Origin of the sequence: Emticicia sp. C21, assembly GCF_003418935.1 — a bacterium.
In the GTDB taxonomy this organism is placed as follows: Bacteria; Bacteroidota; Bacteroidia; order Cytophagales; family Spirosomataceae; genus Emticicia.
In genome coordinates, this window is the sequence record NZ_QVMT01000008.1 from 115,343 (window position 1) to 230,685 (window position 115,343).

Below are 115,343 nucleotides of genomic sequence, written 5' to 3' on the forward strand. Positions count from 1 at the left end.
TGTTTTGAGTAAGGCGACTCATGGGTCGCCTTACTTCACATTCTTTCATAAGTGTAATGAATCATAGCAAAAGTGTAGTTAGTCCTGTGTAGGGGCATTGTAACTTTGTGGCATGTTTAAGAGACTTGTTTCCATATTTTTACTTTTTGCTTTGATCGGTTCAAACCTTTCACGGTACCTTGTTGTGGCAAGTTTCAAACTAAACAGACGGTTTATCGTTGAAAATTTTTGCGAGAACAAAGCAAAACCCCAGTTGCATTGCAATGGCAGGTGTTTCTTGGCAAAAAAGCTGAAACAGGCCGAAGAAAATGAGAAAAAGCAGACCGAAAAATATGAATTGAAAAGCATTGACCCCTGTGTTTTACAGCAGATAATCCCCCTATTTAATTCATTGATTGCGGATAACACAGCAATCAGGCTTCCTATATTTTATGAATTGATATTTTTGAGTGGTTACAGGTCAAGCATTTTCAAACCTCCCCGGTTAGGATAAACATCTTATAAAGTATCAATCTACATCTTCTGATAGTCATCAGAGGGACTTTATTCCTGTGCCCAATCCTGATACTACTTGGTTAAGCAGACGTTGATGATACCTCATGTAGTACTCTAACCCCGACTTTAAAATTCTAATGTCAAGATCATGAAAAATAAATTAATCTATGCCCTGTTATACCTGTGCATAGGAATGTCTGCCTGTGAGAAACAGCCTCGCAAATTGCCGATTTACGGGGAGAGACAGGCCACCTCTACAAACGTAAACGGCCAACTTGTGACAGATACTACCTATCAGACCATTCCTGACTTTAAATTCCTGAATCAGGATAGCAGTTTCGTTACGAATAAGTTCTTTGATGGAAAGGTATATATCGCCGATTTCTTTTTTACCAGTTGTACAAGTATATGCCCGATTATGCACCACAACCTTTTTAAAGTTTACGAAAATTTTAAATCAGAAGGTGATATCTTGTTTCTTTCGCACACAGTCGATTTTAAACGCGATAAGCCATCAGTGCTAAAATCCTATGCCCAAAAATTGGGTGTGGATGATAAGAGGTGGCAGTTTCTGACCGGAACTAAAGAAGAAATTTACCCGCTTGCTGAGAAATCCTATATCTCATCTGCACAGGTTGATCCGGATAACCCGGACGGCTACGCACATTCCGGACGCTTCCTTCTGGTGGACAGGCATCGGAGAATCCGTGGTGCCTATGACGGCACCGATGAGCAGGAAGTTAAACAACTGATCGTTGATGCGCAATTACTTGTAAAGGAGAAATAGTTTCACAGAACCTGCTTAAACAGGTTCAAAATTAAAATTTAACCAATGAAAAAAATAGTCAGAATAATCATGGCCATCATATTTTTAGCCGGATTTAATAATACCCTTCAGGCCCAGACAAATAAGAAGCTTGTATTGAATATACAGAATAAGATTGGTGATAAGCCTTTAAGGCTAAACGATGAATATTATACCAACCGGGCTGGTGAGAAATTCAATATAACTACCTGCAATTACTTTATCAGCAATATAAAATTTACGGGTAGCAATGGTGTAGTCTATGTGGTACCTCAGGACAGCAGTTATTTTTTGATAAAGGAAAATGACCCGGCTACAAAAACGATTAACCTTGCAGTGCCGAAAGGTAGATATACTGCTGTTACTTTTACGATAGGGGTAGATAGCCTAAGAAGTACAACAGATTTAAGTCAGCGTAAAGGTGCACTGGATATTTCAGGCGGTATGACTGATGGCATGTACTGGACATGGAACAGTGGATACCTGTTTTTGAAACTTGAAGGAACCTGTGACCAGGCAAAAGTTGATTTAACAGGCCAACGGAAATTCAGATACCATATCGGAGGCTTTGGAGGTTATAATAAACCTTCAATCAATAATATCAGAATAGTTACGATTGATCTCTCCGGAAAAGCAGCAATAAATTTAAAAAACAAGGCTAAGGCTACATTGGATATCCAGGCAGATCTGTTAAAAGTATTCGATGGGCAAAATACGGTGAGTATCGCCAATGATTCCAGTGTCATGTTTGGCAATGCAAGCAAAACTGTCTCGGATAACTATGCGGGAATGTTTAGCCATGTATCTACCTTAAAAAAGTGATATGGGACGAAAGTATGCAACCGTACTGTTAGTGCTCTGTGTCTTCGCCATGGCATTAACAAGAATCGAGTTTACGGGTTTTTCAACACCCGTAAACTTTCCGGCCCCCGTATATGATGTAGTAAAAAATCCGGTTACGGCAGATGGTTTTAAACTTGGGCGGAAATTATTTTATGAAAGCGCATTGTCACGCGATAACTCCATTTCATGCGGCAATTGCCATATACAGGCCGCAGGATTTACCCAGCACGGGCATGATGTAAGTCATGGGGTTGATGATAGATTAGGCAATCGGAATTCTCCGCCTATTATGAACCTCGCCTGGAGCAAATCATTCATGTGGGATGGAGGCGTATTTCATCTCGAATTGTTTCCGATTTCTCCGATAACCAATCCGGTAGAAATGGACGAAAAGATGGAAAACGTATTAGCTAAACTAAAAGCAGATAAGGCCTATGAAGAGCTGTTTTATAAAGCTTATGGCAGCAAAGAAATAACCGGAAACAAGGTATTCAATGCACTTACCCAATTTATGCTCCTATGCATCAGCAGCGATTCAAAGTATGATAGTGTTATGCGTGAAACGGGTGTTAAATTCAATGAGATTGAACAAAAAGGGTATACACTTTTTAAAAATAAATGTAGTACTTGTCACCAGGAACCTCTCTTCACAGACGGAACTTTCAGAAACAATGGGCTTAATAATACCTATAATCCCGACATCGGTCGACAGGCGATTACACTAGATGCAAACGACCAGTTTAAGTTCAAAGTACCCTCATTAAGAAATAATGCGTTTACCGTTCCGTATATGCACGATGGGAGGTTTACAAGCCTCGACCAGGTATTGGAGCATTATTCAACGGGTATTACAAACAGCCCTACCTTAGACCCCTTATTAAAACAGAATGGAACCCCGGGGCTTTCATTAAATGCTGAGCAAAAGATGGCTCTCAAGGCATTTTTAAATACTTTAAATGACAAGCATTTTATAACAAGAAAAGATTTATCAGAAAATCATGAAAAATAATAAACAGACAATCACTCTACTCTTCACAGCGCTTGTCATCCTATCGTCGCTTATTACCTCTTGCAATTCGAAAGAAAATACAAAGCAGGAATCAAAGGTAAAGTATAAGCATGACGAGCCATATGCACAAAAAGTCAATGACGGCTCTATTGCTAATGACGACTATATAGGCAGCATACAAAGAACAAGCGTGGGAAAGGTTGATTCTTTAAGGGTTAGAATAAATTATGGTTCTCCGGGCGTGCGCAAAAGAACGATATGGGGAAAACTGGTTCCCTACGATTCCCTTTGGGTCACCGGTGCCAATACGGCCACATCCATCGAATTTTCTGAAGCTGTACATATAGAAGGCAGGAAAATCCCTGCCGGTAAATATGCGCTTTTTACCATTCCGGGAAGAAAAGAATGGACTATTATTTTCAATAAAGATTTTCAACAGCACCTTACCGATGATTATGACCAGAAGAAAGACGTGACCCGATTTTTAGTTAAACCTGACTCATTGGTAAAACCTGTGCTTAGATTAACCTATACCATTGAGAAAGTGAATGCTTCGACTGTTGAAATCTCAATGGCCTGGGAAAAACTAAAAATCTCTTTCAGCGCTGAAGTAGAAAAATAACCCATCTGAACAACAAAACAATTTCTGGAGATGAGACCCCTATCCTACTTCCTTTTATTTTTAACCCTAACCTCTTGCGGGAAAAAACTTACCAATTCTCATGGGAGAATGAAACATCCGGCAGCGTATGTAGTAAACGGAGGGAGTAATACCATTTCAGTAATTGATTTAAGAAGATTGAAAGTAAAAAAAACGATACAATTATCAATTAAAGACCGTTTCCCTCATCATATCAGTTTATCGCCGGACAGAAAAAAGCTACTGGTGGCTATGCCTGAGTTTGATTTCAGTCTGGGCCATAATGCATTACATAAAGCGACACACAAAAAGGGAGGTATTATGGCGATGGATGTGCAAACAGAGGAGGTTCTGTTGAATTTACCGCTTCCTAAGCCCAATTTTAATGCCGTATTCTCACATGATTATGCTGAAATATGGTCAGCAACAGCCACCCATTCAGGGAAAATGTATGTTTTTGATGCCAATACGGGTGCACAGAAAGCTGTTTTTTCGTTGGGTGCAGACCCAACTGAAATTGTATTTTCTACAAACGGGAACTACGCATTTGTGGCATTAGAAGAAAGCAGTTTTGTTTTAGCTATTGATGCCCGGTTAAAACAAATAAAGAAGTATATCAAAGTTGACCCATTTCCAACCAATGTCTGGGCCGGAGATGATGGAAATATCTATGTAGAAAACAAAAATCTGAAAACCATTAGCATTATCAATGAACTCACGCTGGAAACCTACGAGTTTATCAACCTTGATTTTAAACCCGGACAAATTGCCTATCATACATCTTTGAACGAACTCTGGGTTTGTCAGGCCGAAGAAAACAAAATAGCTTATTTTGAAAGGAAGAATAACGCCTGGCATTTAAAATCTACTATTATCACCGGAGAAGATGCCTATGCCATTACATTCTCTGCTGACGAAAAAACGGCTTACGTGCTTAATCGAAAAGGAAATACGCTATCGATGATAGATGCAATGAAACATCAGAAACTCAGGGATATTCCGGTTGGTAAATCACCCAATGGAATGGTTTTGATTGAATAGAAAGAGAATTAAAACCAGAACATACATTCAAATCAATACAAATACTGGTTGATGCTAAAGTAAAATAGAGATTGCAACAAAAGGCAGTCCAGATTGTGAAAACTTGCCAGAGTGGAAAACCTGTCACAAAGAAACTGGGTACATAATGTAATACAGTGAGTTAATTTATTCAGAAAAGTTTATCTGGCTCAGGTAAACTTTTTTCATTTTATACCTTGGACTATAATCTTCAACTCCGGCAATACCTCTCTGCTGAACCATTCATTTTTGGCTTGCCAGATGTTGTTTCTTGGAGAGGGGTGCGTTGCCTTTTAACGATTTGCGAAATACGCTTAGAATACAGATTAAAGGCTATATCGATATCCCAACAACACTTGGTGATAAAATCAGGAACAGGAGAATTGAACTACAACTTACTATCCAACAGTTGGCAAGACTACTAAAAGTAACCGAGGAAGCTATAGTGTATTGGGAATATAACAGAGGACAATCAAAGATATACAATTATCCAAAACTCATTGAGGTATTAGGTTTTCTACCATTTGAAATTGATACAAGTACACTAGGTGGCAAAATTATAGTCTATCGGTATATTAAAGGATTGAGTAGAAAGAAGTTTAGTAATTTGCTTGGGGTTGATGAATCGACTCTTAAGACTTGGGAGGACAATAAATATGTTCCTGTGGCATATATTATGCAGATTCTAGGAAATTTATTTAAAGAATGAGACCGGAAATAAAGAATTTCCTAAATTAATACGTATTGTTAAATGCCTTTTGGAGGAGAGTGTTCTACAATTACTAGTTGGAAAACAACGAATAGCTGACTAAGAAATAAGGTTTATGGACCTTATTCTTAGTCAATATAATCCAAATCTTTATAAAAAGTTTCAATGATAAAACAGGTAGCAACTAAAATACCAATATATTATCTATTTAACTAAGCTATCTACCAGAATTTGATTATTATTGTGGGATTATTTATGATTTTGTTGTTGCTAAAACATTATTGATTTTCATGAACAAAATAATTACTATTCTCTCAATTATTCTACTCTTATTCTGGGGGTGTGCTAAGAATAAAGAAGTAAGTCCTGAAAAAGAATTATTATTAAAAAGACTTTTTGTTATGGAGGGGTCTTATCGGCCCCCACATACAATTCTTGAATATAAATATTCGGATTCTCAATTAATAGAACATACTTATAACAACTATTCTGAAGTAATAGCTAATGGTATTAAAACAGTATATTCTTCTATTACTACCAGCAAATACAACTATGTAAATAAGCTTCTCGAAACTATTGTCACTACTTCTGAAACAGGAACAGTAGCTGAAACAATCTACTATGAATATAATGCCAAGAATCAAATCATCAGAAAATCCAATAAACTATCGACCGACCAAAATAAGAAAATACTATATGAATATAGTTATAATTCAGATGGTAAATTAATTGAGCAAAAAGAATATCTGGCTTACCCATACACTATTCCGTTTTATATAACTAAATATGAATATGAAGCCAAAAATGCAGTAAAGCGGTCATATTACGACCCCAATGGCGTTTTATTTGGGGAATCCAGATACTATTATGATAATAAAAAATATAATCATACTGCAGACCCTTCTTCTGATACAGGAAATATTGTAGAAATAAGCGGAACTGACAAATATAAAGCGAAAGACGGAATTCTTGAATTAACGCCCCCTAATCAACGTTATTCGGCAGTGTACCTAATCGAACAGCAGATAAATCTTACCTATAATGAGTGGGGTTATCCCATCAAACGGGAAGTAACCTCTAAAAATAGCAATTCTAAGATAATCTTCGGACTTGAATATTATTAGAAACGCATCTGATTCACTATAATAGATGTATAATTATTATTTTCAACTCCGGCAGGACTTCTCGGGTGAACCATTGGTTTTTGGCTTGCCAGATGTTGTTGCGGGGGGAGGGGTGCGGTGCCTTTTAACGATTTGCGAAATACGCTTAGAATACCAATTAAAGGCTACATTGAAGCACCAACTTCACTTGGTGATAAAATCAGGAATAGAAGAATTGAACTGCAACTTACTTTAGACCAGCTTGCAGCGTTATTGAATGTAACCAAAGAAGCTATAGTGTATTGGGAATATAACCGGGGAAAACCCAAAGTGCATAATTACCCAAAAATTATTGAGGTATTAGGCTTATATCCTTTTAACATTGATACAAGCATGTTAGGTGGTAAGATTATAGCCTATCGGTATTCCAAAGGACTGAGTAGAAAAAAGTTTAGCAAATTGCTTGGGGTTGATGAATCGACTCTTAGGACTTGGGAGGAGAATAAATATATTCCTGTGGTTGACTTTATGCAGACTTTAAAAAACTTATTTAAAGACTCTGATATAACATATTCTTAATAATTAAGTAAAAACAGATTTACATTAAGAGCAGAAATTGATTTCTGCTCTTTTGACTATAATTAGTGCCTAAAGGTAAGTAGAACAAATTATCTATATAATTATAGGTTTTAATAAGCTACCCAAAACTAGTGAAGTCATTGTCTCCTATTAGTAAAATTTGTCAATATAATTTAGGACGAGATACTTTAGTGAACTAATATAAACGACCCTTTTATATCAGGTTTATTATAAGCATCCATCTTAATAATAAAAACATAGGTATCAACAGGGGCTCTTCTTCCATTTATCATTCCATTCCATTGCTCTAAATATCCCTTCGAGTAAAACATATTTTCTCCCCAGCGGTTAAAAATAAAAACTTCACAATCAGGATATTTTTCTATATTCTTAATTTCCCAGGTATCATTTTTTCCATCATTATTTGGGGTAAAGATATTTGGAATATATAGCATATCAGCAGAATTAGTGCAATTTGATTGAGTTCCAACTTTAAAAATCTGAGATTCTATTTCACAAGACTGATTTTTTACTTTTACTGTAAAATTACCTGTTTCATTAGTACTATAAACATTGCTATTTGCACTTGCAATTATGATATTATCCTTATACCATTGATAGGTATAAGAGGCGGTATTGTTCGTTGTTAAGTTAATAACATCTCCGGGGCATAACAAATAGCTATTTTGAGGCGTGCTTATGGTAGGCTTACTAAAAAGAGTTAAATCAATTTTATCAGAAGTACTAATTCCCGGGCATAAAATAGTTCCTATTATTCTGGCTTCATATTGGCCACTTTTATTTACCGTAATACTTTTATCTTCTTTTAAAAATACATTATTTTCATACCAGGCTACTACTTGGTCAGAATTTACAAGTGCTAAAGTATTATTTTCTCCATCACAGGCAGAAGCATTATCAGGTTTAATCTTTACTCCTATATTATTTGTTGTCACTGTTACCATAAGAGGGTCGGAGATAGCTTCTTTCACGCACGATGTTTTTGAACTTTTTACAACAGTATATTTACCCCCATCCGTAAGTGTGAATTGATTTGTATTAGCATTTGGTATATTAATGTTGTCTTTCTTCCATTGAAAAACCCAATCCACGTTATCTACTGTTTCTATGTTTGCCATACTACCTGTACAAATAGTTAAGTTCTTAATTTCAGCATTATTATAATTCAGTACCGGTTTTGGGAGGCTACTGGAAGAGCAATCAACAACTTTTAGAATATAATCTCTACGGGTTGCGCCGATTCTTTTCCCATTTCTATACTCTTCACACAAGATAGCAAAAACAAATAGACCTGTTTTAGTTGCGGTAACATTTATCTCGCCCGTTTGGGAATTAATCGTTAATGGTGGAGTTCCAGGAATCGAATTATTTTTATCATAGCCACTTAACCAGTTAACACCAGGTCGGTTAGCTCTGGGGGTTTCATCATAGTAAGGACTTGTATTAAAAGAAGCAAATCCTTTATAAGGATCTACCAAAGAATAGGTTAGCCTATCACCGTCGGCATCAGTAGCGATAAAATTCGCACTGAAAGGCTCGCCCTTACAGATAAACTCTCCATTTAATTCACTAAAGATAGGAGAAGAATTTTTAACATCCTTAACAGATGGGAATTCCAACATAACTGCAAGTGAGGTATTGAGAGGATCATCAATATTTGTTAATTCTTGTGAGCGGCAACAACGGTCAAACATAATGTAGTAACCATCCGGGTCATTATAAGTATTAGGATCCAGAAATACATCTAAATAAAAGATAGAATGATATATTTTTAGCTTGTTCAAATCAGCACATGCTGGATTTTGAAAAATGAGAAAAGCAGGAGGCTGATTCCGTCTTAGAAAGAAACGTTCCATTTTTGCGTTATCCCTTTTTCTGAAAATAACTACAATCTCCTCTAAATTAGCTCCGGCAATAGGGCTGTTTTTGTCTTCAATATAAATATTTAAAGTAATTCTAAAGTTTTTATTGGTTGTAGTAACAGCTTGCATACTCAAATCTGCTCCGGCAATATGATGCGAAAAAACAAGTATTGGAATGAAAGAAAATAGGATAGCTAGGTATATAGTTAGCTGGCTAGTAGTCCTCAGCATAAATTTGATTTATAATTACAATAATGGTATGATTTTGGATGTTATATTTTCATAAATATATGTCAAAATTAGAATTCTTTTATATTATAAAAAGTGAAAAATAAATAACATACTGATTACTAACTTTTTATCATTTAAGTAAAAATATTATCTATTTTTTACTTGGATGGTATTTGTCTTTTTTTTAGGTTTGGGTGTCTGTGAACGCTACCTAAATCATTTATGAAAATAACTTTACGCTTAGGAGTATTAAGCTACGCTGTGATTTATTTATTATTTCTTCCTTTCGTAGGGTATTCTTTTGATGAAAAGGATCCCAAGAAACCCCGAAAAAATAAAGAATCATATTTCTCTCCAAAAGATGATTTAAAACCACTGCCCAAGCTGGTTTTAAAGTCAGGTAATCCTGTATTTCTTAAAAGTTTTTCTTTAGAAGATGAAAACCCTAAAGAGAATCGTCCTATTAAGTGGGTTGAGTCAGCTAATATGGTTGATTGTATCCGTTATGAAATAGTAACGGACAAAAAAAATGTAAAAACCGGAGATGAGGTTACCATAACAGTACGATTAGCCTTTGCTGATGGATTACCTATAGCCTGGCGGGATGAAGATTGTGAGAGATTATCCATTAAAGTAGTTTTTCCAAAATCTTTTCAGCAAACCGGAGGAAATTATTTTGATTTCATGCCCATCAGGTTTGATGATAATAATAAAAGTTTTGAAATTTCTATTAAAGGTATCTTTTTAAAACCTGAGGTAAACGCAGAATTTATGCTTTTAAAAGGCCCTCCAACTTCTAACTGGGAGACCACCTTTATCAAGAAAAAAGAATTATACATTACTGCTACCGGAAAAGATATAAGCAATACCATTGCAAAGACTGTAAATAAAAATATTACAGGCGATATTTCAATTAAAAACGGTACTCCCCAACGATCAGTAACAGACGAGTGCCCGACACCAACAGCCAGTGGATCAACGGTTTGCGTGGGTGGTACAATTAATCTGAGTGCTTCTGGAGGAACTACTTATAGTTGGGTTGGCCCGAATAGTTTCACCTCTGCTGAAGCCACTGTAGAGATTGAGGATGCTACTGAATTAAGTGCAGGCGTGTACACTGTTACAGTAAGTGATGGGTCGTGCACCGCCACAGCTACAGCCAATGTTGTTGTTAACACTTTGCCAAGCCCTACAGCCTCTGCCACTCAAAGTTCTGTTTGTGCAGGTAATAGCATTAATCTTACTTCTTCAGGTGGTACAAGCTATAACTGGAGCGGGCCTGACTCATTTAGTTCAAGTGTACAGAATCCGACCATCAATAGTGCTACCAGTGCTAGGGCAGGAACTTATACAGTTACGGTGACCAATGCTAATAATTGTTCGGCAACAGCAACTACCGCTATTACAGTTAATACCTTACCAACTGCCAGCATTACAGTAAGCAATTCGACAGTTTGTGAAGGCGGCACCATTGAAATGAGCGGTAGTGGTGGTATAAGCTACAGTTGGGTTGGCCCGAACAGTTTTACTTCAACAGATGAGGAGGTTTCAAGGAGCAATGCAAGTGCTTTAATGGATGGTGTATATACACTAACGGTAGAAAATAGTGCAGGATGCACCGCCACTGCTACAGCAAGTATAAATGTAAAAGTAATTATCCCACCGGTGATAGAAGCGAGTCTGGTAGAAATATGTTTATCAGAAAGCCCAACCTCTGTTACATTAACAGCTACAGGCTGTAGTGGAGGAACAGTATTGTGGAGCACGAGTGAGACCGGGACATCAATACAGGTATCACCTTTGATGACAGGTACATATAGTGCACAATGCCAATTGTCGGGTTGTACCTCTCTTGCTTCTAATGAAATAAATATTACAGTCAAGAATCGCCCACCGGCACCGACCATTAGTGCGAATAAAACGGTATTGATAAATAATGAAACAGCCACTTTAACTGCCACGGGATGCAGTGGAACAATCAGTTGGTCGAACGGAATGAGTGGCAGTAGTATTGGAGTGACAACTAATAGTATAGTAACTATCACAGCTACCTGCGCTTTGAATGGTTGTGTGTCTGCTAATTCTAATAGTGTTACTATTCAGAACTGCAGCAATGTAGTGCCAGTTTTAAATGTTGATGACGCAAATCCTGATGCGTGTGATATGATAGCTTTTACAGTGACGGGATGTCCCGCATCGCTTAATAGTTTTGTTTTGACACAGTTTATAGGTATTAGTGATTTTGCACCCGCTATGACTTATAATTCCTCAACCGGAAATTTCACAGTCAAAGCCACAGAAAATTCATTTTTTAGAGCTTATTGTAACGGTAGTCCATGTTTCTCACAAGTAAGCAATACAGTAAGTATTAGTGTTAATGCACAAGTTATGCAACCTATTGTTATTAATGATGGTCAAGGGGTTTGTAGTGGCTCTACTGCAACATTTATAGCTTCTGGGTGTACTGGTGGTACTTATAAGTGGTATAATAGTTCTAACTCACTTTTAAATCAAGGTGAAAGTTATACTACTCCTGTGCTTATACATAATTCATCATTTGCGGGGCCGTTAAGATCTGAATACTTCGTAACATGCACCGTTAATGGGTGTGAAGGACTTAAAAAACTTTCATATGTAAATATTTATAAACTCCCTCCTACTGCTCCAAGCGTTCTCATTCCAAATTCAGGTAATGAAAAGACTATTTGCCTGGGACAATCTGTAAATTTAAGAGCTACATGTGAGACTGGTTATAAAGTTGAATGGTCTTCTAAGGGTACTGTTTCCAATGATGGTTTTGGTAGTACAAATACTGTTAGTCCGACTCAATCAACACAGTATTTTGCTTATTGTGTTGGGAAGGGAACATCTAATGAAGGTCCGGAAATATCCGGATGTTATTCATTACCCTCTAACACACTAACCGTCAATGTCTCCAATACTGCTCCTACAACTCAAACCATAACCGCAAGTGCTACTTCAATCTGTTCAGGCTCAGGTGTTACTTTAACCTCATCCACTTGTGATGGAACTGTGAACTGGTCATGGACTAATTCAGCAGGTAGTTCGGGTACTGTTAATTCTGTGGGAGATTTAGTCGTAAGTAGCCTTACTTCTACCACAACATACAAATCAAAATGTACTAACGGTTGCGGTACCAGTGCTAGCTGGAGCCCTACTGTTACTATTACTGTACTTCCTACACCAACCATCACAGGAGTTAGTGCAAGCTTAAGTACTTGCTTGGGGGGAAATATTAATCTTACTGCCGCCGGTGGTACGGGTTATAGTTGGTCCGGTCCTGACTCATTTAGTTCAAATTCTCAGAATCCGACTATTAATAATGCCACAAGTGCCATGGCAGGTGTGTATACAGTTACCGTAACTAATGTTGATAATTGCACAGCAACAGCCACAACCAATGTGACTGTAAACTCTACACCAACAGCACCGACAATTAGTTCAAATAAAACTGTATTAGCGACTAATGAAACGGCCACTTTAACTGCTACCGGTTGTAGTGGAACAATTAGTTGGTCTAATGGAATGAGTGGAAGCAGTATAGGTGTCACAACTAATAGTATAGTCACTATTACAGCTACTTGTACTTTAAACGGGTGTATTTCTAATAACTCTAATACGATTACTTTAACTCCTTGTAATCTTACTAAACCCACTATTACATTAGCATATTCCAATTATTATAGTTGTAGGGCTACAATATTTATAGCCCCGCAAGGTTGTACATCTTATTATGAATGGTTTATATTAGATAGCAATCATGAAAAAATGTATGATTTTTTTACTTATGGGTCAAATGCTACCTTACAGGATTATGAGATGACTCAGGATTCTTATTATAAAGTTCGTTGTGCTTCACAATTAGACCGCACATCTGGTTGTAAAGGTGAATGGAGCGAAGAACTTTTTGTGTCAGGACCTACTACTCAAACTCCTGTTCCTAGAGTTACTGCTGATAAGCCTATCATTAATTTTAACTCTGCATGGTATAAAGTTTATCAAGGTAGAATAGAACTTTGTGCATTAGAGCCAGTTACCATAACAGCTTCGGGATGTTCTGGAACTTATCAATGGAAATGGAAAGGTATTACTACAAATGGAGGAACATCTATGACTTTGACACCACCAATTAGCACCTATATAAATGAAAGCCTCCTAGTTTCATGTGTTATAAATGGATGTGTTTCTTCTCCTGCAATTCTTGAAATATATGCTTCAGAAAAACCTAGTCCTCCTGTTTTAACTACTACCAATGATAATATCTGTGCAGGGCAATCAATAACAATTAACGCTACTAATGTTAACAATATCCAATGGAAATATTCTCCATGGACTACTTATTCTAATCCTTATAGGGTCGTATATTATCCATCACAATCTACTACTTACTACGCCTTTAACCGTATTAATTCTGGATGCCGCTCAGATACATCTAACAAGATAATTGCGAATGTAGTTACTTCTATTCCTGCAACCCAAACTATTAGTGCAAATGCAACTTCCATATGTACAGGTTCAGGTGTAACTTTAACCTCATCCACTTGTAATGGAACTGTGAACTGGTCATGGACTAATTCGGCAGGTAGTTCGGGTACTGTCAATTCTGTAGGAGATTTAGTCGTCAGTGGTCTTACTTCTACTACAACATACAAATCAAAATGTACTAACGGTTGCGGGACCAGTGCTAACTGGAGCTCTACGGTTACTATTACAGTACTTCCTAAGCCCACCATCACAGGTGTGAGTGCGAATGTAAATACTTGTTTAGGAGGTAATATCAATCTGACTGCTTCAGGTGGTACAAGTTATAGTTGGAGTGGACCTGATTCATTTAGTTCAAGCACACAAAACCCTACTATTAATAATGCTACCAGTGCAATGGCAGGCGTTTATACGGTTACAGTAACTAATGCTGATAACTGTACAGCCACAGCTACAACTAATGTGATTGTCAATACCTTACCAACAGCAAATGCATCTGCCATAGCAAGTGCTGTTTGTGTAGGCAGTAGTATAAACCTGACTTCCTCCAGCGGTAACACTTATAGCTGGGCTGGCCCTGAATCATTTAGTTCAAGCACCCAGAATCCTACTATTAATAATGCCACAAGTGCAATGGCAGGTGTTTACACTGTAACGGTAACCAATGCCAGCAATTGTTCTGCCACTGCTACAACGAGTATAGCAATAAATACTTTACCTACAGCTAGTGTCACAGTAACTAATTCAACGGTTTGCCGGGGAGGGGAAATTGAGATGAGTGCTAGCGGAGGTAACAGTTATAGTTGGGTAGGCCCGAATAGTTTTAGTTCATCAGACGAAGAAGTATCAATAAGTAATGCAAGTGCCTTAATGACAGGTATATATACAGTAACTGTAGAAAATAGTAATGGATGTACAGCCACTGCCACTGCAAGTATCCTTGTGACTGTGATTACCCCACCTGTAATAGATGCAAGCGCTGCAGAAGTATGTTTAACGGAGAGTCCGACATTTGTTACATTGACTGCTACAGGCTGCAGTGGAGGAACGGTTTTATGGAGTACCAGTGAAACAGGAACATCAATACAAGTATCACCATTAATTACCGGCACGTATAGTGCAACTTGTGCGATAGAGGGTTGTGAATCCTTAGCATCGAATGTTATAGAACTAACAGTGAAGAACCGCCCGCCTGCTCCAACCATTAGTGCAAATAAAACAGCCCTGGCGGCTAATGAGACTGCCACTTTAACAGCTACAGGCTGTAGTAGCACAGTTAGTTGGTCAAATGGCATGAGTGGAAGCAGTATCGGAGTGACAACTAATAGTGCAGTGACTATCACAGCTACTTGTGCTTTGAATGGGTGTGTCTCAGATAACTCTAATAGTATTACTTTAACTTCATGTACACCACCAACAATTACAGGTGTTACAGCAAGCATAAGTATTTGCCTTGGAGCCCCTATTAATCTAACAGCTTCTGGTGGGAATACTTACAGTTGGACAGGGCCAAACGGATATACTTCTATAATACAAAATCCAACTATCAACAATAGTACTTTAGTAATGACAGGCACCTATACTGTCACGGTCACTAACACTGAAGGCTGTTCGGCCTCAGCTACCACAAATGTTATCGTAAATGCATTACCTACTGCTATGGCAAGCTCTACCAATACTAATGTTTGCCAAGGCGGAACCATAGAATTGACAGCTACTGGCGGAGGTACTTATTTGTGGACTGGACCAGGTAGTTTTTCTGGTACAACAAGTAGTGTGAGCATTACTCATGCTACCATACCAATGACAGGTATCTATACAGTGACTGTTACAAATACTTCCAACTGTTCAGCCACTGCAACTACCAGCATCAGTGTAACAAATGTATTGACTGTTACAGCCACGGGTTCAACAGTTTGTGCAAATGCTACGGCAACGGTTTCGGCAACAGGTGGTACAAGTTATGCATGGGTAGGGCCTAACAGTTTTTCAGCTTCTGGGCAAACAGTTAATATTAATAATGCCAGCGTGTCAGCAGCAGGGATTTACACTGTTACGATAAGCAATGCAAATGGTTGTACTGCCACAGCTACAACTATTGTAAATATCAACTCTTCAGCTCCTATTCAAACCATTGGTGCCAGTAAAACAAGTGTCTGTCCGAAATCAAATGAAAGTATAACATTGACGTCTACTGTCTGCGCAGGGACAGTCAATTGGCAATGGACTTCTTCTGCTGGCACTGGTGCAGTTGTTGGGAATCCGATCACTATCAGCAACCTTAGTTCAGATGTTAGTTATAAGGCTAAATGTACCAACAACTGTGGTATTTCAACCGATTGGAGTGACCCGGTAACTATTACTGTAGTGGCTGTTCCGGTAATTAATAGCATTACCTCTAATACACCAATCATTAATGAAGGTGATCCTATTAATTTTACCTTGACTGTAACAAATGCAGAAAGTTATAGTTGGACAGGACCTCGTAGTTTTTCAAGTACTTTACAAAACCCGACCGTTACTGGAACAACAGAAGAAAATACCGGAGTTTACACAGTAACCGTAACTAATAGTACCGGATGTACTGCTACAGCAACAACATTTGTAGAAGTAAACAAGGATTGTAAATGTACTACTTGCGGTACGGATGGAGAAGGGCTTTCGACAATTAATCCTACCACTAATCCTGATTTTACACTTCCTTCAGGAACTACTTCAAGAAATTTCGTTGTCGAAAACACTTATTTAGATGCCGTAGACCATACAAAAGTCGTACAGAACATTGCTTATATGGATGGTTTGGGAAGAGGAAACCAGAATATCAAGAAAGGTGCCGGTGGTCAAGGAGAAGATATAATCACTGTTTCAGAATATGATAATTTTGGTAGAGAAACCAAGAAATACCTTCCCTATGCTAAAGCAGGTACTAATGGGTATTATATAGAAGGAGCAACTAGTGGAATAGCTAATTATTATCAAACTCTTAAAGGCGATAACCATGTATATGCAGAGACAGAATTCGAAGAGTCTGCTTTACAGCGTGTTAAAAAACAAGGGAATGTGGGCGGAACCTGGCAGTTAGATGCTATAACACCACATGTGAAGAGTTTTGATTATAGAGCAAATACCACAACAGATGCAGTCATGAGTTTGAGCTATGATTTTGCTACTAAGAAATTGAAAGTTGTAGCAGCTGCTTATCCTGCCGGAGAACTGACGGTAACTATTAGTACCAATGAGAATGGGCAGATTGCAAGAGAGTTTAAAAATAGAGAAGGACAGGTAATCTGTAAAGACGAGGCCGCAAATGATGCTACAAATACAACGCGTACTTATCATGTGTATGATGATCTGGGTTTATTAAGATTTGTGATAACTCCTAAGGCAGAGACAGAGTTGAAAACCAGAGCGGTTAATTCTTTAATAGATTTAAACCCTAATGGTGGAGATTTCTTCCTGAAAAACTTAATTTACTATTATGATTATGACGCGAAAGGCTTAATGATAGAAAGCGCCGTGCCTGGTATGCTAGTAGTTAAACAAATGGTTTACAATAAAAGAGACCAATTAGTATTAACGGTAGGTGGTAATACCTTTAATCCTGATAATAGAATATATAACAAATACGATGATTTAAATCGTTTGGTAAGTAGTGGTCTATACACAGGAAATGAAAGCGTGGAGACAATTAGAACAAATGCAGAAAGCAATACCACATGGCCAACATCAAACCTAAATGAGTATTTGAAAAACTATTATGATAACCTTACAACATCTAATTATCCTAATGACGATCAGGTAGCTTTTAGTACAAATGGTTATAGTAGTACTTATAGCACCAGTTTACAAGGTAAGTTGGTAGGAACCAAAACAAAGATTTTTAGTTATGCCGGACATATTTTGACAAGTACATCAAATTCGGTCAAAAGAATAGAGTTAATAAGTACTAATTATTATGACAACGAAGGGCGTTTAATTCAAGTTGCTTCAAAAAACCACAAGGACGGCTTCGACTATACGCATAAGAAATTTGATTTTATTGGCAGAGAAATAGCCAGTAAAACTATTACCGAATTTAAACACTGGACAAACTCAACGACTTCGACAACTCAAACAAAAACTATTGAAACCAAATCCACCTATGAGTCAGGTGGTAGGATTAAATCAATATGCCAGAAAAATGATTCTGATGCATGGGAACCTGTTCAAAGGAATACGTATAATGGGGTAGGAGAACTTTCCAGTAAGTTGCAAGGATGTTCTATTCAAAAAGTAGACTATGCGTATAATATTAGAGGTTGGTTAACTGACATCAATGATTTGCCTGGATTCAGTGGGCAAGCTACTTCTTCAAACCCTGATTTGTTTGCCATGCATCTGGATTACAATGGAACAGGACAATATTTAGGAAATATTACAGGGCAGCAATGGCGTACATTGAAAAAACAAAATGCTACACCGAATGTGCAAGAAGCCTATACTTATACTTATGATAACCTTAATCGTTTGTTGACAGGTATTTACACCGGAGGACGCGGTGGGTTAAGTACAGAGATTTATGGAACTACACCATATGATAAAATTGGAAATATTCAAAAGTTAAAGCGAACCAAAATAACAGATGTCAGCACCGAGGTTGACGATTTAACTTATACTTATTATACCGGCTCTGTTACATTACAAAAAATAACTGATGCTGCAGATAAGAACTCTTTTTTCAAAGAGCCTGATAACGATAACAATGATTATACCTATGATTTTAATGGGAATCTAACAGTTGATAAGAACAAATATTATGAATATTCTAATGGTGCCGGTGGAATAAACTATAATGCACTTGGTTTAATGGCCAGATTAAGTTCTAATAATTCAAACCCGGATGCTGGTGCACAAGTGAGTGTTAGAAATTACTATACAGGTAGAGGTGAAAAAATAAGGACAGAAATAGCGTCAATTGCATCAGGAGAGGCCGTTTTAAAAAGTACAGATTATGTTGCTGGTTTAATATGGACAAACAATTCTACAACAGAAAGTACTCCGGAAGTTTTAGATTTTATTCCGACAGCAGAGGGTAGAGTAGTTTTAACAAGTAGCATTTATGCAACTGTAACTCCTCCCGACGGCTTGCCTATACATAGATATGAATATCACCTGAAAGATCATTTAGGTAATTTAAGATCTGCCTACAGATGCGGTGACCCTAAACGTGACAATGAAGGAACTATACTCACAGGCAATGAAGCTGGAATTGAACAATTAACATTAGTGCAGGAAATTCATTACGATCCGTGGGGAGTAACTTTTGGTAATGAAGCTGAAATTCAGAATCCTGCAACACTCTCACAAAGGTGGCAATATATCGGCAAAGAAAAAGTTACAGATGCAGGCCTGAACTGGCTAGACTTTGGTGCACGATTCTACGACCCTATTATTGGTAGATGGCATACGATTGACCCTTTGGCGGAGAAATACAAACTGGTAAGTCCATATGTTTATGTTTTAAATAATCCTATCAAATAGATCCATCAAATAAAATTAAATAGTGCTGTGCATTTGTAATAAATTCATTTACAAATTATGATTTAATGTTCAGATAGAATAATGAAGATTTATAATATCATTTAGTTTATGAAAAAAACACTACTTATAATTTTACTACTTTTTTGTTGTGACGAAATAAAAGCCCAGATGGTATTTGGTTCGTGGGAAAAGATTAACAAAAAAAAACTGACTAACAAAGCAGAAGATAATTCGAATACGCCAAAAGTAGAAGGTTTAAAAGATTTAGGTTCTGATACCTACCCCTCACCACGTAGTGGTGCCATGACCTGGAAAGATAATGATGGTAACTTCTGGATTTTTGGCGGAATCGGAACTGATTCGAAAAAGAAAATAGGTGCTTTCAATGACCTGTGGAAATTTGACACCAAAGCTCGTACTTTTCAATTGATAAAAGGTGAAAGATTTACAGAAAAGCAGGCACCACAAGCGCAAAAAAATGTAGAGAAAGCTACCAACACTCCCTCAGGGCGTCGTGATGCAGCAAACTGGGTTGATAAAGATGGTAATCTCTGGTTGTATGGAGGGCGCAGTATGGATGATTTTACCATTTACGATGATATGTGGATGTTTAATATCAAGAAAGGTAACTGGATACTAGCGAGTGATAATAGAAAACTCAATGCGGTAAGTAAAACGGATAAAAAGGGTGAAGCTAAAAATTCCAATGCTCCTGGAAGCAGGTCAGGGAGTACTACCTGGACTGATATCAATGGTAATCTCTGGCTTTTTGGAGGATTAGTACTTGAGAACTCAAAGAAAACAAGTGGATACTACAATGACCTCTGGAAATACAATACTAAAACTAATATATGGGTATGGGTTGCAGGGGGGAAGAATCCAAACTCTAAACAAATAAAAGAAGTTAAGAAAAACGGCGCCGAATCAGCAGATGACACTCCTTCAGGAAGAAATACTGCTATAGGCTGGGTAGATAAGTCTGGAGAAAAATTATGGTTATATGGTGGCTATGGTATCGATAATAAAGTCCAGACTACAGGAGGGTTATCAGATATGTGGTTCTTTAATATTAAGAAAAATGTTTGGCGATGGCATTCAGGTCCACTAACATTTTATGAAAAAGCAAATCAAGAGATAAGTGGTTTAGAATCTCCAAAAGCAACTCCTGGCTTCAGGTATGGTGCTGTTGGGTGGACAGATAAGAGTGGCGATTTATGGTTATTTGGTGGACAATCAAAGTTCTCAAAAGATACTGTTGTGATTAATAATGACTTATGGAAATTTAACCCTAAAACTGAAAGATGGACGTCCGTATTAGCAAACGGTGGCCCTCCTATTATTCATTCTGCGCAAGGTTTTGTTGATGATAAGGACGCATTCTGGCTTTTTAGTGGCGTGTTTATTAACAACCGTCTTAACTACCAGGTATCAAACGACCTTTGGAAATTTACACTAACCAAACAACTTTAGTACTCAATGAAAAAAATATATTTACTATTTATCCTTTTCATATGGGCTTTCATTGCTGTGGCTCAAAGTGAGGCGTTAAAAATGACCTTAGTGCCACCATCTCCTAATGCAGCGCAACTAGGGAAGTATGGTGAAATACCTATTAACCTAAGCACAGGGGCTCCTAGCTATAATATTCCGATTTATACTATAGCTGAAGGAGATTTAAACTGGTCGATAGATTTAAATTATAATTATACAGGATTTAAACCATCAGAAGGGGCAAGTTGGGTCGGTAGAGGCTGGACTTTAAGTGGAGGCGGAGTTATTACCAGAACAACACAAGGTATAAGAGATGAATCTGTCAATGGTTATTTTTCGAAGGGAACAATGGTGGCTACTTCTCTGAATGAGAGAGAGAACAATTTGCCTGTTACCATTGCTATTCATGAAGATGCCTCAAAAGGAACTATTGATGGAGAGCCTGATATGTTTCATTTTAATTTTGGAGCTTATTCAGGTAAGTTTTTTTATGGAGCTGACGGACTACCACATATAGTATCCAATAGAAAAATAAAAATAGAACGCCTTGACGCCAATACCACTACAGAAGATGGGAGCCATACGCCAGATCATCTGATAGTAAAGTGGACTCTAACAACTGAAGATGGCACTATTTATATCTTTGATGTCAGAGAATACACAGTCTCAAGTTATTTATTAACCACTACCAATGATGCTCCTTCTGCATGGCATCTTTCAGAGATTATTTCACCATCAGGAAGAAAACTAAAATTCTATTATACTACCTTAGGTACCACAAAAAGCATACAAACAAGTTTCGTTGAAAAAGGAGTTTCGCCAAATTGCCCTAATCCTTCTGATATAGAAGGCTGTATTCAAGGCTCTGCTACATTTACTAATGAAGAAGGCGTAAGATATAATTATTCAGAAGAAAGATTTTTAACAAAGATAGAATCATCAAGTGGTTACAATCAGGTTTTATTTAATACTGACATAGTTTCAACGCCTGTTGAAGATAAAACAAGTACAAGTAGACGATTAACTGGCATTGATGTAAAGAATAAATATTCAACAGAATTAATCAGCTCTTATGAATTTAAGTACGATGACGTCGACAAATATGCCCTAATGAGTTATGGTGAGATAAGTAAAATAGGTGAAAAGAAGCCTCCATTTAAATTTAGCTACCTGAGAGAAAGAATAGCTAATGTTATTCCGGGCTATACCAAAGCACTTGATTATTGGGGGTATTATAATGCTGCTTATAACAATAGTTTAATCCCGCAAAAGGGCGCCAACAGGGTTCCTAGTTTTGACGAAGCATCTACCGGAGCCTTGAGTAAAATAACCTATCCTACAGGAGGCACTACTAAATTTGAATATGAGCAAAATGAATATAGTTATACTTCTGGTGGGCTTATAACTGGGCAACAGGTAATTTCTGAATTACACCAATACACCATCAAATCTACACAAGGCATTGGAAATGTAGCATTCACAGTGCCGGATGAAGCACAATATTTTATCGAATACCAATGTGCAAAAGATCCTACTAACTCAAATCCTAACCCAAACTGCAATTGTCCTTCTTCATGGACAAACAATAAAAAGTACGTATATCCAACTACTAAACTTCAGCCCAATGTTACGTATAATGCCAGCGATTTTATTAGTAACAGTGTTATTCCTGAAGTAACTTGTTATGATGACTTAATTATCGTGGCTAAAGTAACAGTATATAAACCTGTTGGTAATAATAAAAAATTCGGACCCGGTATAAGAGTCAAAAAAACGATAAGTGCAGAAAGTGCCGCCTCTACTACTCCAATTGTAAAAGAATACTTTTACAATAGTATAAGTGATCCGACCAAGTCTAGTGGTGGATTAAGTAGAGAGCCCCTTTTTGCCGGATTAGCAACTTTTCCGGTTGGGAGCTCTCCTTCTCTTCAAGACTATAACTTTTATCGTACCGAAAGCATTGTAACGATAGGTAGTCCTTTTGTGATTTATGAAGATGTTGAAGAAAGGACAAATGGAACTAATAAAATCATTTATAACTACTCTTCATATAAAGCCTTATATAATGACATAAATACCTACCCATATAATCAATTATTTGATCCTATCGGGACTACTGAAAATTATGACTTCACCAGAGGTTTGTTACTTTCAAAAAAGATATACAAAGGGACTACAACCACTATTGTATCTCAAACAGACTATAGTTATTTGTTCCAGAAAGATGGTGGGCCAGGGGCTACTCTTGGAGGTTATAAAAGCCCCTCTTTTTTCTATGAGTTTTTAGTAAAAGCACCCGATGCTATATCTGGAGGGAATGTAAATGTAGGCTTTGGTAAATTTTATCTGACTGCTTCCGGCTGGATAAAAAAGACTGGTGAAACAACTATAGTCAAAGACATGGATGGCAATAATCCAATGACTACTACCATTAATTATTCGTATGAGCCATCAAACCCTAAGCATTTTCAGGTAGTTCAAACAAGTACAACAAAGAGTGACGGTGCTTCTACCGAAATCATTAATAAATATCCTTTAGATTACGAATCCGTTTCGCCTAAGCAATCATTTATTACGGATATGATTGCCAATAATATAGTGTCCCCAATTATTGAGCAGCAAAAATGGGTGAATCGTGGAGGAGTAAGAACATTGGTCGGCACAAGTCTTAATTATTTCAAATCTCTTGATGTGAATACCCTACAGGGGTATACTTCAGGCAATACGGAGCTATTCCCAAAAGCAAAAATTATTGTTCCGGATAAACAGTATACATTTTTCAGCAATCAACCCATTGACGAAACTACTGCTAATACTAAACTCTTTACCGGATATACTTTTGATAATTCTATTTATAGAGAAAAACTCAGATTTGAGAATTTTGATGCCCGAAGTAATTTAAGACAACAAATCCATCTTGATTCAGATAATACAGCCTATCTATGGGGATATAAAGGTATGTATCTGATTGCGGAAATTAAAAACTGTACGACAAGTACCCTTGAAGCTGCACTTATCACTATTGGCTCTTCTATATCAGAGATATATGAATTAGAAAATGAAGCTACTATTCAAACAAAAATGCTTGCCTTACGCGGGGCTTTAACCAGTTCTCTTGTGACAAGTTATACCCATTTCCCATTAATTGGTGTAGCCTCTGAAACAGATCCCTCAGGTAACAAAACCAGATATGTATACGACACTTTCAATCGATTAAAAGAGATATATAATACCAATGATAAGCTGGTTAAAAGTTATAAATATGAGTATACAAAGGGTGACGGAGTTGTAGTTGGTAAACCTGCTACTCCCATATTCATAGGCAGTACAAATATATGTAGTGGTTATGGTACAACTTTATTGATAAGCAATTGTGATGGACTGGTAGTTTGGGATGATGAGTCATTTATCGGAAATTCAAGGGAGTTAAATCCTTCTGCTACTACAACCTATACAGCCTATTGCCTGAGTGAAGAAAATGTGCCAAGTGATATAGCGACAGTTACAGTTAATGTAACTACTCCTACTGTTGTTCCTATTGCTTCAAGTAACTCTCCTAAGAATGTAGGTGAAACAATTAATCTTACCGCAACAGCATCAGTTCCCGGAACTTACACCTATAGTTGGAGTGGGCCAAACGGTTTTACTAGTCCGCCAGCCGCTGACGGAAATGCACAAATAACAGAAGCGTCGGTTAATAATGCCGGGATTTATACCGTAACCTTAACAACTAATGGTTGCCCTTCTACTTCTACAATAAAAGTCGTTATTAATGTAAGTTGCGGTTGTACAGACTGTGGCCCGAATGGTGATGCTATAAGTGATATAAACCCAGGTAACGGTTCGTCTTTCTTTACAACCGGATTTAATTATGTAGTATCAAATACTTACCTTACCAGTGGCAGTAATGCAGCAACTGTTCAAAGTATTACCTATTATGATGGTATAGGAAGAACATTACAAAGCATTGCCCGAGGAGTAGAAGTCAATGGCGAAGATAGAATTCAGCCTGTTGAATATGATGCGTTTGGTAGGGTTTCAAAGACCTATATGCCTTATCCTAAAGCGAATAATAACGGAGCCTTTGTGAATGATGCCACCAATAAATCAATGGTAAAATATGGCGAAGTTTATGGAGACACCCATTCATTTGCAGAGGTTCAATATGATAATTCTCCGCTCAATAGAGTTCTGAGAGCAGGTTCGGTAGGAGCAGATTATGGCGTTAGTACGAATAAAGCGATAAAATATACTTATCGTCTTAATACGGCAGCAGATAATGTAAAAAAACTGATCTTTGATTTTGGTACTGACACCAGCCCTCTTACTACCGAAAATTATACCATCAATAACAGTGGCATGTATGAAGCTCAAAGCCTGTCTGTGACACTAACCCATGATGAAAACGATAATGAAAGTTATATTTTTAAGAATGTTGAAGGACAAGTAGTTTTAGCACGTTCAGTTCATAAAGCAAGTTCTGAGACTTCAGACCCGGAGCTAGTACTAAATACGTATTATGTATACGATGATTTTGGGCAACTACGCTGCACTATCCCTCCTAAAGCTGAATACCTGACCAATAGTGAATTTAAGCCTTTTGAACTTAATACGGATAATACATTCAAATATAAGTTAATTATAGCCCTTGATTATGACCAGAAAGGGAGAGTAATAAAGAGTAAATCAGCCGATGTAGAAGTGATGGAAGAAATGGTCTATAATACTTTAGACCAATTAGAGCTACAAAAAACACGTAGTGGTAAATGGTTGAGAGTTACCTATGATGATTTAGGAAGAAACAAAGCAACTTTCCTTTATACAGGAAGCGGTACACCAACTATTGGAGCAACAATTGATATGGATAAGCAAACAGAATCATTTTATGATACTTATGGCTATCCAAACCAAATTGCTTATCGGATAGAGAGTGGTTTCCCAAGTACATATAATACGAACCCTAAAGGCAAACTAACGGGAACCTGGGTAAAATATATTGGCAATGGAGTAGATGCCGATCATAATTACAGACCTGGGTCCGATTATTATAATGAATACGGACAAGTAATTCAGATGTCATCTACTAATCATAAAGGTGGCACCGATTATTTACTTTATAGTCTGGATTTTGTAGGAAGAGTAAAACGGAACTTATTAATTGCTGATGGCGGAACTGAAAAAGCCAGAGTAGAAAAAACCTATAGCTATAACCAAAGCAGTAGCGTAAAAAGTATTTGTCAGCGAACGAGTTCGGGTACAACTACTGCTATTGCTTCTGATACCTATTGGGAGCCTGTGGCCCGCTATGGCTACAATAGCATGGGCGAAATGATAAAGGATACTTTGGGATGTACTTTACAAATAGTAGACTATCAATATACACTACAAGGTTGGCTTAAAAAAATCAATAATGTAGGTAATTTGGAATCTGAAAATGACTTTTTCGGTATGACCCTTGACTATGGTGGATTCCCATATAATGGTACTATCACCCAACAGAAATGGCAGATTGCGCAACGCAAAGGTTTAAATACTGCTCCATTTGCAGTAGAAGCCAAAAATATTTTTACGGATAATTATACCTACGATAACCGATATCAGCTAAAAAGCTCAGAATTACTGAATGCCACTGTTTCTACCTTCCGTCTGCAAAATATGAGTTATGATAACCACGGCAATATTTTAAGCATGAATCGGTGGTTAGAGGGGAGCGGTAATGTAGACCAATTATCATATACTTATGCTGCTAATTCAAATAGATTATTAAAGATTACTGATGGTGTAACTACTGCTAATGCCACTGGACATCAGTTCTTTGATGAAAGCAAAACGCCATCAGGTTATACGGGTGACGATTATGCCTATGATAATTCAGGCAATATGATTCAGGATAAAAATAAAGGAATCAATAGCGGTGAGATTGAGTATAATTATCTTAATTTGCCAAATACCATCAAAACCAATGCATATATCTATACTGCCGATGGCGACATGGTACAAATGCGGGTTGGTGATAAAACAATTGATTATATTGGTGGGGTGGTATTTAAAGATAATGCCATTGAGCAGGTACCAACTGCCAACGGAAGAACGCTTAAACCATTAAGTATACACCAGAATAATAGTGACCCGAATACGGCACCTGATACGCTTAACCATTTCTGGCGATATGAATACCAGATAACAGACCACTTGGGGAATATGCGCGTGGCATGCAGATGCCAGGAAGTAGCAGAGGCTAACCAGACCGACTATAAACAAGGCTACCCACCACGCATGGTGCAAGAAGCAACTTATGATCCATGGGGAGTAAAATTACCTGTATTTGGCAATCCTGATCCATATCTAGGCCAACCGGCAGACAGGTTCTTATACAATGGCAAAGAATATGAGAACGAAATGGGACTCTATAATTTTGGCGCCAGAATGTACGACCCTACCGTTGGTCGTTGGTTTGTACCTGACCCAATAGACCAATTTGATGACTTTTCGCCTTATGGGTTTGTGTTGAATGATCCAATGAATTTAACTGATCCTGATGGGATGCAGGTATCGAATACATTACCAAGTGCAATAAGTACTAGCCAAAGTGGCCGGCTAGTTACAACGGTAGTAAATGATGCTACCAGAGCAACATTTAATAAAATTCCTTTAAATTTGATTCCTAATGCTCAGCAAGCTACATTAATCATTGCTCAGAAAGCTTTCCAAGATCAGCTTAAAAGACAGCAAGACCAATTTAATAATCAAATGATTTCTTTTATAGGACCTAATAGTAAAGGGTTCTATGGAACAGTGCAAGAACTACAAACATATAATAGAAATCAGTATTTTACGAACCTTAAGTATTTACATGAAATTCAATCTGGTGGTATTGCTGGTGCCATGGGACATTATTTTTGGGGCGACAAAGGAGCAGAGATTGGTACGGCAGTCGATGGTCTTGCGGGAGCAGCAGCGGTTGTTAAGACGAGTCCAAGTCTTCGACCAACTACACTTAAGCCACCTCAAAAGGTCATTCCAAATACTACTGCGTTTGCCAAATTATCAAAACCAGCTTTAAGAAAAATGTATGAACATGAAGTAAAAATGCTCTCAGTTTACGCAAACGAAATGCGCTTGGATGGTAAATCACCAGAGGAAATTGCTAGAACTATGCATTCATTAAGAAGGGAGCTAGGTGTAACATATAAATCTCTTACTCCGGAAGCATTAAGAGAAGAAATTTACCAAAGAAATCTCGAAAAATATGGAGATAAGCTAGGACCTACCATTGATTATTTGAGACAAAAAGGAAAATCTTGGGATGACATAATTAATAGTGCAATTAGATCAGGTGGAGGTGATCTTAATTTCAATAAAAAATGAAAATGATACTTTTAAGAAATTTTAATAACGCTTTTCAATATTTCGATTTTGATTCGAAAAAATATATTAAGAAAGAATCTATATCAAATATCAACGGATGGTATATGCTAATTGATAATGTATTTTCTGGTTTACTTGTATTAGATAGTACACTTTATTTCTTATGGGAAAATGAACAGTTTATTGTAAATGATAATTTGAAAGTAGAAATTGATAGGAATTATTCTCAAAATAAAAGTCTATTTAAATTATTAAGTTTCGATAGAATAATTGTTCAATTTGCCTATGAAACTCCAAAAAATCTATTAAATACATCCCCTTTTGAATATATAGACGAAGATGATTTTAATTGGGGCGAATATTTAGCAAGTATTATAAATAATTTGGACAAAAAAAAGCAGTTTTTAGAAAATCTTATGTCATCATGAATTAGACATTTTTGCATTTATACTAATCATCTTTTTAGAAATTGATCAATTAAATTTATATAAATATTAAAGAACAACTTAAGGACATTGTCCAATTACAATGAAAAGAACATTTATTTACATTGCTTTATTCATTTTTATTTTAAACTCTCAAGGCTTTGCACAAAAATTTGGTATTATTGCAGGTGCTCTTGCAAGTAAAACTTACTATAGGCTAAGCTTCATCCAGAGTTTATCAATACCTTTTGAATTGGGTTATGTAGCAGAACTCACTTTTAATGCTTCTGTTATTGGTAAATTACCACTTGAGACAATATTAATGTTAGTTCATAAACCTGAGATAGCATATGATACAGAGAAGCAAGGCATTGCTCGCCGGCTTTTTTTGAGCGGTCTGGCAGGTTTGAGTTTCTTTTTAACTAAAAACCTTTCACTTACTATTGATTATCAGACTAATATTAATAATCCCGGTCGTAGTTCAAATGATAAAGTGCGTGGTCACACCTTTCTTTGACTGCAAAATATAGCTTCGGCAAAAAGTAAAAAATTTACCTGTTCTTAAAAAAAATAAATTTCATATACCATTTTCATGAAAAAACTTATCCAAATTTTGCTGTGCTTGCTAATGTCTTATCAGGTTTTTGCCCAAGAAGTTAACCCAAGTACAGGTACTGGTAGTGTTACTATTTCAATTTATACTTTACAAGAGGGAAGTATTGGTGTGCCTATCAGCATATCTTATGATGCCAGTGGCGTACCCGTTAATACGCAAGCATCTAATGTAGGACTTAACTGGGGTTTAATGGCAGGTGGAAAAATAGTCCGTACTGTGCGAAGATATGCCGATGATGGCATTATGGGATTGGCAGATCGCGATCGTGGTGGAATATATTATTATGATGACCCTGCTCCCAACGAAAAGTTTGAAGTAATAACAGATACAGAAAGAGATATTTTCACATTGATACTTAATGGAAGTACTGTACCTTTTATTATCCGTTATCCAACGGGCGGAACAGGCCCTCAAATAATTTATCTAAAACAGAATACAGATATTACTATCGAATTGGTAGATGTATCTTATTCAAAATTAAACGGTCCTCAAACCAATACTTATACTTTTGATGAACTGGTAAATGCAGTATTAGGTGCAGAAATCAGCGGTAAAAAGAAGTTTATTACTTTTAAAGTTACCACTACCGATGGATTAGTTTATTATTTTGGTGAAAACTCAGCTGAAAGAGAGTATGGCTTTACTTATAATCAATTTAAGAAGAGTAATTTTTTGTATCCCAGTAATCTTTATGGGTCATCATTACTTGTACATAATGATTTCAGCGCTGTTACCGTTAATACCTGGAATTTATCGAGAATTGTAAAACCACGTGCTAATGATGCTAACAATCCGTTTCAGGAAGTAAAATTCTATTATAAGCGTGTACAGCAGATGATGGATACCTATGGCTATACTGAAAATTTTATAGAACATATACCATCTGGAACTTGTACAGAACCAGCCTACTCTAGAATTACAGACAAAAAAGAGCAACCCATTACTTTTTTATCCCAATTAGATAAGATTGTTTCAGCAAATTTTGAAGTAAGATTCAATGACAATGTACCTATTCCTAGTACTCCACAAATTAAAACTATCATACCTGATTATGACGCAACAGCCGATGGTAATTTCGCAGATAAATTTAGATTTGATACCTGGCGAATTCAGACTGATATTCCTTCTCAAGTAAGTATATGCTGTACAATAAATGCAAAATCCGGATCATGTTATCAAGAATGTAATAAACCTAATCCTATTTTAGAAATACCCGCTGCGGAAGCCCTAAAGAACATTGTAATTGTTGATAAATCTTCAACTGACCCTAAGAAATTAGGATACTTTTTTCATCATAGCTACTTTAATATTTATTATCTGCTTCAGATGAATAATGGAAGCAATCGTAGAAATGGTATACCTGATGGGCATCTAAAACTATTAGGAATATATCCAATAAAATTTTTAAGTAATAACGGAGGTGACAATATTACTGAAATTGCTCAAGGATATACATTTAAGTATAATAACATTACTTTACCACGAAAAGAAAGTGTTGCCAGAGATGCCTGGGGTTATTATAATGGAAAAGATGAAAACGAAACTGCTGGTAAAGGATTTTGGGCGGTTGACGAGCGCCACCCATATATTGAAGTAGGACAAACTCAACCAAAGTTTAAAGGAGTAGCATGTCCTATTAGTTTTGTTGAACCTATTTTGCTTTATGCGCAGGCAGCTTCATTACATACTGTTGTCAATCCAACCGGAGGATGGTCTCAATTTGAATTTGAATTGCACGATTGTGATAATTATTTTGCAGAAAGAACATTAGTTAACGGCTTACCCAAAAAGGTGGGTGTTAAAAATGTAGGAGGCTTAAGAGTAAATAATATTAAAACCTATGACCCAGTAACTAATCAGATTTATACAAAAAAATATACTTATACTAAGAAAAATAGTACTGAGTCGTCCGGTTTTCTTTCAATACTTCCCTCTGTTATTTATAACCAATTTGTTGGCGGTCAGCCATCTTCAGAGTACTTTGCTCCTGGTGTTTGGAGTCAATTGGCATCAACATACATTAATGGAAGTTATATTAGCTACCGTTTTGTAAAGGAAGAAATGCTAGATGCAAATGGAAATAATAATGGTTATATAGAGTACGAGTTTTACAACAATGAAAAACAGCCTTACTTAATTAAAAGTTCTACAAGCAGCGATTTGATTGAGGATGATGGGGTAACAATAAGTAAGTGTTATGATAGATATTATAGATTAGATTCTAATAATCCTTTAACGGATGATAATATACCTGTATTTGATTTTCTAAAAGGTTCAATTAAGTCGCAAAGAATATATGATAAAAACGATAAACTTTTGAGCGAAACAGAATATACTTATGAGGTAACGGACTTGACAATTGCTACAGTAGGAACTTTAGGTAGAATCTCAATGGTGCCAACGACTATTGACATAGAAGGTCATACACCAATCAAGTTTCCTTGGAAAAAAGAGGTAAACTACGTGTCATCTGGTCTTAACTATATAGGGATGGGATTTCAGATAGTATCAAATAATGCTGCTGCCATTTATAGTGGCTTGGCTTCTCAGGGTATGGGTCTACAAGCTGCAAGTTTTGCTGCAAAGAGTGCAAGTATGGCTAATATAGCAACAATACTTAACGGAATATCAACATATATTGGTATAGCGCTAACAGTAATAGATATAATAAATGCAGTCGGATACCATGTAGATGATAATAGTGAATACTATTGGCGGAACTATAAAACACCCGTAGGTAAAGTAAACCTAACAAAAACGATAAGTAGATCATATAATACGAATGATAATAATTTTATTGAAACGGTTTCGGAATATAAGTTTGAAAGCCCTAATCATTCGCAAATGACCTCTTCAAAAACTTATGTAGCTAGTGCGGGTGTAGCAAAAACGGGTTTTCCTGTTTACGAAAACAAAATTCTCTATAATAAAGATTTTACACTTCCAACTAGCCCAAGCACAGATGATTTAAAAGGTATTGAAGGATTAAATACCTTAAAAGTGATTACACCAATAGAAAATGTATCTTTTAAAAATAATAAAGTAATTGGAGGAAGCTACATTGAGTTTTATCCATCAAGCTCTAATTATGTTGGAATGCCTTCCAAGTCTTACAGTTTAGAAATTACCAGACCATTAAGTAGTTTTAGTATGTCTGAGGTTACTAGTGGAGCTTTGACTAAAAACGCTAATTATGTAAGTCAGGTAGATTATTTAGAATATAATTCAAGAGGGCTACTAAGTAAAGTAAAAGGTACAAATCAAATAGCCGAGGCCACTACCCAGTTTGGATATAATAACTATATTCCGACCTCTTCAACTTTTGGTACTGCTTCTCTAAACATGACTACAACTAATGAATATATCCCATTGTTTGGTGTAACCAAAACAACTGCACCTGATAATAATTTTGTTACTACATCTTATGATGAATTAGGAAGGGTATCTGCCATAAAAGATTTTAAAGGAGACACACGAAAAAGTTTTGCGTATAATACGGTTCTACCAACGCCTCCTAACAATGATATAACTTTCAAACTGTTACGTTCAGTAAATGATGCAGAGATAATGAGTATAGAAAACAATACTGAAATAATATCAAGTACAATTCCTACCTTGGGTGATCTTCCAAATAATGTTAATATAAAAGCAATTGTTACGGGTGATGTAAAAAGTGTAGTTTTTGAATTAGTTGGTCCGGTAACCAGAACAAGTACTGATGTTGATGGCAGTTTATGGCGGGTATTTGAAATAGACACTAATGGTTTTAATGTTAATGATAGTACTGTGAAAGGGGAGTATACATTACTAGCCAAGTCTTATTCAAAACCTCAAGGAAGAGGAGAATTAATATCAATAAAGAAAGTAAATTTCCGTATTTTATAATTTAGTTTTTAAAAAATCAGTAAAAGGTTTTAACTCCAATGGTATGTTTCTAAAAGGGAAACCTTATGAAAAATAAGTAATTAGATATCAGCGTATTACGTAAAAAGAGAACACCGAAAACTGCCAATTTCTTGGAATTTCGGGGTTCTCTTTTTATATATCTCCTGATAGCTAATTAGTTGGGCTTAATCAGATATCCCTCTTTATTATATGTTAAGGCTAGATACAACAGCGATAGTTTTAGATGATGCTTGAGCAATAAACTTCTTAGCATTTTGTAATCCAAAATTTTCTTGAATATAGGTAATACAATTGGCTAAATCATATATTCATACCTCCCTCCTGTTGATGCTAAATAACAACTTTTCATTTTACTATCAGTTACTATATAAGATAAAGCCAAGGTCTGTATTTTCGTAAGACTTTTATGAGCCAGTTTATTACACTCAACTATGGATTGGATTAACTCATGAAAAAGCATGTTAGAAGACAAGTCACGGACTCAAAGCACTCCATACTTGACATATTAGTATATTCACGTTTGGGTAACTGATATCCTTCACTCCTATAGTATGGGTAAATGCAAGGGCTGCCAGACTAGTCTTATTTTTCTTAAATTTTATGATGTCTTCCTATGTAGAAACACATAGAAGAATAGAGATTCACAATCAAAAGCAGATAAATTTTCTTTATAAATCCAAGACTAAGGTTGGTGGTAAATTTGAGAAGAGTTTTCATAAACTACTTATTATACTCTGGACTGCAATTTTAAACTCTGCAATATCTCTCATTTAAACCATTCATTTTTAGCCAACCATATATTGCTTGTTGGGAGGGGTGCGTTGCCTTTTAACGATTTGCGAAATACACTTAGAAAGCCACTTAAACGCTATAAGAACGCCCCAGTAACACTTGGAGATAAAATTAGAAACAGAAGAATTGAACTGCAACTTACTTTAGATCAGCTTGCCACATTATTGAATGTAACCAAGGAAGCTGTAGTATATTGGGAATATAAACGGGGAAAACCCAAAGTACATAATTATCCAAAACTTATTGAAGTATTAGGTTTTTTACCTTTTGAAATTGACACAAGTACGTTGGGTGGCAAGATTATAGCCTATCGTTATACCAAAGGATTGAGTAGAAAGAAGTTTAGTCACTTGCTTGGGGTAGATGAATCGACTCTTAGGGCTTGGGAGAATAATAAGTATATTCCTGTGGCACATATTATGCAGATTCTAGGAAATTTATTTAAAGAAAGTAAATAAAAATTAACTACATCTACTAGAGGTTTCACTAGCTTATTATGTATTTCTGAAACAACTGTATTCCTAAGCTAACAAAGTAATATCACAGATTAATAATTATCCTAAATTATAAGAGCTTATTGGGTATCTGCCTGATGTGAATAAGTAGAAATATAAGTGATTATATAATTTCGTTTTAGCCATTGCATTAATTGGCATAGTCATTTCTATGCCAATTATTTTAACTTTGTTTGCTAATTAAAAAGTTCACCTTCTCAGCGGGTATAAATAATAAAATTGCCAATTACAGTTCTATGGTCTATGCCGTTATATTCATCTTCCAGTGTTACTCTAAAAGTTCCTCCTATCTGAATTGAATCCATTTGGGTGATTTCTAAAAAGCCACTATCTACTTTGATTGGATTAAAATCTGCACCATCTGTATAGAAGATATTTTTAATGGTTAGGTTAGGGTACCTACCCGTCTGTATCAGTCCAGGCAGGTAGATGGATAATCTTTCGTTTTTGAAACCATAGGCATTTAGGCTTGCCTGTTTTTTGTTAGGCAACCAACTGCCCTCAATGCGTTCCATTAATACAAAGTCTTCATCTTCTATAAATTTCATACTCAGGTAAGCGTAAGGTTTCATTATTTCACCTGTATCACAGGCAAAACAGCATACACACAACCATAAAATCAATAATCGTTTGCTCATCATTATTCTTTCCTGATGTCTGGCTATACTTGTTTATTCGTGAGTAGTCTCTTTTATGTCATCAGTGGCATTGACAATCACTTTATCGCCCGTTTGCAGGTCTCCATATACTTCTACTCTGTCAAGTGTCTGGTTTCCGGTGCTTACATCTATCTTCCTGATCGCTCCATTGTCAGATACTAACACATATTTCCGTTCGGTAGAGGTAACTACAGCTGATTTAGGCACAATTAATGCACTCTTATTGCCCTTTGAATAAATCAATACATCTGCATACATGCCTGACGATAAGATACCTGTTCCGTTAGGCACATCCACCTCTAGCCTTTCGCTTCGGTACTGCATATTAATACTTCTTGATTTTCGGCTGATTTTACCTTTGAGTCTTTTACCCTGCAAAGCACTCACATAGAAAGATAATGTATCATGCTCATGCAGATTCACTGCCAGATGCTCGGGTACATCAACCTGCAAGCGCAGATGTGCTATCTGTTTTAATTCGAGCATGGGTTTATCTTTAGCCATCGAACTTACTAATGCTCCGGGATGGATATTACGTTCGGTAATTACTCCACTAAAAGGTGCAGTTACTTTCAGATAGCTTAGCATAGCTTTCTGCATTTCCCAATTAGCTTTTTCGGCATTTACCAAAGCCGTATCTGCATTCATTTTAGCCTTGATGGTCGATAAGTCCATCGGAGAAATAGCACCCTTGGTTTTTGAGGCTTCCAACAGACGTTGATAGTGTTCTTTATCAATCGAGAAATCGGCATTAGCCTTGGCATATTTTTCTTTGGCTAGTAAGGCCGCCTGTTCTAGTTCGGGGGCTTCCAATTCCATTAATAAACTGCCTTTGGTTACATGCGAGCCAAGGTCGACCAGCACATTTTTTACATAGCCATTTACTTTCGGAAAAAGGCTTACTTCCTGATAGGCATTTAATTGTGCCGGAAGTTTCAAGGTTGTAGGTACGCCTCCACTTTCAACTGTAGCTAACTGGTAAACGGGAGCCGAAGATTTCGGGCCTTCCACTTTTTTTTCTTCCGCTCTGTTTTCGGTACAGGCGCTTAGTATTACGTTGGCCAGTAATACCATCAGACAATATTTCATATGGGTGTTAAATGCTAATGTTTTCATTTTCAGGTAGTAAGGAAACTGATTTAAAAGATGCTTTTTGTTGGATCCAGCCATACACTAAAGGGACAATTAATAATGAGGCAAACGTAGAGAAGATAAGCCCACCGATAACGGCTCTGCCTAGTGGTGCCGATTGTTCTCCTGCTTCGCCAAGTCCGCTGGCCATCGGTATCATTCCGGCAATCATAGCCAGACTGGTCATTAAGATAGGTCTGAAGCGCACACTTGCGGCTGTTACTGCTGCCTTGAAAGGATTTTTATAACTCAATCGCAAAGATTCGGCATTGGTTACTATCAGAATAGCATTAGCTACTGATACCCCTATACTCATGATGATACCCATATAAGACTGGAGATTAAGTGTCGCTCCGGTAGCCATCAATAATAGCAACGAACCCAATAATACGGCAGGAACAGTAGACAAAACCGAGAGTGCTACGCCAAAAGACTGATAATTGGCAGCTAATAGGAGCAACACCACAACAATAGCTACACCTAAACCTGTTTGAAGGGAATCGAGTGTTTCTGTAAGTAAAGAGGCCATTCCTTTTACCTCTACCACCATGCCTTTGGGTGGGGTACCTAGTTTATCGATGGTTTTCTTTACTGCATTGGAAGCCTCACCTAAATCTTTCTTGTGAATATTGGCACTCACGGTCAAGAATCTTCTTGGGCCTGTTCGATCATATTGGCCCGGAAGCGTATCAATCGACATCTGCGCTACATCTGAAAGTACCGGGCGAGATTTGCCTTTTACTAATGAAATAGATTGCAACTGCTCCATTGAGTTCATCAGGTATTCTGGTACCTGCACCTGTACCTGATAGGTATAGGATACTTTCTGGTCGAGCCATTGCACTTTTTCGGTAAAGCGGCTGGATGAGGTAGCATCGGTAATACTTCTGGCTACCTCTTGCAGATTCAGCCCCATCTGCGCCAGCCTGAATCGGTCTATATTGATTTTAATAACCGGAAATTTGAGAGGCTGGGCTATCTGTACATCTCGCAGATAACTAACCTGATGCAGACTATCCACTAATCGACGCGAATATGATTTAATATCTTCGAAATTCTTACCTATTACTCTCACCTCGATAGGTGTAGCAGCGCCTTGTGCCATGATTTTCTCAGTCAGTTCAATAGGCTCAAAAGATATTCTGATTTTCGGATAAGCCTTTTTGATATTAGCCCGAATCTGGTCTTTTAAATCATCCAGATTTCCTTTGAAATCTTCTCCCATATTAGCTTGCATAATGGCCTCATGTGTACCACTATTAAATACATACAAGTTACTTGAACCATAACTACTTGGAATAATACCTATATATACCGAAGAAATCTCAACTTTCCCTTTAATAGTTGAGTCCATGATGGCTAATATACCCTTTACATCTCTTTCGGTTTTTTCCAGTCTTGTTCCTTCGGGTTCTTTGATACGTAGTTGTACTTGTCCGTTATTGGTTTTAGGCAGTAAGTCTTTCCCGATCAAATAGAAGCAAAGGCCGGATGCTGCTAAAGTCAACAACAGATAAAAACTTACAATTGCTTTTCTGCTTCGCATCCATCTTTCAAGCATATTTGCCAGGCTTACTTTTACTCTTTGGAAAAATGAATTATCATTTCCGTGTTGTCTATCTTGTCTGTCATGCTCTTCTACTTCTTCAATCTCTCCTGAATCTAAAGCCAGACCTCCATGAGCATGAAATTTAGAATGATGATATTGAAACATTTCTTCTTTCAATAACCAGTTAGAAATAACAGGCACAAGGGTTTGGGCGGCAATGAAAGAGACAATCATAGAAAAGCCTATTGATAGGGATAAAGGCAAAAACATGGCTTTGGGTACACCTGTCATCACAAACGATGGCGCAAAAACGGCCAGAATACAAAGTAGAATCAGGAGCAAAGGGAAGGAAATCTCTTCACAGGCATCCAGGATTGCCTGCTTTTTGGTTTTACCCATTTCGAGGTGCTGATGAATGTTCTCAATAGTCACAGTAGCCTGGTCAACCAATACCCCAATAGCTAAGGCCAGACCACTAAGGGTCATGATATTAATGGTTTGCCCTGCCATTTTCAGTAATAATACTCCAATAAGGATAGAGATTGGAATCGTAATAACTACTACCAGACTACTCCGCCAATCTTTCAGGAACAGTAACACCATCAGCCCGGTAAGCACGGCCCCCAAAATCCCCTCTGTCATTAAGCTTTTTACGGCATTAATTACAAACACCGACTGGTCAAACTCGTAGCTGATGCTTACATCATCCGGCAATAAGGCTCTCATTTCGGGTAGTTTGGCTCTCAAGCCTTGTACCACTGCCCATGTAGATGCATTAGCAGTTTTTACAATTGGAATATAGATGGAGCGTTTTCCATTGACTAAGGCATAATCGACAGTGACGTCAGCAGCGTCAGATACTGTGGCTACATCATGTATAAAAACGGTAGCTGAACCATTGGTGCTTAGTGGAATATCTTCAAAATGTTGTACTTTTTCTTCGAGTGAGTTCACACTAGTTACATACATTAAATCGTTGACACGCAGGTTGCCTGAGGGTGTCATAGCATTATTTTTAGCAATGGCTTCAACCACCTGGTCGGGTGAAAGATTATATCTGCGGAGTTTTTCAGGGTCAACATTCACTACTACCGATCTTGAATTGGCTCCCATAGCATGGGGTGCTGTAAGCCCCGGAACCGTTCCAAACATCGGACGAATGTAGGTAGAGGCTAAATCGTACATCTCTTTGAGCGATTTGGTCTTACTATCAAATACTAGCTGACCAACAGGCATAGACGAAACGTCGAAACGGATTACCTGCGGTGGTAAAGCACCTGGAGGAAAGAATTTTGAAGCACGATTTACCTGCAAAGCCACCTGCGCCGAAGCCTCGGCCATATCGGTGTCTTCATAAAATGCCAGCTTAATAAAAGTAAGCCCCTGTATATTTTTACTTTCGATAGATTTAAGTCCATTTACATACAGGAATTGTTCCTGCAGACGTGTCGCAAAGAAACCCTCCATTTGTTGAGGAGACATACCCCCGTAAGACTCCATGACGTAGATGGTTGGTAGATTTAACTGAGGGAAAATATCAATCGGTATCTTCGGAATGGCCATGATACCAAACAAAAGCAGTCCGGTGAAGAGCACTACTATGGTGATAGGTCTTTTTAATGCGAGTCTTACCATATTAAGAGGTTTTTATTTTCTGCAGAGCAGATGGGTATTAAATTCTTTTATCTTACTTGTTATCAACCTGATTAAGGAATATTGACAAATTGCCCACTGACGCTGCTTTTAAGAGCAGAGCCCTCCATACGTTATTGATAGCTATCGACTGGTCAACTTCCGCTCTATTGAGTAGCAGAAAAGCCTGTGATACTTCGGGCAGTGTAGCCAGACCAGATTCATATCTGGCAGTAGCTTGCTGGTAAGCGCCACGGGCTGCTATTGTCTGCACAGGTGCTTCGAGTGCCTGTTCCAGCGCTAATCCAATCTGAATATTAGCATTCTCGCTCTGACTATTTAATCGTAGTTCTTCTTCCTGCAATAGAAATTGAAACTGTTCGGCTCGTTGTTGCTCAGCCGAAACCTGATGGCGAATGCGGTAAATAGGTGTTAGATTCCAACTAATACCCACGCCTAAGAGATAATTGCCGACCTGATAGCCGATGCCATCGAAGATTTTAGAACTATATCTGTCATTTGCATTACCCACGCCCGAACCTCTACCCCAGGCAGAAGCATTGAGAATAATGCTGGGATAATATGATTTTCTGATGGCGGCAGCACGAGACCTGATTAAATCAATCTGTGAGCTATAAACTTTAAGAAGCGGATTCTGTGAAATATCAGGGTACTCTTTGAGGAGCGTTGGTAGTTTCTGGTAAAACTGCATCGAATCGGCTGCCATATTGCCAGTAGCAGTACCCATCAATTGTCCCAAACGAATGCGTTGGGTTCGCTCGTTCTGCTGACTTTGGTAGAGTAAAAGTTTAGCTTTTGATACCTCTGCACTGGCAAATGAGCTATCGATACCTGCGCGCAAACCTGATAATACTTTGGCATTGGTTGCATCACGAAAAGTCTGAGCTCTTTGTAGGTTTACCTCCTGTATCCTGACAGTTTTCTGAAAAACCAGGAGTGCCAGATAGGCATCTATGACCTTTACCTGTTGCTGAAAAATCTCGTTCTGGTAGTCAAACTCCTGACGAACGGCCGCTTTCTGAGCAACGTCTATATTGGCTTTTATTTTACCAAAAGTAAAAGCCTGCCAGTTTACCTGCAGATTAGTAAAGCTACCCCACACTGGTTGATAGATGTTCTCAGGACGGATACCACCTGAAACTGAAGGAAAGGGACTTTGCAGGGGAAAAGTAGCTCCGGCCAAACTGTTATTGGTTGCCAACTGATATTGGTGCTGTGCAATAACATCAGGCAGACTTTCGGTCTGAGCCGCTTTCAGGGCAAATTCGGCTATGTTTTTTTCAGCTATTTTAGCTTTAATAGACGGATAGTTTTTGACGGCTAAATCAATAGCTTCTGTCAAACTTACTTTATCAGGCACTACCTGCTGGCTAAAAGCCAAGTGCTGAAACAGCAGACAACTCACAAACAAATACTTTTTCTTCATTCTACAAAGGAAATTAAGGCAAGTGTGAACCACTGCTTATCTACTTAAGCAGGTACGAAAACAAAAGTCTAATCACATTCTTAGAAAGTCCTTAGTAGGAAATTAAAAAATTCTTAAAGTGAGAGATGAGGTAAAAAAACTGTAAAAGTAGAACCCTGCATAGGTTGGCTGTCGATGGTAATATGCCCCCCGTGCAGATCTATAATTTTCTGACATATGGATAAGCCTATTCCGAAGCCTTGCATTTCAAAGGCATTTTCGCCCCGATAAAAGGGTTCGAAGATATTTGGCAAATCCTCTTTCGGGATACCGATACCTTTATCTACTATCTGAACAATGCAATCTTTCTCGTTAAAATCTATCAGCACATCCACAGGTTGTTGGTTACTGTATTTAATGGCATTATCTAGTAAATTCAAAAAGGCATTTTTGAGCAGAGATTCGTTACCTTTAATAAGGGTAAAGTGCTCGTCAGAAGGAATAGTCACAAAGTTAGTTCTGACAATGGTATCCGGTTTACTATGTTTCAATTCTTTTTGTAGAGAAAGTATCAGTTCTTCAATACGAATATTTTCAATTTTAGAAAGGTTAAAATTATCAATTGGCCGAGCCATTTGCAGCAGACTGTTTGACAATGAAATTAGTTTATCGGTGTCTTCAAGAATATTTCTTAGGATTTTTTCATATTCAACTGAACTAAGTTTTTCTTCCAGTCCCAATTGCACTTCTGATTTAATGCCTGCCAAAGGTGTACGCAGTTCATGCGAAGCGTGGGAAACGAAACTACGTTGTTGCTCAAAACCTAATTCTAACCTATTAAGCATCTGGTTGAAATTATGAGCCAGTTCGGCTATTTCGTCTTTATTATTGCCTTCATTTACACGCTTTCTTAAATTCTGGGCAGTTATCTGGTCTATTTGTTGATTGATTGCCATGAAAGGCTGTAAAGCTTGTCCGGCAAAGAACATTCCGCTAATGATTACCACAAGAATAATTAGCAAAAAGCTTATTAGTAAAGTCTGGCGAAGACTTTTCAGGTTATTTTCTCCGTCTACATCAATGCCTGATTCAATAACAATAAAATTGTCAAATTTGCCATCAAATAAAATTCCAAGGTTTTCACGGTTATTAATTTTAAACTCGACCATATTCTGCATCTTTATTTTGTCGAGTAAGGCTTCATTAAAGTCTTTTGGTACTGTTTCAGCATTCGAGAAAACCAGTTGGTTTTTGGTATTAAAAATATATACTTCTTCACCATCCAAACGATTCACAGAGGTCTTATCCATGATTCGGATTAATTCAGGAGAAAACCCTTTTACATCAAATAATAGTCTGGCAGTAGTAATGGCTCTTTTGCTTAACCTGCCTCTAAAAGTTTCCTGACGCTTTTGATCCTCTCGATAATAGATAAAACCGGAAAAAATCAGGAGATTAAAAGCCACTATCAAAGAAAATTGCAAAACAATCTTATATCTGATTTTCATGGGGAAGTCTATTGAGTGATTGAGAGATTGGTTTAATGGCGAATTATGAATTGCGGATTAGCAAATAAATTGATTGCCATAAAGTACACTACAAACACGATGTTTTACAATTAGTTTTTCAATGCTTTTAGCCCTTTGCTTACTCTTCCCGAAGGACATATCCCAGACCTGACTTGGTGTGAATTAGTTTAGGGTCAAAATCTTTGTCAATTTTTTTGCGTAGGTAATTAATATATACTTCAATGATATTAGTGCTTGAATCAAAGTTCAAATCCCAGACATTTTCAGCTATATCCATTTTAGAAAGCACTCGTCCACGATTTCTGATAAGGTATTCTAATAAGGCAAATTCACGGGCAGTCAGGTCAATCATTTTACCTGAGCGCACAGCTACTTTTTTATCCAGATGGATTTCAAGGTCAGCTACCCTTAGAACTTCTTTGATAGCTTTTACAGGTGCTTGTGAGTTACGTCTTAATAAGGCATTAACACGGGCAAATAATTCTCTGAAATCGAACGGTTTTACTATATAATCGTCGGCGCCGTTGTCCAATCCCTCTACTTTATCTTCAATCTCACCCAAAGCTGTCAGCATTAATATGGGTAAAGATGGCTTTTGACCTCTGATAGCAAAACATACATCAAACCCATTCATCAGAGGTAAATTAATATCAAGAATAACTAAATCAAAAGGCTCTGAAAGTGCTTTTCTTAAACCCACATGTCCATCAAAAGCTACATCCGTTAAAAAGCCATTTTTTTGTAAGCCCTTTACCAGATTGTCCGAAATCCGACGGTCATCTTCAATGACAAGTATATTCTTTTTTTCCAATGTATTTTGAGCGTAATTGGTTATTTATCTCTGCAAGGTGAAATTAATAACTTAGAAAGTAATTAGCTTCGTATTAAAATTCGCTTAAAAGGTTTTCAAACAATTTATTTAAAAAAGCTCAAAATAAACAATTCTGATTACATAGACAACTAGAGTTGAAAGGAGGTGTTTTTTTTATAGTCAGTAGCATAAGTGTTCGTATACTTACGAGAGTTTTAGGAGTTGCTTATTATACTTTGGACTACAATTTTTAACTCCGGCAGCACCTCTCTGCCAAACCATTCATTTTTGGCCTGCCAGATGTTGTTTCTCGGTGAGGGGTGCGTTGCCTTTTAACGATTTGCGAAATACGCTTAGAAAACCCATTAAACGCTATAAGAACGCTCCCGAAACTCTTGGAGACAAGATTAGAAACAGAAGAATTGAACTTCAGCTTACTTTAGACCAGCTTGCCACATTATTAAATGTAACAAAGGAAGCTGTAGTCTATTGGGAATATAACCGGGGAAAACCCAAAGTACATAACTATCCAAAAATTATTGAGGTATTAGGCATTTTTGCTTTTGACGTTGATACAAGCACATTAGGAGGCAAAATTATAGCCTATCGCTATACTAAAGGATTGAGTAGAAAGAAGTTTAGTAATTTGCTTGGGGTTGATGAATCTACTCTTAAGAATTGGGAGGATAATAAATATATTCCTTTGGAACATATTATGCAGACTCTGCGAATCTTATTTAAAGAGTCCGCTCTGATAAATTTATAGATAATTAATTGAGAGGCGATTTTTTAATCGCCTCTCAATTAATACGGTTAATCGTCAATAGGAATTGACCATACATAACGCTCTCAAAAACTAATGAATACATACTTTTGGATTAATAACTTTATTATAATATCTATCAACCTATTTTAGAACGGGACAATCTGGATGATGCTACCTCAAGCTTAGAAAAATAAGGCAGATCTGGGCTATAAAATCGTTTGCAAATAGAAAGAGTCTTTAACACATTCTCAGAATTTGAATCTATCCTGCTTTTGCAGAGTATAAGTTCTTAGGGCGTTTTAATCAAAGCAACTCTTTTTAAAAAGTCTTGCCTTTGCCCTTGTGGTATAGAAACTTTTTCCTGTGAGTTTTCAAAATAAATAAATTCAGCATCGAATCTCACTATTTGTTCAAGATTAACAATATAAGACCGCGTAAGTTTATAAAAATCAGAAGTAGTAAAGAACTGCGCTATATACCCGATATTCATCGTAAAAAGTAGAGGTTTTTTTTCGTTTTCGATATAAATATTTACATAATGGCCTTCGGCTTTGATAAACTGGATTTGCTTTTTTTTGATTTTCTGATGTCCTTTCTGATAGGGGAAGAACACACTTTCTGCCTTAGAAGGATTGGTAACAACGGGTTTGTTAATAAGAAAATGGTTGTAAGCGAGTTCTATCTGATAAACCAGTTCATTGTGCCTGAATGGCTTCAGAAGATAGGCGGCAGGTTGCGTAAGCTTAGCTCTGTCAAAGGTGGCATTATCAGCCTGAGACGTCAGATAAATGATTGGAATATCAAAATCCCGGTTTAATTCCTCTGCAATAGCGATACCATCCGTTGTCGAATTTCGCAGTTTAATATCCACAATTGCCAAGTCAGGCACTTTTATTCTGATAGCATTAATAGCCTCATTGTAGGATTTACAAATATCCTGTACATAATGTCCATTTTCTTCAAGCGTTTCTTTAAGATCAGTAGCTGTGATTATCTCGTCTTCTATAATAAGTATATTCATGAATTATGTATTTGAAAATGAAATGGTAAATGCCGAACCATTTAAATAATTGTAGGTAGAAGTGCCATTAATCTGAAATAACAGCATATTTATCAACTTTAGCCCAAAAGATTTGTTGGTCTGGCCTTTAATCGTTTGTTCAAGGTTTTTAGACCCAAAGTCTTTATACGTAATTTCTATCTGTTGATTATTTTGTTTAGACAAAATTTCAATTCTGGGCTCTTTATCAGCAAAAGCATATTTGAATGAGTTGATGATCAATTCATTCATAATCAGTCCTATGGCAATGGCAACGTCTGTTTTTATCCATTTTATTTCCATCAACAGATTTGTTTCAATATGGTCAAATCCAAAAGTCAGGGCAACCGAGTTGGCGATATCCTGTAACAACTCCTCAATATTTATCGACTCCACGTTATCGTTTTCATATAATTGCCGGTGCAATAATACAATCGATTCTAACCTTGTCTGGCTTTCATTAAATACTGTTTTTGATTGCGTATCTTCCAGATATTTTGCCTGAAGATTCAACAAACTCGAAATTACCTGTAGATTATTTTTTACCCGGTGATTTTGTTCCTGAATCAATACAGCGTTTCGCTGGCTTAATAGTTTTTGTTTTTTATAGTTTTTGTAGAGGAAATAACTCAATAGGGTCAGGATGGTGAAAAATAAAGTTACCAGACCAATAATATACCTTTGCTGACTGATTAATTTTTGTTTGTTTTCATTTTCTGATTTCTGAAGTTTTATCTCCAGATCTTTTTTGTCTGTTTCCATCTGAACCTCCCATCTGCTTACATTCCCTTGTCTATCAATGGCTGCAAAACGCTGTTGATACCTGATTCCACTTTCCCTTTTGTCATAAGCATTTTTCCAGTCACCCACGGCTACATAATATTGTGCATAAATATTATCATGATTGGCTATAGCCCCTGTGTCAATAGGATATTTTTTACTTTCAATGATCTTCTGCGACTCTGCCAATACTTCTTTAGCTTTGGGCTTATTCCCGGAAATAAGGTAGGCACTTGCCAGATTAGTCTGATAATGAATCAACGGACCATCTGGTCTCTCTTTTTTCTTTATTTTTAATGCAGATTCAATATATGAAATGGCTCTTTTATCTTTTTTAAAATTATATAAATTCCCCATTATAAGATATACATTTGCCAGGGCCTTTTCATCTTTATCTGCTATTGCCTTCTTTTCTAATATTCTGGAGTAATATAAAGCACTGTCAAAACTTGCCTTAGTAGAAGGATTTTCAGTAAAAACCCGGATCCTGTACATTTCACTTGCCGTACCGTAGGCAGATGCCATTCCGGTTGGTAAATTGTATTTCTTAAAAATACTGATAGCCTCATTCAGAAAAGCTTTACTTTTTTCAAAATTATTTTGTTCCGCTTCCAGGTAAGAAAGGCTCAGATATATCCTGCCAGTTTTCAAATGTTCATGATACCTTTGGTAGATTTTCAACGACAAATAAAATAAACGGTAAGCTTCGGCAAAATTCAGCTTACTTGCTTCACGATTAGCATGTAAACTACTAGCATCAGCTATACTTAAAGAGTCTTCTCTCTTTGTACCCAGCATTCTCGGAGATTCTATATCTCCTACAGCATTATAATAATACGAATAAGTGACACGGGCAGATTTTATCCCTTCGGCAAGCTTATACTTCTTAAAAATAGCCATAGCAGTATCCAGAAAAGCTTTTCCTTTTTCAAAATAGCCTTGTTGCAACTCAAACTCCGATAATCTCAGATATATTCTACCTACTTTGTAATAGTCTTTCAGTTTTTTATTGATGTTTAAAGAAAGATTAAACAGCCGCGTTGCTTCAGGATAATTGTTGTCGTTTCGCTTGGCAAGCAGGTAGTAGCCTTCGGCTATTTTTACCGAGTCATTATTTGCTAACCCTTCTTTCAATACAGATTTTGCATACGCATCCCTGTCGTCCGGTAATGGATTTTGCGAAAAACTGGTCTGAATAATAACTACAATAAAAAGAGAGAACTGGAATACTGTCTTTTTCAATGTTGACCTATGATAGCAGAAAAAATGATCAAAACGAGCAAAACTATTATCAAAAATAGGCTTAATCAGAAGAAAGAAAATAAAAGTCTGAATATTTATTTTTTCAAAAAAATCCCGTGAAGAATAAAACCATTTTCATGAAGAAATTCTGATGTTTCGTGTGTACCGAAAAATCTGTGACTGTATTTTAAAATAGATTTGATTAATGAAATTCGATATTAAACAAAAGTAAATATTAACTCCTATCGGTTTATGAACAAAACACTTTTTTTGGCTGCCATTATTCTGCTGTTGACGGTTCAGGGTTGCCGGCGTAATTCTTCTCAAAATAAACCAGCAAAACCACAGGCGTCAGTTTTTCCATCGGCTCCCGGTACTACAGGAAACGCAGAAGGACTAACCAGAGAGACCAACGAACCGGCTAATGAATTTTATGCACGTATAAGCAATGACGGTAAGTATATCTATTATAATGCGGTGGAAAGTACAACTACTGTTAGTTTTTTGAATAGCGGAGGCCTATTCGACCCTAGAGTTAAAACCAATAAAAAGACTAAAATTGTCAGAAAAGAAATAGGTGTGCCTATTACCAATCCACTCAAGGATAATGCCGCCTATGCCACCGAAATGCCTAATGGCAATATATTGTTTACGTATGTATTACCTGCCAAACCAGTAATAGCTTTTGCTTCGCCTCAGGGGGTGGGTATTAATTATATTTCTCAGGGCGAAATGGGAGACGATGATTCGCAACCTATCATATCTAAAGGAGGAAGCAAAATTGTATTCAGTACATTGGTTGGAGGTATAAGAATGATATGCACCATGGACTCAAAAGGCGGAAACTTCACCGTTATTACCGAGGGACATAAACCGCAGTTTCTACCAAACGATGAGAACGTCATTTTTTATAACCTCATCGTAAACAAAACCGTACAGATTTTCACACTGAACTTAAAAACCGGTCAGAAATCCCAATTAACCACTGGCGAATACAATAACAAAGATGCTGCATTTACACGAGATGGCCGCTACATCGCTTTTGTGAGTAATAGAGAAAACCCCAAATATGCCCGACACCACGTATATGTCATGAAAGCAGATGGCACTAATATCAAGCAAATTACACAAGGCGAAACCGACGAAGCAGACCCGGCTTGGGGTCCTGATGGGATGCTTTACTTCTCTTCCAACGCAGCAAAAAACTATAGTATCTGGAAAGCCAAACCAACGTTATAAATAAGACATAAAGCCGGATTTTAGCCTCTTTAATAATAAACACTATTTATGAGAAAAATAATTTTTACTACCATTTGCCTGATAACCACTTGTTTAGCCTATGCCCAGGAATCTGGTGAGTATAAATCCCAGGCCGGATTTTACACCTTAGAACTGGGGTTGACAGGAGGACTTATGGATATGGGTATAAATCTTTCAGAAAGTACCCTTTTAAGAGGAAGATATTTTCTGAGCAATCAAACGGCTGTGCGTTTGGGAATAAATATTTCTTCAAAAACCGATAAAACTAATTTTTGGGAAAGTCTGGGATCTAAAAATAAAGGGGTATACACTGAAAATGCAAAATCAGTAACCATTAATCTGGGCTATGAAGAACATTTCAGAGGTACTGACCGCCTGTCTCCCTACCTCGGTGGCGATGTATTATTAGGTTTAGGTACAACGACAGAGAAAGGAGACGATACAAATGGTAAAAGATACATAGCCAACTTTACCTACAAGTATACCAAAACCAACCGCATAGATTTAGGACTCAGAGCAGTAGTAGGAGCAGACTATTATTTCGTTAAAAATGTCTATTTAGGGGTTGAGGCCGGTTTAAGTATATTAAAAAGTTTTTCGGGGAAAAGTAAATTAACTCAGACTCAAAACGGACAGACTGAATCTATCGAAAGTAAATCCGAAGGCTCAAGCTTCGAGATCAAGCCTGTCTTAGTTTCCGGAATAAGAATAGGATTTGTTTTTTAGAGATAATATCAGCTTATAAACATATGAAAACACTTAAAGTAATGTCTATTATTGGTATAGTCTGGATGGGGCTCTGTTTTATAGTAATATCTACCGTTCAGAACGATTCTTACTATGACGCTTCAAAAGCTAACATTGATACTTTGGCAGGTTGGGGCTATTTTGGTTTATTATATTTGCTGGCCTTCTCTATCGTGGCATTAATTCATGCAAACAAACAATCTAAGCTAGCAAATTTAAAAGAAAGCAAGATTAAATTACAGCCCTCAAATACATCTGAAAAACTCATCCAATTAGACGAATTGAGGCAAAAAGGAATTTTAAGCGAGGATGAATTTCAGGCAATGAAAATAGATATCTTAAGGAAGTAGAAATAAAAAAATGAAAATCTTAAGAATAAACATCGCCAATAGTTATAGCATTCTTATGCTATTCGTATTTATTTTTAATTCTATAAACTGTACAGCCCAACTCGATAGACGGCTAAATGAACTTTCCCGGGTTGTAAACACAGGAGCCCGGCTTTTCAGAGAAGTTGATGGATTGATTAAAGAAACTAAAAGAACTACAGCTGAATTTAACAAGTCGGTAAAAGTAGTAAAAGGCAATGATAAAGCATTAGTAGCTAACAACCAGCTAACCAAACCAAAGTTCAAAAAGGGTAACTTTACCAATTTTGTATGGGAGCCTGTTGCACAATTTGATGGTCAATTATTCCCTGCCATGATCATAAGTATGGCAAACTATAAAGGTGATGTTAATGAGCCATTCATGAACTCGGTAAAAAGCAGTGCGTTAGGATTCAGATTCAATAGTAGTAATTCTTATATTCCATTAAAATGGGAAATTGAAAGCGTTGACAAGAAATATTTCGATAAAGTAACTGGCGATTTTATGTTTGAAAATGCAAACCAGGAATTATACTTTATGCCCAATATACCCTGGAATTTTTCTACTTTATCAAAACAGACATCCAGTACCCCAATAAACATAATTTATCGGCTTTATGATGACAATGGCAATAAAGTTGAAAAAGCTGTGCCATTATTTATGAGAAGTATCAATGATTGTATTTTTCAATATCAGGATAAGAAATTTGATTTCCTCTTTAGTGCATTTATTCAGGAACAACACCCCGAGATAGATAAGATATTAAAAGAAGCGTTAGCTACTAAGTTTATTAGCTCAATAGCTGCCTATCAGGGGAAAAAAGATGTTGATACTAAAACACTGGTATTAGTAGCTGCCATTTGGAAAGTTTTGCACGATAGGGGCATCCAATATAGTAGCATAACTACTACTTCTACAGTAGATAATAATATTTATAGCCAGAATGTACGAACTTTTGATAATTCTCTAAAAACAAATCAAGCAAATTGTGTAGATGGTACAATAGTTTTTGCTTCCATTTTAAGGGCAACGGGCATTGCAACTACTTTGGTTCTAACAAGCAATCACTGCTTTTTAGGGTTTAAGACATCTCCCGATTCAAACAATCTTATCTACTTAGAAACAACGCTCCTTTCTGATTCTGAATTTATAGCGGTAGCAAAAACAGCAAAAGCAAAAGACGATGCATACCTGAAACAATTTTTTAAAGCCATTGAAGTAGGCAAAGCAAATTATAAATCATCTTACGCTAAAAATGATATAACAGAAATAGACGTAGATTATTACAGACGATTTCTCAGGCCATTACCTTTTTAAGATAGTACACAATCATCGATAACTATCATGGCATAACAAGAAAGGAAAACGAATGTACATTGATTCAAAATTAATGATGAGTTACATAACTTTTATAAGCCGGGATTTTTTATTATTGAAATCGCTCGAAACTGCTGGTGTTTTCAAACCATTTAGTTTATTTTACGAAAGATAAACCCATCATCATTTGTGAAAATTACTGCCTTTATTTTATTGCTGTTTTTAGCTGTGCAAGGTTTCTCCCAAACCCAGAACATTCACGGAATAATTTTTGATAATATAAGCAAAGCTCCTCTCCCATCTGTCAGTATTGAAACTGATGGTATCATGACACAATCCGATTCTTTAGGGAGATTTGTATTAAATAACATAGCAATCGGACGAAAAATAGTAAAAGTTACACATATCGGCTACGAAACCTTTTATACCGAAGCCTTTATTCTGAGTTCTACAAAAGAAGTAAATCTCGAAATACCCTTAAAAAAAAATACAATTCTTCTCAATGAAGTTACCATAACTGCTAAATCAACCTCCACCGACCCCTTCAATAACCTGGCCTATGTTAGTGCGAGGTCTTTTACCGCCGAAGAAACCGAGCGTACACCTGCCGCTGTCAATGACCCGGCCCGTATGGCTTTATCTTTTATGGCCGTACAGGGCGGAAGAAAAGACAGCGATAACCAACTCGTCATAAGAGGAAATTCTCCGATGGGAATACTCTGGCGGATTGAAGGGGTAGATATTCCAAGCCCTAATCATTTTACAAAGCACGGAGCATCTTCAGGTGGCGTAACTGTATTCAGCGCGGCACTCATCAGTCGTTCTGATTTTTTTGTGGGCGGCATGCCCGCCGAATATGGCAATGCGCTTGCCGGAGCTTTTGATATCCGTTTAAGGCAGGGGAATCAATATAAACAGCATTATAAAGCAAAAATAAGTTTTTTAGGAATAGATTTTAGTACTGAAGGTCCTATTAAAAAAGGGTTTTCGAGTTATGTGTTCAATTACCGCTACTCTACGCTTGGTTTACTTAACCAGATGAAATTGTTTTTGGGTGATGAACGAAGCATCTCAATTTTTCAGGATTTATCTTTCAATATTGTTTTTAACTCAAAAGACTATCGCAAACGAACAAATATCTATGCTGTCGGGGGAATGAGTTCAGAAAATAATTTCCCGGTAGAAGACCCGGCTAAAAGGCAATTGGGCGTTTGGGATGATTTTGAAGACCGCTGGAGAATATCAGATGTCGGCATCATCGGTGTAAATCATACCCGGACTATCAATTCACACGCATCTATCAAGTTGGGTATGGCTTTGGTTGAAAGTAATATACATCTCACAAGTGATTCATTAGGCTTAATTAACGAAAAATTCAGATTCGACAACGAAAAATATATCGACAAACGACTGGTGGTTTCAGTGCACTATCAAAACCAGTTAACGCCAAAAACATTTGTAAAAATTGGTTCAATGAATAATTTTCTGAACTTCAGGTTCTTAAAAGAGGTTCAACCAAGGTACTTATACACCAACCCGCAGCAATTTGCCGACAGGCGACAAATCATGACTGACGGCATGGGCAATACCCAATACTCGCAGCTATATGCACAAATGGTGCACAAATTTACTCCGAAACTTACTGTCAATACGGGTTTTCATCTCATGTATTTTGCGCTGAATAAAAACATTTCTTTTGAACCAAGATTTTCGGCAAAATATACACTCAATCAATCAGGCACATTGAGTTTTGCTTATGGTCTACATAGCCAGCTTTTACCCATGAGCAGCTATTTCATTACGCAAAAACAGGAGATTGATGGCAAAACTGTGGATGTATACCCCAATAGAAATGTCGATTTCCCAAAGTCTCATCATTTCGTTTTAGGATATAGATTTATCACAAAAAATGACTGGAAACTGGCAACTGAACTATATATGCAATTGTTAAGACGCGTATTGGTTTTACCGTATCCGAATAGTAACTTCTGGTTTTTAAATATGGCAGATGGCTATCCTGATAATACCCTTGTGGCAAAGGGCAGCGGAAAGAATTATGGTATTGATGTATCTGTTGAAAAGAAGTTTTCAAAAAAGTACTATTTCAGAGCAAATGCTTCGCTTTTCGATGCCTCCTACAAAACTTTAGATGCGATAAATTATATTTCTGATTTTAGTAATGGATATAGTACCAATATGACCTTTGGCAGAGAATTCAACTTTAAGAATAAAAATGTACTACAAATCGGAGTGAGAGCCATGGTAAGTGGCGGATTCCGGTATTCACCAGCAGATGTAGAAGCCTCTGCGAAATACTATACTTATATACCAATTATCCCCCTGACAAATACTTTAAAGGCGCCAACTTATTATAGAATGGATGGCAGAATCTCTTACCGTATCAATAAAAGAAAACTCGCATCCATCATATCGGTTGATGTTCAAAACCTGACAAACCATCAGAACTACTCCAAAGTTGATTTCAATCTGGCAACCAAATCTCTCCTGCTTCAAAGAAAATCAGGCGGATTAGTACCGGTATTATCCTGCCAGATAGATTTTTAATACAAATTTGGGTTTAATAGTTTTGCAGATGTTCACCGTAAGTAATTTAGTAAGTGTTTGAGTTATTTATTAGTCATAAGAATTAAAGTTAATGCCAAAATAGAATGTATGCGCTTGAAAATATTAATAAGCCTGTTGGCGCATTTTCTTATCAGATAAAACAAGTTTATAATTCTGAAGAAACTATTATGGCGGCAGCTATAACACATTATTATATTACTTACGTATAAAATAATAAGTCAAAATAAATCTTAAATATAATGAGTAGAGCTATTCTATAAAGCGTGAATTTAGGTTTAAAAGTAATAATTCTGAGATGATTTTTGGAGTTGAATATTATTAGTGTTATAACTATTCTATTATAATATACCTTGGACCACTATTTTCAACTCCGGCAACACTTCTCTACTAAACCATTCATTTTTAGCCTGCCAGATATTGTTTCTCGGTGAGGGGTGCGGCAAAGGAAAAAACTCAGGCAGATACTCCTGATAATGGCGGACGGTTTCGGTGAGGGTGTTTTTGACTCTTGTGCCTAAGTAGTAGTTCTGAGCATATTGGCCTACCAATAGCATGAGTTCTACGTTTGGCATTTTATCCAATAACTGGCGGTGCCATAGTGGGGCGCATTCGGGACGAGGGGGTAGGTCTCCGCTTTTGCCTGTGCCGGGGTAGCAGAAGCCCATCGGTATTACGGCAAAGAGGTTTGTATTATAGAAGGTTTCTTTATCTACGTTTAGCCATGCGCGGAGGTTGTCTCCGCTTTTGTCATTCCACGGGATGCCGGAGTTGTGCACGATTCTACCTGGTGCCTGGCCTACTATTATGATTTTACTGTTTGTACTTGCTGCTACTACCGGATTGACCCCTCCTACCAGATGTTGTTCGCATGTTTTGCAGTTTTTTATTTGGGAGAGGAGAGTTTGCATAAACTATAAAGATAGGCACTATAAAGGATAATTGATTATATCTATTAATGCTAAAATCAGAAGTATGTAATCTCTCTTTTAGTCATGCCTACTTTATGAAAGTCGTTTTCTGTAAAGTCTTTTTTTGATGCTTCTTTTACAATCCAGTTACCTTGTTTATCGTAAATATAATCATACTTTATTATTTCTTTCAATGATGTATTTTTGTTGGTGTTAACCTCTTCCTTTACATTTTTATACTTATCATATTTTAATTTAGTTTCTACAAGACCAAAACCGCCGGGAGTTATTTCATCACTCATTTCTTCTCCTACCAGGTAATTCCGTACTACTTCACCGTTCGGTTTGTAAGAATAAGCAATTTTTTCAATTACTCTATTTTTAATGGTAATTGTGCTCTCTATCAGCTTATTGTCGTTAGAATAAACATAGTCCACGGTACATCCTTTTTCTTGTGGGCATCCGCATATACATTCATTTTCTTTATGAATAATGAGGCCCGATTTATTATAAATCTCTGTTACCGGTAAAGAGTTATCCTTAATAGTAATAACCTTTTCAGGTTTTCCTCTTAAGTTAGATTTCTGCCAATCGTTTTGTGGTTCTGAAGGAACAGCAATAAAAAAAAGCAGTGATAAAATAAAGTTTAACATGTGTTTTGGTTAAATGGGTATTGTTAAAAATCTTCTTGAATTTAATAAGAACAAAGGAAATTAAATTTTATACCGAAAACAAAAACAATGGAAGAATAAAGTTTAAGGGTGATGCACGATTCTACCCGGGGCCTGGCCTACTATTATGATTTTGCTCTCTTTACTTGCTGCTACTACCGGGTTTACTCCGCTCACCAGGTGCTGTTCGCATGTTTTGCAGTTTTTTATTTGGGTGAGGAGGTTGAGCATTACAAACGCTTACTAATATTTTATATTACTTTCTAATAATAACGGGCTTAATTCTTTAAACTGTATATTAAAATCCAAAGAAATAAACCCGCATTTAATTTATTCTAAATAACTTTATAAATAATACCCTACTGTTTTCTCTAACTCACTTGATTGACTATATATATCGTCAAGTGTTTTAAGTTCAGCCTTTAATTCCTTTTTATCTGCATCAAAGGTAGCTATATACTTTTTATTAGGATTATTTAAGTATAATCTACAGATAGGCTTTCTGTTATTATCGTCTAAAAAGACAGCAAAATATGATTGTGCATCGCGATATGTTATCCTGTTAACTGGGACAGTAGTTCTTAATATCGACCTTACAATATAAAAGGCTTCCAGTTCTTCAGCCGTAGTAACAACTTTATCTTCAGGTTCGGTTGGAATAGAGATTTGCTGCACAGGTTCTTCTACTACAATAGAGGCATTATCAGGAGTAATAGCTGATTTTAGTCTATCGTTTAATGTATCATTAATAACATTGGCAAAAGTACGCTTTACTAATGGTCTAAATCCCTCTAATACCTTTGCAGTTACCATATTAGGGTAAACTTGTTTGGCAAAATATCTTACAAACTCATCGTTAGGTTCTTGTAACTCTTGCAATACTAATTGTCTGATTTCATTAATATATTTAAGCTCGCTTGCAGACTGATAGATATTATTACTATCAAAATAAGCTTTATGAAAATCTCTTAATTTTTCGATTTGTCCATCTTTAATTTCTTCGATATTAAACTCCAAAAATGGCTTTTCATCCATTTTATTAGGTTCTACTAAATCCGTGTAAAACCTGAAAATTAATCCATTAGTTAATATCGCAAATTTGGCTTTAGATACATGGAAGTATCGCAGTAATTGTCCATCATGGATACTTAGGTTTTGCTTCCAATGCTTGCATTCAACTAATATAATTGGGTCGCTATCTCTAAAGATTGCATAATCAATTTTCTCGCCCTTTTTTGTCCCAATATCGCATATAAATTCCGGTACTACTTCTAGAGGGTTAAATACATCATAGCCTAACACTTGAAGAAAAGGCATAATAAATGCATTTTTTGTAGCTTCTTCTGTATGAATGTTGTCTTTCAATTTAGTAACTCTTTCACTGAATTGTTTAATCTGGTCTTTAAAGTCCATAGCATTTGGTTGTTTTAGGTTAAAAAATAAAATAGGTTATATACTCTCTTTTACTTTTGTGAGAGAAATACTCTTACAAAAGCTATTTTATCAGTCGTTTTCATGGAATAGTTACAAGAATACAAAAAATATTAATAAAAAAGGCAGTTATTCTAGCATTTATTTAAAGGCATCAAAATAATAATAGCAAAGTTCCGTACTTTTTAATTACATTATTTCTCATTTATCTATTTCTAGTATTGCCTGCCCTGCGAGATATTATCAAATAAACCAAAATACGACACAATATATACGTTACAAAGATTTACTATTGAAAGTATCACGAACATTACTTATTAAGAAGCATACATCCTTTCGAAAGATTATCCCCAATAACAATTCCCCTTATTTATGGTCCCTTGGAGACGTATTGCAATACGTCTCTACCAGAATTGGCGAAAATACTATTTCATACTCTCCTCCTCAACAGTCTGATTCTACCAAAAACCTCCCCAAACCCTTTGAAAACAGAATCCAAAGCCAGAAATTTACTGGATTACAATCTACACAACAATTAAGAAAATGGAAAAAGAGAAAATGAATGCAGGTGGCAGGGGTATCACCGACTATAAGCCTGAGTATGACGAGCAAGCCTATAATTATTGCCTGTTAGGGGCTACGAATGAGACGTTGGCCGAATTTTTTGGGGTGTCTGATACGACTATTAAAAAATGGATGAAGAAGTATCCGGGTTTTCAGGAGTCTGTCAGGAATGGGAAAGAACTGGCCGATATGCAGGTAGCCAGAAGTCTGTTCAGAAGGGCGGTTGGGTATACTTACGAGCAGGTAGTTTCGGAGTTTGTCAGGGTAGCAGACAATCAAGAGGAGCCTGAAAAGGTTAACCATACAGTGAGAACCTTTCTGCATGCCGACAGTAATGGTTCGCAAAAAAGCAGTTTAGCGACCATTCAAGGAGAACTGGAAAAGGTTACCAATACGGTAGGAACCTATTTGAATGAGAACAACAATAGTGTGCAGAAAAGCAGTTTAACAACCATTCAAGAGGAACTGGAAAAGGTGATAAATATGGTGAAAACCTTTGTGAATGCCGACAGCGACGGTTTGCAGAAAATCAGTACATCGACCACTCAGACGGAACCAGAAAAGGTGACCCATACGGTGGAAACCTTTTTGGATGAGGAAAGGAAAGGTTTGCAGAAAAGCAGTGCAACGACCACCCAAACGGAACCGGAAAAGGTGACCAATACGGTAGGAACCTTTTTGAATGAGGAAAGGGAGGGTTTGCAGAAAATCAGGGTGACAACCAGGGAAGTAATACCAGACGTGAGGGCACAGATATTCTGGTTAAAGAACCGTCAGCCGAAGCTCTGGCGGGATAAACAGGAGATTGACCATACGACGAAAGGTGAAAAGATGTCTTACGTCAAGATATTTGAGCTGCCTGATGATGGGCGCAACGATTACAGCAACCTTAAAAATAACTACTAAAAATGGCAACATTATACAGTCATTTCCTGTTGAGGCGGACGGCCAGTCTACGATTAAAAATCTAGGTTAAAATAATGTATGGAGAAAAGGTAGTTCAGATTTTTAATCGTACGAGTTTAAATGACTCCTGCTTTTTTGGACGCCCAGTCCGAGTTACTTTTTTTCAGGTAAAAAAAGTAACAACCCGGGATTATGAAAGAAAACAATATAAGACATGGCTGTCAATATTGAAAGAATACGGTAGCTGTCATTTAAAAACCTCAAACCATTTCTATGTTTATTTACCACCACCGCACTCAAATACTCAGAAATTTTAATATTTTTACCGAAAAACACTTCTATAAAAACTTCTTTTACATGAAACCTGAATTTACCTTGAAAACAGCTTTACTGAGTATTGGCATTGGGTGCTGCGTGGTGGCAGGCGTCTTTGCTTCCAAGGGTCGCAGCTTTTCGCGACTTTTTCTTTCGCTGCAGGATACTACCAAAGCGGCCAAAGATACGACCAAGTATATACGTTATAAAGATTTACCGCTGAAAGCCTCGCGCACGCTGCGCACCAACACAACCGAGGGCACGTGGTTATCGGTCGATGTGAGCCCGGATAGCAAAACGATTGTGTTTGATATGATGGGCGATTTATTCACCATTCCGTTTGCAGGTGGTAAGGCTACCAATGTAACCAAAGGGATGGCTTTTGATACGCATCCGCGCTATAGTCCGGACGGTAAAAAGCTCCTGTTTATCTCTGACCGCACAGGCTCAGATAATGTCTGGTACATTGACTTTGAGAAAAAAGATACGGTGCAGGTAACGAAAGACCGCGACCAGAATTTTACCTCTGCCGACTGGACACCCGACGGCAAATATATTGTGTACTCAAAAGGCCGTATGAACGTGCAATTGTGGATGGTGCACCACGACGGTGGTGGAGGGGTACAATTGATTGACGCACCTACGAACCTGAAAACGATTGATGCTGCTGTTGGTCATGATGGCCGCTATGTGTATTTCTCGCAACGCAGTGGCGCCTGGAACTACAATGCTATGATGCCACAATACCAGATTGGTATCTACGACCGTGATAATGCCAAACGTACTACCATTACCTCAAGATATGGTTCGGCCTTTACGCCTACGCTTTCGGGCGATGGTAAATGGCTGGTATATGGCTCCCGCTATGAAGATAAAACTGGATTGGTGCTTCGCAATTTAGAAAATGGCGATGAAAAATGGCTGGCCTACCCTATTCAACGGGATGAGCAGGAGTCTATTGCTACGATGGGGGTTTTGCCGGGTATGTCGTTTACGCCTGATAATCAGGCCGTGTTGGCTTCTTATGGTGGTAAGATTTACAAAATCGGCGTGAATGGTGAGAAGCCTGTGGCCATTCCGTTTAATGTAGATATGGAAATAGAAATGGGGCCTCAACTGGAGTTTAAATATCCGGTATCGGATACCAGCCATGCCCTGATTACGCAGATTCGCGATGCGATTGCTTCGCCAGATGGCAAGAAATTAGCCTTTACAGCCTTGAATCGCCTGTATATAGCAGATTATCCGAATGGCACGCCTCGTCTGATTACGACAAACGATTTCACCGAAGCTCAACCGGCATGGTCGACCGATGGTAAAAATCTGGTGTTTACGACCTGGACACCTGAGGGTGGAAATTTATATAAAGTAAATGCAGAGGGTACACCTAATCTGCAAAAACTTACTCAAAGTTCTGCTTTATACGGCCAACCTGTGTGGACGCCTAAAAACGACCGCATTGTGTTTATCCGTACACGTCTGCAAGCCTTTAAATCTTCTATCGGGCCTGTAGCTAATGGTTCGGAAGACGATATTTGCTGGATAGATGCCAATGGTGGTGCTGTTACGGTGATAGACAAAGCCCGTAACCGCACTACCCCGCACTTTGTGAGTAGCCAGGCTGACCGTATTTATTTAAGCGGTAGTGATGGTGACCTGCAATCTATCAAATGGGATGGGACGGATGAGAAAACGCATGTGAAAGTGACGGGTATCACCACTTATGGGATGAGTATTGAAGGCGAAGATTTTGCACATAACTGTATGCTCTCAGAAAAAGCGGCACAGGCTATGGAGGTGAATCGTCCGTCGCCGGCTTCGCAGATTATCATGGCCCCGGATGGCGACCAGGCATTGGCGCAGATTAATAATGAGATTTATACACTGAATGTACCAAAAACTGGTAAAACGGTGAATATCTCGGTAGCAGACGTAGGTTCAGCCCAGTTTCCGGCTAAAAAGCTGACTGAGTTGGGCGGAGAGTTTCCGTCGTGGTCGAGCGATTCGAAGAAAGTGCATTGGTCGCTGGGACGTTATCATATTGTATATGATCTGGAAAGAGCAAAGAATTTTGATGATAGCGTGAAAGTGGCGAAAAAGGCCGAAGAAAAACGTAAGGCAGATTCGTTGAACAAGGCGAAATCGGATACCATCAAGATTAAAACCGATAGCGTGAAAGTGAAAGATGCGAAGAAAGCAGCGGCGAAAAAAGAAGAGCCAAAGTATAAACCGGAGGAAACGGAGATAAAAATCTATTTCAGCAGAGATATGCCAACGGGAGCGGTGCTATTGAAAGGCGCTCGCGTGATTACGATGAAAGGCAATGAAGTGATAGAAAACGGTGATATTCTGATTGAAAACAACCGTATCAAGGAGATTGGTAAAAGCGGAACGCTCAAAGGGACGGGCAAGGCCAAGGTAATAGATGTAAAAGGGAAGACGGTGATACCGGGCTTTGTGGATACGCATGCGCATATGTGGCCGCAGTGGGGTATCCAGAAGAATCAGGTTTGGGTGTATGCCGCTAATTTAGCTTATGGCGTAACGACAACACGTGACCCGCAAACGGCTACGACCGACGTATTTACGTATGGTGATATGGTTGAGGCAGGTAAAATTGCCGGACCAAGAATCTATTCAACAGGGCCGGGCGTAGGTTTCTGGGCCTATAATATTAAAGATTCTACAGGGGCTATTAATGCTTTGAAACAGTATAGCAAGTACTATAACTCGAAGTATATCAAGATGTATCTGACCGGAAATCGTCAGAGTCGCCAGTGGATTATCAAGGCTGCGAGAGACCAGAAATTGATGCCTACGACTGAGGGAGGGTTGAACTATAAGCTGAACATGACGAACCTTATAGATGGGTATCCGGGTCATGAGCACGCCATTCCGGTATACCCGTTGTATAACGATGTGGTGAAAAGTATCGCTTACTCACAAATGGCGGTGACTCCCACCCTATTGGTTTCGTACGGTGGGCCTTTTGCTGAAATCTATTATTTTGAGACTGAGAATCCGTACCATGATAAGAAGATGCAGAATTTTATGCCTTATGATGAACTGGCAGAAAAGACTCGTCGGGTAAGTACTTGGTTCTTGCCGGAAGAGCACGTATTCCAGAAACATGCGAAATCGATGAAATCGATGGTGGAAAGCGGGTCTTTGGCTGGTATCGGTAGTCATGGTGAGTTCCAGGGATTAGGGTATCACTGGGAATTATGGTCGATGCAAAGTGGTGGTATGAAAAATCATGACGCCTTGAAAGTAGCTACTATTCTTGGTGCTAAAGCACTAGGATTAGACCAGGATTTGGGCAGTATCGAAAAAGGTAAACTGGCTGATTTGTTGATTATGGATAAAAATCCGCTGGAGAATATCCGTAACTCGAATACGTTGAAAATGGTTGTGAAGAATGGTCGGGTGTACGATGCGAATACTTTAGATGAGGTTTATCCGGCTCAGAAGAAGTTAATTCGTACGGAGTGGACTTTTGAGAAGCCTGCGAATACTACGGGGTTAACAGACTAGAGCACAGCCCCCCGCCCCTGAAGGGGAGCTTAAGCGCAAAGACTACCGTGCCACGCCTCTACTCGTTCGAGAAAGGGCGTGGCACGGTTATTAATGGAGAGAAATAAAATAACAGAACAAAAAATATTGAAATTTCAGAATATTTTGAAATTTTTGTAAAGTTTAAATATTCGGAAATTTTTACATATTTAAAATATTCAATATTTACAAACAGTTATAAAAATACAGCAGTTATTATAGCTTTTTCATGGCAAATGTTTAATTTTTTAAGTAATAGCTAATCAATCCATATTATAGATTTTTCAACAACTTTCTTAAATCCACAACGCCAAATAAGAATATGATACAGGCAATTGGGTAGTTAAGAAATTTCTTTAGTGGATTGTTATAAAAAGTTTTCATGGCGTTATTGGCTGTTTTTTCTGCTTTTGATGCCACAAAGTTCATTGAAATTCTGTGTGTACCCAACTATAAATGCTTGAATGGCAGGGTTTAGTTCTTGAATGGCGGGTTTGAGGAAGTAAATGGTGATTATAAAAAATACGCAGGCAGATTGGCTGCCTGCGTATTTAAGCTCAACTAAAATTATATTACTTCAGATAATACGTTGTCAATAACTTAGTAGCTTCCGCAGCGTTTTCAGCACAGGCTTCGCAAAATGTACCTCTACCCTCAACCGGGCCTTCGTATAACCAACGAAAGGTCTTTGAGTATTTGCCGTCAAGGCTAGCAATTTTTAAAGTATTATTCTTTTTCGGAATTACATACAAGCGCAGATTATTTGGAAAAAGTACTTTGAATGCTTTTTCACCATTCATCATATCCACTCCTTCATATTGGAGTTTCATGCTCTTAATATCGCCCTCGGGTGTTTTATAAGAATAGTTAATATCACCCACCTGATTGGCATTTACCCAGAAGCCATAGGCTTCAAAGTCTTTGGCATTGAAGTTTTTGTAGGAAAAATTGGCCACGCGTTGTGCGAAAGTAGTGGCAGGTAATAGCAATGTGAGATAAATCAAAAGTCTGTACATGGATTTTATGATTTGTTTGTTGCAAACCAATATTAAAATACTGTGCCAGACCCTTGCTATTATTTACCTTGAAGCTTCTTCAATACTTTTTCTACACGTTTGCGCTTACTTTCTTTATCAAATTCAGAGAGTCTGGCTATAAGTGTTTTGATGAAAACATTTTTGTGGGCTTCATCAATAACCCCCGCTGCATTTTCGGCATACATGGGTAATTGGTTGGTTGGGCTAATTAAAAACTGCTCATGAAGCAGATCAAAAGCATCATTACTGTAATCAGCAACAGAACATAATTTAGTCAGAATACTTACATAATTATCTCTGGTGATGACCGAGCCTTTATCGGCTACTGCTGCCAGTTTAGCCACTGCACCAAATACAGTGGCAGGGCTTGCTGAGGCAATGGTATTGAGGGCTGTCATAGCACCCCATTGCAACCGATTGTTCCTGCTATCTAATAATTCGACAAAGTTGCTGGCATAAGGAGCTATTAATTGTGGTTTTGCTTCGCCAATTTCGTAGAGTACCTTGATGCAATCGCTCTGGATATCTTTGTTTTTGTTCGAAAGATTCTGAATCAATTCAGCTACCGCCTCTTTGTTCTCAGTTTCAACGAGTTCTTTTGCTAATTCCTGATTTGGCACTTCGTCTCTTCTATTCAATGAAGTAGCCAATTTGTCAATAATACTCATGGTATATATAGGTTAATATCTGATAGCAATTTAAAAATAAATCAACAAATGAGGTTATTTTTAAGTATCCATACTAATAATAAATGCTCCTCTCATACCTCCTACTTTATTTAATAATTTTGATTTATTTTTTGCAACATTGTTGCATTTATAAAATTATTCTTACCTTTGTCAGATAACAGTTCAACAATTTAAACGCATTTATCAGATGGCAAATGGTCAGGAATTTGAAGTAATCATCATAGGCGGAAGCTATGCAGGACTTTCAGCGGCTATGAGTTTAGGACGTGCCCTAAGAAAAGTTTTAGTAATCGACAGTGGTTTACCGTGCAATAGACAAACACCTCATTCACATAATTTCCTTACACAAGACGGGAAAAAACCCAAAGAAATAACCAATATCGCCTTAGCTCAAATAGCTCATTATACTACGGTAGAATTTTATCAGGGATTAGCTATAAATGCATCAAAAACAAAAAAAGGCTTCCTGGTTGAGATACAAAACGGAGAAGTCTTCCAAGCCAAAAAATTAGTATTTGCTACCGGTATAAAAGATATAATGCCTGACATAGAGGGCTTTACCGAATGCTGGGGGATTTCGGCAGTACATTGTCCGTATTGTCATGGATACGAAATAAAGGGTCAAAAAACGGGCATTATCGCCAATGGTGATGCCGCTATGCACTATGCGCAGTTAATTCACCAGTGGACAAAAGACCTTATGCTCTTTACTAATGGTAAGTCTACTTTGACCGAAGAACAAAGTAACAAACTTAAAAAGTACAATATAACTGTAGTTGAAACTGATATAGATGCATTAGTTCATACAGATGGATATATTGAAAAGATTGTCTTAAAAGATGGCCCCGCCATTGCGCTCAATGCGGTTTACTATAGACCCGTATTTGTGCAACATTCGGATATTCTTCAAGCATTAGGTTGTGAATTGACCGAACATGGATTGATACGTGTTGACAGCTTTCAGAAAACTACTATTGCAGGAGTCTTTGCCTGTGGCGATAACTCAAACCCTATGCGCTCGGTGGCTATGGCAGTGGCATCAGGCTCTGCTACCGGAGCATTTGTGAATCATGAATTGATTGGAGAAACGTTTTAAAAACTGAGAAAGGGCACCGTAGTAAAAAAGTTTTTCATCGCATACAACCTATATATACGTTTATGCATTAGGTCTTTAAATACCCTCTGAGAATTTCTGAGCTGAGACTTTAAAGACCTTTTTGCATGAAACGATTTCTATAACTTTTATTGCTCACAACTATTTCGATTACTCATAGCGCTTTTCAGAAAAATACTGAACCCGCTACTAATCCATAGATTCAAGCCTACCTTAACACATATCTATTGAATATGGAACCAGAAAAATGTATAGTAAAAAAGTTATACATTACATAGAAAGTATCAAACAAATCATACTGAAAAAGCAATGGAGTGGTTAAAACAATAAAACTAAAAAACGTATGAAAAAGACAATAGTTTTGCTCCTTGCCTTTATGGTATATTCAGGCATTCATGCCCAGAGTCTCAATATTCTTTTAAGCTCACAGATGCCTAAAATAGAAATAATTGATGGGAAAAAAGTAACAACTGTTGAGGTAAGCAGCCCAACAGGTGACTCAGGGTCAGGCGGTCGTACACCTCGTTCAATCTCTTATTTGGGTAGTCCGTTTTTTATAGATACTTTTCAGACCACTACCTTTTCTGTTGATAGTTCAACTGCTCCGATTACTGCCCCCGTTATTTTAAATCTGGCAAATGATGAGCTCCTGGTACAATTAGCAGACAAAATCACACCACTTCGAAAGATAAATTTCTCGCTTGCCGGACACGAATTTGTAAATATTAAAGACCGCTATTATGAACAACTATATGGCGGACAAGTACAGCTTCTAAAAAGATATGAACGGAGTTTAATTCCTGTATTAATCAATAATTCGATTGCCGGTAGTGGTTATGGTCGTAGTAGCCAGAAATATGATGGAGAAATCGGCAATAAAGAAATTTATTATCTGGTCTTCCATGGTAATAAAATGAGAGTAGTTAATATGAATCCTAAATCAATCATTAATGTCTTGAAAAAAGAAAACAAAGGCCATTTTGTAAACGGAGACTTTGAGCGGATGAATGAAAATGATGAATACCTAAAAGCTATGGAGAAGGTATCAAACTTATCTAAAATAGATGAAAAAGCCTTAGTAAAGGCTTTAAGGAATGCTGATAGTCCTGTATTACCTTAAGACTATATACTAGAATATACTTTAGCATGTGTGCATGACAGTAATAATTCATATTTGTTTCCTCTGTTTGCATATACTGCTCTTAATTTTATAAACTCTTTTTTCTCAATTAATATACTAATTGAGGAGAATATTTTCCTGTCACAAAACCTCTTAATAATTTTTCCGAATAAAATTCTTAGAAAATTCACTAAACCGCTTTAACTTCTTTATATTTACAAAAGAGGTATAGCGAATAAGCGGTTTACCCTTTTATTAACCTAATTTTATATAAAAAAGCAATACTAGTAAGATAGTATTGCTTTAGCCATTTAAACAATTGATATAAATCTTTCTTATATAATTACCGTAGTTTTGTTTTAAAAGTTTGTTTATTTCGTAAAGACGCAATTTTTGCGTCTTTACCTTTTAAAAGCCCAACTAAAGTCAAATAATGGGCGGAGCGGGATAATAAAAAGCATCTAAGGCAGCCTCAGGAACCAGATGCCGTTTGGCAAACCAATCTTCAATTTTGATTTTAGCCACATAAATAGGCTTGGTTTGCGCTGAGGTCATTGGCTCATAAGTATCTTTGGGTATGTGAGCAAAAAACTTATCAAAGAATACCTGCATTGCTTCCATCCGTTCAGCTTCATCTACCACTATCCGTATCTTGCCATAGATAATCACGCTCTGATATTCACAGCCAAAATCAACAGCTTTAGTTGACGTATATAACTTACCATATTTGTAAATAGAAACGCATACTTTCCTGCCATCAATTATCTCTTGTCCTGCGTAGCCGTGTTTTGAAAAATGAAAGATAATTTCTTGATTTGCTTCATCATATACAAAAAATGCCACATGCATCATAGGGAAACCCTCTTTCTCAACGGCAATTGAACAAGAAACAGATTCATTCAATAATTCAACCAGAAATTCCTGGTCTGTTTCTTGACGATCCGTTCTTCTTACTTTTTTCGAATAATCGTTCATGGTTTGTTTTATTCAAGTGTTATTCTGTCTTGATTGGTAGTTGGTTGTGAAATTACCAGAAACTCTAATACTTCGGTGGTTTCATTAGCGATATAATGCTTAGTGCCGGGTTTTATCAACAAGCCTTTTTGCTCACCTACTATTATTTTTTCATTTTCAGGATAAAAGGTAGCCTTACCTTTCATAATAAAGAAAAACTGTTGCGCATGGGTATGAAAATGTCGCTTCTCTTTCGTACCACCCGGCATAGACTCCTGCTTGACTGACAACCCAGCACTATCAACCAGCACCCAGCTATCACATTTACCTCCCCAAAAATAGTGCACCGCAGTTTGTTTATCAACTGCTAGAAAATTCTCCTCAGTTTTCATGTTAGGCATATTTCAGAAAATCATTATTACTCTAATTCCATGCGCATTTCTAACAGATTACCTTTGAATCCGGCTTTTTCGTAAGCTTTTTTTGCTATTGTATTGTCATCATATACTTCTAATCGAATCTCCCTGATGTTTCGACTGATAGCCCATTCTTTGAGTGCCTCCAGAATAGCCTTATTCACACCCTGTCCTCTGTGTTGGGGTTTTACATACATAAACCCCAGATAAGCGTAGTGGGTATGTTTCAGGTAGGACTTTGCTTCTTTAATCAAAGCATATCCCGAACCCACAAGTTCGCCATCAATTTCAGCTACCACTACTTCTGCTTCAGGATTTTCAATTAATTGAATTAAATCATAATAGTGTATTTCACCCTCTTTCAAGGTACTATCAAACGGGCGCTCTGCTTCAACAATCCCCTGTTCAAATGTTAGAAGCGTTTCTATATCATCTTTTTGTGCTGCTCTGACTGTAATATTTTTCATTGTGGATTTATGGTTTTGCTATAAAAATCTTCAAATTTGATTGATGCACTGAATGAATAATTAACAAACTTTCTTCATTAGCTAATTGTGCTACCAATTTACCACTTTTATTCTAGAAAGCACTTTGCCCTGCTGCTTTAAAGCCATAGGATTCGCCACAAATTTTTTTAACTATATAATGCCATTATTACCTATCAAGTATAACACTTTCAGACAATTTTCTGAAGTAGTTGTACCAGTTTAATCAGCTCATTATCTGTGAAATTTTTGAGTATATCCTGATGGGCAGGAGGGAATTTCAAATTTAACCTTTCTAACAACTCAATGCCCTCTATAGTAATTATAGTCAGTGAATGACGCATGTCTTTCTCAGCACTGATTCGCTTTACTAAACTTCTGGTCTCCAATCTATCAATCAGGCGAGTTACATCCGATTTATCAATCATTCGCTTACGGATTTCAGAACGTGGATGAGCACCAGGATAAACACCTCTTAAAATTCTGAGGATATTAAATTGAGATAAGGTGATATTTTCGCTTTCACAAAGAGACTCCAATTTTGCCCTGACTCTCTGTGAAACGAGCATTAAATTTATTATGGCTTCCTGATGTAGATTTTGAGATGATTCTTGTGCGGTTTCTTTGGTAATTTCAGTCATAACAGAGTTAAAATAGTCTTAGACTACAATTTAGTCTAAATAAAGATTGGATAATAATTTTATGTTTTAATTATCACAATCAAACTATTATTTCATTTGTCAGACTTCAGTCTGGTCAGGTAGCGTAAGATCTAGCAAAGCTTATATCTTATGCTACTAGTGTCATTTTTGTTTGATTACCATCGTTTATTTCTTATGAAGTTATGTTCACTATTTAATTTTCAGTATAATACTTTAAACAAATTACGTATATACAGACTAGTTAAATAGATTAATTATAAACTAGGTAAATATTAGGTAAAAATTGCGACGAACTATTGCTTTTATCAAACATAATCCTAAATTTTGTCTATGAAATGATTTGAGTTTACCTTAACGATTTTCTCAAATAACTTTTGCTAATCATAAAAGTGAACTGCGTTTTTTAGTTTAACAATCTAAATCGCCAGAAAACAAACATGCCAAAGCCTTGCTGAAAAAAAGGCTTTGGTTTTTTATGTGTCAGATAGAAGAAAAATCACAGAAGTTACAAAAAAGAAAAATCGTAAGATAAAATCTTACGACTTTCTAAAACAACTTTTGCTGTAATCAGTCTATAGGATAGACTGATTACAAATTTTATTTTATTTTTTTGTATTTTCCAAAGAATTTGTCACATTCTTGCAAAAAAAAAATTTCTACTCTCAAAATTGACGTTTTTTGTATTATTTTAAGCATTTTTCATGCCAAAAATAAGAAAATAAAATTTTCTTTATAAGAAACATTATGATTCGTATGTCATTTCTAAAAAAACATTGTTTTATCAGGATTATACGAAAAAATGGCATTTCGTGAAAAAGTACAAATTTTACTACTCAATTTTGTATAAGACAATAGAATTTTTTTAAGATATTCATTTAACAAAAAATCCTATTTTTAATTTTTTTTAAAAATTTTTCTATTTTTTCGAGGATAAATAACGCTTTACGTTCTCTTAGAACTCTCAAATATTTATTACTTATACTCAATCCCGAAAATTTACAAGTTTAGTTCTTTATTTGAGCTTTGAAAATACCTGTATAAAGCCAGAAATACTCATAGTAAAGCATGGGTTAAGCGTAGTACCTTTGGGCGCACAATAATTGACAATTGCTCTCCTTATTTGAGGTGACTCTACTAGTCTCACGTGGCCTTAGCCAATTACCTTTTAGGAACCAGAAATTTATAAGTTCTCCCTTCTTTCACCTCAAACATTACATTCATCAATTTATTTTCCTCGTAATATTTATCTGATTTCAACGAACCGGGATTATACACCAGCCAGGGATTATAATACTTAAGTGTTTTATAATTGGTATTATGTTTCCTGGCCAATTCTATTAGGTTCATATCTTCTTTTACCTCCACTACTTCTGTTGGTTCTAAAGGCTCGGTTTTGCTCACAATAAAACCATAATTAGCCGGATTTTCACAAATCAATTTCAAGGCTAATATCCTGAATACATAATCGTTGGTTTCTAAAGTCAGATGCAAATCGTAGTAAGATTGCACACCTTGCGCTTTCATGGTATTCATTATAGTCGTACGGCCAGAGTTATACGCAGCAGCCGTAAGTGTCCAGTTTTTAAAGGTTTTATTCAGATTATTCAGAAAATTACAGGCTGCCTGAGTTGATAACTCAAGGTCACGACGTTGGTCGACAAACTTACTTACTTCCAATTTATATTCTTTGGCCGTTGAATCTCTGAACTGCCAGAAACCGGCTGCTTTGCCAGAATTGGCATAAGGCCATAATTCACTTTCAATAACAGATAAGTAAAAGAAATCATCAGGAATCTTATTCTTGGTCAAAATACCCATCACTTTCTCCTTATACCTAGCCACACGGTTCAGAATCATCAGGGTCGATGAATGTTTATATACGTTTTTTATTAATTCCTGCTCTAGTTGTTCATAGATAATCGGGTTGTTCAACGGTACTTTCTCTCCCGCAAATTCTAAGGAAGCAGGTATAGGAGGTACACTAATTTTTTGTGCTACGGGTTGTTGAGCCATAGCCATGTTCAACCCAAAAAGGCAAATGAGTATGTATGAAAGATTACCTTTATTCATGCTGATTAATGTTCTTATTCAAAGTTCTGGTATTTGAAATACTATTGGAACTCTATTAATGAAATAAAGTTTAGAACCTTGCTAAAAAATCCGTGATATCTGCTTTCCATTGATGCTCGTACTTATTCAGATAGTTTTCATGCCCTGCCAATGGATACACTTTAAGTTGCTTTTGTCCTGATATGTTGGCAAATATTTCGTCGATTTCTTCCCTGCTTACCTTATCATCTAGTTCGCCATACATTAATAAAGCCGGACAAGTAATTTTTTCAGCGTAATTAATCGGATTATGTCCGAATGCCCAGAAACTATTTTGTAGCCCACCCCAAAAAACGAGTAAACCAGCCATCGGAAAAGTAGGTGCATGCATCAGTCTGAATCTGGCACAAACAGTTTCATACATAGAGCCAAACGGGCACTCTATCATGATACCTGATGGATGGATATTATAATCATTAATGGCTTTCATGATAGCTACAGCTCCCATCGAGGTTCCCCACAAGTAAATTTTATTTTCGCCAAGAGATTTCAGGTAATCAAAACAGGTTTTTACCTCTTCGGCTTCAAAGAAACCTATGGTGGTCTGGTTTCCCTCTGAGCCACCTGAGCCCATAAAATCAACTAACATAGTATTATATCCCAATTCCTCAAAAATGACTGACTTCTCCAAAAGCGATGATTTCTCACCTGCAAACCCATGGAATAAAACTACGGTTCCTTTGGCATTCGCAGTTTTTACAAGCCAGCATTCAATCGTTTTATTGCTTTTTAGCCGGATAGTCTGATAAGGTTTTGTCGGGAATCGCCCATTAGTAGGTCTGGGATTATTGATGCCGAAAGCTAAAGACTTCAGCCTTCCAATAAGCGTAAGCTCTTTAGGGTCTCTTGTCCGGATAAGGTTATTATCACCAAAATGCGTAAACTTATAGGCATGAAAGCAGGCTACTATATTAAGTACTATGAAAACGATTAATAATCCCCAGCCTATTCTTTTGAGTATTGTTTTGCGTGTCATCAGTTTTGCAAAAGGTTTAAGTAATGAATGAAAACAGGACTAATAATAATGTACCAGATAATTTTCTAAAAGAGAAATCGGTCATTTCAGAATCTATTGCTTTCAACTCCCTACAATTTTCTGTGAATTGTTTTTTTAACTCACCTTTAATATAAATTTTAAATGGCTTTTAAACCATCACCTTTGCTTTGTCCCATCAAAACGGCAGTGAAGAGAATTTAAAACCAATCGCATAATATAAGATTTTATGATGAGACATACTTCTACTCTATTCTAATTAAATCATTATATTATTTTATAACTCAAACAAGACAATGAAAAAGAACATCATTATGGTAAGCATCCTAGCCTTGCCATTTTTCGCCAATGCACAAACAGCCGCTGCTACTCTGGTAGCCAACACCACAACTCTAGCATCGTTTGCAACAGATATTCCGCAAAACGGTATTTTCTTAAATGCTGATGAGTTTCAGAATGGTATCCCAGAAATGGGTTTTGATAAAAAGTCAAAAGAAAACCATATCCGCGAGTTCGATAACAGAGTAATTCTGATAGAGAATGCTGAAAAAACTAAATTTGATAAATCTGAAATCTGGGGTTTCCGCAAAAACAATAAGGATTATCGTACCTACAATAATGAAGATTACGCTGTTGCCTACGCACCTAAAGGCTTATCTATTATCTTTTATACCCTGGGAGACGTAACCGGAGATGAAAGTATAAAAAATGAGTTCGTGAGCAAATATTATTTTAGCCGAAACGGTCAATCCGCTATTTATCCTTTAAACATTGCGAATATTAAAGAAGTGTTTTCTGACCAGATTCCGTTTGTAGAAGCTATCAACAAAGGCAATTTATCTGATAATATGCCTATTCATGAAGTAAATAAGGTATTGTCGGCTTATGTGAAAAATGGGGTGAATTAGTGCAGAGGGCATGGAGCCAGGTGCAGGGGTAATAAACCGAAAAACCAGGAAATATAAAACTGAAAAATGTTAAAGGAAACTTTTCAAAGTGAAAACCTGGAAAAATTGCAATAGAGTATAATAGAAAAGAAGTAGATATGATTTGTTAAGAATAATTTGTCAGGAAGTAGGTGGTGAGTTGCTATAATAAACGATTGCTATGTGCATTTAGGGTTTGCAGGATATTTCGTTTTATTATGGTGGCTCATCGCTCAAATCTGTACCTGTGTATCTTTTAGATAAAAATCTGTTAAAGAAAGGTGGTTGAATGCCACCTTTTTTGTTTTATTTCGTTATAGATTAAAAGCTATCGATGAATAGTCATATTTGCCTGATAGCTCATACTGCATATACTTAAATCCCCGACTTTGATTGATCCTATGAGCATACGAGTAAGCATTATTTTTATCCTTTTTTTTGCCCCAACGATTCTCCCAGCTCAAATACCCTATTCGCAGCAAAGAGATGCAATAGATTTGTTGAGAAAAATATTGCATTTCAAGAAACCCAGAAAGTCTGATTCTACCTCATTGAAAGAGGGTGGTAGAGTGGTAACCATTCTGCCTACACCTGGCTATGCGCCTCAAAGCAATTTTTTCTTGCAGTTGATTGCCAATGCAGCTATACGAAACACCAATGCCAATGTTTCAGTGCTCAATCTGGTGGCTACCTATACGCAAAACAAACAGTCAATTTTGCAATATACTACCAGTTATTTCTCCAAAAATAATAAATACTACTTTTCAACCGACTGGCGTTTTATGGACTACCCACAGCCTACCTATGGCCTGGGTATGTACACTTCTCTGGATAATGCCATTGATATGAATTTCAGGTACCTGAAACTCTATCAGACACTGATGCGTAGTGTGAGCAAAAATTTATATGTAGGTATCGGTTATCAATACGATTATCATTGGAAAACACAAAGCTTCATGAATGGCGATGAAATTGACCGTATTTCAGATTATACACTAGGGGTTTCTGGTAAATCCGTTTCATCAGGGCCAACGTTGGCATTGCTGTATGATAGCCGTACTAATTCATTGAGTGCTACGCAAGGGCTTTATACTAATATGGTATTTAAACAAAGCCTGAAAAGTCTGGGTAGTAATACCAATTATCCATCATTGTTGATTGATGCCCGTAAGTATTTCAACCTTAGTGGTAATACTAATCATATACTGGCTTTGTGGTCTTATAATTTCTTTACTCGCGGCACTGTTCCCTATTTAGATATGCCAAGCACCGGATGGGATACCAATGTGAATACAGGCCGAGGTTTCATTCAAGGAAGATTCAGAGGTAAAAACCTGATGTACTTTGAGACTGAATACAGATTTGCTATCACCAGAAACCAGTTCTTAGGTGGGGTTCTGTTTTCAAACCTGCAAACAGTAAGCGAAATCACTACTAAGAAATTCGAAAAAGTGATTCCTGCTGTGGGTGCAGGGCTTCGTATAAGGGTCAATAAGTTTTCCAGAGCCAATCTCGCTATTGACTATGGCATAGGTGGCGATGGATCACGGAACATTTATTTTAATTTCGGAGAGGTGTTCTAGGGAATTGAGTGATTGAGCGAATTAGTGATTAATTATGCTGAGATATTAACTTTTCTACAAAATAACTTATATTTACTTTGCTTAATATGTTGTAAAATGATTATAGAAATCCTTACTTCTTCTTTTGCAGTTCTCATACTTGTTCTTCTTCCCTTCATTGGACGGGCATATTGGATTTATAAGCAATTGCAAAAGAATGGCTTGAAAACCCAAGGAGAAATTACTGCTTATGAAGAATGTTCCAACAATAAAGGTATAAAGTCTTTTTTTCCTATTGTCCGATTCAGCACAAATCACAGACAAGAAGTCCATCAAAGAACTCTGTATGGGTTGAAAGCCAACCAATATATCGGGAAAGGTGCTAAGGTTGAAATAATTTATTTAGAAAATAAACCTACTCGTTTTATGCTGCAGGATCATAATCCTTTCAAAACGGATGGCCTTATATTAGCTGCTTTCATAGTAAGTTTCTTCATATCTCTTTTAGTGCTTCTGCATTCGTTTAGCAATCTCTTTTGAGTACCTTTAAGTAGGATTATTGGAATTTTAAATGCGTGATTTTGATACAGAGCGGAATCAACCCTAAAGAAACAGCGATAAAGATTCCTACCCGTACATAGTTCAATGTACGCCATAAACTGGCTCTGCTTAATAAATCTTCTGCGTTGCTACCTACGTTTGCTATCTTCTGAAACTCTATAATATTTGGTGCAAAATATGCGAGTGTCCACACCCTTACTGCGAAATGAATTATAAATAGAATCAACAACCAGTTTCTGATAGGGTCAAGTTTCCAGCAAAATATAATGGCTATAATAAAAGTGACTTCATGGATTGAGTGCATTATTATCCAGAAAACTTTAAAATCCAATCCATACTTACCCTTAAATAATTGAAATGAGTCCGTCGGTGCGGCTGTCCATTTAGGTACAATTACGGCAGTTTCAAAAATCTGAGCCCCATTCATCAGAAAATAGATGAGTGTAGTAATAAAAAGCCAGCTTGCCCCTCTTGAAATATAATCCTTTGCTATCTGTTCCATTTTATTATTTTTGATTTAATTCTCCTGTTATACCATTCATTGTTGCTATAGTTGTGCAGAGATATTTTTCAATAATCGTTTTTTCTTCATCCGAAAAATCTGACATCATTTCTACAATTCTGCTTTGCAGCATGGCAAATGTTCCCCCCAATAACTGCATCGCATTTTTCGTTTCAGGTACAATCATTATTTTTCTTCTATCATCTTTATCAAACTGTCGTTTAGCCAGTTTTTTCTTTTCAAGTCTGTCTACCAGACCAGTGACTGCTCCGGTAGTTAGGCCAGTAAATTGGGCAAATTCTCCTGCAGTTATAGCCCCTTTCTCTATTAATATACCTAAATACTTATGGTCTGTGCCTGTCAAGCCAGCCTTTCGGGCTATAGCTTCATGCATCAGAATAGTGGTATCAGAAAAGAGCCTTCCGAGTTCGCTGATGCTTTGTGTCTGTTCTTTACTCAATGTTTTTTTTTATTTTAAATTATTTTAGCAACTAAGATATTTAGTTACAAAGATATGTTATTAGGCGTGAGTATTGCAAGATTTATTTAAGAAAAAAGATTGATACTTAATCAAAAAGTAATTGTAGAATAGTTCAAGCAGGAATCCACAGAATAACACGGGCATTGGTTTTAGCTATTTATTCTTTATCTGATCCCATTATAACTATAGCAATAATAGCTATCACTCCTATTAGCAAGAGCAGCTTTGCCCAGACGGGTATCGTAGCCCAGATTGATTTACGTTCTGTAACTTCTGAATCAATATCCTCATCCAGGTCTTCTTTAAAGGCTTTAGGTTGTCTTTTTTCTTCGAGGTAATCCAGATAATCAAGGTAAGAATGAAACTGCCCGTACCATTCTATGACCTCTGGTCTTAGGCTTATGGGCTTATAGTAAGTCTCTTCTTTCGTCTCTGCATGCGTATTTATCAGGCGTTTGCTTACGAGCATGTACAGCAGATTCTGATATTGTCTTTCTGATAAATCAGGTATATCGACAAATAGCTCTGTGCACAGCAGATCATAATTGGGCAACTGTGTCCAATCTAAGTTTTGCTTTACCTGTTTGTTATATAAAGTGGAAATTATCTTATCAATCTGTTGATTTGTTGTCATGAATCCCTTGCATTTTTGGATATGCTCAAAGATAGAGAATCAGACACATTCAGCCAATAGTCTGTTTTGAATTTATGATGCTTGCTATTATCAAATTTCTATATAATCTTCTGAATAGCTGATTGCCGACCGATTTGCATATTATGCTCAATCTCCTTTAGAGTATCAGTAAATTTACTATAGACGTTCGGCAAATCTCCGTTCCATCCATATTCATGAATATTTGGTAAATCAAGTATGTTAATTGTACCATCAATTGAAATTACCGAAATCTTTTCATCAAATGGAGGATAGTCTTTATTGCTCAACAAACTAAGCGTATAGCTATAAGCCTCTTTAGGCAAAATTCCTTTGGCGAAAAAAAGAGATGGATTAGGTCTAAGAATCTGGTAGCGGTACTTATCAACAGCAGAATCCTCAGAAAAATAAATCCTAGAATCTTTATTATTGTCCCACAACCCGTACTCCCAACAAATTTCATTTTGCTCGTTTATCGAAACTGATAATAATTCTATATCAGAGAAAGAAGGTTTAATAATAAAGGAAAAAAGATTAGGCTTTCCTATAATTTCCTGTAGCAACCCAGCTGCAAAATTATAGAATGTTACATAATCTCTAGCTGATGGTCTTCTGGTTAATGGACTATTCATGGTTTTAGTTTTTTCATAATTGAATTTTCTTTCCCAATAATACTACAAATACTTCAACCACCCTTTCTCAGGATGTGATTTTTTATAATTGTCATACCACCGACACTTTACATAAAGAATAGCTACATCAATCAGAAAAACCAGGTAAAGTAGTGATAAAGGCCATCGATTGGCTTCAGGTACACCTGCAAAAGGAGCGGTTGCGTACCACTCCTGATGAGAGGCTCCCTCACGAAGATAATTAACTATTAATGCAGAAATATGAATAAGCAGGATATGCATTAAATAATAAAACATAGGTACCCGCCCAAAAACAGCCAGGGCATTAGTAAACCAGTTTTTGGCTCGCTCTACTACACGTACGTGATCAATTGCCATAAGTACCATTACTAATCCTCGTAGGATATCAACCGATTGAATGCTTTGAGGTGCATCTGAAGATAGCTGTTTCATGATGAGAAAGGGGGTTTTAAGTTTAAGATGGGCTAAGCGCTGTAAGTGCTACATACTAAAAGAGCGCAACACGACTTTTAGCCAGATATACATCCGCTTTCATTAATCGTACTGCGCTCTATAGTTTTGATATAACTATTAAATTTACAGATAATCAGTCAAAAAACTAAATAAAAGCGGAAATATTTATAGGAAATAAATATGGATTCTCATGTTTCAAAGTCCACTTATTGAATTAAGAAATAAGTTCAGCCTGTGAATTTGAGTATTAATCGTTCAAAATTTACTATCTTGGCAATGATTAACCCTTTTTATGACTAATCATTCTCATAACCAAAGAAAAATATACACATTAAATGACCTGTTCTCTTACCCGATTTCCGAAACGATACTTTTTGTTTTTCCTGCTCCTGATTGGCATATCTGCCTGTCAGTCAATCAACAAAAAAGTGAAATACTATTCTACTGACATAACCCTGAAAAACGGTACTGTATTGAAAGGTAGCACCTCTCCTATTGCCAATGATAATTTCAGTTTTAAAGATGCTGTAACAAGCAAAAAATCAACGATTCAGAATAAAGACGTACAGACTATTACTAAGAATCTACCAGATGGTACGAAAGAATATGCCCAGTTTGAGATTGAAACCAGTAAAAAGCATGAGAAAAAGGAAACAATTTTAGGCGCTTATGTAGTAAAAGGAGACTTAAGCCTGATTTCTTATGAAGCAACTGAGCATACCCGAACAACCCAGAATGTTAATAACCGACAAACCTTTGTAAATGAAACTATACTGGCCAAACATTATTATCTGAAATGGAGTAATGCTCCCGGAAAAGAAGTAAATATGGGCACGCGTAAAGCACAGGAAGAAGATTTTATGGATACAGCTCTGGAGTTTTTTGCTGATGCCCCGGAGCTAATGAAAAAAATAGGCAGTGAGGGTTATCAGGCCAAGAACATCAAGAAAATAGTAGAGGAATATAATGCATTTAAAGGCAAAAAATGATGCAGTGGCTTGGTGATTAATTCCCAAGCCACTTTATTAAACTTAATTTTAAACCATAAACTTAGGCTCTTTTTGAAATAGTTTCCAATCAACCAAAAGCCTATCTCTCAATTCTTTGATGTCTTGAGTAACCAGTTCTCTTTTTAAAATTTCCAGCTCACAGATATACATGATCAGATTATAGCACATAGTAAACTGTCCTGTAGCTATCAGGCACTGCAATGCTTCCCTTTGCATATCATTTTCATCAAACCAGAGTGTAGTGCCAACCGTTGAGGCTATTTGTGCCACATCCTCAATTTTTGAATCAGGGCTCAAGTCCAGTTCAGTCACTACATCTTTTAAGCCTTTCACTCTGTTGATTCTGGCCTCAGCAACTTTTCTATGTGCTTTGCTTAATTCATAAATCATTACCGCTACCCTTCTGTTTTCCCAGTCTTTGCTTTCATAGAGTTTATCATACCACATACTACGTATCCGTTTTAAAAACACATCAGCCACCATGATACCCGTAGATTTGATCCTTGCCCGGATCATTTGAGAAAATGAAGCAAAAGGGATAGTAAAAAAATAGCCTATATATTTCCTGATCATCTTGGTCCAGGTATTATTTTTAGCGGTTCCCTCAGATAGTTGCCGATATACAATAATACCCAGTGCTAATGGTATAAAGCCCATAATTATAGCCGTTGCCAACATGGCCATATTGTTGGTATAATAGAACCCAACTGATAAACCTATAATTATCAGAATATAAAGAATGCCCCAGAACCTTAGGGAGAATCCTTTTAAAAGCGTTTTTTCTACCTTTGGTAATGAGTACGCATCCATAAAAGGACTGGAAACATCACATATAATTAATGTACCGAATTTGCCATTCTTACGATTATCTGCTAGTATAGAACTTTGTATAGCCTGATTATCTGTTATTCCGCCATCCATTAGTCCAAACGCAGTTGGTTTCCCGTTTTCGTTTAGAATATGTCTCTCATTTTTTTCTAATTCTTCAGTAAGTTCAGTTTCCAGACCTATTCCTCTTTTTTCCTGTAAACGTATTCCACTTTTTTCATTGAGAGTTATGCCATCTGCAATTTGTTTATATGCTTCCTGCGATTTCACTATTTCCTTTAGTTCGTCTTTAGTGAGAGAAGTTTTTCCTGTGCCTACATACGTAAAATCTTCCGGATACATGATAGGCTCAAAACCGAGTGGAAAACAGGATGAAGCAGCCGTAATATCGCCCAAGCGTATCTTCCTTAAAGTATTAAAGGATTTTTTTTCTTTTAAGTATAAGGCATAATTACCTATGATTCCGGTTCTTTGATGGTTGTCTACATTCTGAAAACGAAAGGGCAAGCCATTTTTAAACTCTGTCGAATTGGCGCAAACCTGCTTTATATGCTTTATAAAAGATGGCTCGAAAAAATTATTCCATGTACCCCCTTCAAATAAGTCTTTGTGATACACTTTAGCAAAAGCATTAATCAGATTACGACCTTTTTCTGGCGTATCTTCCCAGGCAATATCATCTTCTAATATATCAAAGGCAGCTTTAAGGGCGTTCTCACCATTCAGGAAGCCCTTCATATGCTTATAATAATCCTCAAATGGCTTGTCCTGATAAAGCCAGTGCGCATACGTCAAGCTTGCTAAAGTACCGCCCGAAGCTGATGCCATAAACGACACCTCTGATAACAATCCACATTTATTTAAATAACTAAGACAACCTAAACTAAAGGCAGCGGCACGAAAGCCCCCACCCGAAAAAGACATGGCTACATGTTTAAGCGGTTGATGATTATCCATAAAAGTTTTTGAGAGTGATAAATAGTTGGTGCAGGTATCTATTCAGCAATCTATAGAATACCTGCTTAGCTAGTAAAAAGGAAATTTTTAAAGAGAAATATTATACCTAAATATACAAAAAAATACATATAAAATCAAGTATTTCAATATTTATCTCATATTAAATTCTTGCTATTGAAATATAGAATTGGACGTCAAATATAGTGGCAGTAAAGCAGTAATCGGTGAATTATCAACCAATAATAATTCGCCTGATCGTTAATTCTTCTTTTGCTGGTCGTAGCCACTTTTCTGCAGGAAGTTCAGTGGGTCGTCCATATCAATAATGTCTTTGATAGCTTGTGCTTTATCAGAGGAGTTATTGTAGTAGGCCTTTGCAATTCTATATCCCATATAGTAGCCTAGGTCTGCAGGTCTGTCTTTGACAGTAGCTCCGTTGTAGAGCCATTTCAATACATTCGGAGCGCATAAGGTCGATTTAAACTCTGTCCAAAGTTCATTTTCGTGTTTATCGCCATACTCATTTACTACCGAATAATTGGTTTCGCCGGTTATCAATTCTCCTATAAAATTAGCTATTCCTTCTCTTAAACAATTGTATAACTGATTGCAAACCACTGCTTTTTCATTCAGCTTATCTTTTTGTTGGGTATGCACACATTCGTGGGCTATCATGCCTTTAATCCTAAGTGGAATATCAGGCTCTTTTGTTGAGTCTTTAGGCGCCCAGTTTCCTCCTAATTCTGAATAATCAACGTTTTTACCAGTAGTAATCATTTCCGTGCCCAAAAGTACATATCTGTCTGATACAGTTCCACCTGTCCGGTGTACCCCTATCGCAAAACAAACTTTAAAAGGCTTGAAGTTGCCGTAGATAGATTTCAATTTAGCAAATACTTCTTCAATCAAAGGCTCCGCTTTCTTAGACTCATAAGTATAAGGTCGAACAGATTGATAGTATTTAGGGTATCTGGCAATGGTGCGCACAAATTCATCGGCTGAAAAATTGCGTACTCTGATGAAATCAATCAAGCCATTTGTAGCTCTGTCGAGATAGAGATTCTGGAATGATAAGACACTATCCCATCTGGTTTTGCAGTTTTTCAGATTATCTACCGCCTCCCAGAAATGGTCAATATCAGCCGTCAATACGTTTTTATTATTTTCAATGGCTAATCCCTGCCTGGTTTTTTCTTTGAGTGCCTGTTCAGCCTTTGAATATTTTTTGATATAGTAGCTGATAATGCCTTTATCGACATTGCTATCTTCTTCAAGCTTTTTAATAGTAAGCGTATATTCTTTGGTCTCCTTAGATAAGTATTCTGCTATTTCGAAGCCATATCTGCCATTTGGGGAGTCTTTTTCCAAGATGACTTTATTTGTTTCATCACTTAAGGTAAGCATTACATCAATGCCCTGTTGCAAGACCAAAAACTGATACATAGCGCCTTTTTCAAACTTTAATTTCAGCAATAAATCTGCTCCTTTGGCAATGCTAACGTTTTCGTAAGGATGATTAAATTGGGTTGTCTGGGCAAATGTGAAGGATGAATAAAATACTAATAAAGCGAGTAAGGTCTTTTTCATTAATAAGCTTATAAATAGTGTCTTACCCATTATACGTAAGTGTGGATGAAATTATTGTTTCTCTAACTATTAAGTTGAGCGAGCAATTATAAAATGAAAAGTTTTTATGATAGGTTCTCAATATAAAACTCATCTCCCTTATATAAATCTTCTAATTTATGAATTATTTTTTCAGGACGTTCCTCAATCCACTGTAATAGTTCATCAAAACTTTCACAATCTTCATCGCCAAATCCCCATTCTGAAAAGTAAATCGCTTGCTTTACATCAAAAAGTCGGAAAAGGGTTCTGATTAGCTCTTGCCATCCCTCTCTTAGTTTTTCATGTGAGTTGGCGCATAGTTCAAACCATTTCGAAAAAGTGTCAAAATCGCCAATAAAACAGCATATATTACTACGAAGAAAAAGCTTAAATGAGTCAGCAATGCTTTTATCATTAATTGTATTTAAGTCATCAAAATAATATTTAAAACTTATCCTATGGCCTTCGTTTTCGTCAATTTCCCAATTATCAGGATTATATTTTTTTATCTGACTTTCTTTATTTAAGAATTTACTTTGTTTTCTTTTGTAATATTCATTGATGCCTTGAACGAATTCGGTATTTTCATCAAAACCTTGATTATGTATAGGATTTACTAAAGAAAAATAGGCTAGAAAATCAAAATTCAATTCAACTTTTTTAATCCTTTCTTTTAATTCTTCTACTACTTTTTTATCACGTAAATCATGAGGATTACGACCCCACACTACTAACCATACAGCCATATTTTTTTATTTTAAGGCTCAAATATAGCATTTTATAAATTATTAAAATCTTCACTTCTTCACCAACTTAATCACATACCCCCCACCAGGTGCCAAATGAATTTTAAGTGAATCCTTTTTGGTCAATGTAGCAGTAGATAGATTATAGTCGGCAGGGTATTTATCAGCATTCATCCCATCTTTGCAGATTGTTGCTGTATAAGTGCCTGCTTCTAAAAAATCAAGCGATACAGTCAGATCACGGGCATTCGCATCAGTCATAGCTGCCACATACCAGGTTTTATTCTTTTTGCGGGCTGTTACGATATAATCACTTACTTTGGCATCTAATACCTTTGTATCATCCCAAACCGTTGGGATACTGCCTAAAAACTCCATAAACTTCGGCTCCAGATAACCTTGTGAAGGATTCCCTGCAAAAAACTGAATCGGGCTTTCATAAATCACAAACATAGCCAGTTGCTGGGCTCGAGTAGTCATCGACATCACATTTTCTGCATGTGACTTAAAACCCTGAATAGTCGCATTATTCAGCATACCCGGTTCATAATCGAGCGGGCCGGCCAGCATTCTGATAAATGGTAGTCTTAAATTATGTTCAGGTGTTACTTTATTACTCCAGATATTGTATTCAGAACCCAATACTGCTTCACGCGCTATGGCATGCGGAAAAGTACGATTAAACCCTGCAGGTTTAAATGCGCCATGAAACATCAGCATGAGTTTATGACGTGCACAGGCTTCTGCTATTTTGTAGAAAAGCTGCACAGTCTTCTGGTCATCTCTATTGAAAAAATCGGTCATGATAAAATCAACTCCCCATTTATTAAACTGGTCTAAGGCTTGTTCCAGTTGTTTTTCCAGAGTTAATCCCAATGTCCACATGCTAACGCCTATTCCTTTGCTTTTGGCATAACTCATAATCTTCTGCATGTCGATGCCAGGCGTGATTTTGAATAGATCATTATTATCACTCCACCCGGCATCCATCATGATACGCTCAAAACCAAAGCGTTTGGCAAAATCAATATAATAGAGATACGTTTCCGTATTAATACCGCTTTTGAATGGTACATTGAAGATATTGGAAGTAATAATCCATTCATCAGTTGCTTTACCCGGTTTTACCCATGATACGTCAGCCACCCTTGATGGTGACGCTAACCTATACACGAGGTCATTGGCAGGCAAATCTTTGTCTTGCGGCGCAATCATTAATACCCGCCACGGGAATACTCTGCTACCTTTGGTCCTGGCAATAAAATCGGCTCGTTTGGTAACATATTTCAAAGAATAGAGTTCTTTTGATTCCGTTTCTTCTGCCGGATAAGGGGCAAAGTTGCCTCTCAAGGCATTGCTCATAGTACCCACTAAAAACATACCGGGATAATCTTCTAAATCTGATTCGGTGATGGCTATTTTAGGCGCTTTCTCCGGCGCAACTAACACAGGAGTAAAGAACAAATCATTTGTAGAGATACTATCCATTACCTGAACTGTGTAGAGTTCTTCAAAGCTTGTATGGTATCTATCCATATTGTCAGGAGGTACCACTTTCGGGAAATATACCGGATGATTAGTAGGGAAATGAAACTCTGCTACCTCATCCCGTACCTGAATAGGGTCTTTAAAACTCGTTATGATTCTATAAGCTACACCATCATTATATACCCTGAAAATCACGCCAAATGAATTAGATAAGGTAACCGTCAGTTCATTGTATTCATCCGGAATCCGCTTTCTTTTTTCAGGAACAGGGGAAATAATGACGCTTTTAATACTACGCTGAGAAAAGTCCGGATTGGCCAATCCCTCTGACAACTTCCTGCCATCAGATAGAATCATGTCAATTTTTGAGGGAGAAACCAATGGCTGGCTTTTATAATAAACGCTATAGGTCAGTCGGTTTGATACATCAACCAATAGGCGGACAGACTGGTCGGGAGAGGTTATCTCCCTGACCATATCTGCCTTTGCCGAGTAAGGGTAAATTATAAGTATAAGGATGAATAGATACTGTTTCATAGAGGTCTGTTTATTTTTCGAATATATAGGTCTGAGTAATCTGTTTCGAAAATAAACAAATCAACCATTAAATACTAATAACCAGGGTTTTGTGCTGGTACGCCCCCATCGCCCAACTTGATATTCCGGTCGATTTCTGATTGTGGTATAGGTAACAAACCATGTTTATTTGCTTGGAAATACGAGATAGGTTCACCACCCAAGAGTGCCAGTTTTCCTGCAGCACGCCAACGCATAATATCACGGTTACGCACCTGTTCGCCCGCCAGTTCTACTTTTCTTTCGTGCATAATGGCTTGCAATACCTCATCTTTTGTTTTGCAGGGAAACTGTGCGGTAGGCAATAAAGAGAATTTGGCCGTCTTTAAATCTTCACGGCTACGCACTTCATTCAGGCGGGCAAGGGCATTTTCTGTATTATCCGCATCGTTTTCACATTCTGCCAGCATTAGCAATACTTCTGCATACCGAATCATACGGCGGTTAATGGCACTCGCCACATTGCCCGGATTTGAGTTCTTATAACTCAAGGTATATTTCTTCCAGGATTCCTGATTCATTGTTCCGCCTGCCCATGTATCACCTATTTCATACATGGCTACTTTTTTACGAATATCCCCTGTTTCAAATGCACTTTTGAGTGTTGAGGCAGGTAGTACAATGCCATTGCCTGTATTCATATCATATTGGCGTGTACCATTAGTCGACTCACGGTATAAGCCCTGTGCATAATCATCCCCTTCGTCTTCTGCTGCTGATGGATAGGGAGAGAACACACATTCAAAGATAGATTCTTTATTAAATTCCGTTTCTTCTTTAAAGTTATCGTTGTTATTTTCCATCAAACTATATAAACCAGAGGTTCTTACTTTTTCAAGATAAGTTTTAGCACTACTGTAATTGCCCATCTGCATATATATTCTGCCTAATAAGGCATTAGCAGCACCTTTGGTGGCACGGCCATTATTGGAGGCCTCATAAGTAGCCGGAAGTGCTTCTGCGGCTTCCTGCAAATCTTTGATAGCGGCTTCATACACCACCTGCTGGGTAGAACGAGGTACAAATCCGCTGAAATCTGAGATAGGTTTGGTAATCAATGGTACACCCCCCCAAAGACTTGCCAGTTCGAAATAAGCGAAGGCGCGTAAAAATTTGGCCTCAGCTACTACTCTATTTCTTAGTTGTCCATTCGGGTCGTCTCCATCGGTGTTAATAGTATTATTGATAACCACATTGGCGCGGTGGATAACGATATAAAAACCTTTCCAGACACGCTCTACATAAGAGTTATTTACACCTAATGTACCACGTAGTATCTCGCCACGGTCGTCGGCGAGGGTGGTACCTACAAAATCATCCGAACGTAAATCATGTAACCAGATATAGCAATCTCCTACCAGGTAACTCCCATTCAGGGTAGTATAGGCAGCATTTACACCTTTTTCAAGCTCTGCAGCAGTTTTGAAATAACTTTCAGAAGTAACCGCATTTGGATTGACCTTATCCAGTTGGTTTTCGCAACTGCTAAGCAGGCTTACAGCCAGAATCAAACCGAATATAAGACTATTTTTTTTCATAGGATTGAACGATTTAATGCGATTTAGAAACCTAATTGTAAACCTAAAATGAATGAACGTGCAGCCGGATATTGTCCGTAATCAATACCGTTGGTGAGGTTTCCGGCACCACGGTTACTACCCAGTTTCATCCCGATTTCGGGGTCATAGCCCAGATTATATTTTGTCAAAGTCAGCAGGTTTTGTGAGGCCACATAGACTCTGAATTTGCTGATTGCTCCGTTTGTTTTCTTATTCAATACATCGACAGGTATTTCATAACCGATATTGATGTTTTTCAGGCGCAGGTAAGAGCCATCCTGTATCCAACGTCTGGAAACCCTTGAATTATCGTTAGGGTCACTCCATTTGATACGAGGATTTGTAGTACTTGGGTTCTCTGCTGTCCAGGCGTCTTCGTGGGCTTTTAAGCTGCCACCCAAAGGCCAGCGGAATGCGCCTGCATAGACTCCGATACCACTATAAATATCATTGCCTTGCACGCCCTGGAAAAGGATGGATACATCGAAGTATTTATAATTAGCTGTCAGGTTCAGTCCATAAGTAAAATCAGGCAGGAATGAACCGATTACCTTCCGGTCTTTATCGTCTACAATGCCATCACCATTCAAATCACGAAAACGCACATCTCCGGGAGCAGTAGCAGCACTTTGATAGAATGCGCCTGCTGAACCTGTTTTTGCTCTGGCGGCAGCATTATCGGCATCTATTTCGCTTTGGGTCTGATAGATTTTGTCAAAATCCCAACCGTAGAATGACTGAATAGGTTCTCCGGCCACAGTACGTGTAACGGGCACACCCCAGCTTGAGAAGTAATTACCATCACCGCCATAAATCACCCCACTTGGTGAGTCTAAACGCAACACCTTATTATTTACATGACTGATATTGGCGCTGATACCCCAGTTAAAATCTCTTTTGCCCGGTGAACGGTAGCCCAATTGTGCCTCCCATCCTTTATTCTGCATTTTACCGATATTCACATCCGTAAACTGTACATAACCGAATGATGGTGGTGTGGGTGCTTTCAGAATCAGGTTGTCTGTGATGCGGTCGAAATACTCAGCTGTAAACGAAACAGTATTGTTGAATAAAGAAGCATCCAGACCGATATTCAATTGATTGGTCTTTTCCCATTTCAGGTTCTGATTAGCCAGTTTGTTATAAAACGAAGCATTTACTACGTTTTCGTTATTGAATGGATAAGATGAATTATATACCAATGATTGCCATGGGTAATTACTCAATGCAGTAGGGTTTAAGCCTGTTAAACCATAACTAGCACGAATCTTTAAGTCAGACAAAAAAGAAACATGCTGCATAAATGACTCCTGTCCCAGATTCCAGCCGATGGAGGCGGCGGGAAAATTGGCAAACTTATTCCCGGGAGCCCATACCGATGAACCATCGCGACGAATACTCGCATTGATGATATATTTACCTTTGAAACCGTAACCTACGCGTGCCACATAAGAGAGCAACAGGTTTTCCTCTATCGCATTTAATGCACTTAGATTCGTAGCTCCATTCAGGGTTTTAATGGCAGGATTTGATTGTTTGCCCGACATCATTTCTGTTCTGATTTTGCCATTCTGTGTTTCAAAAACCAGCGTGGCATTCAGGTGATGATTGCCTATCACTTTATCGGCTGTTAGTTGCTGTGAAAATAAAAAAGAAGAATAGGCATTGCGGTTATTTGAAATGGTTGACAAACCATCGTTTGTCTTAAACGTATTCTGTCCATCATTTACCAGATAGCTATTATCAATACCATCTTCTAAAGCATTGGCATAATCAACTCCGAAGGTGCTTCTGAATTTCAGCCAGTCTGATAGTTTAATATCTAAATAAGCGCTTCCTAAGATCTTCGTGGTATTTCTTCTGAAAACGATGTTTTCAATATCTGCAATCAGATTCGGGAACGGGTGTCCGTCAATGGCATCGCCTCCGGCTTTTATCCATGCGCCTGTGTTTGGGTCTTTGACTGGTAAATGTGGCAGCGCAAATTGTAATAAGGATAATGGAGTGCCCTGGTCGCCAGTTTGTCCATCAGAATTATTGAATAATTGCGATGAATAGGCTACTAATAGGTTTTGACCAAATGTAATGCGAGAACTTAAATCATAAGTAGAATTGACTCTGAAATTATAGCGGTCGAAACCTACGCCTTTCACAATACCCTCCTGACGCATATAGCCACCCGAAGTATAGAAAGTAGAACGTTCCCCACCACCTGAGATAGAAATATTATTGCTATTCATCAATCCACTTCTAAAATAAAGGTCTTGCCAGTCGGTATTGGTTTGTGCATAGGTTTGTGTAGCTCCCGGATAAGGAAACTTAGCCATTTCGGTAGGGGTATAGCGAGATGGACGAGCGCCTGCATTCTCATTATTTGCACCTGAATACATGCTATTCATAAAGGCCGTGCGTTGGTCTGTATTCATAGGGTCAAGCAAACGCCAAGCAGACTCTACGCCTGCATAAGTATCCAGATTAATAGATAATTTCTTGCCTTTCTGACCTTTTTTAGTGGTTATCAGAATCACTCCATTGGTAGCTCTTGAACCATAGATTGCTGCTGCGCTGGCATCTTTTAAAATCTCTACCGATTCTACATCGTGATTATCAAAACTCGATAAGTTCGTAGTCGGGAAGCCGTCTACTACATACAAGGGATCAGTAGAAAAGCTTACTGAGCTAACCCCTCTGATGCGGATATTCGGCGCTGTTCCCGGTGAACTCACATTAGTAACGGTAAGCCCCGGTACACGTCCTTGTAGCGCTTGGCCGACTTCTGCTACAGGTAACTCGTTCAATTCCTTGGCCGAAACCTTGGAGATTGCACTTGTTAATTCACGTTTAATTTGTGTACCGTAGCCTACCACTACTACTTCGTCGAGGGATTTAGGATTGGGAACAAGCTGAATATTAATCGCAGTCTGATTATTAATGTTTACTTCCTGCGTCTGGTAGCCCACATAAGAAAAAACCAGCACAGAAGCATTATCAGAAACAGTGAGCCGATAGTCGCCATTGGCATTAGTCATGACCCCCTGTGTAGTACCTTTTAAAACAACACTCACACCCGGCAGCCCTTCGCCTGTTTCTCCTGTTACCGTACCTGTAATCGTACGGTCAGGGATAGCGGCATTTGACGCACTACCGGATTTTTCTTCCTTTTCGGCTGAGGTAGTATTTTGCTGGCTCAGAATAATCTGATTGCCAATAACCCTATAATTAATGCGCATAGGTTTCAGAACTGCCTCCAGAACTTCTTTTACAGCCTGATTCTGGATATTCACAGAAGTCTTGCGCTCAGCCTGAATCACTTTCGGACTATAGATAAATTTGGCTTCGGCCAATGCTTCAATTTTATTCAGAATATTTTTTAGTGAAACATCTTCTACCCGAATAGAAATCCGTTTTTCGAGGAGTTCCTGTGCGGGCGAATCAAAAGCATAGGTGAGTTGTATGCCTAAGAGTGTGAGAATCAAAGGTAGTAATGATTTTTTCATAACTGTCAGAAGCAGTTCATACCTGAGTATGGTTGGTTTCATAGAATTAATAGGCCATTCCGGCGGTTTTTAAGGTGGAACGATTTCAACAAAACAGATTCCAACACCCAGTGTCGTAGGCAATGGGTGAATAACTAAGAAATTAGCGGCCCGCGGATACCGTTATTTCCTTTATTGAGTGAATGCGTGAGTTAGTGATTGAGTGATTAGTCTTGAACTTTGATTTAGCTGATTGAATTGATTTAACTGATGATGACTCTTTACATTTAATCATCACTTGATAATAAAACTATCATTCATAGTTCATCAAAAAAACAATAATCATTCTAATCATGTGAATCAGGTAAATCATAGTTCAAGACTAGTTCGCCATTCATGATTAATCACACAATCACTCATTCACTAAATTCCTATCTACAACCCCTCCCATCAATCACAACCTGTCCATCCATTACTTTATAAGTTGCCTGAATGGTTTCACAGACTATGGTAAGTTTGTCATAGAAAGAACCATCGTTGAGTGAACCTGTCAGGTTACAGTCTTTCAGACGGTCGGTGTCATAGATAATTTTTACTCCATATAATTCTTCGATTGTGCTCAGCACCTCAATGATTGGAGTTTCTGAAAACTCGAAGCGATTTCTGGCATTTTCTTTGTTTAGCACAGCAGGTTTTTCAACCAATGTCTTTACAAACTTGTCTTCTTTTTTTACAAAAACAGCTTGTTGGTTTGGGGTCAGAATTATTTCTTCTGAGCGTAATGGCTCTGTCTGGGTTTTATCTGATTGCTTAAAGACCGTTACTTTTCCTGTACGCACATCTACCGATACATCGGCATCCTGTTCATACGCTTTTATTCTGAAACTCGTGCCCAAAACTTTAGTAACTACTTTGCCCGAATACACCAGGAAAGGTTTGTCAGCATTTTTGGTTACCTGAAAAAACGCTTCACCACTCAGGTACACTTCACGTTTATTCTGCCCGAAATCCTGCCCTATCTGAAGGCTACTATTCCCTTCCAATATCACCTGGCTCCCATCGGATAGGGTGATGGTTTTAGCGGTTTTGCCTATATTAATTTCTTTCTGGTCTATTGCTTCTATAGCAGGTGTTTCTGTGGTTGCAGTCGGCATTACCATTTTCTGACTAAGATACCAATACCCGGCAAACCCTAGTAATAATGCTACTGATGCTGCCATTGCCCATTTGTTACGGGTATAAAATGGTAAGGGCTTCTTATCTACAGTATTAGCTAAAATGGTTTCAATGGCATTTTTAATTTCTTCCGAATTTTCGTTGGTAGGGTTTATCTGCAAGGCAATCACCATTGACTTTGCCTTTTCTATTAATTCTTCCCGTTCAGGATGTGTGGTTTGCCAGATTTCCCAGAATCGGTCTTCGGGCGGCAATTTCCCTAATACCCATCGTCGGAAATAAGGGTCTTGCACAAAGTCTTCTATCTGGTAATTCAGGTAATTTTTCATTGCAAAAAGTAAGAGGTAATAGAGCTGATGAATGATAAGAACCAGTTTTTACGAAGTAGCTTCAAAGCTTCATAAATCAGATTAACGGCTGAGTGATAATTGATTGACATTACTTTAGCGATGTCGTCATATTCCATTTCCTGAAAAAAACGCAGGTAAATGGCCTCCCGTTGCCGCTTGGGTAATTTCTCCAGATTAAACTGTAAGCGTTTTAAATCTTCATGTTGTACTTCGTTATTGACCAGATAAGATTCTATGGCAAATTGTACCTCAAAGGCATACTCATCGTTTACTTCTTCTGCCTCCCGGAACCAACGTAATCGTTTAGATTCACGGAAAAGCCGGTGGCGTAACGAGATAAGCAAATAGGGTTTTAGTTTTTCGACTCCCTCTAATTTATGACGGCGGTTCCATAAGTCTACAAAAAGATCATGCAGACAATCCTTTACAAACTCACGGTCTTTCTGAAACTGACTACCGTAATTCAGCAATATGGGGTAATAATCATTCATCAGGCTCGCAAAGGCATTTCTGTCACCTTTCCGAAAAGCCTCCCAAACCAGACGCTCCCGCTCGGTAGTACTACCTGTTGGCATATTGTCGGACTGGAAAGAAGTGGTATTCAGGCGAGCCATCAAAAATGAGTTTTATCTAAAATTAACAAGGATTGTTTATATTTTTACTTTTAAACTAAGGAGTCCGAAAAGGATTTTATATCCTGTAAAATTTCTAAAAATTTTCTGATTTTTTTCTCTTGCCCAATTACTGATACAGTTTGGAGAATTATAAAAAAAATAAACTCAACTACCATAAATATCTGCTTTATGATGGTTGAGTTTATTTGCTATCAGAGTGACCTGGTAACTACTTCACCCGCACATATTTTTCAATATTCAAGCGCTCAATACCTGCGCTTTCTACTTTCTCTATGCCTTTTTGAATCAGGGTATCATTCTTAATTTCGATAGTGAAAGTGAAGTCGTGCCCTTCCCATTCTCTGGCATTGCAATATTCCAGATGCTCGGTATAATTATTGTCTTTTAGTGTATAAGTGCCTGCACCTGCTGAAAAGGCTGCAGTTGTGGAGTCTTTCCCATGATTCAGGTCATGGTTGGTAAAACTAAAATGCGTATCGTTGATTATTTTGATGAATGATAAATTTTTGGTGTAGTCGGTTACGGTTGTATCTCCTTTTTCAATCAGTGTGCCTGTCTGCAATTTCCAGGTGCCTACAATCGGCAATTTGGTATCAACCGATGTTTTAGTCTCTTTAGCACAGGAGAATACAATAGTCATTATGACTATTAGAAAGGTTAGTCTTTTAAGGTATTGGTTAATCATTTTTCTATAGAATTAGGTTGAGTCCGAAATCTACTAGATTTACTGATGCAGTGCAAATTTATTTAAGTGCTTCCCAGGCATCAGCGACAAAGAGCTTCAATAAAATTTTCCTGGGTCTTCCCAGTATTGATTTGCATATCTGAAATCAATACTATACTTTTAATCTATTACTTAAACACTGAAGGAACTTTATGAAAACCTCTGAATACCCTATCGAAATTCCACTAAGCAAACAAAAGCTTGTTCTCTTATTGATTAGTGCCATAGCTTTTGTTGGCATTGGTATATGGTTTGTTGCTAAGCCTGAGTCTTTTAAAAATGGTTTATTGGGTAACCCTACTATAGTTTTAAGCATTGGTATTTTATCGATTGCCGTTTTCGGGCTTGCGGCTTTTGTAATGGTCAAAAAATTAATGGATAATGCGCCCGGATTAATTATTGACAAAACAGGTATTACCGACAATTCTACCGGCGTTCCGGCAGGACATATTCCCTGGAGTGATATTAAGGAGATAAAGACCAATAAAGTACTTGCCCAAAAATTTCTGGTAATTATGGTTACTAAACCAGAAGAATACATTAAACGTCAAACAAGTGGAGCAGCTAAGAAAGGTGTAGAAGCGAATCATAAAATTACCGGCTCGCCTGTTAATATTCCATCATCTACGCTTAAATATAATTTTGATGAGTTGGAGGCCCTCCTAAAAAGCGAATTCGCAAAAAATAAGTCTATATAAAGTGCAATAAGGGAAAAGATTTTAGCAAATCTTTTCCCTTATTAAAATCTAGCTTCATTGTTTCCTCCTTCCCACTTCTTTTCCTTCCTATGTTGTTGAATCTATCTTCAAATAATATAAGATTTTCAGTTTAATTTTCTATTTTTGATTCAACAAATCAATACCTACCTATGATCAATGACCGTCGAAAATTTTTAAAAAACCTCAGTAAAACTACCATTGGAGCTGCCGCTATCGCATCTACTCCACTCATTGAAACACAAGCCGCTACCTCTCAAGCTAATGCTGCCAATCTTGTCAATGTGGCCCTCATTGGTGTGCGGGGAATGGGCTGGGCTGATCTTCATTCTTTTCTGAAAAATGCTGATACCAGATGTATTGCACTCTGTGATGTGGATGCCGATTTACTCGCCACAAGAGCCGCTGAAATAGAAAAGAAATTTGGTAATAAACCACAGACCTTTAGCGACCACCGGGAACTGCTCAAAGTAAAAGACCTGCAGGCGGTGATGATAGGCTCGCCCGACCACTGGCACTGTATACATGCCTGTGATGCCCTGGCTGCCGGCAAAGATGTATATGTAGAAAAACCTATCTCACTAAATGTGGAAGAAGCCGATCTGATGGTAAAAATGGTGAGAAAACATAATAGGATATTACAAGTAGGGCAATGGCAGCGCAGCGACCGCCATTGGATTGATGCCCTGAAAGAATTAAAATCCGGTTCAATCGGAAAAGTTAGACAAGTAAAAGCCTGGGCAGATGTAAATTATGGACGTGATTTTAACGTAGTGCCCGATTCGGAAGCACCTAAGGGCGTTGACTATGATCGTTGGTTGGGACCTGCGCCAAAAAGACCTTTCAACAAAAACAGGTTCCATGGTACTTTCCGCTATTTCTGGGATTATGCCGGGGGATTAATGACCGATTGGGGTGTGCATATGCTCGATATGGTACTGGCAGGTATGGATGCCCAAAACCCTAAATCTGTGATGGCCATTGGTGGTAAGCTGGCGTTCCCGAATGATGCTGCTGAAACACCGGATACCTTAACCACGGTTTATGATTTTGGTAATTTCAGTCTGGTATGGGAGCAGTTTATGGGCATGGGAACCTCGCCTTATTTAGATGACGTCAGCGAGCCAGGTGTGGCATTTATCGGAGAAAAGGGTATTCTTGCCATCAACAGAGCGCACTGGAAAATAATTCCATTGGAAGACAATGGTAAATATATGATGACACCTATGCCTGCTCGCAGAAGCTGGGACTCAGGCCTGGATGCGCATACTAAAAATTGGTTGGAATGCATCAGAGACCGTAAAGACCCTAACTGCACGATAGAAATGGGCAGAAATACGGCGGTAGTAGCCCAATTGGGCAATATTGCCTATCGCACAGGTAAAAAACTGGAGTGGGATGCCGAAAAACGCCAGTTTAGCAACGATACAGAAAGCAATAAATTATTGAAAGCCAATTACCGTGCTCCCTGGGCGTTGCCGAAAGTTTGATTTGAGAAAGTAGGATAGATAATAATTAGCTTAAAAGGGAAGCATTTAGGGCCTCCCTTTTAAAATATATCCAGAGGTATAACAGCAATTATCTTATTTTAAAAATTACCGGAATCAATTCTAGCACCTTTAAAAGCCCGCCTTTAGGGGTTAGGGGTTAAATAATTTCAAACCATACTTTGAAATGGAATGAAAAAATCTCTAATTTTGATAGCAGATATAAAATTATAACATACTGCCCATATTTCTGGTTTTCATGTAAAAGAATACTCTTGGGAATTTTATAATTTGCGACTTAATTCACCATAACCTAAGACCTACCCTCATAGAATCATAATTATCTCAGCTGAACCCGATAATGCAGAAAATTACCGTCTTCCTTATTGACGATGATGTAGACGACCAGGAAATTTTTGCATTCATTCTATCCGATGCTTTTCCACAAGTTGACTGTGTTTTTGCCAATGATGGATTGGATGCCCTGGAAAAATTACAAGATGTTTCTTTTAATCCCGGTATCATTTTCATTGATATTAACATGCCAAGAATGAATGGTCTGGAGATTCTGAAAGAAATCAAAAAAGTAAAAAGATTTTCCAAAACCCCGGTTTATATGTATTCTACCTCCAATGAAAATAAGGTAGTAGAACAAAGTAGAGAATTAGGTGCTACGGGTTTTATTAAAAAGCATATTGATACCGACGTAGCAAAAGAGGAATTCCAACATATCATTGCAAAGCTCAAATTGTAAAAGACAAATGTATGTCAGACAAGAAAATCCATGAGTTCCTGGCCGGAGGCGGAGAAATGGGGGAACGTATCCGCTCTTTCGACTGGAGTAAAACCTCATTGGGAGACCCTGAGCATTGGCCACAGGAGTTAAAAACCTGTGTTCGTATCATGCTTAGTTCGCAACAGCCTATCTGGATAGGTTGGGGAAAAGACCTGATTAAGCTTTATAATGATACTTATATTGACATTGTACGCGGTAAGCACCCTGTCGCGTTAGGCCAACCGGCTTCGGTTGTATGGCGCGACATCTGGAAGGACATCAGTCCTTTGCTTTCAAAAGCCATGCTGAAAGATGAAGGTACTTATGTAGAGTCGCAGTTGTTGATTATGCACCGCAGTGGTTTCCCTGAAGAAACTTATTATACTTTTTCTTATACTCCTGTATTGGGTGATGACGATAAGCCCGCAGGCATTATTTGTTATAATACTACCGATACCGAAAGAATTATTAATGAGCGTTCGCTCAAAACCTTACAACAGTTAGATAGTCTCGTACAGAAAAAGACCGAGAGAGAAGTCTACTTACAGGCAGCTAAAGCAGTTGAGTTTAATAAGTGGGACTTCCCCTTTGCACTCATCTATAAAATAAACGACGAAGGCGAAAGCGCAGAACTTGTAGCTACGGCGGGATTTGAAGAAAAACACCCTACTTTACCAGATATTGTTGATGTAACCAAACCAACTGTTAATACAGAACCTTTCTGTAAAGCTGTAAGCGAAAACAGACTGGTAGAATCAGAAAATAATGGTCGTTGGGGCGATTTACCTAAAGGAGCATGGGATATTATACCGCACCATTTTCTTCATGTGCCTATCAAAGGAGCTAATAAGAAATTCCCTCTGGCTATTCTGAGCATGGGGCTGAATCCCTACCGACAATTTGATGATGTTTATAAAAACTTTATTCAACTAACTGCTGACCAGATTTCTTTAGGAGTCAACAATGCCATTGCTTATGAAGAAGAGCGCAAACGGGCACAGGTACTAGAAGAACTGGACAAGGCCAAAACATTGTTTTTTTCCAATATCAGCCATGAGTTTCGTACGCCTATTACACTCATGCTTGGGCCATTGGAAGAATTATTGAATAAACCTGATATTCACCTGAGTGCTTATGAAAGGCAACATGTAGAAGTAACTCACCGCAATGCCCTACGTTTACTCAAACTTGTAAATACGCTACTAGATTTCAGCCGGATTGAAAGTGGCCGACATCAGGCACATTTCGTTCCTACCAATTTATCAGATTATACCAAAAACCTTGCGTCTAATTTTCGTTCAGTAATGGAAAAAGCTGGTCTGGAATTGGTGGTTGAAGACGGTGTTTTGCAAGAACCTGTATACGTAGATAAACAGATGTGGGAGAAGATTGTATTCAATCTTTTATCTAATGCTTTTAAATATACGCTACAAGGTTCTGTCAGAGTCCAATTGCATACAGATGGGCATCAGGCTTTTATGAGTGTGGAAGATACAGGTGTCGGGATTCCGGAGAAAGAACTCCCGCATATGTTCGACCGCTTCCATCGGGTACAGAATACAGCAGGCCGAACCCACGAGGGAACGGGTATCGGCTTGTCTTTAGTAAAAGAATTAGTTCAATTACATAAAGGAGAAATAGCAGTAGAAAGTAAAGAAGGGGTTGGCACTAAATTCACGGTAAGTATTCCTTTCGGTAATGCGCATTTACCCGCTGCACAAATACAAGAAACGGCAGATTTCGCCGACGTTATCTCAAATGTCTATATAGACGAAGCTACTTCTTTTTTACAAGACGGAATCGGCAAGTCAGATTCTGAACAAAAAAGTTTTAATCCCAGTCTGGCAACTATTCTGATAGTTGATGATAATACCGATATGCGCCAGCACATTGAATCTATTGTCAGCACCAGATATAATACACTTACTGCCGCAAATGGCGTAGAAGCTTTACATATTATTAAGCGACATCAGCCTGCCTTGATTCTAAGTGATATTATGATGCCTGTAATGGATGGCATTGAGTTATTAAAAGAAGTAAAAAAGAATCGTGAAATAGCGCATATTCCGGTAATTCTGATTACTGCCCGGGCAGGAGAAGAATCAAGAATAGAAGGTTACGAAACAGGTGCCGATGATTATATGACCAAGCCTTTTTCGGCCAATGAATTATTGTCAAGAGTAAAGTCTCAACTAAAAATTGCCCATACACGTCAGGAAGTTGAGCAACGCCTGAGAGGCTTTCTTATGCAGGCACCTGCGGCCATTGCTATTCTCGAAGGCCCCGAACATGCCTTTAGCTTAACTAATACCAGATTTCTACAGATAATCGGTCGTGAGGCAGAAGAACTATTAGGACGTGGTCTAAGAGAACTGTTTCCTGAATTTGAGGGGCAGGGTATTTACGAAATCTTCGATTATGTATATAACAGCGGCGAACCTTTTGCCACTAATGAATTTTTTGCCTCTTTCATTTATAAAGGAAATATCAGGTCAGGCTATTGGGATTTTATCATTTATCCTATCAAAAACGAAAATGGCATCATTAACGAATTGATGGTGCATGTAATTGAATCTACCGTACAGGTAGAAGCAAGAAAGAAAGTGGAAGCCAGCGAAAGACAGTTCAGAAATGTGTTGGTTCAATCGCCAAGTATATTCATGCTATTGAAAGGACCGGATATGCTAATCACATTTGCTAATGAGCCATTGCTTACCTCCTGGGGGAGAACTAAAGATATTATTGGCAATAAATTATTAGAGGTATTGCCTGAACTCCGAGACCAGGCTTTTCCGAAATTATTACAACAGGTATACGAAACAGGTGAAGTATATTATGGCAACGAAGAAAAAGCCAGAATTATTAAAGATGGTGAAATCAAAGACATCTATTATAATTATGTGTATCAGCCAAGTTACGATTTAGATAATACGATTGCGGGTATTACCGTAATGGCGACTGATGTTACTGAACAGGTAAATGCCCGCAAGAAAATAGAAGCCAGTGAAGAGCAGTTCAGAACATTGGCCGAAACATTGCCCCAACTAGTCTGGATAACAGACTCACAGGGCAATCAACAATATGCTTCCGGTCGTTGGGAAGAATATACAGGACACTCGTCATCGCCAGAAAACTGGGTTAAAACAGTTCACCCGGAAGATTATCAAAAGATGGTCAGGTTATGGAGTCATAGCTTAGCCACGGGTGATATCTACAGAATTGAATTACGTCTGAGAAGCAAGGCCGGAGAATATCGCTGGCATTACGGGCATGGAGAACCTATCCGGAATGAACATGGAGAGATTATCAGTTGGATTGGTAATTTCATGGATATCCACGACCAGAAAGTCTTTACCGAAAAATTAGAAGAGACTGTTAAAGAAAGAACGGCCGAGCTTTTAGAGAAAAATACAGCCCTCGAAAACTCCGAATCGTTTTTACAGCAATTAATCGATTCTTCCGTAGAGTTTATTATGGTAATAGACAAAGATTTCCAGATTATTAATGTCAACAAAAGATTTGAAGAGGGAATAGGTAAAACAAGCGAAGAGATATGTGGGCAAAACCTTTTTGATTTTAACCCAAAAGCAAAAGATACCGAAGAGCATGGAGCTATCTTGAAAGCCCTGCAAGGGGAAACAGTTCATTTTGATAAAAGGAGGTCTATTGCTAAAGACGACTATTTTATTGATACCTATTTTATTCCGCTAAGAGTTCAGAATCAGATTGAGGGTGTAATTATTATGTCGAGAGATGTAACCGACATTGTGCATTCTGAAATCATGCTTGAAGAAAAGAATAACGCACTCGAAAATTCTAACAAAGAACTGGAATCATTTAACTATATCGCCAGCCACGATTTACAGGAGCCGCTTCGAAAAATCAGAACCTTTATTCATCTGATTGAAAAGAGCGGTTTTGAAAGTGAAAGTGCCCGGAAATATTTCGAAAAAATCAATTCCTCAGCTCAACGTATGAGTGATTTGATTCAGTCGGTTTTAACTTATAGTCGCCTATCTAAAACAGGAGAAGACTTTACACAGACTGACCTGAATAAGATTCTGACCGAAGTACAGACTGATTTTGAGTTGTTAATAAAAGAAAAGAATGCTACTATTAAGGCTGGCAAGCTACCTTCTATTAAGGCAAATGCTTTGCAGATAAATCAGCTATTTTCCAATCTGATTAGCAATTCTCTTAAGTTTTCGACTGAAAAACCTAAGATTACAATCTCTTCAAAAATAGAAAAAGGCAAACAGATAAGTATCTTAGCTAATCCTGATCAATCTTATGTGCATCTGACATTTAAAGACAATGGTATCGGTTTCCCTGATGAATTTAAAGATAAAATCTTTAACCTTTTCCAACGCCTGCATGGCAAATCTGAATATTCAGGCACAGGTATCGGCTTAAGCATTGTGAAGAAAATAGTAGAACAGCATAAAGGATTTATCTCTGCTGAATCGAAAGATGGAGAGGGAGCAGTTTTTAATATATGGCTGCCGATAGGCGATTGAGTGAATTTGTGAGTTAGTGATTGAGTGATTAAATTATCAAAATTTGCTTTTAATTTATCTTTTTTGACCCAAAAATAAACATGAACCCACTCAACTGGCTATTAGTTTCTCAACGCCTGCAAGCACTAGCCCAGACCGGATTGGCTTATACTGAAAGTGAGTATGATCGTGAGCGGTATGAAGAAATCAATGCTATCGGTCAGCAAATTCTGGCGCAATTGAGTAATGTAGCCATTGAACATGTCATTCAGCTTTTTCCGGATGAAATAGGGTATCGCACGCCAAAAGTAGATATACGGGCCATTGTTTTTCGGGGTAGCGATGAATTGCTGATGGTGCAGGAGAAAATAGACAACAACCGTTGGACCGTTCCCGGAGGTTGGGCAGACATCGGCTATACGCCGTTTGAAGTAGCCGAAAAAGAAGTATGGGAAGAAACCGGATTAAAAGTAAAGGCTGCAAGGTTGTTAGCGGTATTCGATAAGAAAATGCACCCACATCCCTACCAACCTTGGTATGTCTATAAATTCTTTATTTTGTGCGACGTAACAGGTGGTGAAATATTGGCAGAAACCAACGAAACATCAGGTATAGCCTGGATTCCCAAAAAAGAACTACCGAATTTATCTCTTTCCATCGATAGGGCTACTTATTCGCAATTAGAAAAAATGTTTGAGTTTCTCTCCAATCCTGATTTATCAGCCTTGTGTGATTGAGGCTTCTCTTTATTTCATACTTTTTAATTCTCCTATAATATTCTTATAAATGCAACGTCCAACCCTATTATGGCTTGGACGTTGTGTTATTCTTCATCGTTAACTATATATCAGTGTAAACCTGCTTCACAACCTAGTATAACTGCCAGGAATGTTTCTGTACCCCCAGCCTGAAAGCCTGGATTCAGTGTAATCGTTTTGCCTGCTATATAATTTACACCGTTAGCTACATTAGCCGTACTTGTAATACTTTGCGAAACCCTATAAGTTCCGGCCGTTTGGCTACCCGTATAAGTGGCATTAATGTTTATAGTAGCAACCACTGGCACTCTGTTCGAAGTACAGCCTCCAACGTTACAAGCCGCATAATATGTGGTGGTTGTATTCAGGTTAGGCGTAGCATAGGTACCTCCTGTAAATATGGCTGAACCTCCGCTAGCAACATTGTACCACATAACTGTACCACCACTACAGCCTGAAGCCAATAAGGTTACCGAACCTTCCCCACAACGGCTTCCGCCTGTTCCTATTGGTGCATTAGGAATTGGCGTAATGGTTGCTGTTACACTTACCCTGCCAGAGGTACAACCATTTAATGTACAGGTTATCTGGTATGTAGTAGTAGACGATAAACTTGGTGTCGGATAACTGGTTCCTGTGGCAATAGACGAACCTCCACTTGCTAAGTTATACCAGTTAATAGTACCTCCGGGACAACCAGATGCGGTTAAGGTTACCGAACCAGACCCACATCGACTAGCGCCAATCCCAGTTGGTATGGTGGCGTTACTCCTGGTAATAGTTGCTATAGCTGAGTTAACCGCAGTACAGGCTCCACTTTTGACAACAGCACGGAATTGTGTTGTTTGTGTGATGTTTGAATAGTTGAGCGTAGTGGTAGTATTAGCAATCTGCGTAATAAGATTGGTGAAACCATCAGTTGAAGACTCCCATCTCACAACAGAGCCTGTATGCCCGCTTAAGGTAAGTGTACCCGAATTAGTATCAAAACACACTGTAGTACTACCTGCTACTGTACCACCAACAGAAGCAGGGTTGACTGTAAATGTAGTCGGTGTACGGCAACCTACAGCCGAGCTATCTGCCAGATAAAAGGTTTTTGTAATCGGAGTAGATGTATTAGGAATACCCGAGTTGGCCACGCCGACAGGATTAAATATATTACCCCTGAACAGAGAGGAACCTCCTGAGCTGGCAGTATACCAATCACTGACATTCTTGAAAATAGGAGAAGTGGCTTGTAAGGTATAATCTCCGGTTACGCCATTATCGTAGGTGCTAATAACCAATATATAAGTAGTGCCTGCTGTTAGGTTCTGAACAATTCTTGGAGCATAGGTTTTCGTTCCACTATCATCATCGCCTCTTACAAAATTAACAGCCGGAGTTGTCGGATTAAATGAGGTATGATAGAGCGTCATATATCCGTCATAAGGTGTAAACCCATCAAATGTTCCATCGATTAACTCAATAGATACGGTACCGTTCGATGTGGGTGTAAAGGTATGGGTTTTATAGTGTACAGCAGTACCAACACTAGATGCCCAATAGTAAGTTATATTATTACCATCACCTCTTCTATAAGTTGGAGAACTGGTAGTTAATGTTCCATGCAAAAGCGTAGTAGAAGTACCTACACCAACTAAACCCTGTCCACCAGGCACAGCACCATTCTGACAAACGGCATAAGTTGCTACAGCCGGGGTCGGTCTGGGATTAACTGTTACCTTAACTGCCTGAGGTGCCTGGCAGCTACTTGGCGTTAACAAAAAGTAATAAGTAACAACAATTGGTAATTTAGTAGTATTAATCAAAGTCTCATTGATAGAAGAACTATTACCGCTACCTGCTGAATTGCTGATACCTGTTACTGCGGGGCGCGACCAGCTAAAAGTAGTGGTTCCTGCAGTGGCTGTGGTAGCAGTATAAGCAAACGCCGTATTTGAACAAACCGTAACAAATTTGGCAGAACTTAGTGGTCTGTCAGTAAACGGCGTAAAATCTTCTACAACGGTAAGGTCGTCAGTTGATACCCCTGTAGAGGCATTCATCCCTAAACCACGGCGGGCAAATGCTTTCCAGATAGCACATTTATAACGTCCGCCAAAAAGGTTTTGGTCGGCTGTCAGAATAGCGTTACGGGCATCTACAAAACTGGGGCTACAAGGTTGTAATCTCAAGCCCTCGTTTACTAGTTTTAGCGCCGCTATATTACCCCTCATATCGGTAATAGCTGCCGGAGTAGTATAAATATTATTTACGATCTGGCCATCCTGCATGATAATCTCCCAGGTCATGTCCCAAAGCATCGTTGCCCAGATTGACCCTATGCCATGAGGAATAGAATAGTCTGTTATTTTCCCATAAGTAATCAACGGATTTACATTGGCCATATCATACGAGTATGGGTACGGACGAATACCACCACCATTGGTAGACTCTCCTAATACATAAGTCCCCATACTTCTGGAAATATTCGCACTAGCCAGATTGGGTGATAATGAACTCCAGTTAGTTGTAAGCATCAAAGCCAGATAATCACTCCATCCTTCTCCGCCTTGTTCTGCATTTTGAAGACAGCTAACATTAGCAGGGCCACCCGTTAATCGGTTCGACCAGCCATGTCCATATTCATGAGTCATTACACCATTATCAAAATCAGAATCCGGTGTATAGGCAGGGCTTCCTCCATCATCAAATATATACATCTGCATTCGTGGATTCTGTCCATCCGGTGGTGTACCGAAGTTTGCGTTATTGGTACCTGAGCCATCCTGTGCATCAGCATATACATAATCGTTTCCTAGCCCCTGTCCGGTTGTATTTATTTTCTGGAAATTGCCACTAGGTTCATCAAAACCATATTTCAATAAAACATCATGAATCAGATTATTCCAATAGAAAAGATTGGTAATAGCGGCATCGCGGTTGGCCGCTGCCGTTCCTGTAGTTTGTGAATACGGGTAGTTAAAATCCAGTGTAGCCGAGTTTGGGCTTGCTCCGGCAGTAATTTCATCATCATCTGCTAAATCTTCTTTTGCCCATACGTTATTTCCACGTGTATTTGTATAATTGGTTGTCCCATCAAAATGCCAGCCATTGGTAGCCCCAAGCGAAGGATTTGCAGGCATAAATTTGGTATAAGGGTTCGTGACAATTGTACGAGCTCCGTGAATGGGGCTCTCCAGTGGATAGTCAAAAACATTGTAACTATTTGCCACTAAAGGTTGAAGGAAATTGAAAGTTTGTCTGGCATTGGCAGGTTGCTCATCACAAATATGAGGCTCCTGTCTGTGCTGAGGCGTTCCAAAATTGCAATGAATAATCTGGTCGATAGTAGATACAATCTCTCCTGAAACGGCATCTACTTTCACACTCCAGTGACTCTTATGATCTTTTGTATATATTTGAACATTCCATACTAACTGAACACCGGGCTTAGGCGTTTTACCCTCTATCTTAGCCCCAGTAAACCAATACAACTTCACATCAATATTTTCATTTGATAAATCGGCATTGGTATAAACAGCTTTGCTTATTTGTCCGTTCGCTAACTTAATCACATTTACTTCTTTGTTGTTAGCCTGATTATTAGGCAGATTCAGGCTTGCAGCCGCTTTTGAAATAGCACTCACAGGTGTTAGCTGTATAGCTGAAACACTCGTCGGAGCTTTTGAAGCGATGTCTTCAAGAAAATTATTACCTACATGAATGACTTTCTCATTAGCAAATGTAGCATTCAATATACCATTATACACTTCTACTGACTGATAGTTCTGGATATAATAAACGTGATACCAACCAGTACTTGGCGAAAGGTAAGCGCTTGAAATACCCATTTCTCTCAGGTCATTAGCCGAAAGCTTGTAAGTTGAAGCATTAGCTGTGAGATATTCCTTTACTTTCTCAACTTCTTTTTGTGCCTGCACCTGAAAAGAACATAAGAGTACAAGCAAGAGCAGACACCAGTTTTGGCAGGCTCTGTTTTTGATTCGTAAATGTGTTAGCATAGAGATATTGTTATAGATATACAGTAAAAATTATTAATGATTTTAATAAAATCACAGCATACATTTAAAGTAACTGCAGAAGTTCTGGTGGTGAATTCTAAAGAATAATGAACCTTTTGGTAAGAAATTATACTAAAATCAAATCAGGAAATAATATACAATTAGTTTATCGCTAAGGTTAACATATCATTATTCTGGACAGTAAAACGGTAAAATCGGGTAAGATTCTTTGTGTACATGGCTTAATATTCTACTTCTCTGAAATAAACCTCTATTTTACGGCAAAATCATGTCTAAAACAACATCTATTTACTAAACGGCTACGTATATAGAAGCTTTTTTTACTTTAGAAAATAGTTAATTTCAAAGCATAATACGCAGATTATATTATGGGTTTATTTTTACTACTCAATAAAGCAAAACGTCCAACCTTTACTGGACGGACGTTTTCACATTAATCTTTGTCAGAATATTTTATCTCTCACTTTGTTAATCCGGACTCTGGTTACATTCCAGAATTCTGGCGGTAAATGTTTCATTACCCCCTGCCTGAAAGCCAGGTGTTAAAATAATGGACTTTCCTGCAAAATAACTCGTGCCTGTACTTATGTCAGATGCACTTGTGATACTTTGCGAAGCTCTATAAGTTCCGGCAGCTTGATTGCCCAAGGCATAAGTAATATTTGTATTAATGACAGCCAATACAGACACTCTTGAAGAAACACAAGACCCTATGACACAAGCCACATAGTAAGTGGTATTGGAAGAAATACTTGGAGTAATAAATGTACCACCTGCACCTACAGCAGAGCCTCCGGTAGCAGTTGCATACCAATTAAGTGTGCCTCCGCTACAACCCGTAGCTGTCAGGTTAACAGTACCCGTACCACATCGGCTGGCATTAACAGGGGTTGGTGCGCCGGGAACAGGATTAATAGTAGCAGTAATAGCCACTCTATTTGAAGTACAAATGCCAATAGTGCAACTGATGTAATAAGTTGTGGTAACCGTGAGATTCTGCGTTGCATAACTCGTTCCGGCAGCAATAGCAGAGCCCCCGCTATTGGCAGTATACCAGTTAATAGTACCACCTGTACAACCGGTAGCGGTTAGGGTTATCACTCCTGCCCCACAACTACTGCCATTGTTTGGTGTAGGTGCCGTTGGGTTTGGATTAACCGTTGCTACCACCGGTTTTCTGGCAGAAATACAAGTACCTACTGTACAACTTACATGATAAGTTGTGGTAGTTGTAAGATTAGGGATATTATAACTTGTCCCGGTAGTAAGTAATGAGCCTCCACTGGCGGCATTATACCAGTTAATAGCTCCCCCTGCGCAACCAGTTGCAGTCAGATTTACACTGCCGGCTCCACATCTGCTTACATCAGTCACTGACGGAACATCAGGTATTGGGTTTATAGTAGCTGTTACAGCTATTCTATTTGATGAACAAGGCCCTACAATGCAAGCTACATAATATGTTGTCGTAGTTGAAAGCCCTGGTGTAGCATAACTAGTTCCGGTTGCAATGGCTGAACCACCACTACTAGCCGTATACCAGTTAATGTTTCCACCTGCACAACCTGTTGCTGTAAGCATTATCGAACCTGAATCACAACGGCTGGCACCAGTCGGCGTAGGTGCACCAGGTGCCGGATTAACGGTTGCCACTGCAGGTACTCTGTTAGAAACGCATGGTCCAAGCGTACAACCGGCATAATAGGTTGTCGTACTGGCTATATTGGGTGTATTAAAACTTGTTCCGGTTGCCATAGCTGAGCCACCGATACTTGCTGTATACCAGTTAATAGTACCACCTATACAACCCGAAGCAGATAATGTTACTGAACCTACATCACAGCGGCTATTACCAGTGGTTGAAGGTGTACTTGGAACAGGATTAACGATAGCTGTTATAGATACTCTATCAGAAGCACAAGCGCCTACGACACAACTGATATAATAAGTAACAGAGTTTGTAAGATTTCCTGTAGTATAGCTTGTCCCAACTGATATGGCAAGCCCACCACTCGTAGTAGTATACCAGTAAACATCTCCACCAGAACAGCCTGCGCTTATAAGTGTTACAGTTCCTGGCCCGCAACGATTTACATTGGTTGAAGTTGGTGCAGCTGGCCCGGGATTAACAGTGGCAACTACAGGCACTTTGGTTGATGAACAAGCACCTAGTACACAAGCCACATAATAAGTGGTAGTGGCAGAAATAGCAGGTGTAGCATATGTTTCGCCGGTTGCAATAGCAGATCCTCCACTATTAGAAGTAAACCAACTCAAGGTACCACCTCCGGCGCAACCTACGGCTGTAAGTGTTACAGAACCTGTGCCACAACGACTTCCATCTGTACCCGATGGAGCAGAGAGACTTCCTGCAGATATAGTAGCTGTTATAGACGCTCTGCCACTGGAAACGCAATTATTAACTGTGCAATTGACATAATAGGTTGTGGTAGTAGATAAACTTGGGGTAGTAAAACTCGTACCTGTAGCAATTGAAGAGCCACCATTCATTGCTGTAAACCAATTGATAGTACCATTGCCACAACCTGTTGCCATAAGTGTTACAGTACCAGCGCCACATCGTCCTCCATTTACTGGAATAGGATTATCCGGTATTTGGGTAATAGTAGCGGTTACAGAAGCACGAACAGAATTACAATTATTAATAGTGCATCCTACATAATAAGTCGTTGTTATTGAGAGTGTCGGGGTAGTATAGCTTGTACCTGTAGCTATGGGTGAGCCTCCGCTAATAGCTGTATACCAGTTTAGCGTACCATTGGTACAACCAGTTGCTGTTAGCATTAGGGCTGCATTACCACAACTGCTGCTTCCTAAGGTTACTGGTAAGGTGGTAGAGGTAATCGTGGCTGTTACAGGGACTCTTCCATCACCACAATTACTAACCGAACAATTCACATAATAAGTAGTGGTAGTAGATAGGTTCGGGGTAGTATAGCTTGTACCTGTAGCGATTACTGAGCCTCCACTTGCTGCAGTGTACCAATTGACAGTACCACTTGTACAACCCGTAGCTGTTAATGTTAACGATCCTACATCGCAACGACCGGCTCCAGTAGCTATGGGAGAATCTCCCGGTAGATAGGTAATGGTGGCAATACTAGAATACTGCTCACTACAAGCTCCGCTTTTTACAATAGCTCTATACTGGGTAGTTTGAGTTAGGTTTATAAAAGTAAGAGTAGTAGTGGCACCATTGATAATGGTAATATCATTAAAATTATTAGTAGAAGACTCCCATCTGACAACAGAGCCCACATGTCCTGCTAAAGTAAGCGTTCCGGTATTATTGCTAGAACAAACTGTTGTGCTCCCTGCCAGGTTGCCGCCTATGGTATATGGATTAATTGTAAAGGTCGTTTGAGTACGACATGCAGCCTCTGGTGAACTAGCGTAAAATATAGTTGTGCCCGGAGTAGATGTATTCGGAATACCGGAGCCTTCAACCCCAACAGGATTAAATACATTTCCGGTTGCTATCGGTGTTCCGCCAGAGCTGGTGGTATACCATTGTACAAAGCCTCCAAAAACTGGCGAAGTAGCCTGGATTCTGTAAGTTCCTGTATAACCACTACTATAAGTGGAACCTACTAATATATAGGTAGTTCCTGCAACTACCGGATAAGTTATACTGGCGTACCAACCGTACCCGCTGTCATCATCACCCATTAAAAAATTATTGGCTGGGGTATTGGGGTCAAAAGAATTTTGATAAAGTGTGATATAATTATCAACAGAATTACCATTTAAAATGGCTTCTGTTGTCTCGAAAGTTACATAGCCGGAAATAGTTGGTGTAAAAGTATGTGTCTGATAATAAACACTGGTACCTGATGAATAATATGTAGTTGTTGCGTTCCCATATCCTCTTATATAGCTTGGAGAATTGCTGGTTAAAGTGCCATTAACAATATTTGTATTTACGCTTGAAGCCATTACCAAGCCCTCTCCTTCAGGTACTGAATTATCTTTACAAACAGCATATGCACCGACTTCTGCCACAGGCGATGGATTTACGATAACTGCTACATCCTGAGAAGAAAGACACGAACTTGGTGTTAAATAGAATTTATAAACAACTGTGATGGCCTGCCCGGTAGTATTTATCAGTGCTTCATTGATCATATTAGTATTACCACTCGCTGCAGGATTACTGATTCCTACGACCGCTGCACGTGTCCAGTTATAGGTGGTTGTACCACCTGCTGATGTAGTAGCGGTATAAGCAAGTGGGCTGCCTGAACAGATCGTAACATTCAGTGGCGAAGTTAATTGTCTGTCTGTAGCCGGTGTAAAATCTTCTGTTATATACGTATCATCAGAACTTACTCCTGTTGATGCATTTACACCCAAGCCACGGCGAGCAAATGCTTTCCAGATTGAACATTTATAACGCCCGTTGAATAATAATGAATCGGCTTTCAGAATAGCGTTACGGGCATCTATAAAACTTGGACTGCAAGGCTGTAATCTTAAGCCTTCATTTACCAGCTTAAATGCTGCTGCATTTCCTACTAATTCTGTTGTATTATAGATATTGTTAATAATGCGGTTATCCTGCATAATAATTTCCCAGGTCATATCCCATAACATCGTTGCCCAGATTGAACCTATCCCGTGTGGAATAGCATAAGTAGCTACCTTTCCATAAGTTACCGGAGCATTGATATTAGCCATATCGTAAGAATATCGATATGGGCGGATACCATCACCTGAGGTAGGTTCTGTCAATACATAGGTACCAATTCCTCTGGGAATGTTGGCACTTGTGATAGTTGGAGTCATTAAAGACCAGTCTGTTGTCAGCATCAGACCCAGATAATCGCTCCAGCCCTCGCCCCCTTGTTCATCATTCCAGAGACAATCTACGTTGGCCGGGCCACCTGTTAATCTGATGGACCAACCATGACCATATTCATGGGCAATTACAGCATTATCAAAATCTGAATCAGGTTGGTATTGCGGGCTCCCGCCTGTGTTCCACAAAAACATCTGCATCCGAGGATTAGCCCCATCGGCTGGTGTGTAGAAATTGGCATTATTACTTCCTGAGCCATCTTGTGCATCGGCATATACAAAGTCGTTGCCATTGCCACCCCTACTCATATTGTTTTGCTGGAAATTGCCTGCAGGTTCATCAAACCCGTATTTCCACAATACATCATGTATCAGGTTGTTCCAGTAGAAAAGATTGGTAATAGCTGCATTCTGATTAGCCAGGTAAGTATTAGGTCCTTGTGTATATGAATAATCAAACTCTAAAGATGGTGAATCAGGGCTTGCCCCTATCGACCACTCATTATCAGCACTTCTGTCTTCTTTAGCCCAGACATTATTACCTCTGGTATTGGTATAGTTATTTGTACCATCAGTATGCCAACCATTGGTATTACCCGGGCCAGTACCGGCTCCCGTAAATTTTGTGTAAGGATTAGTTACAATTGTTCTGCTACCATGATTCGGACTTTCTACAGGATAATCGAATACATTATAGCTATTAGGTGCTAAGGTCTGAGGCTTATTATTCTCTTTTGCCTGACTGGCATGCGCAAGAGCAGTAGCTTCATTTGGGAGATGTGTATGTTCACGCCCTCCGAAACTACAACGAATGATTTTATCTGAAGTCTTTAAAACATCTCCTGTAATGGCATCCAGTTGAACACTCCAGGCATTTTTATGGTCTTTCGTCGTTATTCTGACATCCCACGAAAGTTTCACCTTAGGCACATCTTTTTTACCCTCACTATTATTGTAGGTTACCCAATAGAGTTTTACTTCAATATTTTCGTTAGATAGTTCTGCATTAGTATATACTGCCTTAGTGATTTGTCCGTTTGCCAACCTCACAACATTTTGTTCCTTATTATTAGTTGGGCTATGCGCGAGATTCAGACTTAGAGCAGCTTTTGCCATTGCATTAACAGGGCTCATCAATAACCCTATCGAATCGCCTGGAATCCTGGCGGCTATATTTCCTACAAAACTATTGGCTATATGCGCTACATTATCATTGACTATCGTTGCATTCAGTAATCCATTATATACCTCTATTGATTGATAAGTCTGGTTGAAATAAACATGATACCAACCTGTAGTAGGCGATAAATAGGCACTTGAGATAGACATTTCGTCAATATCTTTGGCCGTTAATTGATACTTCGTGGTGTTAGCTCGCAGGTAGGTCTTTATTTTTTCAACTTCTTTTTGGGCATGAAGCGTAAGCGATAAAGTCAAAGCAAACAATAGCAAGTAGCATTTTCTATAAATGCTGTTTTTAGAAAGTAGATGTTTGGTCATAAAAGTTTATCAATGTAATAAAACATAAGTCATCAGCATTATGTGGCCAATCAATCAGCACAGATGAACCAAGGCCAAGCCTGAAAAACAGACTATTGATTCAAAAGTTTTAGGATTTTGTAAAATAAATGTGAGGAATTTCACACAGCAAAACGATAAAAGGAAGCTTCTTTTACCGAATAATGAATAGTTGACATAATCAAAGCGTTTGAAATAGTATATTAATTATCCACCAAATTTAGTAAACAGACAATTAAGGGTGAAGTATACGGCAAAAATATGGGAAAAGCAATTTTTTTATTTTGGAGGTATATATTCTATCAAACAAAATGGAGAAAATGATTATATAAATCATTTTCTCCATTTTGTTAAAGCCCAATTAATTCCAATCCTATCACTCAATCTTCAATGATTTCAACGGATTAAGCAAAGCAGCTTTGATGCTCTGAAAACTAACTGTCAGAACAGCAATAAGAATAGCTGATGAACCTGCTGCGGCAAACATCCACCACTGTATCTCAACAGCATAGGCAAATTCCTTCAGCCATTGGGTCATTCCCCACCATCCTAATGGAAATGCTAATAAGGTGGCAATCACCACTAACCACAGAAAGTCTTTAGATAGCAGAATCACCACACTTGTTATCGATGCACCCAGAGTTTTCCGGATCCCTATTTCTTTTGTACGCAATTGAGCTACATAAGCCGATAAACCAAATAATCCTAAGCAGGAAATAAAGATGGCGAATACCGCAAATACTTTCATGATATTGCCAACTCGCTGTTCCGAATCATACAAATGTTCTATCTTTTCATCTAAAAATGAATAGCTGAATACACTATTAGGTGAAACACGGGCTACTGTGTTTTGTGCAGCTTGTATGGTTTTAGTTAAGTTTTCACCTTTCACTTTCATCAGGAAATAGGTGGTTTCCTGCGGGATATTTACAATTACCAATGGCTCAATAGCATTATGAAGTGAGGCAAAATGGAAGTCTTTCACCACTCCTACTATTTCAACCGTTTTATCCCAGAAAATTAGTTTTTGCCCGATTGGGTCTTTAACATTTAAGACTTTCGCTGCAGCTTCATTGATAATAAGGGTTGGAGGAGCATCATCAGTTTTGGGAAGAAAATTTCGCCCTGACTTTAAATCAATTTTCAGTACAGGCAGTAAGTTTTCATCACCAAATACCAAGCGCATGGATATATCTTCCTTCGGTTTTTCGGGCAAAGCTAATCGATCCATCCCTATTCGGTCTCCAGGTAAATTGGAAGTTAAGCCTATTTGTGTTATAGAAGTATTTTTTAATAATTCATTCTTGATAGTACTTACTTTATTATATAAATCGCCGTAGAGTTTGACTGCCACCACCTGCTCCTGCTCAAAGCCTAATTTCTTGTTCTGGAAGAACTTCATTTGCTGATACACCACAATGGTACTGAAAATCATGAATACAGATACCACAAACTGAAACACAATGAGGCCCTTGCGAACGAAGGTAACTGATGACCCCATCAGTTTTTTACCTTTCAATGATTTTATCGGTTCAAAGTTTGAAATAAACCAGGCAGGATACATGCCCGCCACAAGGCTGATAAAAACTACAATGCCCAACATAGTCAGGATATTGACCGGTGTAAACAAAGTCCAGATTGAAAGGCTCTTGGCTGTCAGGTCATTATAAAATGGCAACGCAAGCAAAAATATTACTAATGCAATTACTGCAGCAATAAGAGTCATTAGGGTAGATTCGCCTAAGAATTGCTTTATCAACTCTGATTTCCTTGCCCCTAAAACTTTTCTGACACCCACTTCTTTCATCCGATTGAAAGCCTGTGCCGTAGCCATATTGACAAAATTAACCGAGGCTACCAGTAGAATAAGCACAGCTACTATCGAGAAAATATAGACATAGAGTATATCACTGTTAGGCCCCATTTCTTTCTCGAAATGCGAACGCAGGTGAATATCTGTAATGGGTTGCAGATATATTTGTCGACTTTTCAGAATCTTATCTCTTTTCTCTCCGATAGCCCCATAGAACTTTACCATAAAATCGGGTATTTTGGTCTCTACCCCCAATTTTGTTGAGCTTTTGTTTAGCATCACGAAATTATAGAAACCAGACCATGTTCTGTTTTTCAATCTGTCCTGTACAGGTTCTCTATAAATAGTAGACATAGAAATTAGATAATCGAACGACAAATGTGTTGGGAATGAGAAGTTTTCAATAACCCCTGTTACCATTAATAGGTGATTGTCTATATCATCTTTGATATACTTTCCTATAGGGTCTTCATTACCAAAGTATTTTCTTGCCATATCTTCAGTCAATACAATGGCATCTAACTGGCTTAATGCCGTTTTATGATTACCTTTGATAAAAGGCAAATCGAACATTTCTGTTACAGTTGAATCGGCAAAGAACCCTCTCTTCTCTTCAAATTGTCTTACTTCGCTGGTAGATGAGGCTTTGTAACTAAATACACGGTCAGGATACGGTCTGTTAAACCGGGCGATGGTCTGAATAGCCGGAATTTCCTTTTGCATTTCAACTGCTAAAACAGGCGAAGTAGCGGTCCAACGTCGGTTGGTTTCATCGATATTTTCCATATTAATCCGATAAATACGGTCGGCACTGGTAAAGCCTTTGTCATAACTTAATTCATCTTTAACATGCAGGAGAATCAGCAACACACAGGCTAGGCCCAGTGCCAGACCCATAATAGTTAACGAGCTATTCAGGCGGTCTTTTAATAGCGTACGAAAAGCGATTTTAAAGTGATTTCTTAACATAGTAATAGCTAAATTTGATTTTTCGTAATTATCTCTTTTTTTACGTCGACGAACAAAAGGTGGCAAAACGGTAATCACACTAAATATATAGTGTAGATCTGCCCATAACTTTCCTGATTTTTGAATCCAATAGGCATATAGTTCTTCCAAATCTCCGGCTACCTCCTCCAAAGTGTCTTCAGGGTGGAATCGGGCGAGTAGATATATTGCCCATTTAGGAGGGGTTTGGTTCATAGTTTTAATTTAGTGATTGAGCGATTGAGCGATTGAGTGATTAGAAATCATGAATAATAAATGATATACTGGTGAGTAATTCATTTCCTCTTTGTTTCAATCCCTCATTCACTCAATAAATCAAATCACTAATTCACTCATTTTTAAGTGATTTTACCGGATTCATCATCGCCGCCCTTATCGACTGGAAACTGACTGTAAACAAGGCGATCAGAATAGCCAATGCAGCTGCTCCTACAAATAACCATGCACTGATTTTAATACGATAAGGATAATCCTTTAACCACTCGTTGATGGCATAATAGGCTGATGGAAAAGCAAATACAAATGATATTACGACCAGTTTCAGGAAGTCAGACGATAGCAACTGAACAATGCTGTTGACTGATGCGCCTAATACCTTGCGGATACCTATTTCTTTCGTTCGACGTTCGGCTGAAAGCGTTACTAAACCAAATAAACCAATGCAGGAAATAAAAATGGTGAGCATAGCACCAAAAAACATAATCTGTTTCCATTTTGCTTCTGATTCATATCTTTTCTTATTTTCTTCGTCAATAAATTTGTAAGTATAGGGCGTAAAAGGGAACAGTTTTTTAAATATTTTTTCGATATGAGCCAGACTAGCAGTCTCTGAGTCTGGCTTTATTTTTATAAACATTCTACCGTAGTCACGCTTAGGCTTCATGGTAAATACCTGAGGATTAATCTCCCTGGTTAAATCGTAGAAATGATAATCTTTTACTACGCCAACTACCTGATACTTGTCATTTTCGTTATACCAGAAATCAATTATCTGTCCTATCGGGTTTTTCCAACCGGCCTCTTTAACAAAGCTCTCATTAACTAAAACCGCTTTGGTAGAATCTGTCGGGAAATCAGCTGAAAAGTTTCGACCCATCACTATCGGGATTTTCAGCATAGGCAGGTATCCGGCATCAACGGTTTCATAATTAAAGGTTATTTGCTTATCGCCGTTAATTTTTGCACCATCATTTGAGCTACCTCCATTTTTAGGAGCAACAGCTACGATATTCGGATTTTGTAGTAATACTTCTTTCCATAATCGTGCTTCATTTCGGCTTAAACGCGATTTATCAACACTAATCAGGTTGGTATCATCATATCCCAGATCTTTATTGAGCAGGTAATCAAATTGAGAATAAATTGTTAGCGTGCCGATAATAAGGAAAGAACCAATAGAAAACTGTAACACAACCAATCCCTTTTGCAGGTAGTTTCTGCCTGATAGATTGAATCGGTTATACAAGGTCTGAACAGGGCTGTACTCTGATAATACCAGAGCCGGATAAAAACCAGCTAACATGCCCGTTAGCATGAAGAGCACTATGTAAGATCCAATCAATTTAGCATCAAACAAATAAGAAAGTGCCAGTGCTTTATTGGATAATTGATTAAAAACAGGTAGTGCCAACTGTACTAATGCTATGGCAAAAGTGAAAGCAATGAAACAAAGCAAATACGACTCGCCTAAAAACTGAAGAATTAATTGTTTTCTTCCGCCTCCTACTACTTTTCTTAC

The 115,343-nt window shown here is 37.9% G+C and carries 72 protein-coding genes (1 of these 72 cut by a window edge); 34 read left to right on the forward strand and 38 right to left on the reverse strand.

Annotation, left to right across the window (positions count from 1 at the left end):
- Positions 1-643 precede the first annotated feature (643 nt).
- The 8 genes from D0T08_RS18260 to D0T08_RS18305 all read left to right on the forward strand — a co-directional run bounded on the left by D0T08_RS18260 (position 644) and on the right by D0T08_RS18305 (position 7,242).
- Positions 644-1,282: an SCO family protein gene (locus D0T08_RS18260; RefSeq protein ID WP_116984120.1), complete on the forward strand. Its 639-nt coding sequence runs from the start codon at positions 644-646 to the stop codon at positions 1,280-1,282.
- A 45-nt stretch (positions 1,283-1,327) separates the two neighbouring features.
- Positions 1,328-2,122, forward strand: coding sequence for an MbnP family protein (locus tag D0T08_RS18265; protein ID WP_147322806.1), 795 nt, complete (start codon positions 1,328-1,330; stop codon positions 2,120-2,122).
- A gap of 49 nt (positions 2,123-2,171) precedes the next feature.
- The gene (locus D0T08_RS18270) at positions 2,172-3,152 is read left to right on the forward strand and encodes a cytochrome-c peroxidase (protein WP_229238993.1); all 981 of its coding nucleotides are present in this window, start codon (positions 2,172-2,174) and stop codon (positions 3,150-3,152) included.
- A complete protein-coding gene (locus D0T08_RS18275; protein ID WP_116984123.1) occupies positions 3,142-3,774 on the forward strand; it encodes a DUF2911 domain-containing protein in 633 nt (210 codons plus the stop codon). Before D0T08_RS18270 ends, D0T08_RS18275 begins: the two co-directional genes overlap by 11 nt.
- A gap of 30 nt (positions 3,775-3,804) precedes the next feature.
- Complete coding sequence (locus tag D0T08_RS18280) at positions 3,805-4,833, forward strand: YncE family protein (RefSeq protein ID WP_147322807.1); 1,029 nt, start codon at positions 3,805-3,807, stop codon at positions 4,831-4,833.
- 319 nt (positions 4,834-5,152) lie between these two features.
- The gene (locus D0T08_RS18290) at positions 5,153-5,560 is read left to right on the forward strand and encodes a transcriptional regulator (RefSeq protein WP_147322808.1); all 408 of its coding nucleotides are present in this window, start codon (positions 5,153-5,155) and stop codon (positions 5,558-5,560) included.
- Between the two features lie 290 nt (positions 5,561-5,850).
- Entirely contained in the window at positions 5,851-6,684 is an 834-nt protein-coding gene (locus D0T08_RS18295) for a hypothetical protein (RefSeq protein WP_116984126.1), read from the forward strand.
- A 132-nt stretch (positions 6,685-6,816) separates the two neighbouring features.
- Entirely contained in the window at positions 6,817-7,242 is a 426-nt protein-coding gene (locus D0T08_RS18305; protein WP_158561298.1) for a helix-turn-helix transcriptional regulator, read from the forward strand.
- 188 nt (positions 7,243-7,430) lie between these two features.
- Here the strand turns inward: D0T08_RS18305 and D0T08_RS18310 are convergent, their stop codons facing one another.
- Positions 7,431-9,119: a gliding motility-associated C-terminal domain-containing protein gene (locus tag D0T08_RS18310; protein ID WP_158561299.1), complete on the reverse strand. Its 1,689-nt coding sequence runs from the start codon at positions 9,117-9,119 to the stop codon at positions 7,431-7,433.
- Positions 9,120-9,578: 459 nt separating this feature from the next.
- On the opposite strand from D0T08_RS18310, the gene D0T08_RS18315 reads away from it, so the two are divergent.
- The 7 genes from D0T08_RS18315 to D0T08_RS18345 all read left to right on the forward strand — a co-directional run bounded on the left by D0T08_RS18315 (position 9,579) and on the right by D0T08_RS18345 (position 34,435).
- The gene (locus tag D0T08_RS18315; RefSeq protein WP_116984129.1) at positions 9,579-19,379 is read left to right on the forward strand and encodes a DUF6443 domain-containing protein; all 9,801 of its coding nucleotides are present in this window, start codon (positions 9,579-9,581) and stop codon (positions 19,377-19,379) included.
- Between the two features lie 108 nt (positions 19,380-19,487).
- Positions 19,488-20,849: a kelch repeat-containing protein gene (locus tag D0T08_RS18320; RefSeq protein WP_116984130.1), complete on the forward strand. Its 1,362-nt coding sequence runs from the start codon at positions 19,488-19,490 to the stop codon at positions 20,847-20,849.
- A 6-nt stretch (positions 20,850-20,855) separates the two neighbouring features.
- The gene (locus D0T08_RS18325) at positions 20,856-28,238 is read left to right on the forward strand and encodes a DUF6443 domain-containing protein (RefSeq protein WP_116984131.1); all 7,383 of its coding nucleotides are present in this window, start codon (positions 20,856-20,858) and stop codon (positions 28,236-28,238) included.
- Positions 28,235-28,666 (forward strand): hypothetical protein, encoded by a 432-nt coding sequence (locus D0T08_RS18330; RefSeq protein WP_116984132.1) that lies wholly within the window; start codon positions 28,235-28,237, stop codon positions 28,664-28,666. The genes D0T08_RS18325 and D0T08_RS18330 overlap by 4 nt, the downstream gene beginning before the upstream one ends.
- Positions 28,667-28,766: 100 nt before the next feature.
- Positions 28,767-29,180 carry a hypothetical protein gene (locus tag D0T08_RS18335; protein ID WP_116984133.1) on the forward strand — a complete coding sequence of 138 codons (414 nt, stop codon included), beginning with the start codon at positions 28,767-28,769 and terminating at the stop codon, positions 29,178-29,180.
- 75 nt (positions 29,181-29,255) lie between these two features.
- The gene (locus tag D0T08_RS18340) at positions 29,256-33,164 is read left to right on the forward strand and encodes a hypothetical protein (RefSeq protein ID WP_147322809.1); all 3,909 of its coding nucleotides are present in this window, start codon (positions 29,256-29,258) and stop codon (positions 33,162-33,164) included.
- An 857-nt stretch (positions 33,165-34,021) separates the two neighbouring features.
- Positions 34,022-34,435 carry a helix-turn-helix transcriptional regulator gene (locus tag D0T08_RS18345; protein WP_158561300.1) on the forward strand — a complete coding sequence of 138 codons (414 nt, stop codon included), beginning with the start codon at positions 34,022-34,024 and terminating at the stop codon, positions 34,433-34,435.
- Positions 34,436-34,689: 254 nt separating this feature from the next.
- Here the strand turns inward: D0T08_RS18345 and D0T08_RS18350 are convergent, their stop codons facing one another.
- From D0T08_RS18350 to D0T08_RS18375, 6 genes are all read right to left on the reverse strand, one after another.
- Positions 34,690-35,064, reverse strand: a complete 375-nt coding sequence (locus D0T08_RS18350) for a hypothetical protein (protein WP_116984136.1) — start codon at positions 35,062-35,064, stop codon at positions 34,690-34,692.
- A 99-nt stretch (positions 35,065-35,163) separates the two neighbouring features.
- On the reverse strand, positions 35,164-36,267 hold the full coding sequence (locus D0T08_RS18355; RefSeq protein ID WP_158561301.1) for an efflux RND transporter periplasmic adaptor subunit: 1,104 nt from the start codon (positions 36,265-36,267) through the stop codon (positions 35,164-35,166).
- Positions 36,248-39,466 carry an efflux RND transporter permease subunit gene (locus tag D0T08_RS18360; RefSeq protein WP_116984138.1) on the reverse strand — a complete coding sequence of 1,073 codons (3,219 nt, stop codon included), beginning with the start codon at positions 39,464-39,466 and terminating at the stop codon, positions 36,248-36,250. The genes D0T08_RS18355 and D0T08_RS18360 overlap by 20 nt, the downstream gene beginning before the upstream one ends.
- 52 nt (positions 39,467-39,518) lie before the next feature.
- Positions 39,519-40,910: a TolC family protein gene (locus D0T08_RS18365; protein WP_116984139.1), complete on the reverse strand. Its 1,392-nt coding sequence runs from the start codon at positions 40,908-40,910 to the stop codon at positions 39,519-39,521.
- Between the two features lie 113 nt (positions 40,911-41,023).
- Positions 41,024-42,397, reverse strand: coding sequence for a HAMP domain-containing sensor histidine kinase (locus tag D0T08_RS18370; protein ID WP_116984140.1), 1,374 nt, complete (start codon positions 42,395-42,397; stop codon positions 41,024-41,026).
- Positions 42,398-42,536: 139 nt separating this feature from the next.
- Entirely contained in the window at positions 42,537-43,229 is a 693-nt protein-coding gene (locus D0T08_RS18375) for a response regulator transcription factor (RefSeq protein ID WP_116984141.1), read from the reverse strand.
- Positions 43,230-43,569: 340 nt separating this feature from the next.
- Between D0T08_RS18375 and D0T08_RS18385 the strand changes: the two genes are divergently transcribed.
- Positions 43,570-43,995: a helix-turn-helix transcriptional regulator gene (locus D0T08_RS18385; RefSeq protein ID WP_158561302.1), complete on the forward strand. Its 426-nt coding sequence runs from the start codon at positions 43,570-43,572 to the stop codon at positions 43,993-43,995.
- A gap of 289 nt (positions 43,996-44,284) precedes the next feature.
- On the opposite strand, the gene D0T08_RS18390 is transcribed toward D0T08_RS18385, so the two are convergent.
- On the reverse strand, positions 44,285-45,016 hold the full coding sequence (locus D0T08_RS18390) for a response regulator (protein ID WP_116984143.1): 732 nt from the start codon (positions 45,014-45,016) through the stop codon (positions 44,285-44,287).
- A 3-nt stretch (positions 45,017-45,019) separates the two neighbouring features.
- Positions 45,020-47,056, reverse strand: coding sequence for a histidine kinase dimerization/phosphoacceptor domain -containing protein (locus D0T08_RS18395; RefSeq protein ID WP_116984144.1), 2,037 nt, complete (start codon positions 47,054-47,056; stop codon positions 45,020-45,022).
- A 252-nt stretch (positions 47,057-47,308) separates the two neighbouring features.
- Between D0T08_RS18395 and D0T08_RS18400 the strand changes: the two genes are divergently transcribed.
- The 5 genes from D0T08_RS18400 to D0T08_RS18420 all read left to right on the forward strand — a co-directional run bounded on the left by D0T08_RS18400 (position 47,309) and on the right by D0T08_RS18420 (position 53,314).
- Positions 47,309-48,295, forward strand: a complete 987-nt coding sequence (locus D0T08_RS18400; protein WP_116984145.1) for a DPP IV N-terminal domain-containing protein — start codon at positions 47,309-47,311, stop codon at positions 48,293-48,295.
- 48 nt (positions 48,296-48,343) lie between these two features.
- Positions 48,344-49,042 (forward strand): outer membrane beta-barrel protein, encoded by a 699-nt coding sequence (locus tag D0T08_RS18405; protein WP_116984146.1) that lies wholly within the window; start codon positions 48,344-48,346, stop codon positions 49,040-49,042.
- 23 nt (positions 49,043-49,065) lie between these two features.
- Positions 49,066-49,413 (forward strand): SHOCT domain-containing protein, encoded by a 348-nt coding sequence (locus D0T08_RS18410; protein ID WP_116984147.1) that lies wholly within the window; start codon positions 49,066-49,068, stop codon positions 49,411-49,413.
- A 10-nt stretch (positions 49,414-49,423) separates the two neighbouring features.
- The gene (locus D0T08_RS18415) at positions 49,424-50,749 is read left to right on the forward strand and encodes a hypothetical protein (protein ID WP_147322810.1); all 1,326 of its coding nucleotides are present in this window, start codon (positions 49,424-49,426) and stop codon (positions 50,747-50,749) included.
- Positions 50,750-50,938: 189 nt separating this feature from the next.
- A complete protein-coding gene (locus D0T08_RS18420) occupies positions 50,939-53,314 on the forward strand; it encodes a TonB-dependent receptor (protein ID WP_158561303.1) in 2,376 nt (791 codons plus the stop codon).
- A 359-nt stretch (positions 53,315-53,673) separates the two neighbouring features.
- Here the strand turns inward: D0T08_RS18420 and D0T08_RS18425 are convergent, their stop codons facing one another.
- From D0T08_RS18425 to D0T08_RS18435, 3 genes are all read right to left on the reverse strand, one after another.
- Entirely contained in the window at positions 53,674-54,243 is a 570-nt protein-coding gene (locus D0T08_RS18425; RefSeq protein WP_116984150.1) for a uracil-DNA glycosylase family protein, read from the reverse strand.
- A 56-nt stretch (positions 54,244-54,299) separates the two neighbouring features.
- Positions 54,300-54,896 (reverse strand): hypothetical protein, encoded by a 597-nt coding sequence (locus D0T08_RS18430; RefSeq protein ID WP_116984151.1) that lies wholly within the window; start codon positions 54,894-54,896, stop codon positions 54,300-54,302.
- A 363-nt stretch (positions 54,897-55,259) separates the two neighbouring features.
- On the reverse strand, positions 55,260-56,327 hold the full coding sequence (locus D0T08_RS18435) for a type I restriction endonuclease (protein WP_116984152.1): 1,068 nt from the start codon (positions 56,325-56,327) through the stop codon (positions 55,260-55,262).
- A 561-nt stretch (positions 56,328-56,888) separates the two neighbouring features.
- Between D0T08_RS18435 and D0T08_RS18440 the strand changes: the two genes are divergently transcribed.
- Together D0T08_RS18440 and D0T08_RS18445 are read left to right on the forward strand one after the other, a co-directional pair.
- Entirely contained in the window at positions 56,889-57,815 is a 927-nt protein-coding gene (locus D0T08_RS18440) for a hypothetical protein (RefSeq protein ID WP_116984153.1), read from the forward strand.
- Positions 57,816-58,172: 357 nt separating this feature from the next.
- A complete protein-coding gene (locus D0T08_RS18445; RefSeq protein WP_116984154.1) occupies positions 58,173-61,664 on the forward strand; it encodes an amidohydrolase family protein in 3,492 nt (1,163 codons plus the stop codon).
- A 590-nt stretch (positions 61,665-62,254) separates the two neighbouring features.
- Here the strand turns inward: D0T08_RS18445 and D0T08_RS18450 are convergent.
- Together D0T08_RS18450 and D0T08_RS18455 are read right to left on the reverse strand one after the other, a co-directional pair.
- The gene (locus D0T08_RS18450; RefSeq protein ID WP_116984155.1) at positions 62,255-62,698 is read right to left on the reverse strand and encodes a hypothetical protein; all 444 of its coding nucleotides are present in this window, start codon (positions 62,696-62,698) and stop codon (positions 62,255-62,257) included.
- 59 nt (positions 62,699-62,757) lie between these two features.
- Positions 62,758-63,387 carry a hypothetical protein gene (locus D0T08_RS18455; protein ID WP_116984156.1) on the reverse strand — a complete coding sequence of 210 codons (630 nt, stop codon included), beginning with the start codon at positions 63,385-63,387 and terminating at the stop codon, positions 62,758-62,760.
- A gap of 208 nt (positions 63,388-63,595) precedes the next feature.
- On the opposite strand from D0T08_RS18455, the gene D0T08_RS18460 reads away from it, so the two are divergent.
- Both D0T08_RS18460 and D0T08_RS18465 read left to right on the forward strand, forming a co-directional pair.
- The gene (locus tag D0T08_RS18460; RefSeq protein WP_116984157.1) at positions 63,596-64,504 is read left to right on the forward strand and encodes an NAD(P)/FAD-dependent oxidoreductase; all 909 of its coding nucleotides are present in this window, start codon (positions 63,596-63,598) and stop codon (positions 64,502-64,504) included.
- 361 nt (positions 64,505-64,865) lie between these two features.
- Complete coding sequence (locus tag D0T08_RS18465; RefSeq protein WP_147322811.1) at positions 64,866-65,642, forward strand: hypothetical protein; 777 nt, start codon at positions 64,866-64,868, stop codon at positions 65,640-65,642.
- Positions 65,643-66,068: 426 nt separating this feature from the next.
- Here D0T08_RS18465 and D0T08_RS18470 read toward each other — a convergent pair whose 3' ends face one another.
- The 6 genes from D0T08_RS18470 to D0T08_RS18495 form a co-directional block, all read right to left on the reverse strand.
- Complete coding sequence (locus D0T08_RS18470; RefSeq protein WP_116984159.1) at positions 66,069-66,617, reverse strand: pyridoxamine 5'-phosphate oxidase family protein; 549 nt, start codon at positions 66,615-66,617, stop codon at positions 66,069-66,071.
- Between the two features lie 8 nt (positions 66,618-66,625).
- On the reverse strand, positions 66,626-66,988 hold the full coding sequence (locus D0T08_RS18475; protein ID WP_116984160.1) for a cupin domain-containing protein: 363 nt from the start codon (positions 66,986-66,988) through the stop codon (positions 66,626-66,628).
- A 26-nt stretch (positions 66,989-67,014) separates the two neighbouring features.
- Positions 67,015-67,479: a GNAT family N-acetyltransferase gene (locus tag D0T08_RS18480; protein WP_116984161.1), complete on the reverse strand. Its 465-nt coding sequence runs from the start codon at positions 67,477-67,479 to the stop codon at positions 67,015-67,017.
- 209 nt (positions 67,480-67,688) lie between these two features.
- The gene (locus tag D0T08_RS18485) at positions 67,689-68,138 is read right to left on the reverse strand and encodes a MarR family winged helix-turn-helix transcriptional regulator (RefSeq protein WP_116984162.1); all 450 of its coding nucleotides are present in this window, start codon (positions 68,136-68,138) and stop codon (positions 67,689-67,691) included.
- A gap of 1,179 nt (positions 68,139-69,317) precedes the next feature.
- Positions 69,318-70,229, reverse strand: a complete 912-nt coding sequence (locus D0T08_RS18490) for a lytic transglycosylase domain-containing protein (protein ID WP_116984163.1) — start codon at positions 70,227-70,229, stop codon at positions 69,318-69,320.
- A 70-nt stretch (positions 70,230-70,299) separates the two neighbouring features.
- The gene (locus D0T08_RS18495; RefSeq protein ID WP_116984164.1) at positions 70,300-71,244 is read right to left on the reverse strand and encodes an alpha/beta hydrolase; all 945 of its coding nucleotides are present in this window, start codon (positions 71,242-71,244) and stop codon (positions 70,300-70,302) included.
- A gap of 314 nt (positions 71,245-71,558) precedes the next feature.
- Here D0T08_RS18495 and D0T08_RS18500 point away from each other — a divergent pair, with 314 nt between their 5' ends.
- The 3 genes from D0T08_RS18500 to D0T08_RS18510 all read left to right on the forward strand — a co-directional run bounded on the left by D0T08_RS18500 (position 71,559) and on the right by D0T08_RS18510 (position 74,290).
- Positions 71,559-72,170 carry a hypothetical protein gene (locus tag D0T08_RS18500; protein WP_116984165.1) on the forward strand — a complete coding sequence of 204 codons (612 nt, stop codon included), beginning with the start codon at positions 71,559-71,561 and terminating at the stop codon, positions 72,168-72,170.
- 419 nt (positions 72,171-72,589) lie between these two features.
- On the forward strand, positions 72,590-73,771 hold the full coding sequence (locus D0T08_RS18505; protein WP_116984166.1) for a BamA/TamA family outer membrane protein: 1,182 nt from the start codon (positions 72,590-72,592) through the stop codon (positions 73,769-73,771).
- A 96-nt stretch (positions 73,772-73,867) separates the two neighbouring features.
- The gene (locus D0T08_RS18510) at positions 73,868-74,290 is read left to right on the forward strand and encodes a DUF3592 domain-containing protein (RefSeq protein ID WP_116984167.1); all 423 of its coding nucleotides are present in this window, start codon (positions 73,868-73,870) and stop codon (positions 74,288-74,290) included.
- 16 nt (positions 74,291-74,306) lie between these two features.
- On the opposite strand, the gene D0T08_RS18515 is transcribed toward D0T08_RS18510, so the two are convergent.
- From D0T08_RS18515 to D0T08_RS18535, 5 genes are all read right to left on the reverse strand, one after another.
- Positions 74,307-74,813: a transposase gene (locus tag D0T08_RS18515; protein ID WP_116984168.1), complete on the reverse strand. Its 507-nt coding sequence runs from the start codon at positions 74,811-74,813 to the stop codon at positions 74,307-74,309.
- 4 nt (positions 74,814-74,817) lie between these two features.
- On the reverse strand, positions 74,818-75,273 hold the full coding sequence (locus tag D0T08_RS18520; RefSeq protein ID WP_229238994.1) for a MarR family winged helix-turn-helix transcriptional regulator: 456 nt from the start codon (positions 75,271-75,273) through the stop codon (positions 74,818-74,820).
- A 178-nt stretch (positions 75,274-75,451) separates the two neighbouring features.
- The gene (locus tag D0T08_RS18525) at positions 75,452-75,928 is read right to left on the reverse strand and encodes a hypothetical protein (protein WP_116984170.1); all 477 of its coding nucleotides are present in this window, start codon (positions 75,926-75,928) and stop codon (positions 75,452-75,454) included.
- 98 nt (positions 75,929-76,026) lie between these two features.
- On the reverse strand, positions 76,027-76,578 hold the full coding sequence (locus tag D0T08_RS18530) for a hypothetical protein (protein ID WP_116984171.1): 552 nt from the start codon (positions 76,576-76,578) through the stop codon (positions 76,027-76,029).
- Between the two features lie 42 nt (positions 76,579-76,620).
- Complete coding sequence (locus D0T08_RS18535; protein ID WP_116984172.1) at positions 76,621-77,031, reverse strand: hypothetical protein; 411 nt, start codon at positions 77,029-77,031, stop codon at positions 76,621-76,623.
- 356 nt (positions 77,032-77,387) lie between these two features.
- Between D0T08_RS18535 and D0T08_RS18540 the strand changes: the two genes are divergently transcribed.
- Positions 77,388-78,041, forward strand: a complete 654-nt coding sequence (locus D0T08_RS18540; protein ID WP_147322812.1) for a hypothetical protein — start codon at positions 77,388-77,390, stop codon at positions 78,039-78,041.
- 48 nt (positions 78,042-78,089) lie between these two features.
- On the opposite strand, the gene D0T08_RS18545 is transcribed toward D0T08_RS18540, so the two are convergent.
- From D0T08_RS18545 to D0T08_RS18585, 9 genes are all read right to left on the reverse strand, one after another.
- Complete coding sequence (locus D0T08_RS18545) at positions 78,090-79,847, reverse strand: patatin-like phospholipase family protein (protein ID WP_116984174.1); 1,758 nt, start codon at positions 79,845-79,847, stop codon at positions 78,090-78,092.
- Between the two features lie 258 nt (positions 79,848-80,105).
- Complete coding sequence (locus D0T08_RS18550; protein ID WP_158561304.1) at positions 80,106-81,434, reverse strand: DUF2268 domain-containing putative Zn-dependent protease; 1,329 nt, start codon at positions 81,432-81,434, stop codon at positions 80,106-80,108.
- Positions 81,435-81,538: 104 nt separating this feature from the next.
- Positions 81,539-82,201: a hypothetical protein gene (locus tag D0T08_RS18555; protein ID WP_116984176.1), complete on the reverse strand. Its 663-nt coding sequence runs from the start codon at positions 82,199-82,201 to the stop codon at positions 81,539-81,541.
- Positions 82,202-82,252: 51 nt separating this feature from the next.
- Entirely contained in the window at positions 82,253-84,226 is a 1,974-nt protein-coding gene (locus D0T08_RS18560) for a glycoside hydrolase family 97 protein (RefSeq protein ID WP_116984177.1), read from the reverse strand.
- Positions 84,227-84,300: 74 nt separating this feature from the next.
- Entirely contained in the window at positions 84,301-85,803 is a 1,503-nt protein-coding gene (locus D0T08_RS18565) for a RagB/SusD family nutrient uptake outer membrane protein (RefSeq protein WP_116984178.1), read from the reverse strand.
- Between the two features lie 23 nt (positions 85,804-85,826).
- The gene (locus D0T08_RS18570) at positions 85,827-89,363 is read right to left on the reverse strand and encodes a TonB-dependent receptor (RefSeq protein ID WP_116984179.1); all 3,537 of its coding nucleotides are present in this window, start codon (positions 89,361-89,363) and stop codon (positions 85,827-85,829) included.
- 368 nt (positions 89,364-89,731) lie between these two features.
- Positions 89,732-90,805: a FecR family protein gene (locus D0T08_RS18575; RefSeq protein WP_116984180.1), complete on the reverse strand. Its 1,074-nt coding sequence runs from the start codon at positions 90,803-90,805 to the stop codon at positions 89,732-89,734.
- Complete coding sequence (locus D0T08_RS18580; protein ID WP_116984181.1) at positions 90,802-91,440, reverse strand: RNA polymerase sigma factor; 639 nt, start codon at positions 91,438-91,440, stop codon at positions 90,802-90,804. Before D0T08_RS18580 ends, D0T08_RS18575 begins: the two co-directional genes overlap by 4 nt.
- 229 nt (positions 91,441-91,669) lie before the next feature.
- A complete protein-coding gene (locus D0T08_RS18585; RefSeq protein WP_116984182.1) occupies positions 91,670-92,101 on the reverse strand; it encodes a lipocalin-like domain-containing protein in 432 nt (143 codons plus the stop codon).
- 236 nt (positions 92,102-92,337) lie between these two features.
- Between D0T08_RS18585 and D0T08_RS18590 the strand changes: the two genes are divergently transcribed.
- The 5 genes from D0T08_RS18590 to D0T08_RS18610 all read left to right on the forward strand — a co-directional run bounded on the left by D0T08_RS18590 (position 92,338) and on the right by D0T08_RS18610 (position 100,396).
- Complete coding sequence (locus D0T08_RS18590) at positions 92,338-92,883, forward strand: STM3941 family protein (protein WP_116984183.1); 546 nt, start codon at positions 92,338-92,340, stop codon at positions 92,881-92,883.
- A 170-nt stretch (positions 92,884-93,053) separates the two neighbouring features.
- Entirely contained in the window at positions 93,054-94,391 is a 1,338-nt protein-coding gene (locus D0T08_RS18595; RefSeq protein WP_116984184.1) for a Gfo/Idh/MocA family protein, read from the forward strand.
- 358 nt (positions 94,392-94,749) lie between these two features.
- Positions 94,750-95,142, forward strand: coding sequence for a response regulator (locus D0T08_RS18600; protein ID WP_116984185.1), 393 nt, complete (start codon positions 94,750-94,752; stop codon positions 95,140-95,142).
- An 11-nt stretch (positions 95,143-95,153) separates the two neighbouring features.
- Positions 95,154-99,680 carry an ATP-binding protein gene (locus tag D0T08_RS18605; protein ID WP_116984186.1) on the forward strand — a complete coding sequence of 1,509 codons (4,527 nt, stop codon included), beginning with the start codon at positions 95,154-95,156 and terminating at the stop codon, positions 99,678-99,680.
- An 80-nt stretch (positions 99,681-99,760) separates the two neighbouring features.
- Entirely contained in the window at positions 99,761-100,396 is a 636-nt protein-coding gene (locus D0T08_RS18610) for an NUDIX hydrolase N-terminal domain-containing protein (protein WP_116984187.1), read from the forward strand.
- Between the two features lie 110 nt (positions 100,397-100,506).
- Here D0T08_RS18610 and D0T08_RS18615 read toward each other — a convergent pair whose 3' ends face one another.
- From D0T08_RS18615 to D0T08_RS18630, 4 genes are all read right to left on the reverse strand, one after another.
- Positions 100,507-104,427 (reverse strand): M36 family metallopeptidase, encoded by a 3,921-nt coding sequence (locus tag D0T08_RS18615; protein WP_116984188.1) that lies wholly within the window; start codon positions 104,425-104,427, stop codon positions 100,507-100,509.
- Positions 104,428-104,916: 489 nt separating this feature from the next.
- Complete coding sequence (locus D0T08_RS18620; RefSeq protein ID WP_116984189.1) at positions 104,917-110,766, reverse strand: M36 family metallopeptidase; 5,850 nt, start codon at positions 110,764-110,766, stop codon at positions 104,917-104,919.
- A 394-nt stretch (positions 110,767-111,160) separates the two neighbouring features.
- A complete protein-coding gene (locus tag D0T08_RS18625; RefSeq protein WP_229238995.1) occupies positions 111,161-113,800 on the reverse strand; it encodes an FtsX-like permease family protein in 2,640 nt (879 codons plus the stop codon).
- Between the two features lie 133 nt (positions 113,801-113,933).
- Positions 113,934-115,343: the 3' portion of an ABC transporter permease gene (locus D0T08_RS18630; RefSeq protein ID WP_310586269.1), read on the reverse strand. The gene runs 1,098 nt beyond the window's last position; 1,410 of the gene's 2,508 nt are visible here — the last part of the coding sequence; its start codon lies beyond the right edge, outside the window; its stop codon occupies positions 113,934-113,936.

What these genes read in the sequence shown, in the direction of transcription:
- D0T08_RS18260 (WP_116984120.1), top strand. Translation starts at nt 644, where the DNA reads ATGAAAAATAAATTAATCTATGCCCTGTTATACCTGTGCATAGGAATG.
- D0T08_RS18265 (WP_147322806.1), top strand. Translation starts at nt 1,328, where the DNA reads ATGAAAAAAATAGTCAGAATAATCATGGCCATCATATTTTTAGCCGGA.
- D0T08_RS18270 (WP_229238993.1), top strand. Translation starts at nt 2,172, where the DNA reads ATGGCATTAACAAGAATCGAGTTTACGGGTTTTTCAACACCCGTAAAC.
- D0T08_RS18275 (WP_116984123.1), top strand. Translation starts at nt 3,142, where the DNA reads ATGAAAAATAATAAACAGACAATCACTCTACTCTTCACAGCGCTTGTC.
- D0T08_RS18280 (WP_147322807.1), top strand. Translation starts at nt 3,805, where the DNA reads ATGAGACCCCTATCCTACTTCCTTTTATTTTTAACCCTAACCTCTTGC.
- D0T08_RS18295 (WP_116984126.1), top strand. Translation starts at nt 5,851, where the DNA reads ATGAACAAAATAATTACTATTCTCTCAATTATTCTACTCTTATTCTGG.
- D0T08_RS18310 (WP_158561299.1), bottom strand. Translation starts at nt 9,119, where the DNA reads ATGGAACGTTTCTTTCTAAGACGGAATCAGCCTCCTGCTTTTCTCATT.
- D0T08_RS18315 (WP_116984129.1), top strand. Translation starts at nt 9,579, where the DNA reads ATGAAAATAACTTTACGCTTAGGAGTATTAAGCTACGCTGTGATTTAT.
- D0T08_RS18320 (WP_116984130.1), top strand. Translation starts at nt 19,488, where the DNA reads ATGAAAAAAACACTACTTATAATTTTACTACTTTTTTGTTGTGACGAA.
- D0T08_RS18325 (WP_116984131.1), top strand. Translation starts at nt 20,856, where the DNA reads ATGAAAAAAATATATTTACTATTTATCCTTTTCATATGGGCTTTCATT.
- D0T08_RS18330 (WP_116984132.1), top strand. Translation starts at nt 28,235, where the DNA reads ATGAAAATGATACTTTTAAGAAATTTTAATAACGCTTTTCAATATTTC.
- D0T08_RS18335 (WP_116984133.1), top strand. Translation starts at nt 28,767, where the DNA reads ATGAAAAGAACATTTATTTACATTGCTTTATTCATTTTTATTTTAAAC.
- D0T08_RS18340 (WP_147322809.1), top strand. Translation starts at nt 29,256, where the DNA reads ATGAAAAAACTTATCCAAATTTTGCTGTGCTTGCTAATGTCTTATCAG.
- D0T08_RS18350 (WP_116984136.1), bottom strand. Translation starts at nt 35,064, where the DNA reads ATGAAACCTTACGCTTACCTGAGTATGAAATTTATAGAAGATGAAGAC.
- D0T08_RS18355 (WP_158561301.1), bottom strand. Translation starts at nt 36,267, where the DNA reads ATGAAAACATTAGCATTTAACACCCATATGAAATATTGTCTGATGGTA.
- D0T08_RS18360 (WP_116984138.1), bottom strand. Translation starts at nt 39,466, where the DNA reads ATGGTAAGACTCGCATTAAAAAGACCTATCACCATAGTAGTGCTCTTC.
- D0T08_RS18365 (WP_116984139.1), bottom strand. Translation starts at nt 40,910, where the DNA reads ATGAAGAAAAAGTATTTGTTTGTGAGTTGTCTGCTGTTTCAGCACTTG.
- D0T08_RS18370 (WP_116984140.1), bottom strand. Translation starts at nt 42,397, where the DNA reads ATGAAAATCAGATATAAGATTGTTTTGCAATTTTCTTTGATAGTGGCT.
- D0T08_RS18390 (WP_116984143.1), bottom strand. Translation starts at nt 45,016, where the DNA reads ATGAATATACTTATTATAGAAGACGAGATAATCACAGCTACTGATCTT.
- D0T08_RS18400 (WP_116984145.1), top strand. Translation starts at nt 47,309, where the DNA reads ATGAACAAAACACTTTTTTTGGCTGCCATTATTCTGCTGTTGACGGTT.
- D0T08_RS18405 (WP_116984146.1), top strand. Translation starts at nt 48,344, where the DNA reads ATGAGAAAAATAATTTTTACTACCATTTGCCTGATAACCACTTGTTTA.
- D0T08_RS18410 (WP_116984147.1), top strand. Translation starts at nt 49,066, where the DNA reads ATGAAAACACTTAAAGTAATGTCTATTATTGGTATAGTCTGGATGGGG.
- D0T08_RS18415 (WP_147322810.1), top strand. Translation starts at nt 49,424, where the DNA reads ATGAAAATCTTAAGAATAAACATCGCCAATAGTTATAGCATTCTTATG.
- D0T08_RS18425 (WP_116984150.1), bottom strand. Translation starts at nt 54,243, where the DNA reads ATGCAAACTCTCCTCTCCCAAATAAAAAACTGCAAAACATGCGAACAA.
- D0T08_RS18430 (WP_116984151.1), bottom strand. Translation starts at nt 54,896, where the DNA reads ATGTTAAACTTTATTTTATCACTGCTTTTTTTTATTGCTGTTCCTTCA.
- D0T08_RS18435 (WP_116984152.1), bottom strand. Translation starts at nt 56,327, where the DNA reads ATGGACTTTAAAGACCAGATTAAACAATTCAGTGAAAGAGTTACTAAA.
- D0T08_RS18440 (WP_116984153.1), top strand. Translation starts at nt 56,889, where the DNA reads ATGGAAAAAGAGAAAATGAATGCAGGTGGCAGGGGTATCACCGACTAT.
- D0T08_RS18445 (WP_116984154.1), top strand. Translation starts at nt 58,173, where the DNA reads ATGAAACCTGAATTTACCTTGAAAACAGCTTTACTGAGTATTGGCATT.
- D0T08_RS18450 (WP_116984155.1), bottom strand. Translation starts at nt 62,698, where the DNA reads ATGTACAGACTTTTGATTTATCTCACATTGCTATTACCTGCCACTACT.
- D0T08_RS18455 (WP_116984156.1), bottom strand. Translation starts at nt 63,387, where the DNA reads ATGAGTATTATTGACAAATTGGCTACTTCATTGAATAGAAGAGACGAA.
- D0T08_RS18460 (WP_116984157.1), top strand. Translation starts at nt 63,596, where the DNA reads ATGGCAAATGGTCAGGAATTTGAAGTAATCATCATAGGCGGAAGCTAT.
- D0T08_RS18465 (WP_147322811.1), top strand. Translation starts at nt 64,866, where the DNA reads ATGAAAAAGACAATAGTTTTGCTCCTTGCCTTTATGGTATATTCAGGC.
- D0T08_RS18470 (WP_116984159.1), bottom strand. Translation starts at nt 66,617, where the DNA reads ATGAACGATTATTCGAAAAAAGTAAGAAGAACGGATCGTCAAGAAACA.
- D0T08_RS18475 (WP_116984160.1), bottom strand. Translation starts at nt 66,988, where the DNA reads ATGAAAACTGAGGAGAATTTTCTAGCAGTTGATAAACAAACTGCGGTG.
- D0T08_RS18480 (WP_116984161.1), bottom strand. Translation starts at nt 67,479, where the DNA reads ATGAAAAATATTACAGTCAGAGCAGCACAAAAAGATGATATAGAAACG.
- D0T08_RS18485 (WP_116984162.1), bottom strand. Translation starts at nt 68,138, where the DNA reads ATGACTGAAATTACCAAAGAAACCGCACAAGAATCATCTCAAAATCTA.
- D0T08_RS18490 (WP_116984163.1), bottom strand. Translation starts at nt 70,229, where the DNA reads ATGAATAAAGGTAATCTTTCATACATACTCATTTGCCTTTTTGGGTTG.
- D0T08_RS18495 (WP_116984164.1), bottom strand. Translation starts at nt 71,244, where the DNA reads ATGACACGCAAAACAATACTCAAAAGAATAGGCTGGGGATTATTAATC.
- D0T08_RS18500 (WP_116984165.1), top strand. Translation starts at nt 71,559, where the DNA reads ATGAAAAAGAACATCATTATGGTAAGCATCCTAGCCTTGCCATTTTTC.
- D0T08_RS18505 (WP_116984166.1), top strand. Translation starts at nt 72,590, where the DNA reads ATGAGCATACGAGTAAGCATTATTTTTATCCTTTTTTTTGCCCCAACG.
- D0T08_RS18510 (WP_116984167.1), top strand. Translation starts at nt 73,868, where the DNA reads ATGATTATAGAAATCCTTACTTCTTCTTTTGCAGTTCTCATACTTGTT.
- D0T08_RS18515 (WP_116984168.1), bottom strand. Translation starts at nt 74,813, where the DNA reads ATGGAACAGATAGCAAAGGATTATATTTCAAGAGGGGCAAGCTGGCTT.
- D0T08_RS18525 (WP_116984170.1), bottom strand. Translation starts at nt 75,928, where the DNA reads ATGACAACAAATCAACAGATTGATAAGATAATTTCCACTTTATATAAC.
- D0T08_RS18530 (WP_116984171.1), bottom strand. Translation starts at nt 76,578, where the DNA reads ATGAATAGTCCATTAACCAGAAGACCATCAGCTAGAGATTATGTAACA.
- D0T08_RS18535 (WP_116984172.1), bottom strand. Translation starts at nt 77,031, where the DNA reads ATGAAACAGCTATCTTCAGATGCACCTCAAAGCATTCAATCGGTTGAT.
- D0T08_RS18540 (WP_147322812.1), top strand. Translation starts at nt 77,388, where the DNA reads ATGACCTGTTCTCTTACCCGATTTCCGAAACGATACTTTTTGTTTTTC.
- D0T08_RS18545 (WP_116984174.1), bottom strand. Translation starts at nt 79,847, where the DNA reads ATGGATAATCATCAACCGCTTAAACATGTAGCCATGTCTTTTTCGGGT.
- D0T08_RS18550 (WP_158561304.1), bottom strand. Translation starts at nt 81,434, where the DNA reads ATGAAAAAGACCTTACTCGCTTTATTAGTATTTTATTCATCCTTCACA.
- D0T08_RS18555 (WP_116984176.1), bottom strand. Translation starts at nt 82,201, where the DNA reads ATGGCTGTATGGTTAGTAGTGTGGGGTCGTAATCCTCATGATTTACGT.
- D0T08_RS18560 (WP_116984177.1), bottom strand. Translation starts at nt 84,226, where the DNA reads ATGAAACAGTATCTATTCATCCTTATACTTATAATTTACCCTTACTCG.
- D0T08_RS18565 (WP_116984178.1), bottom strand. Translation starts at nt 85,803, where the DNA reads ATGAAAAAAAATAGTCTTATATTCGGTTTGATTCTGGCTGTAAGCCTG.
- D0T08_RS18570 (WP_116984179.1), bottom strand. Translation starts at nt 89,363, where the DNA reads ATGAAACCAACCATACTCAGGTATGAACTGCTTCTGACAGTTATGAAA.
- D0T08_RS18575 (WP_116984180.1), bottom strand. Translation starts at nt 90,805, where the DNA reads ATGAAAAATTACCTGAATTACCAGATAGAAGACTTTGTGCAAGACCCT.
- D0T08_RS18580 (WP_116984181.1), bottom strand. Translation starts at nt 91,440, where the DNA reads ATGGCTCGCCTGAATACCACTTCTTTCCAGTCCGACAATATGCCAACA.
- D0T08_RS18585 (WP_116984182.1), bottom strand. Translation starts at nt 92,101, where the DNA reads ATGACTATTGTATTCTCCTGTGCTAAAGAGACTAAAACATCGGTTGAT.
- D0T08_RS18590 (WP_116984183.1), top strand. Translation starts at nt 92,338, where the DNA reads ATGAAAACCTCTGAATACCCTATCGAAATTCCACTAAGCAAACAAAAG.
- D0T08_RS18595 (WP_116984184.1), top strand. Translation starts at nt 93,054, where the DNA reads ATGATCAATGACCGTCGAAAATTTTTAAAAAACCTCAGTAAAACTACC.
- D0T08_RS18600 (WP_116984185.1), top strand. Translation starts at nt 94,750, where the DNA reads ATGCAGAAAATTACCGTCTTCCTTATTGACGATGATGTAGACGACCAG.
- D0T08_RS18605 (WP_116984186.1), top strand. Translation starts at nt 95,154, where the DNA reads ATGTCAGACAAGAAAATCCATGAGTTCCTGGCCGGAGGCGGAGAAATG.
- D0T08_RS18610 (WP_116984187.1), top strand. Translation starts at nt 99,761, where the DNA reads ATGAACCCACTCAACTGGCTATTAGTTTCTCAACGCCTGCAAGCACTA.
- D0T08_RS18615 (WP_116984188.1), bottom strand. Translation starts at nt 104,427, where the DNA reads ATGCTAACACATTTACGAATCAAAAACAGAGCCTGCCAAAACTGGTGT.
- D0T08_RS18620 (WP_116984189.1), bottom strand. Translation starts at nt 110,766, where the DNA reads ATGACCAAACATCTACTTTCTAAAAACAGCATTTATAGAAAATGCTAC.
- D0T08_RS18625 (WP_229238995.1), bottom strand. Translation starts at nt 113,800, where the DNA reads ATGAACCAAACCCCTCCTAAATGGGCAATATATCTACTCGCCCGATTC.